Source organism: Propioniciclava sp., assembly GCF_047602245.1.
Lineage (GTDB): Bacteria > Actinomycetota > Actinomycetes > Propionibacteriales > Propionibacteriaceae > Propioniciclava.
Genome location: NZ_JASGHT010000001.1, coordinates 1 through 114,883, shown reverse-complemented (window position 1 = coordinate 114,883; position 114,883 = coordinate 1). Strand labels below are relative to the sequence as shown.

The following is a 114,883-nucleotide window of genomic DNA, read 5'->3' as shown; positions in this document are numbered from 1 at the left end:
CGGTGGCGGGCTCGACAGTGCGGCATTGTCGTGGGGCGAGGTCGGGCCCGCGCTGGCCGCGGCGGGTCACCGCGTCCTGGCCCCGGATCATCCTGGCTACGGCGAAAGCCCGCCGGCGTGGCCGGCGACCCACGGCCGGCTGGTGGCCTACGTCGGTGAGTTCGTGGACGCCCTCGGCCTGGATCGCTACGTCATCGGAGGGCTGTCGCTGGGTGGGGGAATGGCGCTCGGGCACGTCCTCAGGCGCCCGCGCGGTGTGGCCGGCGTCATCCTGCTGGGCAGCTACGGCCTGATGGATCGCCAGTTCGAGGGCCCGCTCGCCGCGCCGTTGCACGTGGTCACCTGGGTGATGCTGCGCAGCGGCATGCTCGGTGCGGTGATGAAACTGTACGGCGCGAGCCGTACCTTGATGGCGACCAGCGTTCGTGGCCTGATCCGCAACCCTGAGCAACGGACGCCGGAACTGCTCGACGCCATCATGGACGCCGCCCGCGGCTCCAGTTTCGAGGCGTTCGAGCAATGGCAGCGCGACCAGTTCCTGTGGAACCATCTCAACACGAACTACACCGACCGGCTGGGATCGGTCGCATGCCCGGTCCTGATCGTCCACGGCGACCACGACAGCGGCGTCCCCGTCGCCTGCGCCGAACGGGCCGCGGCGCAATTGCCCGACGCAGAGCTGTTGGTCGTCCGCGACGCCGGTCATTGGGTGCAGCGCGACCGCCCGGAGGTCGTGGCGCCCGCGATGAAGGACTTCATCGCCCGCCTGGGCGAGGCGACACCGTCGTCATAAATGACATAATGTGCATTATCGGACAAGGTGTTTGGGTGGGGCGGCGCTGTCCGTGGCGGTCACCCGAGCCTTCGACGGCATCGGGACGCCGAAGGTCAAGACTGCCGCCTGTGGTGAGAAGCTCCGGGTCGGTAGTCCCACCCGGAGCTTCTCACCGCGGATGGCCGTCACTCGTACAGGATGTACTCCGGCTCGGGTCGGAGTGCCATCACCTCATCGGGTGTCATCAGCGGGCCGTGGCGGGCGTCCTCTTCGAAGAACAGTTTGAAGCCGACATGGACGTGCTCCGGCGTCCGATCGACGATGCGCTGCCACGTGGATGTCTTGGCCTTCGGCGTCCCGATACCGTCGATGGACTTCACCAGCACCACGCCTGGATGGGTGGCGAGCTTGTCCTCCTCGGCAACGATGTCGACGTGCAGCTGGTGGTACAGCAGCACCTTCTCGGGCAGGTCGTGCTCGGCCACGAGGCCGGCGACGTAGCGCGCCACCTCGTCCAGCTCCGGGCCGGACGTCCGGCCGAACACCTTGCCCGGCACCTGATCCGGCCCCACGGCCCATTCGGGATCCAGAGCCAGCCCGACCTCCGGTTCGCGGAGCCACCGCTCGAAGTGCTTCACCTCGTCGAGGAACTTCGCCCGGCCGGGCTGGATGTTCAGCAGCAGCATCGCCTGGTGCTTGCGCGCCGTGGCGAGCCAACTCTCGATGATCTCGTCCTTGACGCGGGTGCGGTACATGCCGTCGGATCCGGGAGTGGGATGCACGGTGACGGCGATCAGTTCCATCACGGGCATCAATTTCCGTCCGCGCAGGAAATCCTGGCCCGACTTCTCGATTTCCGCCATGCGTTCATCGATATCGCCGGTTCCGAGCCGGCCCAGGGATGCGGCATCCGGATAGCCCGAATAGCCGAACAGCCGGTACTCCGGAAAGACCGTTCGTCCACCACGCGGCAGTTCGGGTGGACGCGGCGCGGTCACGTGCGCTATGAGCCGCACCACGCCCCACACTCCGAAGATAAGGCCCACGAGAATGCTGAGAATGACGAAGAATCTCGGCTGGACCTGCCAGCGATACTGCCGCTCCATGACAGCAGACTAGGAGTCCGAGTGGCTCAAGCCGCAACGACACGCCTGGCGACAACGCGCGACGCGGCTCCCCCCGGGCTCTCTGCTGCCCCGTCCCGCGCGGCTCGGCGGCAACGAGGGGGCGACCGACGGCCGCTCTCCTTCCGCCGTCGGTAGCTGAGCGTTGGATGAAATCTCCTTCCTATACCTATCCGTGTGATCGATTCCTGAATATGCTCACCAGCTATCTCCCGGCACCACTCCCACCGGAAGAGAATCCCGCCGGAAGGTAATGGCCATGATCTTTCGACGTATTGCCGCGACCGCGGCTGCCGCGGTGATGGCGAGAGCTAGGTTGCCTTCTCTCCGGAGAATCCGTAACAGGTCGTGGATGTCAGCGGATTCCGCACCTTCCGCCAGGTCGACTATGCGGGGTCGTCCTTCGACGGCTCCACGGTCTTCATGGTCGGTGTCCGTGCGCGCTTGCCGATGCGAGCATGCGTCCTTGATGGTCCGAACGGTGGAAGCTGGATCGTCCTCGATGTCGCCCACCGGTGGTACTGATCGCTGAGTGATCAGGGGGACCTCCTCAGGTATCGCCCCCAGCCTTCAGCGTCCTCGCGCACACCCTCAGCGTTCGGTCAGGATCACACCCCCGGGGATAAGTGTTCGTTGAATTCTCTCCCCCGGCTCTTTCAAAGAGCCAGATTCTGGAATATTATTTCCAGTCAAATCCCGGCGCAGTGTTCCCCTCGGGAAAGGAAACGAAATGAAACTACGACGTTTCGCGGCCACCACGGCCGCAGCGGTCATCGCCGTGGCGGGCTCATGGGTCGCCGCCACCCCCGCCCAAGCCATCGTGTGTGAGGCGTTCTGGGGTTCGCTGCCGAAGATTTCGGAAGACTATAACTTCAGCACGGTCACCAACGTGCGCGCCGGCCGGCACCAGTGCTTCGACCGCCTGGTGATCGATGTGTCCGGCCCGGCCGCCGGCTATGCCGTCATGTATGTGGACGAGGTAAGAGGTACCGCCGACCAGGCAGTGCCGCTCGCCGGTGGTGCGAAGCTTGAGGTGTGGGTCAGCGCTCCCACCTACGACGACGACGGTGAGCCCACCTACCGTCCCGCCAATCCCAACCGGATCGTCAACGTGACCAACTACCGCACCCTGCGCCAGGTCGCCCTCGTGGAGTCGTTCGAAGGCCACACGCTCATTGGTCTCGGCGTCCGCGCTCGGCTGCCGATGCGCACCTTCGTCCTCGACGGCCCCGGCGGCGGAAGCCGTGTCGTCGTCGACATCGCACACCTGTGGTACTGAGATCCCCAAGGTGAGCGCATCCCGATAGGGACGCCGCGCTCTCCCCTGTCGCCACCTGCGCATGGATGAGGAAAGCCCCCTCCGGGTCACCGGAGGGGGCTTTCCGTCCCTCAGGGCGCCCAAGGCGACGCGGCGTCCGGATCAGAAGTTGATCATGTGGCCGGCGACGCCTTCGACGGCCTCCTTGATCGCCTCGGACAGGGTCGGGTGCGCGTGGATCGAGCGCCCGACCTCCTCGGCGGTCAGATCCCACATCTGGGCCAGCACCAGCTCGGGCAACAACTCGGTGACGTCGGGCCCGATCATGTGCGCGCCCAGGATCTCGTTGTGCTCGGCGTCCGCCACCACCTTGACGAAACCGGTGGCGTCGCCCAGGCCCCAGGCCTTGCCGTTGGCCGAGAACGGGAACTTGCCGACCTTGACGTTGAAGCCCTTGTCCTTGGCCTGCTGCTCGGTGTAACCGAAGGAGGCGATCTGCGGCTGGCAGTAGGTGGCACGCGGGATCATGTCGTAGTTGATCGCCATCGTCTCCGCACCCGCGATGGTCTCCGAGGCCACCACGCCCTGGGCCTCGGCGGTGTGGGCGAGCATCAGCTTGCCGGTGCAGTCGCCGATCGCGTAGATGCCGGGCACGTTGGTGCGCATGTAGTCGTCGATCTCGATGACGCCGCGCTCGGACACCGTCACGCCGGTGTTCTCCAGGCCGTAGCCCTCCACCCGCGGCGCGAAGCCCATCGCCTGCAACATCTTGTCGGCCTCCAGGACCGTCGCCTCGCCGCCCTTGGCGGGCTGAATGGTGACGCGGACGCCGGCGCCGGTGTCCTCAACGGAGGTGACAGCGGTCGAGGTGAGCACCTTGATGCCCAGCTTCTTGTAGGCCTTGGCCAGCTCGGCCGACACCTCGGGATCCTCGTTGGGCACCATCCGGTCGAGGAATTCCACGATGGTGACGTCGACACCGTAGGAGTTGAGCACGTAGGCGAACTCGGTGCCGATGGCCCCCGAACCGCCGATGATGATCGACGTGGGCAGCGCGTCGGCGAGGATCTGCTCCTTGTAGGAGATGACGTTGGCGCTCCACTGCGTGCCGCGCAGCAGCTTGGTGGTGGCGCCGGCGGCGATGATGCAGTTGTCGAAGGTGACGCGCTGGGTGGAGCCGTCGTTCGCGGCGATGTCGATCGTCTTCGCGTCGGCGAAGGTGCCCCAGCCGTGGAACTCCTGGATCTTGTTCTTCTTCATCAGGTAGTGGATGCCGCCCACCATGCGTTCGGACACCTTGCGCGAACGGCCGAACGCCACGCCGTAGTCGACGCTGATGTCCCCGGAAATACCGAAGGCCTTGGCCTCCTTGGTGACGATGTGCGCAATCTCGGCATTGCGCAGCAGCGACTTGGTCGGGATGCATCCGACGTTCAGGCAGACACCCCCCCAATATTCCTTCTCGATGATGGCAACCTTCTTGCCCAACTGCGCGGCACGGATGGCGGCCACGTACCCGCCCGGACCCGCCCCAAGGACGACGACGTCGAAGTGAGAGCTCATGGCGGTCACTCTATTACTAGGTGCGGGGCGCCGACGACCCTCCCCGTCTCGGCGTCGCGGGGTGTCGCAATGGTGTCCGGTAGACTGGTGCGCTGTGACGTATTCATATCCGGGGATCGGACGCCTGGTCCGCGACGCCCGCCTGCAGCGTGGTCTGGGGCTTCCGCAGGTCGCCGAAGCACTCGATCTGACGAACGCCGAGCTGCGCGAAATCGAGTCCGGTGGCGGCGATGCCGACCTCGCGACGGTGGAACGCCTTGCCGTCGCGCTGCACGATCCGTCGCTCGCCCCGGTGATCCGGCGCACCATGCACCTGCGGATCAAGGGTGGCGCGAAGCTGAACGGCAGCATCGACGTCCGCTCGTCGAAGAACGCCGCCGTCGCGCTGCTGTGTGCGTCGCTGCTCAACCGGGGCCGCACCGTGCTGGAGGGCGTGGCCCGCATCGAAGAGGTCAACCGGATCCTCGAGGTGCTGGAGTCGATCGGCGTCCAGGTGCGCTGGTCGAACGACAAGTCGGAGCTGGAACTCGTCCGCCCCGACGTGCTCGATCTCGACGCGATGGACATCGAGGCGGCGCGGCGCACTCGCAGCGTGATCATGTTCCTCGGCCCGCTGCTGCACCTGCTGCCCGAGTTCCAGCTGCCCTACGCGGGCGGCTGCAACCTGGGCACCCGCACCGTCACCCCGCACATGCAGGCGCTGCACGCGTTCGGTCTCGACGTGAAGGCGACCGAGGGCTGGTACCAGGCGTCGGTGCGCGAGGTGCCGGGCGGCGTCCGTCACATCACGCTCACCGAGCGGGGCGACACCGTCACCGAGAACGTGCTGATGGCGGCTGCGCTCGACCCGGGCACGACCGTGATCCGCAACGCGTCGCCCAACTACATGGTTCAGGATCTGTGCTTCTTCCTGGAGAAGCTCGGCGTCCGGATCGACGGCATCGGGTCGACCACGCTCACTGTCACCGGTGTGGAGGAGATCTCCACCGATGTGCGGGTGGCCCCGTCGGAGGACCCGATCGAGGCGATGAGCCTGATCACCGCCGCCGTGGTGACCGGTTCGGAACTGACCATTTGCCGCTCCCCCATCGAGTTCCTCGAGATCGAGTTGGCGATCCTGGCCGACATGGGCCTGCGCTTCGAGCTGTCGGACGAGTACACCGCCGCCAACGGGCGCACCCGGCTGGTCGACATCACCGTCCACCCCTCCGAGCTGCATGCCGCGGCCGACAAGATCCACCCGATGCCGTTCCCCGGCCTCAATATCGACAACCTGCCGTTCTTCGCGGTGATCGCCGCGGTCGCCGAGGGTGAGACGCTGATCCACGACTGGGTCTACGACAACCGGGCGATCCACTTGGTCGAGCTGAACAAGCTGGGCGCCCGCACCACGCTGATGGATCCGCACCGCCTCGCGGTCAAAGGCCCGACCCGCTGGCGTGCCGCCCAAGAGGTGATCTGCCCGCCCGCGCTGCGCCCGGCGGTCTGCCTGCTGCTGGCCTCGCTCGCCACTCCCGGTATCACCGTGCTGCGCGACGTCTACATGATCAACCGCGGCTACGAGGATCTCGCGAACCGGCTGAATGCCCTCGGCGCGGACATCCAGCCGTTCTTCGACTGATCAGCGCACCCGGGTCGCCTCGAAATGGAATCGCGGGGAGACCAGGTCGTCCTGCGCCGCGACCAGGGCTAGTTCGCGCTGGTCGAGCCCGGTGGTGTGCTCCAGCACCGAGTAGACGATGTCGGCGGTGCGGGTGACGGACGCCTCGAGCGAGCCGGTTTCCAACCACGCCGCCAGGAACATCGACGAGGTCAGGTCGCCCGACCCGGTGAAGGTGCGCTCCAGCAGCGGCGTGGTGACCGCCCAGGCGCCCTCGCCGTTGACCGCGACCATGGTGACCGAATCCGGGTCGGCGCCCTCGACCACCACCGAGGTGACCAGGACCACGTCCGGGCCCTGGGCGCGCAGCGCGTGCGCGGCGTCCACCACCTCCTCCAGGGTGGTCGCCTCGCGGCCGGTGAGGAAGTTCAGCTCGTAGTGGTTGGGCGTCATGATGTCGGCCGAGGCCACCACATGGTCGCGGATGAACTCGGGGATGCCTGGCAGCACGTACATGCCGCGGCCCACATCGCCCATCACCGGATCGCAGCAGTAGATCGCTTCGGTGTTGCGCTGCTTGACCAGCTCGACGATCCGCAGGATCTCCGCACCCATGGCGGGCGCACCCTGATAGCCGGTCAGGACGGCGTCCACGCGCGGCAGCACGCCCAGCTCGTCGATGCCGTCCACCACGTCGCGGACGTCCTCGGGCCGCAGCAGCGGGCCCTTCTTGCTCGGGTAGGAGGTGTTGTTGGAGAAGTGCACCGTGATGACGGGCCACACCTCGCAGCCGAGCCGCATCAGCGGGAAGGTCGCAGCACTGTTCCCCACGTGCCCGTAGGCCACCGAGGACTGGATGGAGAGAATCGTCGTCACGCCCGCCATTGTGCACCGGACGGGCGCCCGGTCCGCGCCATGACCGTACGGTGTGCTTCCCGGCCCGACGCCGTCCGGGGCCGGTATCCCGGTGATGCGGGGCTCGCTGGCTAGGGCCGTTGGCCCTAAGGTGTGCACCATGCGGGCTGATCGCTTCCCCTACTTCGACGCGCGGTTCATCGCGTTCGCTCATCGCGGCGGGTTCTCCCCCACCGCACCACCTGAAGTCGAGAACAGTGTGCGCGCCTTCCGGGGCGCCTGGGATCTCGGGTTCCGCTACCTGGAAACCGACGTCCACCTCACCGCCGACGGCGTCCTGATCGCCTTCCACGACCCCATCCTCGACCACGCCACGGACGGCTCCGGGCTGGTCGCCACGCTGCCATGGCGGGAGGTGTCGCAGGCGCGCATCGGCGGGCTGGAACCGATCCCGCTGTTCGACGAACTACTGGAGACCTTTCCCGAAGCCCGGTTCAACATCGACCTCAAGGCGTCGGCCTGCATCGAGCCGCTGGCCCGGTCGATCCGGCGGCACCGTGCCGAGGAGCGCGTCTGCGTGGCGAGCTTCTCGACCTCGACGCTGCGTGCGTTCCGGCTCCTGGCCGGTCCCCGGGTGGCCACCTCGGCGTCCCCGGTCGAGATCGCCGTGGCCGCCTGGGCGCCGGGGTTGCGCCGCTATTGGCCGATGGCCGGGCAGTCCTTCCAGATCCCCGTGCTCGAGCCGCGCACCAAGGTTCCGCTGATGAAGTCGGGCCTGATCCGGACCGCACGGCGCAAGGGCGCGCGGGTCAACGTGTGGACGATCAACGAGCGCGCCGACATGGAGAAGTTGATCGATCAAGGCGTCGATGGACTGTTCAGCGACGATCTGGTCACGCTGAAGGAGGTCCTGGTGGGACGCGGGCTGTGGCAGGAGCGTCCGTGAACGAGGCGATTTCGCGCCGCAAGGTCTGGGCCTGGGCGATGTGGGACTGGGGCACCCAGCCCCTGAACACCGTCATCATCACCTTCGTCTTCAGCGTCTACATGACCGGCAGCGCGTTCGGCGACACCAACACCACCTCGCTGGCGCTGACGCTGTCCAGCCTGATCGCGGGTGTCGCCGTCGTCGCGATGGCCCCGGTGCTGGGCCAGAACTCCGACCGCACCGGCCGCACCGTGCGCAACCTGCGCTGGCAGACCTGGCTGATCGCGCTGCTGGCCGCCGCGCTCTACTTCGTGCGCCCCGACCCGGCCTACTTGTGGCTCGGGCTAGGCATTCTGGCCGTCGCCACCGTGGTCGGCGAGATCGCGAACGTGAACTACTACGCCCTGATCGAGGAGGTCTCGACGCCCGACAACGTCGGGCGTGTGTCGGGGTTCGGCTGGGGGCTGGGCTACCTGGGCGGCATCGTCGCGCTGCTGGTGCTGAACTTCGGGTTCATCGCCCCCGAGGTCGGCCTGTTCGGGGTGAGCAACACCGATGCGACCGACATCCGGGTGTCGATGCTCGTCTGCGGGGTGTGGATTCTGCTGTTCACCATCCCCACCTTCGTCGCGCTCCGGGACCGGCCGCGGGCGAGCGTCGAGCGGGTCGGCATCGCCGAGTCGTATCGGCTGCTGGGCCGCTCCATCGCGAAGCTGTGGCGCACCAGCCGGCACACCGCCTACTTCCTGCTGGCCTCGGCCCTCTTCCGCGACGGCTTGGCCGGCGTGTTCGCCTTCGGCGCCATCCTCGCCGCGGGCACTTTCGGGTTCAGCCCGGGCAGCGTGATCATCTTCGGCGCGGTCGCCAACGTGATCGCGGGTGTGTCCACCATCGCGTTCGGCTATCTCGACGACCGGATCGGCCCCAAGAAGGTCATCCTGATCTCGCTGGGCGCGCTCGTCGCGCTCTCCTTGGGCGTGTTCTTCCTGCACGACCGGGGCCAGATCGTCTTCTGGACCCTCGGCATGGCGATGACCGCCTTCGTCGGGCCGGCCCAGTCGGCGTCCCGTTCCTTCCTGGCGCGGATCACGCCCGGCGGCAAGGGCGGGGAGATGTTCGGGCTGTACGCCACCACCGGGCGGGTGGCGTCGTTCCTGTCACCGATCATGTTCGGCGGCGGCATCCTGCTCGGTGCCCGGCTCACCGGCGAGACGAACACCCAGTACTGGGGGATCCTCGGCATCGCGATCATCCTGCTGGCCGGCTTCGTGGTGATGCTCGGCGTCCGCGAGGACGGCCACACCGTCGAATGAGAACCCCCGATGGCGCCCCTGGCCGGGAACATTGCGCGCCCCGGTACCGTTGAAGCGTCACCGACGAAGGAGGACGCTATGGCAGACAAGGCACTCAGGGGCCAGGGCCTGGGCTCGAAGAGCCTCGCCGATCCCTCAGGCGTTGAACTCGCGCCTCGCCAGGACACGTCGTTCGACTGCCCGAACGGGCACCATTTCACCATTCCGTTCGCGGCCGAGGCCGACCTGCCGACCGAGTGGGAATGCCCGCGTTGCGGCAAGCCGTCGCGCCGCTCCGACGGCGCCGAGCACGAGGCGAAGCCGACCAAGCCGGTCCGCACCCACTGGGACATGCTGCGCGAGCGCCGCTCGATCGAGGAACTCGAGGACATCCTGGCCGAGCGCCTGGAGGAGATCCGCAAGCAGCCGTGATCCCCGTCACGGCGAGGCTCGGGCTCAGGGCTCGATCTCGCCGCGGATGATCAGATCGTCGTCGCCGTCCGGACGCCTTGGCTGCCGGTTCGGCGGCGATTGATCGTCGACGGTTTCGCCCGGCACGACCGTGTCGGGGCGCAGCTGTAGGTCGATCAGCCCGGCCTGGTCGCGGTAGCGGCGCGTCATCGCCTTCATGATGGTCTGGACGGCGCCGCGCGCCAGCGGCCGGGTGAACGGGATCAGGCAGACCAAGCCCAGCACGTCGCTGAGGAAGCCCGGCAGCAGCAACAGCAGCCCGCCGATGAAGATCAGCGCGGTGTCGGTGACCCGCTTGCCGATCTGGTCGGGGTCGCCTTGGGCCTGCGCCAGGGACGCCCACGCGCGGCTGCCCTCACGGCGCCATAGGTAGCCGCCGAGCGCTGCGGTGCCGACCAGCGCGAGCAGCGTCCAGCCGATGCCGATCTGGCCGGCGACGGTCGCGATCAGCGCGATCTCGGCGACCGCGAGGACGCCGACGATGATCAGCACGATCGGTGCTCGCCGCATCAGCGGTCCCCCGTCCGCCCCTTGCCCTCGCGGGTGGCGCGCACCGTGTCTTGGGCGGCCTTCGTCACCGCGCCGACGAAGCGGCCCGCGCGCTCGCCGGCCGCTCCGGCGCCCGTGCGCAGCTGCTTGAAGCCCTCCGACAGTTGGCGGCCGCGATGCTTCAGGCCGAGCTCGGTCGTGCGGATCATCGCCTCCTTGACCACGGTGCCGTCCATCTTGGATTCGCCGCGGGTGCGCTCGATGAACTCGATCGGCACCTCGGCGATCCGGTAGCCGCGCCGGTGCGCGTTGAGGGTGAGGTCACGCTGGATGCCGTAGCCCTGCTTGTCGATCGGGGAGTTGAGAATGTCGCGCAGCACCTCGGCGCGGAACGCGTTCAGGCCGCCGGTGACGTCGCGCACCGGCACGCCGAGCAGCAGCCGGATGTAGAGGCTGCCGCCGCGGCTGAGCAGTTCGCGGTGCAGCGGCCAGTTGACCACCGAACCGCCCTTCACCCAGCGCGACCCCTTCACCATGTCCGCCTCGTGCAGGGCCACCAGGACGGCCGGCAGCTGCTCGGGCTGGTGCGAGCCGTCGGCGTCGAATTCGACGAGCACGTCATAGCCGCGCTCCAGGCCCCAGCCGAACCCGGCCAGGTAGGCGGCGCCGAGCCCCTCCTTGCCATGGCGGTGCAGCACGTGGATCTGCTCGTCGGCGGAGGAAAGCTCGTCGGCGCGGCGTCCGGTGCCATCGGGTGAGTTGTCGTCCACGATCAGCACATCGGCCTCGGGCACGGCCACGCGGAGGCGTGCGGTGATCATGTCGACGTTGTCGATCTCGTTGTAGGTCGGGACGATGACCAGGACGCGACCGAGCCCGTCATACGACTGCGCCATTGGGGTTAATTCTCCTTCGCTCGCCCCGATGCGGGGCGCTGTTGAACATCCATTGTTCCATCCCCGCGGCGGCGAGCGGTGGTGACCATGCCGAGCAGGACGCCGACCGCGCCCACGGCGGCGAGCGCACCCTCGACGAAACGGCTCAGCACCATCGCGGGCGTCACGCCGGTGCGCAGCGGCAACGCGTGCACGCCGGAGGCCGGCACCGAGTCGGGCACGCGCTCCAGCACCTCGCCGTGCGTGCCGATCAGCCCCGAGATGCCCGAGGTGGTCACCACCAGGATCTCGCGGCGCATCTCGGCGGCGCGGACCCGGGTGGCCGCGAACTGCTGGTCGATCTGGATGGTGCCCTGGTACATCGCGTTGCTGCTCTGCACGATCATCACCTGCGCCTGGCGGGCTGCCTGGTAGACGGTCTCGGGGTAGACCACCTCGTAGCAGATCACCACGCCGCCGGTGATCTCGCGGCCGTCGGGAAGGGTGACCGGGAAGGTGCCCGGCGTGGTGCCCGGCACCGACTGGTAGCCGACGTAGCGCAACTCGGGAATCAGCGGCAGCAGCACGTCCCGGAACGGGATCCACTCCCCGAACGGCACCAGGTTCCGCTTCGCGTAGGCGAGTTCGGGACCGTCGGCGTCCCACCAGACCGCGACGGTCTGGCGCTCCTCGCGCGCGTCGTCGGAGTAGATCGAGCCGACCAGGATGCCGAGGCCCGCCCCGGCCACGGCCGACTCGACCGCCCGCAGCGTCGGGGCGTCGCTGCGCGGATCCATGTCGGTGGAGTTCTCCGGCCAGACCAGGAAGGCGGGCGCGGGTTCGTCGCCGGCGCGGACGCGCGCCATCAGCCGTCCGGTCTCGGCCGCGGAATTGTAGGTGATGGTGCGCGCCGGGCCGAGCCCGTACACGCCACCCCCGGGCGCTCCCGGCTGCACCCAGCCCACGTTCACCGACTGCTCCGGTGCGGACGCCGCAGGCAGCCCGGTCAGCGCGGCGGCGGACACCAGCGCGGCGGTCAGGCCCAGCGCGATCCCGGTACGGACGCGGCCGGCGTCCGCCAGCCGGGCGAGCAGGGCACCGGTGAGCGCGATCCAGAAGGTGACCGATGCGGCGCCGGTCAGCGGGTAGAAGGCGGCCAGCGGCGAGTCGAGCTGGGTGTAGCCGAGCCGCATCCAGGCGAAGCCGCCGAACGGGACCACCGAGGTGAGCCACTCCATCGCCGTCCACGCCGCCGCACCCCACAACGGTGCCGCCGGCAGCCGGCGCACCGCGAACAGGGCGCCGCCGAGCCCGGCGTAGAAGGCCGACATCATCACGGTGAGCGCGGTGTAGGACAGGATCAGGATCTCGGTCTGCCACACCAGCGAGGTGCCCATGAACACCAGCCCGAACGCCCACCCCTGACCGACGGCGGCCCGCAACCGGCCCGCGCGGGACGCCGTCCAGACCAGCACCGCCACCGCGACGAAGGCCAGCGGCCACACGTTGAACGGCATGAAGGACGCCGAGGCCGCCAGCCCGGCGAGCGCCGAGACCGGGGCCATGGCCCAGCCGGACACCGACGAAGGGCTGGGCGAGTTCACGCCCGAAGCCTAGTGGCTCGCTGAAGAGGACTAGCCTCGACCTCATGACCGACCTGCGTGACCGCGTGAACGACCTGATGCCCGGCGTCTACTCCGACCTGGCCGCCCTGGTGGCGATCCCCTCGGTGAGCTCGATCCCGGAGCATCATCCCGACGTGCAGCACACGGCCGATGCCGTCGCGGGGCTGATGACCGGCCTGGGCTGCCCGGACGTGCGGATCGTCGCCGAGGGCGGCCAGCCGGCGGTGATCGCCCGCTTCCCCGCGCCCGAGGGAGCACCGACCGTGTGCCTGTACGCGCACCACGACGTGCAGCAGGCCGGCGACGAAACCCTGTGGACGTCGGCGCCCTTCGAGGCGACCGAACGCGACGGACGGCTGTACGGCCGCGGGGCCGTCGACGACAAGGCCGGCATCGCGGTGCACCTGGCCGCGCTGCGTGCCTTCGACGGGCGCCCGCCGGTCGGCGTCACCGTGTTCGTCGAAGGCGAGGAGGAGATCGGCTCGCCGTCGCTGGCCCGGATCATGGAGCGGCACGCCGATCTGCTCGCCGCCGACCTGTACGTCATCTGCGATTCGGGCAACTGGCAGGTCGGGACGCCGTCCTTCACCACCGCCCTGCGCGGCCTGGCCGACACCGTCGTCGAGGTGAGGACGCTCGACCATGCGCTGCATTCGGGCCAGTACGGCGGCGCCGCCCCGGACGCCCTCACCACGCTGATCCGGCTGCTCGCCACCCTGCACGACGAGAACGGCGACGTCGCCGTGGCCGGGCTGGCCACCGCCGAGCCGTTCGCGCTCGACTACCCCGAGGACCGGCTGCGCGCCGAGACCGGCATCCTGGACGGCGTCCGGTTCACCGGCACCGGACCGATCGCCGACCGGCTGTGGGGGCGTCCGGCCATCACTGTGCTGGCGGTCGATTCGACGCCGATCGCGAAGGCGTCCAACACCCTGGTGCCAAGCGCCCGCGCCAAGGTGAGCATGCGGCTCGCCCCGAACCAGGATCCGGCGGCGGCGATGCAGGCGCTCCAGGCGCACCTGCTCGCCCATGCGCCGTTCGGCGCGCAGGTGAGTTTCCACGGCGGTGAGACCGGCTCGGGCACCGTGGTGCCCTCGACTGGGCCGATCGCGAGCGCCGCGACCGCGATCTACGCCGACGCCTGGGGCGAGGACGTGGTCGAGATGGGGCAAGGTGGCTCGATCCCGATGGTCGCCGACTTCCAGCGCGCGTTCCCTGAGGCCGAGGTGCTGGTGGTGGGTGTCGTCGACCCGGACTCGCGGATGCACGGCATCGACGAATCGGTGGATCTGGGCGACATCAAGCGGGCCGCGCTCAGCGAGGCGCTGCTGCTGGAGCACCTCGCGCGCGAGGCGTCCGTCTAGAAAACCTCAGACGAGCGGACGGTCCTGGAAGGGCGTGCTGAGCACCAGCGAGGTCTCGGTGCTGACGCTCACCCGGTGCCGGATCTCGCGGAGCAGACGCTCCAGGTCGCTGGGCTCGGCCACCTGCACCTGCAGCAGGTAGCTGGCCTGGCCGGCCAGCGACCAGCAGGACACGATCTCGGGAAGGTCGGCCAGACGCTCGGCCTCGTCGTCCTCGACGCTGGGATCGTGGGTGCGCACCGAGACGAACGCCGTCAGCAGGCGTCCGATGCTGGCCGGGTCGATGATCGCGCGATAGCCGGTGATCACCCCGCGCTGTTCCAGGCGGCGGACGCGCTGCTGGGCGGCCGAGGTCGACAACCCGGTCGCCTTGCCGATGTCGGTGTAGGACATGCGGCCGTCGCGGGCCAGCAGGCCGAGGATCTGTGCGTCGAGGCTCTCCACCCGCCCATCGTGACACACTCAGGTGCCATGGACGATCGCCGACTGCTCCTGCTCGACACCGCCTCGCTGTATTTCCGCGCCTTCTTCGGCCTGCCCGACTCGCTGACATCGGCCTCGGGACAACCGGTGAACGCCGTCCGCGGCCTGCTCGACTTCATCGCCCGCTTCGTGGCCGACTACTCCCCCACCCATCTCGCCTGCTGCTGGGACGACGATTGGCGCCCGGCCTGGCGGGTCGGCCTGCTGCCCAGCTACAAGGCGCACCGGGTCGCGATCGCCGACGGCGGGGAGGCCGAAGAGGTGCCGGACGCGCTCAACGCCCAGGTGCCCTGGATTCGCGCGGTGCTGGACGCCGCCGGCATTCCGGTCGTCGGCGCCCCCGGCTACGAGGCCGACGACGTGATCGGCACCCTGGCCACCGGCTTCGACGGCCCGGTCGACGTGGTCACCGGCGACCGGGACCTGTTCCAGCTCGTTGACGACGCCGCCGGCGTCCGGGTGCTGTACGTGGCCCGCGGTGTCGCCAAACACGAGCGCGTCAACGACGCCTGGCTGGCGGCGAAATACGGCATCACCGGCGCGAGCTACGTCGACTTCGCGGTGATGCGCGGCGATCCCTCCGACGGCCTGCCGGGCGTGAAGGGGATCGGTGAGAAGACCGCGGCGTCCTTGCTGGCACGCTACGGCGACCTGGACGGCATCGTCGCGCACGCGTCCGCCCTCACGCCTGCGGTGCAGCGCTCGTTGACCGCGGCCATCGACTACCTCGGCCCCGCGCGCGAGGTCGTCGCGGTCGCTCGCGATGTCTCCTTGCCCGAGGTCGATCTGTCATTGCCGCGTGCCCCTCGCGATCCGGAAGCCTTCGCGTCCCTGGCGTCGGAGCTCAACCTGGGCGGCAGCGCCGAGCGCCTCCTCGCCGCGCTCGCGCGTTGACACGAACCCGGATGCCGGACGCCCCTACGCGGTCGGGCGCAGGACGTAGACGGCGGCTCCGGCCAGCAGGTTGGCGGCGGAGCCGTACATGCGCAGGCGGCGTCCGGTCTGGGTGTAGGTGAACCGGCGGTCGATGATCAGGTTGAGCCGGGAGAACAAGTCCTCCAGGTCGGCCAGGGTGGTGAAGCGCAGGTTCGGGGTGTCGTACCAGGCGTAGGGGATTTCCTTCGACACCGGCATCCGGCCGCGCAGCAGGCGTAGCCGGTTGGGGTAGTAGCCGAAGTTCGGCACCGACACGATGAGGCGTTCGGCGACCCGGGCCATCTGGGTGAGCACCAGTTCGGGTTCGATCATGCTCTGCAGGGTGCGCGAGAGCACGACGGTGTCGTAGGAGTCGTCGGCGATGTCGACCAGGGCGTCCTCGACGCGACGGTCGAGCACGGGGACGCCGCGGCGGATCGCGGCCAGCACCGAGTCCGGGTTGATCTCCACGCCGGTGCCGGTGCAGCCTTTGGTCTGCATCAGGTGGGCCAGCAGGGTGCCGGAGCCGCAGCCCAGGTCGAGCACCCGGCTGCCGGGAAACACCTGGTCGGCGACCAGTTCGAGGTCGAGGCGTAGGCGTCCGAGCCCGGTCACAGTCCCACCTCCAGGGCGCGGTCGAACCACGCGCGCAGCGTGGCGTGGTAGATCGGATCCTCCAGCAGGAACGAATCGTGCCCATAGGGCGACTTCAGGTCACGGAAGGTGACCGGCACGCGCGCACCTTCCAGCCGCCGGACGATGCGCAGCGAATGATCGCTGGAGAAGCGCCAGTCGCTGTCGAAGCTGAGCACCATCGACCGCACCGGCGAAGCGGCGATCGCGGCGAGGGCGTCCGGGCGGGAGAACGGGTCGAAGTAGTCCATCACCCGGCTCAGGTACAGGTAGCTGAGCGCGTCGAATCGCTCCAGGAACACCTGGCCCTGATGGTCGAGGTAGCTTTCGACGGCGAAGTCGATGCCGAAGCCGCGCTGCGAGGTCTCGAACTGGGGCGAGCGGCCGAACTTCTCGGTGAACGCCTCCTCGGACAGATACGTGATGTGCGCCATCATCCGCGCGATCGACAAGCCCATGTCGGGGTTGGTGCCGAGCGTGGAGTAGTCGCCGTCGTGGAAGTCGGGATCGTCGGTGATCGCCCGCCGGGCCACCGCCGAGAACGCGATGTTCTGCGCGGTCAGCCGGCTGGACGCGGCGACGATCGTGGCGTGCGCCATGTCTTCGGGATGGCTCAACGCCCATTGCAGCACCTGCATGCCGCCCAGCGATCCGCCGAGCGCCACCAGCAGCTTCTTCACGCCCAGATGGGCCAGCAGCGCCCGGTGCACGGTGACGAAGTCGGCCATGTCGAGCAGCGGGAAGTCCATCCCGTACGGCGTGCCGGTCTCGGGGTTGACCGACGCCGGGCCGGTGGTGCCCTGGCAGCCGCCGAGCAGGTTGCTGCAGATCACGAAGAACCGGTTGGTGTCGAGCGGACGCCCCGGCCCGATCAGGTTGTCCCACCATCCCGGACGCCGGTCGCCGGCATGCCATCCGGCGGCATGGGCGTCCCCGGTGAGCGCATGGCAGATGTAGACGGCGTTCGAGGCGTCCGCATTCAAGGTGCCGTAGGTCTCGTAGGTGACATCGACCAGGCCGAGTGCGTCGCCACCGGCGAGCAGCAGCGGCTGCTCGGGCGTGAACAGCCGGACGGTGTGGGTCTGGGTGAGTCCCACCGACTCACCCGCGGTCGGCACGCTCACGCAGACAGCGCCTTGTCGAGGTCGGCGATCAGGTCGTCGGCGTTCTCGATGCCGATCGAGAGCCGGACGCCCTCGGGCGCCACGCCGGCGTCCGCCAGTTCGGATTCGGTGAGCTGGCTGTGCGTGGTGGTCGCGTTGTGGATCGCGAGGCTCTTGGCGTCGCCGATGTTGGCCAGGTGGCTGAACAGCTGCAGCGATTCGATGAAGCGCGCCCCGCCCTCGCGGCCGGTCTTCACCCCGAAGCTGATCAGGCCGCCGTAGCCGCGCCCGTCCAGCACCCGGGTGGCGGCGTCGTGGTAGGGATCGGACTCCAGCCCCGGGTAGCGCACCCAGGCGACCCTGGGGTCGGCCTCAAGGTAGCGGGCGACGGCGAGCGCGTTGGTGCTGTGCCGCTCCATGCGCAGGTGCAGCGTCTCCAGGCCGAGCAGGATCAAGAAGGAGTTGAACGGCGCGATCGCCGCACCGGTGTTGCGCAGCATCACGGTGCGGGCCCGGATGATGAAGGCGGCGGCCCCGGCGGCCTCAGTCCAGATCACGCCGTGGTAGGCGCCATCGGGCGAAGTCAGGTTCGGGAAGCGCTCGGCGTGCGCGGCCCAATCGAACCGGCCCGAGTCGACGATGACGCCGCCCATCGAGGTGCCGTTGCCGGCGAAGTACTTGGTGGCCGCGTGCACCGCGATGTCGGCGCCGTGATCGAACACCCGGCACAGGTACGGGGTGGCGGCGGTGTTGTCGACGATCAGCGGCAGGCCGAGCGCGTGTGCGGCGTCCGCCCAGGCGTCGATGTCGAGCACGTTGAGCGCCGGGTTGCCGAGGCTCTCGGCGAAGACCAGCTTGGTGCGCTCGTCGACCACCGAGGCCAGCGCGGCCGGGTCGTCCGGATCGACGAAGCGGGTCTCGACGCCGAACTGGGGCAGGGTGTGCGCGAACAGGGCGTAGGTGCCGCCGTACAGCTTGGAGCTGGCCACGATGTTGTCGCCGGTTCCGGCCAGGGTGAGCACCGCGTAGGTGATCGCCGCGGCCCCGGACGCCGTGGCCAGCGACGCGATGCCGCCCTCGAGCGCGGTGACCCGCTCCTCGAGCACGTTCTGGGTCGGGTTCATGATGCGCGTGTAGATGTTGCCCGGCTTGCGGAGCGCGAACAGGTCGGCAGCATGCTGGGTGTCGTCGAAGACGTAGCTGGTGGTCTGGTAGATCGGCACGGCGCGCGCATTGGTCGCGGGGTCGGCCTTCTCTTGCCCGGCGTGCACCGCCAGCGTCTCGAAGCGGTAATCGCTCATGGTTCTGCTCCTTCGCCTGCACTCTGCTCCGTCACCCTAGCCGCATCCCCGCGGCGCCCGTCGGCATCCCGCTGCGCGTCTCACCCGCCCGTGCTGAGACCGAACGTTTCCAGGATCTCGTAGCGATGAGCCCGGTCGCGCAGGTGCGAAGCGATCAGCGCCAGCTCGGTGACCTCGAACGGCGGGGCCTGGTAGGTGTCGAGCACCCGCAGCAGGCGGGTCGAGTCGAGCGGACGCCCCGCGCGCGCCAGCGTCAGGTGCGGAACGAAGCGTGCTCCATCCACCTGGATTCCCGCGTGCGAGGCCGCGTTGCGGCAGCGCTCGGCGAGGCGGGTGAGGGCGTCTGCACCCTCGGTGACGCCCAGCCACAGATTCTTGGTCTCCAGCGGCCACGGGAACGCTCCCCCGCCAGCCAGCGTGAGGGTGAACGCGGGCGTCCGGAGCGCCGCTGCCTGCAGCCCCTCGCTGAGCCGGTCGAGATGCCGGTCGGCGACATCGGCCATGAACGCGGTGGTCAGATGCCAGCCTTCGGGACGCGTCCAGCGCAGCCTGGTCTCGGCCCGGCGGCGCGGTTCGAGGAAGGCGTCCAGGTCTTCCATGACGGACGCCGGTGGCACGACGGCGGTGAACAGGCGAGCTCCCATGACCTCACCGTAGCGGCCAGGTACGACAAGACCGTCAGTGGTGCCATACAGATCGCGGCGACGGCTGCGGTGGCTTGCCGGGGCAGCCACAATAGGGAACATCAGCACCACCCGGACCGCACGCGAACGGAGTGAACGAGATGACCGACAAGCACAACCGCACGACCGAAGAGTTCGAGGTGACGCTCGGCAATGTGGTCGGCAAGATCATGGAGTTGATCCACGAGGGCAATGTGCGCCGGATCACGCTGAGGCGCCGCGGCAAGACCCTGATCGAGATCCCGCTGACCGCCGGGCTGACGGTCGGTGCGGTGACGGCGATGGTGGCTCCTCTGCTGCTCGGGGTCGGGGCGGTCGCGGCGGTGATCACCAAGGTGACCGTCGTCGTGGAGCGCCCCGCCGATCCGGCGGCTGCGTCCGATCCCGAGACCCCGCCCGCCGCGTCCTGACACCGAGCCGAGCGGACGCCGGCCCCGCGGCAGGAGCCGTGACCGGCGCCTCCTGACAACAAGTTGAGCGGACGCCGCCCCGAGGTAGGGGCTGTCACCGGCGCATCCGGGTGAGGGCCGCGCTGTGGGAGACTGTCGGGGCTAGGAAAGGACGCATCGATGACCCTCGAAGAGAAGCTGCACGGCGACATGGTCACGGCCCTGAAGGCCCGCGACGGCGAACGGACCACCACCCTGCGCATGGCGATCGCCGCGCTGAAGAACGAGAAGGTGGCCGGCAAGGTCGCGCGCGAGCTGACCGAGGCCGACGAGATCGCGGTGCTGCAGCGCGAGGTGCGCACCCGCAAGGACTCGGCGCAGGCCTACACCGACGGCGGACGCCCCGAACTTGCGGCCAAGGAACTCGCCGAAGCCGAACTGCTCGGCGCCTACCTGCCCGCCGCGCTCACCGAGACCGAACTGGACGCTCTGGTGGCGGACGCCGTCGCGGCGGCGCAGGCCGCGTCCGGTGAGAAGCCGACCATGCGCCAGATGGGTGCGGTGATCAAGGCCGTGAACGCGGCCGCGGCCGGCCGCGCCGAGGGTGGTGTCATCGCCGCCAAGGTGAGGGCCGCGCTGGCCTGAGCCGGCGCGCGACCCGAGCGCGCGCCACATCTGAGCACGCAAAAGCGGGGCGTCCAGAGGTCCGGACGCCCCGCTTTCGGCTCAGGCAGGCAGCAGGATCACCGGCACCGGAGAGTGGCGGACGATCTTCGTGGCCGCCGATCCCAGGAATACCCGCGACAGCGCCCCGCGCGGCTTCGAGCCGAGCACGAGCAACTCCGACTCCTGCCAGGGCACCGATTCGATCGAGGCGCGCCAGCCACGCCCGACACCGACAGTGGCCTCGGCGTCCGCGGGCAGGATGCCGGAGGCCTGCATCTCTTCGAAGGCCTGTCGCGCCTGATCGCGGGCCGCCGCGACGACCTCGTCCTCGGCGTTGAGACCGACCTCGGGCGGATACATCGTGTCGAGCCGCACCGCGAAGGTGACCAGGCGGAAGGACGCCTTCATATGAGCGGCCATCTCGGCCGCGGCCTTGATCGTCGCCTCCTCGGAGGGATCCCCCGTCACCGCGCAGGTGACCCGAGTGAAGCGGGCGCCGGGGCCTGCGTAGCCACGAGGCGCCACCCCGACGGGCAGTTCTGCCGAATGCACCAGGCCGTCGCTGGTCGAGCCGAACTCGATGTGCCCGCGGCGTCCGTCTTCGGAGGAGCCGACCACGATCAGCGAGGCGGAGGTGTCCTGAGCCAGAGCCAGGAGGGCGCCGGCCTGGGAACGATGGTCGACCCGTTGGTAGGACACCTCGGTGGCACCGAGCTGGTTCAGGACGGTGGCGGCGTCAGTGAGCCGCAGTTCGGCCTGTTGAGCGGCCCAGGCGGCGAATTCGGCGTCCACCCTGGCCATGGACGGAAGGCTCCACCTCGGCGGGACGACGGTGACCACGAGCAGGCTTTCGTCGCGCGCCTTCGACAGGGCCGCGGCGAGCTCGAGTGCTCCCGACGACTGATGGCGTGGGCCCACGCCGACGATGATGGTCACTGTTCTCCCGCCTCCGCGTCCTGGGCGAGCGCCTCAGGTGCATTCAGCTTACTGTGGCGTCGCGCCCATACCAGGTAGTAGGCGAGCACCACCGAGAGCCAGGCCAGGAACCAGGCATAGGTGGTCCAGTGCAGGCCGGACAGGATATAGACGCACGTCGCGATCGACAGGATGGGCGTGACCGGGTAGCCGGGCACCTTGAACCCGCGGGGCAGGTCCGGGCGAGACCGGCGCAGCACGATGACGCCGATGGCGACGACGATGAAGGCCACCAGGGTGCCGATCGAGACCAGATCCCACAGGCTCGACAGTGGCACGAACCCGGCGAGGATCGCGATCGCGATAGCGACCACGATCGTGTTGAAGACCGGGGTCTGGGTGCGGGGGTTGACCCGCGCGAAGGCGCTCGGCAGCAGGCCGTCGCGCCCGATCGCGAACAGAATGCGGGTCTGGCCGTACATGGTCACCAGGGTGACCGAGAAGATCGAGATCACCGCACCGGAGGCGAGGATGATCGCCGGCCAGGTCTGGCCGGTCACGTGGGCCAGGATGACCGCCAGGCCCGCCTTCTGCTGCTCCGGCTCCTCGAAGGCGTGCCAGGGCTGGGTTCCCAGCGCGGAGACGGCGATGAACAGGTAGACGGCGATGACGATGACCAGGGCGATCATGATGGCCCGCGGCAGCGTCCGCTGCGGGTCCTTCACCTCGTCGCCGGCTGTCGAAACGGCGTCCAAGCCGATGAAGGTGAAGAAGATCGTGCCGGCCGCGGCTGTGATACCGGTCATGCCGTGCGGGGCGAAATCGGCGAAGTTGCCGGCGTTGAAGGCGGTGAAGGCGATCGCGCCGAACATGATCAGCACGCCGATCTTGATCACCACCATGGTCGCGTTGACGGCCGCGGATTCGCTGGTGCCGCGCACGAGGAGCATCGCGCACATGCTGACCAGGATCACCGCGGGCAGGTTGACGATGCCACCTTCGGCGGGTGCCACGCTGAGCGCATGCGGGATGTGCCAGCCGAAGACATCGCCCAGCAAGCGATCCAGGTAGTTGCTCCAGCCGACCGAGACCGCAGCCGTGGACACGCCGTACTCGAGGAGGAGACAGGCGGCTACACCCATCGCCACGATCTCACCCAAGGTCGCGTAGGCGTAGGAGTAGGTCGAGCCCGATACCGGGACCGCCGAGGCCATCTCGGCGTAGCAGAAGGCCGAGAGCCCGGCCGCCAAGCCCGCGAGGATGAACGACAGCACGACCGCGGGGCCGGCCAGCGGAACGGCCTCGTGCATCACGAAGAACACACCGGTGCCGACCGTAGCCCCCACGCCGAACATGGCGAGTTGGAACGTGCCGATATGCCGGTGTAGGTCTCCCCCGCCGCCAGCACTGGGCGGGGTGATCGGTTTCCGGCGCAGAAGCTGGTGTGACAACGCCATGAATGTTCCTTCCTGGCAGGGGGCTCCGATCACGTTCAGGTGATGACGTGGCTCAGCCGATCGGTCGCCATTGAGAGTGGCTGCGCCGCTCAGGGTAACCGAGCCCTTCGCAGCGCGCCTAGAGGGAATCCATCACGGTCATGCAAAAAACTCGCCTTGAGGGTGCCGGACGCCACGGTCGCGCTTCAGCGGAGAGTCCCGCCGAGCGCCAGGCCGAGTACGGACGCCGCCAGACTCAGCGCGAGCATGCCGCCGCTGTGCACGAGGGCGGCGCTCCAGCGTCCTTCGCGGATCAGCCGTGCGCCCTCGACGGAGGCGGTCGAGAAGGTCGAGTATCCGCCGAGCAGCCCGATGCCGAGCACGGTGATCAGGTGGTCGGCGCCGAGGTGACCGAGGCCGTAGCCGGTGAGCATCCCCAGCGCCAGGCAGGCGGTCGCGTTCACGACGATGGTGCCCAGCGGCAGCCGGGTCTGGTTGATCCGGCTCACGGTGGTGTCGACCAGAAAGCGCAGCGCGCCGCCGACGCCGCCGGCCAGGGCGGTGAGAAACAGGATCATCGCGTCGCCTCACTTCTCGCGCGCCGGCGCCGGGCTGCGGACGCCGCCAGCCCGAGCCCGGCACCCGCGGCGGCCAGCCCGGCCGCGACGCTGAGCAGCGCGTAGGCCGCGCCGAGCATGCCGTGCCCGGACTGGACCAGCCGGTCGATCTCGACGACATAGGTGCTGTAGGTGGTGAAGCCGCCGATCACGCCGGTCCCCGCACCGAGGCGGACGCCGCGGCGCCGCCCCGCATCCGGGCCGGAGTGCGCCAGCGTCTCGAGCAGGGCGGCCAGGACGAAGCTGCCCACCAGGTTGATGGCGAACGTCGCCCACGGCCACTCCCCCGGCCCGTGCGGGAACGCCTGCCCCAGGCCGGCCCGCAGCAGCGTGCCCAGCGCGGCGCCGGCCGCCACCAGTGCGGCCAGGGCGGGCAGGCTCGGCGTCCGCGCCTCGGTCAGCGATCCCACGCGATCACTGGTCCCACGCGCTCGGGGTGTCGTGCCAGTCGATGACGCTGATCGGCACGGTCAGCACCGGCCGGTGCTGGTGGTGGGCCAGGTGCACCGCGACCGAGCCGGTGACCGCCTCGATCAGGCGGGCACCGGCGCCGGGGGCGCGCCCGCCGACCACGATCGCCGCGGCGTCCACCGCGCGCGCCAGGTGGGTGAGGGCTCGGTCCGGACGGCCGGCCAGGTAGCGGAACTCCCAGGCCACGCCGGCCTCGCTCAGCGACTCGCCGAGGCGTCCGGTCAGATCCGCCGCGCGTGCGATCCAGGTGTCATCGAGGGCGTCCGGTGAGAGCGACGCGTGCAGCACGGTGCCGTCGGACAGTTCCTCGATGACGCTACGGGCCGGGTCGGCGTAGGCGAAGTAGAGCTTCGCGGCCCCGGTCGCCTGAGCGAGGGAGACGGCGGTGCGCACCAGCACCTCCGGGACGCGTTCCTCCACGCCCACGACCAGCGGGTGGCCGGCGAACGGGGTGATCCGGTCGGTGGCCGGCTGCGGAGGGTGATCTGACATCGCTCGATCCCTTCTGCGGGCAGCATGATCCTGCCCGCTCACGCGGAACAGGAACCATCAGCCGGGCAGCGGTTCGGACGCCGAGGCGTCCTGGCGGGATCCATCACCGGAGCCAAGGCTAGCTCACCTCCTGCCGGTGTGTGGCTTTGAGCGCGTGTCAGCCCTTCCAGGTGTAGATGGTGACCCAGTCGATCTTCACGCTGCCGGCGACATGCGCCGGCGGACGCGTCGCGCTGGCGGATTCGGTCTGCAGAATCCAGCGCAGCGGATTGCTGGGGATGCTGGAGGTGGTGGTGCCGATCACTTTGCCGTCCAGAATGTAGTTGATCCGCCCGGGCGACCATTCAAGGGTGGCAGTGTGCCAGTCGTTGAACGTGGTTTTGGTGTCGAGGTAGAAGCAGTTGCGTGCCGGGTCGTTGACGCAATGGTTGAATCCCCACATGATCCCGTCGAGGTGACCTTCGGGAAAGTCGATCTCGCCGTGATTCCAGTTGTCGCTCTCGGGCCACCACAGCCAGGCAGCCTTGTACCCGGGCAGCGAATCGGACTTGAAACGGATGCTGTAGCGCCCGTAGGTCTGGCCGTCCCACGCCTTGGTCACGATGGGCACCGGTGCGGCACCGATCGGCTGGCCGTTTTCGGTGTGCAGGTAAAGGTCCATCATTCCGCCGGAGACCGAGATGGCGGACTTGTCGTAGAGGGCGTTGTTGTGGCTGTCCTTGAAGCCGTGGTAGGCGGTCCACTTCGAGGCGTACGCACCGGGGAACGCGCCGCGTGCGAGCGGGGTGGTGAAGTCGTCGGCGAAGACCTGCTTCCAGTTCGGCAGGTCACCCACCGGCATCGCCTCGCCGCTGGGCGCCTGGCCGGCCTCAGGCGCGGGCTTCGGCGTCGGGGTGCTGGCCGGCGGTGTGGTCGCGGCAGGCGGAGTGCTGGTGGCACCGACCGTGACGGTTTGGCGGTCGCCGATGCCGGTCCATTCGCCGTTGATCTCGGCGCACACCCAGTAGGTGAAGGTACCGTTGGGTAGCGTCGCGGTCGCCGTCAGCGGCGTGCCGGTGGTGCTCAGCGTCGTGCCGGAGCGGGGAAAGTCGACGCGGTTGACCGGGTTACGCACGCAGATGCCGACTTCGCTGGCCCACACCGGTGCGGACGCCGTGACCGTGGTGCTGGCGGTGACCGCGTTGCCCGACACGGTCGCGGTCAAGGCGGATCGGCTGAGCGTGGGGCTGCCGCCCGGCGGCGTCGTGCTGCCGACGGTGACGGTTTGGCGCTCGCCGATGCCGGTCCATTCGCCGTTGATCTCGGCGCACACCCAGTAGGTGAAAGTCCCGTTCGGTAGCGTGGCGGTCGCCGTCAGCGGCGTGCCGGTGGTGCTCAGCGTCGCACCGGAGCGAGGGAAATCGACGCCGTTGACGGGGTTGCGCACACAGATGCCGACTTCGCTGGCCCAGACTTGAGCCGCGGCGGTGACAGTGGTGCTCACGGTCACCGAGTTGCCGGTGACGGTTGCGGTCAAGGCCGCGCGCGTCAGGGTGGGAGTCGCTGCCTGGGCAGGAACGGCGATGCCGAGGAAGCCGAGAACGACAAGGAGTGCTGCGGGCAGCACGAAATAGACCTTTCGGCCCAGATAAAGGCTCATGGGGGGTGTCCTTCAGTTTTTTGGGGGGAGGCTCACCGTAACAAATACTCGCCCCAGAAAACGGAGTGACCACCGATGTCACCACGTGCTGGACAAAGCCCGGCCGATCAGTCGAGCTGGTCCAGCAACCACCTCGTTCCGCGGACGTTCGCGCCGGCGTCGGTCACGCGTGCGGCGAGGCCCCGGTCGCTGGTGACCACGGTCACGGCGTGACCGGAGGCCGTGAGGCGCGCGGCCTGCTCGGCGATCGCGTCATCGCCCGATCCGGAGGCGCGCACCACGGTCACCCCGCCGGCATCGGCCACGCCGCGCGCCCGCCCCTCGACGACCACCACCCACTCGGGGAACCAGGTGTGCTCGGGCAGGTCGAGCGCGGCCGCGGGAACGCCCGCGCAGGCGAGGACGCCGAGCCGGCCGATCAGCCGTTGCGCCGCGCCCGCACGATCCTTCCACCAGCCGTCGGGCACCGAACCGACGACGTTGGCGGCGTCCACCACGACCACCGGCCGGACGCCGAGCAGGCCGCGGAGCCGCGCCCAGGACGCCGCGAAACCGGGATGCAGCGGCCTGCTTTCGACCTGATCGACCGGGGTCCAGGCCAGTTCGACGCTTTCCGGGTCGCCGATGGCCGGCTCGAACGGCGCGGTCACGTCGCCGACGAGCGTCGCATACGACCAGTAGCCGAGATCGAACACGCTGATCAGCCGGGGCGTGATCGCAGCCGCCGGCACTCCGGCCTCCTCGTGCGACTCGCGCAGGGCCGCGTCCGGGGCCGTCTCCCCCTGATGCCGGGCGCCACCGGGCAGCGCCCAGGTGCCACCGAAGTGGCTCCACAACACCCGGTGCTGCAGCAGCACACCGCGCTGCGGATCGAGGGCGAGCAGCCCGGCTGCGCCGAACCGTCCCCAGTACTGGGTGCCGTCGGGCGCCACCACCCAGGCGTCGCCGGGATCGCGCGGACCATGAGGGCGGCGTGGCTCGCCGGGCTGGGGGTGTTCGACGGTCATCACCCGAGCGTATCCGGGCCAGCCCCACGGCGACTCCAACTGCGCGTCAGCCGGCCAGCACCGCCGCGACCAGCGCGCGGGTGTGGGCCTGGACCGGATCCAGGCAGGGAATGGGCGAGACGGCGTCGTTGAGCAGCAACGGGAGTTCGGTGCAGCCCAGGATCACCTGCTGCGCACCCTCCTCGTCGCGCAGGCGTTCGATGACGGCGATGAACCCGGCCAGGGTCGCGTCGGTGACGATGCCGTACTCGAGCTCGCGGACGATCCGGTCCTGGACGAACTCCACCTCGTCCGGAGCCGGAATCAAGACCTCGAAACCGGCCTGGGCCAGGGGACGCGCGAAGAACCCCTGGGTCATCGTCGGCTTGGTGCCGAGCAGCGCGAGCCGGGTGGCGCCCTGCTCGCGGGCGGCGTCCCGGGTGGCGTCGATCGCGCTGACCAGCGGGATCGGTGAGGAGTCCTGGAGCCGGTCGAAGACGATGTGCGGGGTGAGCGCCGTCAGGCTGGCCACCTCGGCGCCCGCCGCGGCCAGGTTGCGGACGGCCGTCGCCAGGTAGTCGGTCAAGGCGTCGTAGTCCTCGCGGGCGCACAGGCCGAGCACGGTGAACACGCTCAGCGATTCGATCGCCAGCGGGGGCAGCACCTCGGCGCCCGCCTGCTCCTGGACGCCGTTGATCACGGCACGGTAGTACGCGATGGTCGACTCCGGCCCGGTGCCGCCGATCAGTCCGAGTTTTCTCATCCCTGCCCCGTTCCCGTCCTCCGCCATCCCCAATTTAGGTTAGCCTCATGTTCGTCCTTCTTCACGCATCGACGAGGCTCGACCTCACCGAAAGGAAGCTGATGTCGCTCGTTCCCACCAGGCGTCCCCGCCGGGCCGCCGGACTGGCACTGATCCTCGCCACCTTGGTGGCGCTGGTCGGCTGCTCGACCGCCGGCGCGCCCTCGACCAGCCCGACCGCGTCCGCACCGGCCGCCGCCAGCTGGCCGCGGAGCTTCACCAACACCGACGGCAGCGTCACCACGATTCCGAAGAAGCCGGAGCGGATCGTCTCGACGACGGTGACCGCGACGGGCACCCTGCTCTCGATCGATGCGCCGGTGGTGGCGTCCGGGTCCGCCGCCAACGGCAAGTTCTTCGGTCAGTGGGCCGCGACCGCCGAGCAGAAGAGTGTCGCGAACATCTTCCCGGTCGGCAAGGTCGACATCGAGGCGGTCATCGCCCAGAATCCCGACCTGATCGTCGTCGCCCGCGGTGGCGCTGACTCGCTGATCGACAACGTCGCGGAGCTGTCCGCGGTTGCCCCGACGATCGTGATCGACTACGGCGTGGTCACCTGGCAGGAACTCGCCCAGCAGTTCGGCACCGCCACCGGCCGTGAGGCCGAAGCTGCGGCCGCCGTCGCCGACTACGACAAGTACGTCAAGGACGCCGCGGCCAAGATCAAGGTGCCTGCGGGCAAGGCGAATATCTTCAGCTTCAACGGCCCCGGCGAGAACAACAACATCGCGCGCGTCGGCTCCGTCCACGGCGACGTGCTCACCTCGCTGGGCTTCACCCTGGAAGATCCGCCGGTGGCCTGGCACACCTCGCCCGAGCAGCGCTCCGACTTCGTGTTCGCGACGTACGAGAACCTCACCGAACTGACCGCCGAGACCAGCTTCATCCTGGCCCGCGACGACGAGGGCGCCAAGGCGTTCGCCGAGGACCCGGCCATGGCCAATGTGCCGTCGGTCAAGGCCGGCCAGGTGTACGGGCTGGGCCGCAACTCGTTCCGTGTCGACAAGTTCAGCGCGATCGAGATCGTCGATCACGTGGTCGAGCTCTTCGGCAAGTGACGCATCCGGGGCGACGCCGGTCCTCGGGGCGGCGTCGCCCCCTGCTGCGCTCCATGACGTCCGCTCCCGCACGATTCCTCCGGCGACGCGCCGGCATCGTCGTCCTGCTCGCCGTCTTGACGGCCGCCGTGTTCCTCAGCGCCTGTTTCGGCACCCGCGACATCCCGATCGCGACCACCTGGCAGGCGATCGTCGCCTTCGACCCGGCCAGTTCCGAACATCTGCTGGTCGTGCACCAGCGGATTCCGCGCGCGCTCGTCTCGGTGCTGGTCGGCCTGTGCCTCGGCGTGGCCGGCGCGGTGATGCAGGCGCTGACCCGCAACCCGCTGGCCGAGCCCGGCATCCTCGGCGTCAACGCCGGGGCCGCGGTGATGATCGCCTGCGGGATCGCCTTCGGCTCCCTCACCGACCCGGTCGACTACATGTGGCTCGGCCTGGCCGGGGCCGCCTTGGCCGGGGCGGGGGTGTACCTGCTGGGCGGCGTCCGTCGCGGCACTAACCCCGTACGGCTCGTGCTGGCCGGCGCCGCGATGAGCGTCGTGCTGGGCGCGTTGACCCAGCTGATCATCCTCAACGGGCTGGAGGAGGTCTTCGACCGCTACCGGCACTGGATGGTGGGTTCGGTGGCCGGACGCGGCTACGAGGTGCTGGTGCCGGTCGGCGCGCTGGCCACGGTCGGTCTGGTGCTCGCCTTCGCGCTCGCGCGCCCGCTCGACTCGGCCATGCTCGGCGAGGATCTCAGCCGCTCGCTCGGCGGCAACCCGAACCGGGTCTGGGCGCTCGCCGGCGTGGTGGTGATCATCCTGGCCGGATCGGCCACCGCCGCGGCCGGCCCGATCGCGTTCCTGGGCCTGGCCGCCCCGCACCTGGCCCGGCTCATCGCCGGCGTCGACCATCGGTGGGTGCTCCCCTACTCCGGATTGCTGGCCGCGCTCATCATCGTGGTCGCCGACACGCTGGGCCGGATCATCCCCGACAAGGGTGAGGTTAGCGTCGGGATCATGGTGGCGCTGTTGGGCGGCCCGTTCTTCGTCTACCTCGTCCGCAACCGCAGGATCGCGCAGCTATGAGTTCCTTCTCCCTGACCCCGCACCCCCGAGGCGTCGTCTGGCGGCGCGGACGCCTGTCGCTGGTGATCTCGCCCCGGCTCCTCATCGTCACCGCCGCGCTGCTGGCGCTGGTGCTGCTGCTCGGCGTCGTATCGATGCAGGTCGGCACGGTGCGGCTGTCCTTCGGCGAGGTATGGGCCACCCTGGCCGGCGCCGCTGCGGAGCCCCGGCACACCCAGGTGGTGTGGGGCATCCGCTTCCCGCGCGTGGTCACCGCGATCTTCTGCGGCGCCGCGCTGGGCGTGTCCGGCGCGGTGTTCCAGTCGGTGTCGCGCAACGCGTTGGGCTCCCCGGATGTGATCGGGTTCACCACCGGCGCCGCGACCGGCGCCATCGCCCAGATCGTGCTGTTCCAGGCAGGCGCCCTCCAGATCGCGATCGGCGCCGTCGCCGGCGGGCTCGGCACCGCCGCGCTGGTCTATCTGCTGTCGGTCAAGGGCGGGGTGACCGGTGGGTACCGGCTGATCCTGGTCGGCATCGGCGTCGGGGCCGTGCTGGGCGCACTGAACGGCCTGATGCTCGTGCTGGGCAACCTCGACAACGCGATCGCCGCCAACCTGTGGCTGGCCGGGTCGCTATCGGCGCGCAACTGGGCGCATGCGGTGCCGGTGATGGTGGGCACGCTCGCCCTCATTCCTGCGGTGGCGCTGCTTGCCCGCCGTGCCTCGCTGATGGAGATGGGCGATGACCTGGCCCAGCAGCTGGGCGTCCGCGTCGAACGCACCCGGGTATGGATGATGATTCTCGCCGTGCTGCTCGCCGGACTCGCCGTCGGGGCGGCAGGCCCGATCGCCTTCGTGGCGCTCGCCGCACCCCAGCTGGTAATGCGGATGACCCGGTCGCGGGCGGTGCCCGTGGTCAGCGCCGCCGCGATGGGGGCCTGCCTGCTCGTCGCCGCCGACCTGCTCTCGCAGGTCCTTCCCTTCACCGCCACGCTGCCGATCGGTCGGATGACCGGCATCATCGGCGGCATCTACCTCATCTGGCTCCTGACCCGTTCGAAGCAGGTATGACATGACGACCACGCCCGCGCTGCACGCCCAGTCGGTGACGCTCTCCTACGAGGCCCGCCAGGTCGCCGAGGATCTCACCGTCGAGATCCCGCACGGCCGCATCACGGCGATCATCGGGCCGAATGCCTGCGGCAAATCCACCCTGCTGCGGGCCTTGTCGCGCCTGCTCGCACCGCGCGCCGGGCAGGTGCTGCTGCACGGTGAGGACGTCCGCAAGCTCGCCCCGAAAGACCTGGCCCGCAAGCTCGGCCTGCTGCCGCAGTCGTCGGTGGCGCCGTTCGGGATCACCGTCGCCGAACTGGTCGGACGCGGCCGGTTCCCGCACCAGCGGATGCTGCAGCAGTGGTCGGCCGACGATGAGGACGCCGTGCGGCGCGCGATGCGGGCCACCGGCGTCACCGACCTGGCCGAGCGTGCCGTCGAAGAACTCTCCGGCGGCCAGCGGCAACGGGTGTGGATCGCGATGCTGCTCGCCCAGGACACGCCGGTGATGCTGCTCGACGAGCCCACCACCTACCTCGACATCGCCCACCAGCTCGACGTGCTCGAGCTGTGCCGGCAGCTGAACCGCGACGAGGGACGCACCATGGTGCTCGTCCTGCACGACCTGAACCAGGCCGCGCGCTACGCCGACCATCTCGTGGTGTTGAAGGACGGCGTCCTGGCTGCCGCAGGGCGGCCGTCCGACGTCCTCACCGAAGACCTGCTCGGCGACGTCTTCGGGCTGACCGCGAAGGTGCTGCTCGACCCGGTGTTCGGCATGCCGATGGTGATCCCGATCGCCAGCATGACCCAGCCCGGCTGAACCGGACACTCGCCACACTCACGCGGACCAGGCCAGCGACTCCGCGATCGCCGGCTGCTCCAGGTAGCCCTCGGCCTCACGATGGAGCCGGTGCGGTCGGCCCGGCTAGCGTCCGTGGGCGCCGGGGGCCATCGCGATCACCAGCGGAATGATCGAGGCGAGCATCAGCGCCGTCCCCACCCCGGTGTCGTCCGGGCGCACCAAGGCGCCGGCGATGAGCGTTCCGGTGAACACGATTGCGGCGACGAGCCGCCGTCCGGTGCGCTCCAGCCGGGCCAGCCGGAAGTCCAGGTGCGGTGTCGAGACGGCGAGGTCTCCCCGGTCGGCCCGGGTGAGCAGCGCGTCCACCCGCTTGGGCAGCCGCCATGCCAGGCCGGCGATCTGGAGCGCCTCCTTCACGAGGTGCTCGGCGACAGGGGCGCCCTCGTCCCGCAGCAGCTGGTCGGCGTAGGGCTCCACGGAATCCCACACGTTGAAGTCCGGGTCGAGCGCGCTGCACACGCCCGAGGTGAGCGAGGCCGCCCGCACGATCAGCAGGAAATCCTCCGGCAGCTGGAACGGCAGCGACCTGATCACGTCACCGAACTGCCGCGCGAAGTCGCGGAACTCGCGCGGATCGACCTGGCGCAGTTCGCCGAAGCCCATCCCGCCGAAGCGCGCGAACAGCTGCGTCATCGCCCGCTCCAGTTCGGCCGTGTCGGCCGAGGGCAGCAGGACGCCGACATCGCCCATCGCCTCGACCAGGCCGTTGCCATCCCGGGAGGCGAGCGCGATCAGCACCTTGCGCAGGCCCGCGCGCAGCGAGTCCGGCACCTCGGCCATCATCCCGAAATCGATGAAGGTCAACCGCCACGCGGGACCGTCACCCGCGTCGCCGATAGGGGTGACGAAAAGGTTCCCTGGGTGCGGATCGGCGTGGAAGAACCGGTGCAGGAACAGCTGATCGAACATCAGCGCCCCGAACACGGGCGCCACCTCGGATGGGTCGATGCCGGCCGCGCGCAAGGCGTCCGTATCGGTGATCTTGATCGCGCTCACGTCTTCGAGGGTGAGCACGCGCGAGGTCGTTCGTGCCGCGATGACCGCAGGCGCGCCGACCCGGTCGTCATCGGCGAAGTTCGCCTTGAACCGGGTCGCGCTCGCCGCCTCGTGCAGGTAGTCGACCTCCTCCCGGCTGGTGCGGGCGAACTCCTCGATCAGGCGTGGCACGTCCACCCGGTTGGCCACCGACCGGATCCTGCTCAGCCATCCGGCGATCCGGCGCAGCGCGGCCAGGTCGACCTCGACGATCGTGTCGATGCCCGGGCGTTGCACCTTGACGACGACGCCCTCGAAGCCGGCCTGCTCGGCGTCGGCGGGCAACAGCCGGGCGCGATGTGCTTGGCCCAGGGACGCCGCCGCGAGCGGCGTCTCGTCGAAGGAGGCGAACACGCCCTCCAGCGGCACGCCGAGTTCTCGTTCGGCGAGCGCGCGGATCGCCGGGAAGGCGACCGGTGGCACCTCGTCCTGCAGATCCTCCAGTTCGGCGGTGATGTCCGGCGGCAGCACGTCCAGCCGCGACAACATGAACTGGCCGACCTTGATCATCAGCCCGCCCATCCCGACCGCGAGCACCCGGAACTGCCGGGCGATGCGCAGCATCCGCCGCGACCGGGTCCGCTCGGCGATCCAGCCCAGCCCCAAGCGCGGCAGGAACAACTCATACCACCAGGTCACCAGCAGATGCCGGCCCGCGAAGCGCAGAATGCGGCGGTAACGTCGGCGCCCCTCCCCGGTCTGCACCACCTCGCTCGACGGCACGGGGCCGGAGGGCTCGGGCGGGTCCGGCGCGGCGGAGGGATTCGATGCCACGTCAGCCCCGCACCGGGATCGAGCGCAGCGTGCGGCGGGTCTCGTCCCGCGGGCCGAACGCCTCAAACGGATGGATGGAACGATTCATGATGTCCACCCCCTGATGGTCGCTGTCCTTGTCCACGATATAGCGCGCGCTGTTTCAACGATACGCACCCGCTGACATCAGCTGATTCCTGCGACGCGGCTCACTCGTCGTGCTGGACGACCTCGAAACCGAGCACCTCGACCGACATGCCGCGGCGCTCGTCCTCGGCATGATTGCCGGACGGACGCGCCGCGGACCAGACGTCGTATTCTTCGCGCGAGTTCCACCGGGTCACCACGAAGTAGCGGTCCTGGCCGAAGGCGGGGCGCAGCAACTCGAACTCGAGGAATCCCGGCGCGGCGTCCACGGCCTTGCGGCGGGCGGCGAACCGGCGCTCGATCTCCTCCTCGGCGCCGGCGGGGTAGGTCAGGGCGGTGATGTTCACGAACGTCACGATGGGTCCTTTCGACGGGGACGGCGGTGGTGCAGCGTCATGACTTAGGTAGACCTAACTTATCGAGCGGACGCCGTCCGCGCGTACGATGCAGCCAAACGACCCGTGGGTCCGGCACCGGATCAGCGGGTCGTACCGGATCGAGCCGAGGACGTGTCGATGGGCGCCCAGCACGCGAGCAATGCGTACCCGCACCTGCTCAGCCCGCTCCAGGTGGGTCATCTGCGCCTGCGCAACCGGGTGGTGATGGGCTCGATGCACACCAAATTGGAGGACCGGCGCGCCGACCTGCCCAAGCTGGCCGCATTCTTCGCCGAGCGCGCCCGCGGCGGCGTCGGGATGATCGTCACCGGCGGCTATGCGCCCACCTGGCGCGGCTGGCTCTCCCCGTTCTCGAGCACGATGGCGTCCACCCGGCTCGCGGACGCCCACACGGTGCTGACGGACGCCGCGCACGAGCATGGTGCGGCGATCCTGTTGCAGCTCCTTCATGCCGGCCGCTACGCCTATCACCCGTTCAGCCAGGCGCCGTCGGCGGTGAAGTCACCGATCACGCCGTTTCGTCCGTTGCGGATGAGCGATCGAGCGGTGAGCGACACTGTGGACGCCTTCGCGCGGGCGGCGTCCCTGGCCCGGCGCGCGGGCTATGACGGCGTCGAGGTGATGGGCTCGGAGGGCTACCTGATCAACCAGTTTCTCGCCCCGCGCACCAACGACCGCGACGACCGCTGGGGTGGCAGCGCCGAGAGACGCCGCAGGTTCGCCCGCGAGATCGTGCGGCGGATCCGGGATCAGGCCGGCGACGACTTCCTGATCCAGTACCGGATCAGCCTGATCGACCTGGTCGATGAGGGCCAGTCCTGGGACGAGACCCTCGCCCTCGCGCACGAGCTGCAGGATGCCGGCGTGTCGCTGTTCAGCAGCGGCATCGGCTGGCATGAGGCCCGGGTGCCGACCATCGTCACCTCGGTGCCGCGGGCCGCCTTCGCCGGTCTCGCCGGACGCCTGCGCCGCCAGGTGACGGTGCCGGTGATCGCGTCGAACCGGATCAACCGTCCGGAGACCGCCGAGCAGATTCTCGCCCGCGGCGATGCCGATCTGGTCTCGATGGCACGCCCGCTGCTCGCCGATGCCGAGTTGGTCACCAAGGCCACCACCGGGCGCGAACGGGAGATCATCACCTGCATCGCCTGCAACCAAGCCTGCCTCGACCACACCTTCACCAGCCAGCGCGTCTCGTGCCTGCTGAATCCGCGCTCCGGCTTCGAGACCGAACTGCTGATGCCGCCCACGCCTGCACCCCGCCGCATCGCCGTGGTCGGAGCCGGCCCGGCCGGACTGGCGGCATCGGTTGAGTTGGCCGGCCGCGGGCATCGCGTCGACCTATTCGAGGCATCGGACGCCGTCGGCGGCCAATTCCGGCTGGCCGCAAGGATCCCCGGCAAGGAGGAGTTCCGGACCGCGCTGGACTACTACACGCACATGCTCCAGCTGCGCGGCGTCCGGGTGCATCGTCACCGGCGCGCCGGCGTGGAGGACCTGCGCGGCTTCGACGAGGTCGTCGTGGCCACCGGCGTCCGGCCGCGCATCCCCGGCATTCCCGGGATCGATCACCCCAGCGTGGTCACCTACCAGCAGTTGCTGGCGGGCGAGGCGGACGCCGGCCCGCGCGTCGCGGTGATCGGAGCCGGCGGCATCGGCTTCGACGTCGCCGAGTTCCTGCTGCACGACCCCGACGAGACCCTCGACCACTGGCGGGAACGTTGGGGTGTGGCCGACCCGGCCGTCCATCGCGGTGGGATCACCACCAAACTGGCCGCCCCTGCCCGCCGCACCGTCTACCTGCTGCAACGCACCCCCGGACGCCTGGGCGCGTCGCTGGGCAAGACGACCGGTTGGGTGCATCGCACCACCCTGCGCGACGCCGGGGTGACCATGCTCGGCGGCGTCGAGTACCGCACCATCGACGATCGCGGCCTGCACGTCACTCTTCCTGGTCCTGACAAGGCTAAACGGCGGAAGCACCCCGCAGCGAAGGGCCTGGCGCGAGTCGAGCGGACACTCCCCGTCGACACGGTGGTGATCTGCGCCGGGCAGGAATCGGTGCGCGACCTGGTCGGTGATCTCACCCGGACGGGCGTCCCCGTCCATGTAATCGGCGGCGCCGACGTCGCGGCGGAACTGGACGCGAAACGCGCGATCCGTCAGGCCACCGAACTCGCCGCCCGGATGTGATTGGGTTGGTTACCGTGTGATGCCGGACTGCAGTCACATCCATTTCTTCCACTTGAAGATCACGTACAGCGTGACCGCGAAGGCGATCATGGCTCCGATCGCGAGCGGATAGCCGGCGGTCCAATGGAGTTCGGGCATGACGTCGAAGTTCATCCCGTACACGGCGGCGATCAGGGTCGGCGCGAAGAGGATGGCCGCCCAGCCTGAGATCTTCTTCATGTCCTCGTTCTGCCGTTGGGCGACGAGGGTCGCATTGACGTTGAGGATCTGCGACAGGGCGTCCCGCAGTTCGCCGGCTTCGCTGGTCACGTGGCTCAAATGGTCGGCGACGTCTTGGAGGTAAGCCAACAGTTCGCCGGGCATTTCGTACTTGTCGGCGCCGAGTTGGAGTCGTCGCAGCACCTTGGCGAGCGCGGTCGTCGCGTGCAGCAGGTCGATGACCTCTTCGCTCAACCGGTAGATGCGCTCGGCGGCCGCGGCGTCCCCGCTGAATACCTGGCGTTCGATCTGTTCCTTGTCGGTCTGCAGGCCGTCCAGCACCGGGTAGTAGCCGTCGACGATCGTGTCGAGCAGTTGGTAGACCATCGCCTCAGGACCGAGCCGGAGCAACTCCGGGTTGGCGAGCAACGGCGCACCATCACCCAGCGGAGCGGTTCCGTCCTCCATACCCGGTGTGATCACGGTGCCGTCGGCGAGGCGTCCGTCCTGGCAGATGATGACCAGCGCGTCGGACCGCACCAGCAGATGGAACTCGCTGAACTCGACCTCCTCGCTCGCGTCGAGGTAGCGCGCCGAGCGGACGACGATGAACAGCACCTCGCCATAGCGCTCGACTTTGGGACGCTGGCCGGCGTGCAGCAGATCCTCGACGAGCAGCGGGTGCAGGCGCCACGCCGAGGCGAGTTCGGCGATCAGGCCGGGCGTCGGACGGGGCACGACAGTGAGCGTCATGCCGTCCGCACCGTCACGCGCGGACGCGAGAGCATCCGCGAACGAGCTTTCGGACGACAGCTCCTGTGGAACGCCGTCGACGATGACCCGCGACAGCACCACCGCAGGCGAGACGCCCGCCCGGTTGGCTCCGCCGCGGTGGCGGACGCCGAGCCGGCGCGCATCCCGCGGCATTGAAGGCATGGTCATCGACTCTCCCCCACATGGTCTTGGTAGGCGTGTCCCGCGACGTGCGGCCACCGGCAAGAAGCGTAGACCTCTCGTGTCTTTGCCAGGGACGTCGTCGAAGGTGACGAGCCGGGTGCGACCGCGCGAAACTGCACGATGAGATCGAGGCCCGGCTCGATACGCTCAGCCAAAAAGCATGATGACGAGCGGCACGAGATCGCCCGCGTGTATCGGTTGGCTGACCTCCAGACTAGCCGCGCGAGTCACATCTCGGCGCTGTGGGGCGGCTGCCGGCGGACGCGCTTGCGGAAGAATCCTCGACGGCTGCGCTCATTCATCCTTGCTTCCTCGCGGGCGCGAGCTTCTTCGGCGGCCTTCTGACGAGCTTCCTCGGCTCGGGCCGCTCTGCGGTCGACCCACGCGGCCACGGTGGCCTCGATGTCACGCGGCATGGTGATCAGGGGCGGGCCGGCCGGGAGTTGGTAGCGGGCCCAGGTCACCCGCTCGTTGAACTTCTCGACCTCGCGGCGCACCGCGGCCTCGTCCCAGAGTTGGTCGAGTTGCTCGTCCAGCGCGGCGTCCTCCATGCGGAGTTGGACCGACGGCGGCAGCATCGCGAGGCCCTCGCGCTTCACGATGCTCCTAATCCACCAATCAGGGTCATGGCGATGAGGCAGGTTGAGCGGCTTGCCGGCTCCCGGCAAGTTGTCGAACTCGCCGCGTTCGATGGCTTTGCGTATCTGCATGTCGGCGAGCAGGGCGATCGCCGTGTCGGTGTCGAACACGACGGCGGCGGGGTCGTAGAACCTGAGGGGCAACTCGTGTTCAGCCATCGTCACTCCCCTCACCAGTTTTATAGGTCACCTGTATTATGTCGTATGTATTGGAACCTGAGGAGTCCAGATGCCGAAGCAGGTGGATCACCATGAGCGGCGCACGTCGATCGCTCACGCGCTGTGGCGGGTCGTTGACCAGCAGGGCTGGGCGAAAGCGACCATGCGCGAAGTCGCCCGTGAGGCGGGAGTCTCGCTGGGACAGCTCCAGCACTACTTCTCGTCACGAGCCGAGATGCTGGCCTTCGCCATGGAGTTCGCCTCGGAGCAAACCTCCCACCGAGTCGCACAAGGTCTGATCTCACTCGGTGACCCCCCGCATCCTCGCGACGTGCTGCGCCTCACCCTCACCGAACTGCTGCCGCTGCGGCCCGACTCTCGTGCCACCAGCCGGATGAACGCGGCTTACGTCCTCGAAGCCATGCACGACTCATCGCTGAGAGAACAGGTTGGCCTCGGACTCCGCGACGGGCGCGCCCTGGTCGAGCGCCTCATCCGGCAGGCGATGAACGACGGCCAGATCCGTCCCGACTGCGACCCGGTCATCGAAACCAACCTCGTCCTCGCGTTGACCGGCCTCGCCCCACTACTCGACCTCAACGTCATAGAACCGGACGCCGCTCTCGCAGCCATCGACCAGCACCTGGATCGACTCTTCACGCCTGCGTCATGACGGAGTCTCCTGGCGCTGGCCGACGCCGGTGAGCCGTCACCTGTGCCCCACGATGTCCTCAGCGCGGACGCACGCGCACGGAGACTTCACGCGGGGACGTCGGTGACGTCATGGATCCTCAACGGCTGCCGGCTCTGGACCGCTCCCCCGTGGCGCACGACGGCGTAGCACCCCATGTTGGCGTGTCCGTAGTGCTCGACGAGTAGGCGCGGAATAGGGAGATCCCGCTGCGCATCGATCGGGTTGACGGTGGTCGCGGCGCATCGGCCGGTTCGAGCGATCACCTCAAGCCGGGCATCGCCGATGCAAATCGTGTGGCCGATCATGTCGAGTTCGCTGTGCGGAGGAAGTCCGTCGATGTAGAGGTTCGCGCGAAACCTCAACGGGTTGATCGCCTCCACGCCCGCACGCTCGGCGAGGTCACGGACGGAGGCCAGATTGATGAGGGAGATCGCGTTCATCTTCTCGTCCGAACTGGGCGCAATATCGGTGAACCGGCGTCCCTTCTGCCGAGCAATGACCGGGAACGACGAGCGAGGCAGATCGAGCAGTCGTCCGAAGAAGACCGACACCGCCTCGCGTCCGGCCGGATCGCACAGGTCGACGCCGTCGAGCACGACGTGCTCCTGCACCCACAGGGTGAGTCGATCGTCGTCATCGAGAAAGGTCCGGACGCCCGCAAGTTGCGCATCGCGGACGAGAACATGGAACTCGGTCTTCCGCAGCGGCCGGACGATCTCTTCACGATAGGCACCATCGCGGCGGGCCAGCGCCCACTTCCGGTCGTTGGGAAATCCTCGCCCGGCACGGAGGGTGACGCGGTCGAGCCATTGAGGGCTCAAGCCCTTCACCGGATAAGTCCACATGCTCTCGATCCATCCCGAGGTCACGCTCATCCCTTCCTTCCCGTACCCACCTCGGCCGAAGCGGAGTTGGTGCAAGCCGGCGCGTCTGTTCAGCCGTGCTCTCGGCCGGGAAGCGGTGCGCCGGCGAGGAACGCCTCGTACGCCTCACGCGCATCATCGTCAACGACCGGTTGCTGTGATGAGTAGCGTCCATCCGTACGATCCCGCTTGGGACCCGAGACCCAGTACTCCTCCCCTGTGTCGACATCGACGAAATTCGAGTCAAAGTTGGCGTACGCGGTGCCGGTTGGACGTTGCAGGCGTCGTCCGTGGAAGGTCAGGCTCCGCCACGACCGGCTGAACTCGACACGCGCGATCCACGCCGGTCCGCGGTCAGTGTTGTAGCCGGTCTTGAGCTGCACATACATGATCCGCTCGGCCATGTCTGCATGGTATTCCTACACCGTGCACTTCGCGTCGCCGAAGGCGCTGACGTGATCCGGCCGCCCGTCGGGCCTTACCGGACCTGCGGAGCCAGGCGTGGGACCAAGACGCGATCCGTCGTTCAACGCTGTTCGCAACGGTGGCCGGCCTCTCCCATCGCGCAGACCCTCTGGTACGGACTAGGAAATGGTCGGAATAAAGACGGTTGCTGACGCGAATTCCGGCTAGAGCCAAGATGTTGTCGTTATGAGTCCCTTGGGGGCGTCTGATATCGACCATAGCTTGGCCCTAACGTCGAACCCAGTCGATCACTCGTCTGAGAACGACAATACGCGAGCCCTTAATGCAGCAAGGGTGGTCCGGGCTACGACTTGGGGGGCGCCTGGCGCGGCGACGCTCCGAGGCCGCGTGGCGGTCCGACGACGGGCGGATGTCGCCTGGCTGGCGCCGAGATACACGAAAGCCGCCTCGACCCGGTGTTTCACCTTGTCGAAGCGGCTTTCAGAGCGTCGGGCTGACAGGATTTGAACCTGCGACCCCTTGACCCCCAGTCAAGTGCGCTACCAAGCTGCGCCACAGCCCGCTCGTTTCCGGATCACCCGGTCACGGCGTCCTACGCTACACCGAAACTGCCTGATTCGTGGAATCGGCACGCTCGGGCGTCCGTGTTGCGGCCAAGGCGTCGCGGCGGTTGCCCGTCTCGACGGCGGCGACGCCGGACAGCAACACCAGGCCGCCGACGATCTGGCCCCAGGTGGGCAGTTCTCCGATCAGCAGCGCGGCCCAGCCGACGGCGAAGACGACCTCGGTGAGGCCGACGAAGCTGGCCACGGTGGCTCCCAGGCGGCGGGCTCCGACGAAGCCGGTCACGTAGGCCAGCGCGGCGGCGATGATGGCGAGCTCGGCCAGCGGTGTCCACCACGGCCACGACCCGCCGAGCATCGTGACGTCGGCGGTCGTCGCCTGCAAGGGCAGGAAGCCCAGCAATCCGACCACCAGCAACGTCAGCGTTCCTACGCCCAGGCCGGCCGAGACGAACGCCACTGGCGGGATGCCTGAGGTGGACGCCGAGGTCAGGAAGTACACCGCCATCCCGGCGGCCGCCATGAACGCCCAGCTGAAGCCGCGCGGATCGACCACGCCGATGCTGCCCGGGTTGAGCAGCACCACCAGGCCGGCGATGGCCACGACCATCCCGGTCAGGGTCACCCATCCCGGACGCCGCCGGGTCGTCGCCCAGACCCACAGCACGACGAGCACAACACCGAGATACTCCAGCAGGGACGACACGCCCACCGGCAGGAACGTCAACGCGTTGAAATACGCCACCTGCACGCCCGCGCACGCGAACAGCCCGTAGATCAGAATCGGGCGCCAGCGGTCCCGCAGCACGTGCCATTGGCCGCGCAGCGCGAACGCTGCGGGGACCGCCAGCACCAAGGAGGCCATGCCCAAACGCACCAGGACGGCTGCGGCCGGCGACCAACCCGCCTCCAACAACGGCTTCGCGAACGAGCCCGCCGTGGCGAACATTGCGGCCGACAACAACGCGATCAGCAAGCCCGAGGCTGAGTTCCGTGGCCCTGCGGGCTGACCCGTCGCTGGCACGTCAACAGACGGCACCTCGACGGACGCCGCCGACAGCCGTTCCGGCGACTCACTCATGCGTTCATTCCTCGCGCTGACACGGCCCAGCGGTCGACGAGGCGCCCGCCGTCGAGTACGGCGTACTCCTCGACCAGGTTGACCGCGTTGCACGCATGGTTAGGCACGACGCGCACCGTCGACCCGAGCGGGGGCAGCTGCTCGCCCGCCATGTCGACGACAGCGTGATGTTCCGACAGGATCACGATCCGGGCATCCGGGTGATCCAGCAGCCGCCCGAAACCGGACGCCCACGCGGGACGATCGGCGCCGAGCACCTTCGAGCCCGCGTCGAGGACGAGGCGTCCGCCGGCGTGGCTGACCACGGTGGCATGGCAGGTGAGGGCGATCTGCTCGGGGGTGCACACCTGAAGTTCCCACTGCTGGGCGTCGTTGAAGACGTACACGCCGGGCCTCGCCTCGGTCACCCCGTCAGCGAGTCCGGCCAGGCTCGGTGTCGATCCGCCCGAGATCACCCCGGGCTCCACACCGGCGGCACGCATCGACTGCGCCGCTGTGGTCAACGCCGCACCCTCGTCAACCGCAGCCTGCAACCGCGAGGTCGGTGAGTAGCTGTGCCCGGGAAAGGTGAACACCCCGGCCACCTCCAAGCCGGCCTCCGCAGCCAACCCGGCCAGCGCACCCGCCTCCGCGGGCGCGACCCCAGAGCGGTGATGCCCCGAATCGATCTCGACCAGGCCGCGCACGCCGGTGCCGACCAACGTCCGGGCTCCGGCCAGCGAATCGAACCCGACGGTCACCACGACTTCGGACGCCAACCGGCGCAGCCGCTTGCCGCGGGCGGCATCGATCCACAGCGGATAGGCGATGAACAGCTCATCGAACCCGCCCTGGGCGAACACCTCGCCCTCGCCGACGGTGGCCACCGACAGGCGGGCGACGCCGGCGTCCGCCTGCATACGCGCGATCTCGGAACTCTTGTGCGTCTTCACGTGCGGGCGCAGCGCGATGCCGCGGTCGTCCGCCCACGCTGCGGTGGCATCGATATTGGCCTGCAGTACCGGCAGGTCGACGGCCAGGAAGGGGGTGGACGGCAGCCGGCCGGTCATCGGCGCGCCTTCCGCTTTTCGCGGGCGCGCACCTCCACGTGCACGGGGGTGCCGACGAAGCCGACCTCTTCGCGCAGCCGTCGCTCGACGAAGCGGACGTATTGCGGGTCGAGTTGTCCGGAGGTGAACAGCACGAAGGTGGGCGGACAGTTCTGAGCCTGGGTGCCGAACAGGATGCGCGGCTGCTTGCCCGAGCGCACCGGGTGCGGGTGCGCGGCGGCGACCCGGCCGAGGAACGAGTTCAGGTTGCCGGTGGTCATCCGGGTCTCCCAGCCCTCCAAGGCGGCATCGAGGTACTTCTTCAGCTTGTCGACGTTGCGCCCGGTCAACGCCGAGATGTTGACGTGCGGCGCCCAGCCGAAGGCGCGGATGTCCCGTTCGACCTCGCGCTCCAGGTAGCGGCGGCGCTCCTCGTCGGTGAGGTCCCACTTGTTGTAGGCGATCACCATCGCCTTGCCGGCCTCTTCGACCATGGTGAGGATCTTCAGGTCCTGGTCCGAGATCGTCTCCGAGGCGTCGATCACCACCACGCACACCTCGGCGCGCTCGATGGCCTGCTGGGTGCGCAGCGAGGCGTAGTACTCGTGCCCGGACGCCTCCTTCACCCGGCGGCGCAGCCCGGCGGTGTCGATGAAGCGGTACACCTCGCCGCCCAGTTCGACGAGTTCGTCGACCGGGTCGACGGTGGTGCCGGAGGCGTTGTCGACCACCGAACGCTGCTGCCCGGCCAGCTTGTTCAGCAACGAGCTCTTGCCCACGTTCGGCTTGCCGACGATCGCGACCCGGCGCGGTCCGCCGACGGGCTCGTAGTCGGCCTGCGGGGCCTCGGGCAGGGCGGCCAGGACGGCGTCCAGCATGTCGCCGGTGCCGCGCCCGTGCAGCGCGGAGACGGCATACGGCTCCCCCAGGCCCAGGTTCCACAGCGTGGCCGCCTCGGCCTCGATCCGCTGGTCGTCGACCTTGTTGGCGGCCAGCACCACCGGCTTGCCGGAGCGGCGCAGCACCCGGACGACCGCCTCGTCCTCGTCGGTGACGCCCACGACGGCGTCCACCACGAACAAAACGGCGTCGGCGGCGCCGATCGCCAACTCGGCCTGCTCGGCGATCCGGGCGGCCATGCCCTCGGCGTCGGAGACCCAGCCGCCGGTGTCGACCACGATGAAGTCGCGGCCGTTCCAGGTGGCGTCGTAGCTGACCCGGTCGCGGGTGACGCCGGGCAGGTCCTGCACCACGGCTTCGCGGCGGCCGATGATGCGGTTCACCATCTGCGACTTGCCCACGTTGGGGCGGCCGACCACGGCCAGGACGGGTTTGATGTCGGTCATGCGGTTTCCTTCGCCAGGGCGACGATCGCGTCCACGACCTCGCTCAATGTCATGTCAGAGGTGTCCAGCTCGCGGACGCCGTCGGCCGCGGTGGTGAAGTTCACCAGCAGGCTGTCGTCGGCATCACGGCGCAGCACCTGGTCGCGCAGCGCGGCGGCATCGACCGACGCCCCCAGTTCGCCGCCGCGGCGCGCCAGCCGTGCCTGTTCGGACGCGGTGAGCAGAATGCGCAGGTCGGCGTCCGGGTACACCACGGTGGTGATGTCGCGGCCCTCGGCCACGCAGCCGCGCGGATCAGAATCCATCAACGCGCGCTGCCGCGCGACCAGATCGGTGCGGCACTGCGGAATCCGGGAGACCGCCGACACGTGCTGCGCCGTCCGCGGCTCGCGGATCTCAGTCGTGACGTCGCGGCCGTTCACCCGCACCCAGCGCTGGTCGGGGTCGAGCGAGATCTCGATGGCGGCGCCGGTGGTCGCGGCGACCACGGCGTCGGTGTCGGCCGGGTCGACCCCGGCGTCGAGGAAGGCGACCGTGACGGCGCGGTACATCGCGCCCGTGTCGAGGTAGCCCAGGCCGAGACGGCGGGCGACCTCGCGGGCGGTCGACGATTTTCCGGACCCCGAAGGCCCGTCGATGGCGATCACGAAGCGGTCTGCTGGCACCGGGGCAGTCTACTCACCGGCCCGTGGCGGCCGTGACGTACCCTATCCCGGCGATACCGCGCCCGGCGATACCGCGCGGCGGCCGAGGCGTCCGACCACCAGCAGGACGGTCAGCGCGAACGCCGACAGCGCCGCGCACAGCAGGTACATGCCGGTGTACCCGGCGGCCGTCCCCGAGACCGCGATCAGCGCGCCCGAGAGCACCGCGCCGATCCGGAACGTATTGGAGAACAGCCCCGAGGCGATTCCGGGCCGCGGAATGATGTCCATGAACCAGACCATGCCGACGCCCTGCACGGTCGCCACGAACCACGCGTTGAGCAACTGCACCGCGATCAGGCCCACCACACCGGTCACCATCGCGATGCCCAGGTAGTACAGCCCGCCGGCGATCACGCCGACGATGAGCAGCCGCAGCGGACGGTGGCGCGCCGACAGTCTGCCGAGCAGGAGCAGGGCCGGGATCTCGATGCCGGCCGCCACCGCCAGCGCGACCCCGCCCCAGACCGGGTCCAGACCGAGCCCGTGCACGGTGAAAAGGGTCATCATCGAGGTGCTGGTGGCATTGGTGGCCTGCAACGCGACGAAGGTCACCACCACCAGGACCAGCCGGCCCATCGGCAGCGGCCCGCCCTCGTCGGAGGGCCGTGCGGCCGGCGCGACGACGCTTGAGCTCCGGCGGCGCAAGGCCACGATGAACCCGATGCCGAGAACGGACGCCGCGGCGATCGCGACGAGCACCGACCGGATGCCGGCCGCACCGGCCAGCATCATCGCCAGCGGCGGGCCGACCACCCACGCCGCCGATACCATCGCGCGGGAGGACATCACCTCGCCGTGGGAGTCGCCGGCCGCGTTCAGGTGCGCGAACAGCAGCGACGAGCCGACACCGGCCGGGCCGCCGAGCACCACCAGCGCGACTGCCGCCCACGGCAGCGACCCGACCAAGCCGAGGGATGCGGCCAGGGCCAGCGACAGGAATCCGCTGGTCAGGATCGGGCCCAGATAGTCACGCCGCCGGTCGGCGATCGCGGGCACGATCAGCGACGCCACGAACCCGCTGGCATTGAACAGGGCCAGGATCAGGCCCACCTCGCCGGCGTTCGCGCCCAGCACGTCGGTCAGGAAGAACGCCAGGGCCGGGTTGAGGAAGGCGAACTGCAGGCCCCAGACCAGCGCGGCGGCCTGGGTCAGCAGCAGCCGGCCGCGGCGGCCGGCGTCCGGAACGAGGGTGTCGGTCACGTCACCGGGGACCGGGGCGCACGTTCCAGCCGGCGGCGGTCATCGCCTCGGCGAGCGGTTCGGCGGCCTTGCGGGTGACGTGCACCGCCAGCCAGCCGGCGCGGCGTTCGGCGTCGTGCTCGATGGTGACGTCCTCGACGTTGACGCCGGCGGCCTCGATATCGGCGAAGAGCTTGGCGAGCGAACCGGGGGCGTCCGGGATCTCGACGACGACCTGCGCCCAGTCGGTCGGCCGGTCGCCGTGCTTGCCGGGCAGCGCGCGGGTGCCGCGGCGTCCGCGGGCCAGGAAGGTCTCCACGGCGTCCGGATCGTCGAGCACCTCGATCAGGTTGCCGAGATCGGCATGCAGTTCGGTCAGTTCGACGCGCAGCGCCTGCCAGTTGGCGGCGATGATCTGGCGCCACAGTTTGGGGTCGCCGCCGGCGATCCGGGTGACGTCGCGCAGCCCCTGCCCGGCCAGCTTGAGGTGTTCGGCCGGCAGGTCGAGCAGGCCGCCGGCGACCAGCGCGCTGATCAGCTGGGGCACGTGCGAGACCTGGCCGACGGCCTCGTCGTGATGCTGGGCGCCCATGGTGATCAGCCGGGCGCCGCACAGTTCGGCGAGTTTGCGCACCACCAGCACCGACTGGGCGATCGAGGTGTCGTGCGGGGTGATCACCCAGGTGCGGTCGACGAACAGGTCGCCGGACGCCGTGAGCGGCCCCGCCTTCTGCGAGCCGGCCATCGGATGCGACCCGCAGTAGCGGGCCAGGTCGAGGCCGCGGCTGCGCAAGGCGGCGAGCTGGACGCCCTTGACCGAGCCCACATCGGTGACGGTCGCGTTCGGGTAGCGCTCCAAGGCCTCGGCGATCACGTCGGCCAGCGCGGCCGGCGGAACCGCGACCACCACCAGCCGGCAGGCTTCGGGATCAACCGGCTCCAGGCTGCCCGCACCGCGCGAGGCGGCGACCACCGCGTGGCTGCGCCGCCGGTCGGACAGGTGCACCTCCACGCCGGCCTGAGTGAGGGCGAGTGCGACGGAGGCTCCTACCAATCCGGTGCCGATCACCAGGGCAGGGCTGAGGCTTACGTCGATCACCGCGTGAGTCTATCCCCGTCCGCCGGAGCGCCGATCCTGCGGCCGCGCGGCGAAACAGGCCCCGGACGCCCGGCGCGGTTAGGCTGAGGCTGACGCGTTCCGGAGTGCTGACACAGGAGGCCTGACATGAATCGCGGCGTCGCGATCCTGCTCGACTTGGTGATGGTGGTGGCCTTCGTGGTCATCGGCCGTGCCTCGCACACCGAGCCCCTCGACTTCGACGGCATTCAGCGCACCGCCCTGCCGTTTGTCGCGGGCCTGCTGATCGCCTGGATCGGCTTCCTGCTCAAGCGGCACAGCGGTGTGACCCTGGTCAACGGCGTGTTCGCGTGGGCGATGACGCTCGCGCTCGGCGTGCTGTTCCGGCTGCTGCTCGGCGACACCGCCGAGGTCAGCTTCATCATCGTCTCGGCGCTCTTCTTGGCCGCGACCATCATCGGCTGGCGGTTGATCCTGTGGCTGGTCAAGCGCGCCCGGCGGCAGGCGCCGAAGGCGAAGGATCCGCGCCGCTCGGGCAACCCGGCCAAGCGCAACGCCGCCCGCTAGCCCAAGCGGCACCAGGACGCCGCGGCTGCGGGTTCAGCGGCCGCGCTCGACGTGGCTGAGATCGTTGAGCGACTCCAGCTCGAAGCGTCCGCCGGTATACGACAGCACTGACACCGAGACGTTCGCCAGGCCTTCGGCCGGCATCACGAATCCAGGAATGAGCATGTCGAACAGCACGCAGATGGTGAGCCCGTGTGACACCACCAGCACGTTCCGGGAGCCCCGGCCGCTCTCGTGGGCCACGATGTCGCCCATGCTCGCGGTCACCCGGGCGGCGATGGTGTCGTAGTCCTCGGCCGGCCAGTTGTCGGCGGCCAGCGGATCGGCGGTATCCAGCACGGCGAGGGAGTCGGCGAACATCCGTGGTGTGATCCGGTCGGCCAGGCCGTCGTAGCTGAGCCCGTTCATCTCGGCGACCGCCGACCACATCCGGTCGTTGGCGCGCCCCTCCCAGGTGCCGAAGTTCAGCTCGCGCAGCCGCGGATCATCGGTCAGCGGCACGGTTCCGGACGCCGTGTTCTGCTCCAGCAGCAGCCGTGCGGTCTGCAGCGCGCGGCCCGAGTCGCTGCTGTAGGCGGCCTGGAACGGCACCTCGCGCAGGCCGCGGCCGGCGGCGCGGGCCACCTCTTCGCCGGCTGGGGTGAGCCACGAATCGGCCCAGCCTTGCACCCGGTCGGTCGTGTTCAGCATTGTCCGGCCATGGCGGACCACCCACAGCTTCAGCCCGTCGCCGGGACCCGCGTCGCTCATCGACGTCACTGTTCCTCCCGTTCGTCGGTGCGCTGTGTTTGCGTGCGCTCGGCCAGGGCCTCCACCCACGCCGGACGCGGACCGGTGTAGTCCGGTCCGTAGGCGCCCGGGGCCGGACGCCGCCGTTTCATCGGCGCGGTCATCCCCGGCGCCATCCGCCGGGCGAACAGCAGGAACCCGGTGTGCCCCGAGGTGGCGTGCCCGGGGCGGATCGCCAGCCCCTCGGCGTGCCAGTCGCGCTGGGTGAGTTCCTTCATCACCGGTTCGGTGAACCCGCCGTGGGTGCGCAGCGTGTCGGCCGTCCGCCCCAGCTGGGTGGTGGTGGCGACGTAGCAGCACAGCACACCGCCGGGAACCAGGCGCGATGCGACGGCGTCCACGCAATCCCAGGGGGCCAGCATGTCGAGGATCGCCCGGTCGATCTCTTCGGGACCGATCACCTCGGCGACGTCGCCGATCCGCACCTGCCAATGCTCGGGTTCGGCGCCGTAGAACGAGCGCACGTTCTTGCGGGCCACCTCGGCGAACTCAGAGCGCCGCTCGTAGGAGTACAGCTGCCCTGAGGGCCCGAGCGCGCGCAGCAGCGCCATCGACAACGCCCCCGACCCGACCCCGGCCTCCAGCACCCGAGCACCGGGAAAGATGTCGGTCTGCATCAGGATCGCTGCGGCGTCCTTGGGATAGATGACGGCCGCCTCGCGCGGCATCGACACCATGAAATCGTGCAGCAGCGGCCGGAACACCGAGAACTGCGCGCCGCCGACCGAGACGGCGACGACGCCCTCGGGCCCGCCGATCAGTTCGTCATGGCTGATGCCACCCTTGGTGGTATGAAACATGCCGCCGGCGCGCAGCAGCACCGAGTGGCGGCGTCCTTTCGCGTCGGCGAAGGTGACCCGCTCGCCTTCGCGCAGCGGGCCGGTGGTCAGGGGGTAATCAGTCACTTGCGCAGGCTCCACAGTCCGAGTTGCCAGGCCGGCCCGAACGGCTGGCCTTGAAGAGAGGTGCCGGGGCCGAGCAGCAGCGTCTCGCCCCCCAGCGAATGCGGCAGCAGGGTCAGGTCGACCGCCGCCTGCTGCTGGATTTCGGCGAGCAGCGCCTGCCGGGTATCGGCATCGCCCGTCTCACGGGCGCGGTGCAACAGGTCGCTGAGCTTCTCCTGCGATCCCGGCAGCGCGTGGTCGACATAGGCCTGCAACCAGCCGAAGGCGGTGTTCACCCAGGCAGGTTCATCGGTCAGGCGCAGGTCGGCACCGGCGGCGTCCGGCACCAGTTGCACCGACATGCCGGCGCGCTCTTCGAGCCGGTCGCGCAGCAGGCTGGCCAGATCGCGCTGGCCCGGCGACCGGGTGGAGTAACTGAGCGTGAGCCGCAGCCGCTGGCCACCGAGCGAGGGGACCTCGGCGCTGCCGCCCACCGGGAAGGAGGCCACCGACCCGGCCACCGACGGCGGTACGACGGACGCGACGCTGCGGTCACCCTGCAGCGCCGCCGCGACGGCGGCCCGGACCGAGGCGTCCTCCCGGTGCGGCGAGGACGCCTCGAACACCAGCCGCTGCATCCGCACCGGCGGCATCCACGCGCGGGTGAAGCCTGCGGTGGTGGCGCCGTTGTTGGCGTTCATCTCCGCCGATACCCGCTCCAGCGCGGCCGGGGTCAGGCTGCGCCAGACCACATCGGTGGTGCCGTCGCTCATCGCCTGCTCGGCGGCGGCACTGTCGGGAATGAACTCCAGCTTGATCGTGTCGATCTCGCCGGTGAGGGCGCCGGTGTAGTCGGTGAACCGCTCGAAGACGAGGTGGTCGGACGCGGTGGTGACCAGTGAGTACGGCCCCGACCCGACCACCTCGGCCTCGTTGGGCCGCAGCGCGTCGGGATCGTAGATCTCCTCGTCGACGATGGCGGCCGCCGGCGTGGCGAGCGCGTAGCCGAACTGGGTGTCGGCGTACTTCAGCACGAAGCTCACGGTGAGGTCGTCGACGATCTCGACCTTCTCCAGCGAGTCGAACAGCCGGATCGAGGTGTCGGGCACGCTCAACCGGTAGGCACGCTCGATGCTGAACTTGACGTCGGACGCCGTCAGCGGATGCCCGTTGTGGAAGGTGAGCCCGGGCGGCAGATCGCACTGGTAGGTGGTGGCTGAGGTGTAGAGGCAGTCGCGAGCCAGGTCCGGTTTCAGGTCGGCCCCCTCGGGGTGCACGACCATGAGCCGGCTGAACGCGTTGAGCGCGACGATGGCGTCCGCGGCGGTCGAGGCAGCGGCCGGGTCGAAGCGCTCCGGAGGCTGGGTGGTCATCACGGTGAACGGGCGCGGTGCCGCGCTCGGGCTCGGTGACCGGCTTGGTTCGGGAGTGGTCGGCGTGCAGCCGGCGACGAGAAGGGCTCCGGCCAGTGCGGACGCCGCGAGCCGTCCGCTACGCATCGCGCAGCTCCCGCCACACCACACCCAGCTCGATCAGCCCGACGTCGCGAAGTGTCGGCAGCAGGCGGCGCAGCGGGCCGCCGTCGAGTTCCTGCTCGAAGGGGATGCCGACCGTCGGCACGCCCGCACCACTGGCCGACTCCAGGCCCGGCCTCGAGTCCTCCAGTGCCAGGCAGTCCCGCGGGGCGTAGCCGAGCCGGGACGCCGCGGTGAGATAGGGCTCCGGGTGCGGCTTGCCGTGGGTGATGTGGTTGCCGGCGACGATCGTGGCGAACATGCCGGCGGGCAGCAGGTCGACGACGGTGGCGAGGATGTCCTCGTGCGAGGCCGAGACGAGCGCGCACGGGATGCCCGCCTCGAACGCCGACTCCAGCAGCGTCCGCGCGCCCGGGCGGAAGATGATCGAGTGGGAGCGCAGCTCGTCCAGCATGTAGCTGGTGAGCCGGCGCCCGGCGTCGGCCGGATCGGCGTCCGTCACCCCCGCCCAGCTCATCATGGTCGCGATCGCGGTGGACAGGTTCAGCCCGGTGAGCTGGCGCTTCTGCTCGGGCGCGAGATCGAGGCCCCACTCGGCCAGCAGCCGGGATTCGGCGGTGTGCCAGTGATGCTCGGTCTCGACGAGGGTGCCGTCGAAGTCCCACAGCAGCGCTGAGGGGAGGTCGACGCCGATGGTCAGCTCAGCGGGCATTGAAATACTTGGCCTCCGGGTGGTGGACGACGAGCGCGTCGGTGGACTGCTCGGGGTGAAGCTGCAACTCCTCGCTCAGCACGACGCCGATCCGCTCGGGCTCCAGCAACGTGACCAGCTTGGCACGGTCCTCCAGGTCGGGGCACGCCGGGTAGCCGAAGCTGTAGCGCGAGCCCCGGTACTCCTGGTCGCGGATCATCGCCTCCATGTCGCCGTTGCCGTCCAGCCCGAGGTCTTCACGGACGCGGGCGTGCCACATCTCGGCGAGCGCCTCGGTGAGCTGCACCGACAGGCCGTGTAGTTCCAGGTATTCGCGGTAGGAGTCGGACGCGAACAGCTTTCCGGTCTCCTCCGCGACCCGGGCGCCCATGGTGACCAGCTGGAAGGCGATCACGTCCGGTCCCAGCTCGGCGGCCTCCTCGGCGTCCCGGAAGAAGTCGGCCAGGCACAGCCGCCGGTCGCGGCTCTGCCGCGGGAACTCGAAGCGGGTCAGTTCGCGGCTCGGGTCGTCGGGGGCGCCGACGATGAGGGTGTTGCCCTCGGAATGGCACGGCCAGTAGCCGTAGGTGACCGCGAACTCGGCGATGCCGTCGGTGGCGACCCGGTCCAGCCAGGCGCGCAGCCGCGGGATGCCCTCGCGCTCCACGACTTCCTCGTAGGTCTCGCCGCCGCGGGTGCCGCGCAGGCCCCACTGGCCCATGAAGGTGGCGCGATGGTCGAGCCAGTTCGCCACGTCGGCGAGCTTGATGCCCTTGACCACCCGGCTGCCCCAAAACGGCGGCGTGGGCACGTCGATGCCGCGCGCCACGTCCGAGCGGCGGGTGTCGGTGGACGCCTCCGTCTCCTCCTCGACCTCGGTCTTCTTGGCGGCGACCCGGCGCTTGCGGGGCGCCGGCAGCGCCTCGGCCTCGCCGCGCTTGACCGCCATCACGGCGTCCATCAGGGCGAGGCCCTCGAACGCGTCGCGGGCGTAGCGGACTTCGCCCTCGAACAGCTCGTTGAGGTCCTGCTCGACGTAGGCGCGGGTGAGCGCCGCGCCGCCGAGCAGCACCGGGGTGTTGATCAGGCCGCGCTGGTTGAGCTCGAGCAGGTTGTCCTTCATCACCACCGTCGACTTGACCAGCAGGCCCGACATGCCGATGGCGTCCGCATTGTGCGAGACCGCGGCCTCGATGATGGTGCCGACCGGCTGCTTGATGCCCAGGTTGACCACCGTGTAGCCGTTGTTGGTGAGGATGATGTCGACCAGGTTCTTGCCGATGTCGTGCACATCGCCCTTCACCGTGGCCAGCACGATGGTGCCCTTGCCCTCGGAGTCGGTCTTCTCCATGTGCGGCTCCAGGTAGGCCACCGACTTCTTCATCACCTCGGCTGAGGCGAGCACGAACGGCAGCTGCATCTGGCCCGAACCGAACAGCTCACCCACGGTCTTCATGCCGGCCAGCAGATCGTCGTTGACGATCGCAAGCGCCGGCTTCTCGGCCAGGGCGGCGTCCAGATCTTCGTAAAGGCCCTTGTCGTCGGCGTCCACGATGCGGCGCTGCAGGCGTTCGTTCAGCGGCAGGGCGGCCATCTCGGCGGCGCGCGCCTCCTTGGCGCCGGCGGTGGTGACGCCCTCGAACAACTCCAGGAACCGCGACAGCGGGTCGTAGCCCTCGCGGCGCCGGTCGTAGACCATGTCGAGGGCGACCTCGCGCTGCTCGTCCGGAATGCGCGCCATCGGCAGAATGCGGCTCGGGTGCACGATCGCCGAGCTCAGGCCGGCCTCCACGCACTCGTTGAGGAACACCGAGTTGAGCACCACCCGCGCGGCCGGATTGAGGCCGAAGCTGATGTTCGACAGGCCCAGCGTGGTCTGCACGTCCGGGTAGCGGCGGGTGATCTCGCGGATCGCCTCGATGGTCTCGATGCCGTCTCGGCGGGTCTCCTCCTGGCCGGTGCCGATCGGGAAGGTGAGGCAGTCGACGATGATGTCGGAGACCTTCATCCCCCACTCGGTGGTCAGCTTGGTGATCAGCCGGTCAGCGACTCGCACCTTCCATTCGGCGGTGCGCGCCTGGCCCTCCTCGTCGATGGTGAGCGCCACCACCGCGGCGCCGTGCTCGGCGACCAGCGGCATCATCTTGGCGAAGCGCGAGTCGGGCCCTTCGCCGTCCTCGAAGTTGACCGAGTTGATGATGCAGCGCCCGGCCAGCGACTCCAGGCCGGCCTCGATCACCGGCGGCTCGGTGGAGTCGAGCATGACCGGCAGCGGCACCGCGGTGCCGATCCGGGACGCCAATTCGCGCATATCGCCGGCGCCGTCGCGGCCGACATAGTCGACGCACAGATCGATCAGGTGCGCGCCCTCGCGGGACTGCGCCTTGGCGATGTCGACGCACTCGTCCCACTGGCCGGCCAGCATCGCCTCGCGGAACGCCTTCGAGCCGTTCGCGTTGGTGCGCTCGCCGACGGCCAGATAGGAGGTGTCCTGCCGCAGCGGGGTTTCGGAATACAGGCTGGACACCAGCGCACCACCCGAACCGGTGGTCGGCACCTCGCGGTGCTTCAGCGGTCGTTCCCGGACGGCCTCGGCCAGCTGGCGGATGTGCTCGGGTGTGGTGCCGCAGCAGCCGCCGACCAGGCTCAGCCCGAACTCGTCGACATAGGTGTCGAGCGCCTGGGTGAACCCCTCGGGGCCGAGCGGGTAGTAGGCGCCATCGGAGGTGAGTTGCGGCAGGCCGGCGTTCGGCATGCAGCCCACGCCGATCCGGGCGAACCGGCTCAGATGCCGCAGATGCTCGCTCATCTCGTCCGGGCCGGTGGAGCAGTTCAGGCCGAGCACGTCGATGCCGAGCGGCTCCAGTGCGGCCAGCGCCGCGCCGATCTCGGAGCCGAGCAGCATGGTGCCGTTGGTCTCGATCGACACATTGACCAGAACCGGCACCTCGACGCCGAGGGCACGCTGGGCCCGCTTGGCGGCCTGCACCGCGGCCTTGGCCTGCAACAGATCCTGGCAGGTCTCGATCTGGAAGGCGTCGATGCCACCGCGCAGCATCGCCTCGGACTGCACCTGGTAGGCGTCCCGCAGCTTGCGGAAACCGACATGCCCGAGGCTGGGCAGCTTCGTGCCCGGGCCGACCGAGCCGAGCACCCAGCGTGGCCGCTCCGGGGTGGACGCCGCGTCCGCGGCCCGGCGGGCGATCCGGGCGCCCGCTTCGGCGAGTTCGTCGATGCGCTCGGGAATGTCGTACTCGCCCAGCGCGGACAGGTTCGCGCCGAAGGTGTTCGTCTCCACCGCATCCGCGCCGGCCTCGAAGTAGGCGGCATGGATCGCCTCGACCACCTCGGGCCGGGTCACGTTGAGCACCTCGTTACAGCCCTCAAGGTTGGCGAAGTCGTCCAGGGTGAGATCGAAGCCCTGAAGCATGGTGCCCATACCACCGTCGGCAACAACGACGCGGCGGGACAGGGCTTCAGTCAGGGTTTCACGCACCGGCCAAGGATAGGCGATGCCGTCGCCTCGGCCGGCAGTGCCTCAAGGCTCGGCCACCGGCTCCCCGCTCTGTCAGCGCCGGGCGTCTTCGATGGCGGCCAGGATGTCGTCGGCCGAGAGCGCCGGATACGACTGCGGGTTCTCACGAGCACGGCCCACTTGGTCAGCGAGGCCGGGCGTCGAAGCGAGCTTGGTGAGTTCGGCGAGCAGATACTCCTGCAGCGAGAGCCCGGAGTGGGTCGCGCGCGTGATCAACACCGCGTGCACCTCGTCGGGCACGTTGCGGATCGTGATGGTGACGGACATGCAGGCAGGTTATGCGATTCGATGTCCACATCATCGACGCGCCGGTCAAGCATGCGCGGGAGGCGCCAGGAAACCATGAGGGCTATCGAAAATCCTTGGGGGAAGTGGCCCGGCCACGCCGCCCGGGTTAGTCACGTTCGCCCGGGTTAAGCACGTTCGCCCGGCTTAGCCTCTGTCGCCCGGAATGCCGCCCGGTGTAATCACCGTCGCCCGGGTAGGAAACAGGGCGACAGTCCGGAAACCGGGCGGCATGCAGCACGTCCGACCAGAGAGCGTCCGTGTCGGGGACGCCGCCTTGCTGCGACCGTGGTCGCGTGCGCCCGATTGACCGGTGACGGAGCGTACGCTCCGTCACCACGCGTGAGAAAGGGTCACCACGCGCATGCTGCAACATGTGCCACGCCGCGGTAAGCAGAGCAACGTCACCGAGCGTGCGCTCCGTCACCACCGCGGAGGCAGGTCGGCGTGAACGCCGCCACGGGGACTGGCGCCTCCAACCACCGTGACACGGACCTTGCCGTCGAGGCAGGTCCAGGGTTCCGGATCCCCCTCTCAGATCCGGCAAGGACCAAGAAATGGTCGTTCTCAGGGCGGTGATCAGTGCGAGAAGAGGGGTGGGCTAAGAAATTGTCGTTATGGAGGGATTTCAAGGGCTGATAACGACCTTTTCTTGGTCCGAGCCGAATCCGGCCGAGGTGGCCGCTCTCAAAACGACCACTTCTTGGTTCTGACCCGTCCGGGGGCCCCGCGCCGGCGCGGGGCCGGGCAGTCGACGCGGCGCGGGGCCACCTCAGCGGTACAGTGACGCTCATGTCAGCGCTCCGGCTCACGAATCTGCGGCGTCCCGTGGTGTTGTTCGCGTTCAGCGGGTGGAACGACGCGGGCGATGCGGCCACCGGGGTCGTGGATCATCTCAGCGAGGTCTACGACACCGAGTTCGGGTTCGAGCTCGACCCGGAGGACTACTACGACTTCACCGAGAACCGTCCCGTGCACGTCCGCGAGGGCGAGGGTGAGATCAGCATCCAGTGGGCGACCACCGAGGTGCTGGTCGCGCACCATCCCGAGCGCGATCTGGTGCTGGTCAACGGCCCCGAGCCGACGATGCGCTGGCGGTCGTTCTCGCGGGCGCTGGTGTCGGCGTTCCGCTCGATCGAGCCCGAACGGGTGCTGGCGATGGGTGCCATGCTCGCCGACGCGCCGCACAGTCGCGCGGTGCCGGTGAACGAGGACGGCACCGACTACGAAGGGCCCGCCGGCATCGTCAGCGTGCTCGCTGCCGAATGCAAGGACGCCGGACTGACGGTGACCAGCCTGTGGGCGTCCGTGCCGCACTATGTCGCCGAACCGCCCAACCCGAAGGCCACCCTCGCGCTGCTGCGCCGGGTCGAGGAGTTCGCCGACATCGAGTTCGACGTGGGCGAACTGCCCGCGCTCACCACCTTGTGGGAACAGCGGGTCGATGAACTGGTCGCCGAAGATCCGGACGTCGCCGAGTACGTCGGCGGTCTGGAACGCCGCTTCGACACCGCCGAGGCGACCGGCGACGAGATCGCCTGGGAGTTCGAGCGCTACCTGCGCCGCCGCGGTCGCTGACCGGCGAGGTTGTCAGTAACGGCGCGGGACGCGTTCCTGGCGGCGCTGGTCCCACATGGTGTCGGGTGCCTTTTCGCCGCGCAACTGTTCGACGAGTTCGGTGACGGCCGCCATGATCCGGTCGGTCGCCTCGCGGGCGGCCCGGGCGTCGTGGCGCCCGGCCAGGTCGGACAGGTCGACCGGCTCACCCATGATCACCTCGATGCGCGGACGCCTCAGCCCGACGGACGCGCGCGCCTTGGGGGCGATCAGGTACTGGGCCCCCCAGTTGGCGACCGGGATGACCGGGACGCCGGTGGTGAGCGCGAGGCGTCCGACACCGGTGCGGGAGGCTTGCGGCCACTGTTCAGGATCGCGGCTGCGCCCGCCCTCGGGATAGATGGCGACGCACTCCCCCGCCGCCAGCGCGGCCTCCGCGGCGCTGAGCGCGTCCTTGGCGCGGGCACTGTCGCGGAAGACGGGGATCTGGCGGCAGCTGCGCGCCAGCCAGCCGATCACGGGCAGCTTCCACAGCTCTGACTTGCCCAGATAGCGCGGCCAGCGTCCCGACCAGATCAGGTAGCGGCCCACCGCCACCGGGTCGGCGTAGGAGAGATGGTTGCTGACCACGATGACGCCACCGTCGGCGGGCAACGCCGCGGCATCGTCCCAGATCTCGTCGGACAACACCCGGTAGGCGAACCCGGCCACGCGGGCCAGCCCCCGGTAGACCCCACTGTCCCCGGGCGCGCTCGGGGTGGCCGGGTGGGACTGGCTGCGGTTGGCGCGGCGCTTCAGCAGGGCCATCTCAGTGACCACCGCAGCGCGCGCCGGCCATCGCCTTGAGCCCGCGCACCATGGCGTCGGGATCCTCGGCGCGGAACACCGCCGAGCCGGCCACGAACACGTCGGCGCCGGCGTCCACGCAGCGCTCGATGGTGGCCTCGGAGACGCCGCCGTCGACCTGGATCCAGATCTCCTGGCCGGACGCCTCCACGATCGCCCGGGTGCGCCGGATCTTGGGCAGCATCACGTCGAGGAAGGCCTGCCCGCCGAAGCCGGGATCGACGGTCATGATCAGGATCATGTCGAACTCGGTGATCAGGTCGGCCAGCGGCTCGATCGGCGTTTGCGGGCGCAGCCCCAGCGAGGCGCGGGCACCCAGCGAGCGGATCTGGCGCGCGGTGCGGATCGGTGCTTGGGACGCCTCCAGGTGGAAGGTGACCGACTCGCAGCCGGCCTCGGCGTAGGCGGGCGCGTGGGCGTCCGCGTTCTCGATCATCAGGTGGGCGTCGAGGAAGGTCCCCGGATGGTTGGCGCGCAGGCACTCCACCACGGGCAGGCCCAGGGTGAGGTTCGGCACGAAATGGTTGTCCATCACGTCGACGTGGATGGCGTCCGCGCTCGGGATACGCCGGATCTCGGCATCGAGGCTGGCCAGGTTGGCGTTCAGGATGCTCGGGTGGATGCGGTGTGTCACGCCCGCGACTCTAGTGGTTCGGGCGCCCCGGCGCGTTCAGCGCCGCCGCAGCAGCGCGCAGAACATCGCGTCGGTGCCGTGCCGATGCGGCCACAGCTGCAGGAAGCTGCCGCGGGCGGCGTCCGGAACGGCGGGCAGCAGCGCGGGCGCATCGAGGATGTCGACGTCGTCGCGGGCCGCCAGCACGGCGTCGACGACCTGTTCGGTCTCGGCGCGATGCGGCGAGCAGGTGACGTAGGCGACGACTCCGCCGGGGGCGGCGCTGTCGAGCGCGCCGGCCAACAGCCGGCGCTGCAGGGCGACGAGTTCGGCCAGGTGCGCGGGGGTGCGCCGCCAGCGCGACTCCGGACGCCGCCGCAGCGCACCCAGGCCGGTGCAGGGCACGTCGGCCATCACGCGCGCGAAGGTGCCGGACGGCCAGGCCGGCCGGGTGCCGTCGGCGGCAATCACGACCGGTGCCGGGTGGTAGCCGCGCAGGTTCTCGTGCACCAGTGCCGCGCGATGCGGTTGCAGTTCGGAGGCGAGCAGCCGCTCCCCGGTCGCCGCGGCCAGGCCGGCGAGCAACGCGGCTTTGCCGCCGGGACCGGCGCACAGGTCGAGCCAAGGTCCTGCGGGCGCGTCGGCGAGGCTGAGCGCCCAGGCGACGAGCTGGCTGCCCTCGTCCTGCACCCCGGCGCGCCCTGTCTGGACGGCGGGCAGGTCGGCGGGGTTGCCGGCGCGGCGAGCGCCGAAGGGTGAGAACGCGGTCGGTTCGCCGTCGAGTTCGGCCACCTCCGCGAGCCCGGGACGCACCACCAGCGTGGTGAGCGGGGCGACGTTGTTGGTGGCCAGCGCCGCTTCGGCCTCCTCGCCGAGCAGGTCGGCGTAGGCCTCGACGATCCAGCGCGGATGATGGGTGCGCAACGCGAGGCGTCCGATTTCGTCCTCGCCGCGGGACAACTCGACGACCCAGGCGTCCAGGTCGCGGGCGGCAACCTTGCGCAGCACCGCGTTGGTCAGCCCGGCCACCTTCTCGCCCACACTGGCGGCGGCCAGGTCGACGGTCGCGCTGAGCGCGGCGTGCGTGGGCACCCGCATCGACAGCAGTTGGTGGACGCCGAGGGCGAGCGCGTCGGCCAGCGGCGGATCGAAGCGCGGGCGTCCCGACGCGGCGGCGAGGATACGGTCGTAGGTCCCGCGCAGGCGGCAGGTTCCCGAGACGAGTTCGGTGACGAACGCGGCGTCGCGCGCCTCCAGGCGGGCCTCGGCGAGCACCCGGGCGGTCTCGAGGTTGGCGTAGGCGTCCGCACCGGTGACGGCGCGGACGATGCGGTAGGCCAGCTGGCGGGGCCGGTCCGGACGCCGCCGGCGCAGGGTCTTGTTCGGCATCAGGCGAACCTGATCTCGGCGCCGCGAAGGCCGCGAGCCCAATCGGCGCCCGGCATCTCCTTCTTGCCCTGGGGCTGGACGCGCACCAGCTCGAGCGCCGTGGTGCCGGTGCCGGCCAACAGGCGGCGCTTCTCGGCGCGCACGTCGCCCGGGGCCAAGCCGTCGACATCGGTGACCCGGGTGAGCGCGATCTTGAACCGCTCGGCGGTCGCCTCGCCGCCGGCGGTCGCCACCGAGGTGGTCTGCGTGGTCCACGCCATCGGTTCGGGTGAGCAGCCGCGGACGATCCGGTCGAGGGTGACTGCGTCGTTGGTCCAGTCCAGGTGGGCGTCTTCGACGCTGATCTTGGGTGCGTGCGTGACGGTGGTGGGCCCGGCCCACTGCTGGCGGACCGGGTCGACGTCCGGCAGCCGGTTGAGGGTCTCCAGCAGCAGGGTGGCGCCGTCCTCGGCGAGGGCGGTGAGCACCTCGCCGGCGGTCTCGGTGCCGGCCAGCGGCATCCGGATCGTGTCGAACACCGGCCCGGCGTCGAGTTCGGGCACGAGCAGGAACGTCGTCGCACCGGTCACCTCGTCGCCGGCCATGATCGCCCGCTGCACCGGCGCAGCCCCGCGCCAGCGCGGCAGCAGCGAGAAGTGCAGGTTGATCCAGCCGTACTTCGGGATGTCGAGCACATGCTGGGGCACCAGCGCGCCGTAGGCGACCACCGGGCAGGCGTCCGGGGCCAGCGCGGTGAGGGCGGCCACGAAATCCGCATCGCGCGGATGGGCCGGCTTGAGCACCGGGATGCCGGCCGCCTCCGCCCAAGCGCCGACCTCGCTCGGCACCAGCCGCTTGCTGCGCCCGCGCGGGGCGTCCGGCCTGGTCACCACCGCGACCACCTCGTGCTCGGAGTCGACCAGCGCCTTCAGGGCGGGCAGGGCGACAGCGGGGGTTCCGGCGAAGACGAGACGCATTGGACCAGCCTAACGGTCGTGCCCTAGAAGGCGGCCGGATCGATCACCAGACGCATCGCGCCCGGCGCCTTGCGCGCCAGCCGTGCGCCGAGCACGGCGCGCAGGCCGGTCACCAGCTGGTCGCCGTGCTGCGGCGGGCAGCGGACGGTGGCGCGCCAGACCCCGTCGGTGGCGGGGCCGTGCTCGGGCTCGGGGACGGCATGCTCGGCGGGCGTGAGCGGCACCGGGCCGAAGCACTCGGCGCCGGGCAGCGGACGCCAGGCGGCCTCCGCCTCGTCCAGAAACGCGCGCGGGCCCTCGATGAGCGCCATCCGCGCCGCAGGCGGGAACCGGGTCTCGGCGCGCTCGGCCAGCTCGCGTTCGGCGAAACCGGCGGCGTCCACCCGCACCAGCGCCTGCAACGCGCGCGAGTCCGGCTCGCCGACGGCGATCACCGTGCCGTGATTGGACGCCGGACGCACCAGCGCGCACACGCTGAGCCAGCGGCGCAGCGCCTCTTCGGCGGCGCGCAGATCCGGGCGGCCCAGCATGACCGCGGCGTCCAGCAGCACCGCCGCGGCATACCCCGCTTCCGGCACCGGTTCGGCCCCCGGCGTGGCGAGCACCAGCGCGGGCTCGTCGTCGATCGCCTCGACCTTGTGCCCCGACCACGACTGCACCACCCGCGTCTGCGGGAACGCCCGGCCCAGTTCCTCGGCGGTACGGCTCACCCCGACCTGCGGGGCGCGCAGGCGATGGTCGCCGCAGTCGGGGCACTGCCAAGGGTTGCGCAGCGGTCCGCAGGCCGGGCAGACCAGCAGTGGCGGATCGGCTTGCTCGCCGCGCAACGGATGGCCGCACTGCGCGCACCGGGCCCGGGCGCGGCATCGCTGGCAGGCCAGGCTGGGCGCGTCAGCCGGCCCGGGGCACCTGGAGCAGCACCGGCCCGGACGCCAACCCGGCGCGGATCACCGCGAACACGTCGTGCGGCAGCCGGGCCGCGCGGGCGTCCGGGTCGCGCTCAAGGGCGCGCTCATGGTCGGCGGCGATCCGGACGGCGGGCGCGAGCGCCCGGGTGGTGCGGGCGTCGTGGGCGAGCGGCACCAGCCAGCCCCGCTCGGCGAGCGCCTGGGCCTCGGCCGTCCGCCCGAAGCCGGCCATCAAAAGCCCGCAATGCTCCGACGATGCGCGCAGCGCGGCCACGTCGCGGGCGTGCGGGTAGGGCGCCCGTGGCTCGGCGAAGGCGTCATTGCCCTCGTCCCACACCACGATCAGGCCCAGATTGGCCACCGGCGCGAAGACCGCCGAGCGGGTGCCCAGCACAAGCCGGACGTCGCCGCGCGAGGCGGCCAGGAAGTTGCGGTAGCGCGCGGCCGGGCCGAGGTCGGCGCTCAGCGTGGTGAAGGAGCCCGCACCGAAGGCGTCCTCACAACGCCGCTCGATGACCGCGAGAGCGTCGGCGTCCGGTACCACCACCAGCGCGCCTCGGCCGGCGGACAGGGCGGCGCCCACGGCGTCCAGGATGCCGCCCGCCCAGTCCCCGGCCCGCCCGTGCACCGGCACCGGATTCCACAGCGCGCGCAGCGGATCACCGGCCGCGAGCCCGGCCAGGAACCGGGTGCCGCCCGGGTACTCGGCGAGCACCCCCGACATCACGCCCGGTTCGGGCTCGGGCCGCTCGGGCCGGGCCGCCGACTCCGAGATCGCGTGCCGTGGCGGCACCGCGAGCCGCACCACATCGGCGAAGGTGCCGCCCCAATGGTCCGCGACCCGGCGCACCAGCCGCGCGACGGACGCCGCCAGCACCGGTTCGGGCGACAGCACCTTCAGCAGCGGCTGCAGCTCGGGCTGCTCGGAGGAGCCCGGCCACCTCGAGCACATACCCGTCGGTCTTGCGCCCGGCGAACCGGACCCGCACCCGGACGCCCGGCGTGACGTCGGCGACCTGATCGTCGCCGATCGCGTAGTCGAACGGCCGGTCCAGGTGCGGCAGCGGCAGGTCCACGGCGACGCGCGCCACGCGCCCCGCCTGCTGACCGCCGGTCACCGTACCCTCCATGCCCACGATGCTAGGGGCACACTCCGACATTCACCGTTGACCACGGTTCGTCCTTGACGCCAACCACCGGGGTCGGGGTCACCCCAGGCGTGCTCGAGGCTTGCCCTGGACTGATTCCCCGGGCGCCAACGACGCCTCCCGCTCATGCTCGAGCCAGGCCTGCAGTGCCTCGAACCGCGCACGCTGGTCGGCCAAGTGCGCCGCCCGTGCCGAGGCGACGGCGTCCGGTGGCGCGAGATCAGGCGCCGGGCACCATGGCTGCGGCCCCACCTGCTCACCCCTCAGCGCGAGCACGAGGTCGTCCCAGCGGCGGCCGTGATCGCCGAGAAGCCGATCATGGTGGGTGGCCAGATGGTCCCGGACGCGGTCGCGGTCGTCCCAGAGTGCCGACAAGGCGTCGGAGGCCTCCCCGGTCGCGAGCGCGTCCAGCGCGACCGCCCAGCCGGCCAGGCCGTGGTGGCCGAGCGCGCCGTCGATCCGCACATCGGCGTAGTGGTCGGCTGCGAGCGCGAACACGGGAACGCCCCGGGTCGCCGCGAAGACGGCTGGGTGGTACCGGGTGGTGATCACCAGGTCGGCCCCGGTCACCGCGTCCGCGGCCTCGGCCGCCGTGGGAAGCGGGTATGCGCGCAACCGCCCCGAACCGGACGCCTCGGCGAGCGCGGCATGAAAGGCGAGGTCGCCGTCGGCGCGGCCGGGGTGCGCCATGTGCGGCAGCAGCGCGATGTCGGCGTCCGTGCGTGCCGCGAACTCGTCGAGCAGGCCGGCCAGCAGCGGGATCGCCTTCGCGGGGGGCAGCGCGCCCGTGCCGGGCGCGAAGGTGGCGACCACCCGGGCGGGACAGCCGGCCGCCGGGCGCAGCGGTTTGCCCACCCGCCAGCCGGCGGCGTCGTCCATGCCGGCCACTAGGCGGGTGCTGCCGGGCCACAGCTCCCGGCCGAGCGCGACCGAGTGGCGCTCGCGCAGCGAGATCAGCGCACACGATGCGAGCGTGCAGGTCACCTGCTCACGGTCGTGCGCGGTCATCTGCGGCCCCAAGGTCTGCCCGGTGACCACGACGGGTTTGCCGAGCCGCCGGGCCACCGCCACCGCGGCCAGCCGCTCATACATCAGCCAGCCGTACTGCGAGTTGAGGTTGCCGCCGCCGGCGACCACGACGGTGTCCACCGACCTGATCGTCGCCACGAACCCGCGCGCGGCATCGTCCGCTCCGAGCGCGTGCTCGTCACCGTCCAGATAGCGTTCGATGGCCTCCAGCTGCCGTTCGCGCTCGGCCGGGGTGTGTGCGAAGGCGAGCGTCGCGGCGGCGTCCGTCGGCCCAAAGTAGGCGCGTGTGTGCCGCACATCGCGGGTCAGCATCACCGGCCGGACGCCGCGGGCGCGCAACTGTTCGCGGGCGGCGTGCCCGATGGCCTCGTCGCCGACGTGGTAGACGGGCTGGCCGATGTCGGCCAGCACCGCCACCCGCATCATGTGCCCGCGCCGATCGGTCGGATGTTCCTGCGGCATCGATCAGTCCTTGCGACGGGCGCGGAGCGCCTGGTACTTGCGGCGAAGCGTGCCGGCGAGACCGGCCTCGAGCACGGTGTGCTCGACATCGGCGATCCGCCGCTCCAAGTGACCGAGGTGTTCGCTGGTCGCGTCGAATCGGCTCTCGGACTGCGCCCTCGACCCGGCGACGAGCCGTTCGATGTGGCCCAGGTGCTCGCTGATGTCGTCGAAGCGCCGTTCGACCGCGTCGAGGCGGGCGGTGATCGCGGCCAGCTGCCGCCCGCCTCTGCTCAGTTCGTCCAGGCGCCGGGCGAGATCGTCGTTGCGCCGCCGGAGCTCGGCGAACTCGGCGCTGATCAGGTAGCTCAGGTGGATCTCGGCGCCGCCCCCCTCGGCGAGGCTCTGCTGGAGGTAGGCGTCCCGCAGGTGCGCTTCGGCCGACCGCTCGTCAGCGGTGCTGGCTTCGCCGGGGCGCTGGTGGGCGAAGGCGAGGGTCTCCTCGACGGTTCCGATCTCGAAGGTCCGGGCGAGCCGCAGGCAGAACTCCCAGATCGCGGCCGCGCCGACGTCGGTGCGCAGTTCGCCGAGTTCGTCGTGGACGCTGCGCCGGTAGAGAAGCTGGATCGGTGCGAGTCGTCCGGTGAGCAGATCCGACAGCGGCGCCGACGCCAGATGCGGCGCGGGCACGGAGCGCTCGGTCTCCACCAGGTGCGAGCCGTGCTGCTCCTCGAAGACCGTCTCGCCTCGTGTCACCACAGCGGCCTGGGCCGCGTGCGCGTCCAGGTGGGCGACCGTGGCGGACAGGAAACCCGGCTCCCAGGTATCCCCCCCGTCGTGGAGCGCCACGTAGTCGCTGCTGGTCGCCGCGAGGCCGGCGTTGATCGCCGTCCCCAGGCTCGCGGACGCCTCCAGCGCCAGCAACTCGATCCGATCGGCGAGGTCGGCGTCCAGGGCGGCGAGCTCCTGCCGCAGCGGCGCCACGTCACCGGTACCGATGACCACGAGCCGCCAGTCGGTGAACTCTTGCGCCGCGACATCCGCGAGCGCCCGCCGGAACAGGACCGGGCCGCCCTCGGTGCGCATGACGAGGGCGACGCGCGTGTGCGGTGCTGGCATGCGGGCATCCTAACCGCCGCGCGGGCCGGACCGGAGCACCGGCGCGGGGTTGCCGAGCCTGCTCGTGGCACGATGCATGAATGCCGCCATCGCATCGCGGTTGACCGGTTGGGTGGGCCGGTATTCGGCGCCACGCGAGGTGGTCCATCCGGTCGAGATCCCGGTGGCGGCCAGCCAGGCCATCTCGGCGCCGAACTGGGTGCCGTTCCCGACGTCGACGAACGGGCGCTTGGCGGGCGTCTTGGTTTTGGGTGAGCCGTAGAGCCGGTGCAGGTAGGCCGCCATCGCGTCCCGGGTGATGGGTGCTCGGGGCCGGAAGGTCCGGTCCTGGTATCCGGTCGCGATGCCCGTCGCCGCGAGCCAGCTGATCTCGGTGTAGAAGGCGTCGCTCGGCTGGACGTCGCGGAACGGGGAGGTCTCGGGTGCGGTGAACTCGGGTGATCCGCTCAGCCGGTAGAGGAAGGCCGCCATCGCTTCACGCGAGATCGGCTGCAAGGGACGGAAGGTCCCGTCCGGCCATCCGGTCGAGATGTCACGGGTGGCCAGCCAGCGGATGTCGCTTTCGAAGGACATTCCGGGCGGCACGTCGCGGAACCGCGGGTAGCGGACGGCGTTCATCAGCGTCTTGACCCGGGCGCGAATGCTGCCCAGCTTCTCGTAGACGTATTTTCCCGGGCAGACGGTCGCGTTCTCGTCCCGATGCCCCGAGATGGCGCGCAGGGCGGTGTTACCGCCGTCCTGACCCCCGGAGCCCCAGGTCGCGCCGTACGGATCGACGCCGTGCATCTGCAGTTTCCAGGCGATCACCTGGCTCGTGGTCTCCAGCGCCGCAGCCGAGGGACGCACCGTGTCGTAGTCCCCCATGATCGAGAGGCCGAAGGTGCGCGCGTTCGTCTCGCCCCAGGCGTGCCCGCCCTGGATCGGCTGGTTGATGCCGCCGCCGCGGCCCTCCCACGCACGCCCGAACCGGTCGACGAGGACGTTGTAGGCGATGTCGTTCCAGTCGCGTCCGTTCACGTGGTAGGCCTGGATGGCGCGCAGCAGCGCCGGCACTTGGGCTGCGGTGTAGTCGTTGCTGCCCGCGGTGTGGTGGATCATCGCGCCGGTCACCTGGCCCCGGGTGTAGTCGTACTGGCGCAGCGACTCGTCCGCACCCCACGCCCGGCGGCTCAGGATGCGCGGCGAGTCCCAGGCGAGGTCGGACGCCCGCGCGTCGGCGGCGGTCACCGCGGACGTGTGCACCTGCAGGGTGGCCGGTGCGGACGCCGCGAGCGCCACCACCTCGACCGCCTCAGCGCCGGAAACATCGACCGGGACGGTGCTGGTGGTCGGGTCGCCGGCAGTCCCGTCGTCCTCGATCCCGACCGCCTCCCACGTGGTCGGGGTGCCGTCATGGACCGTGCGCAGGAACACCTGGCCGGGGTCGGCGCCGGAGTCGACCACCACGGCGGCGATGGCGACCTCCTGCGCCACCTCCTGCCGCGCGAAGGCCGCCTCGGGGGACGAGGCCGCCCGGGCCGCGACACCGGCGGTGGACGGTAGCGCAGGCACCTGGATGCCGTCGGGCACGGCGCCGAGGGTGACCGAGGTCGATGAGGATGTCGACCGGTCATGGGGGGCGGACGCCGCCGGCATCGCTTGAAGGCAGGCACCGGCGACGGCCAGGGCGGTGACGCCGGCGAAGACACGCCGCCACCGGACGTGCCTGCTCTCGTGAGGGGGTGGGAACGAATGAGCGTTCTGCATGAAGTTGTTCTCTATTTCAGGGTGGGGGGAAGGGCGCGATCCTCACCGGATCACGTCCCTTGAGAAGCTACCCACCACGGTCGGCGGCGAGGTGCCGTCTCATGAGCCTCCCCTGCGCGCGAACAGGCCGCGCCACGTGTCGTACCGGCGGTGCGCCGTCAGCTACGGCGTCGTCTTCACGTCGACCGGTTTGTTCCGGTTCACCGTCGTGCCGTCCCCCAGCAGCCCGTACTTGTTGTACCCCCAGCACTTCGCGGTGCCGTCGCTCATCACCGCACAGGTGTGATCGGCCCCGGCGCTGATCGCCGCGACGCCGCTGGTCAATCCGCTCACCTGGGTGGGCACGAAACGGACCGCATGGGCGCCGTCACCCAGCTGGCCGCTTTCGTCGTCACCCCAACACTTGGCCGCACCGGAGGTGGTCACCACGCAGATATGGCGAGACCCTCCCTCGATTGACGCGACCCCGCTGGTCAACCCGCTCACCTGAACCGGGGTCCGTCGATAGGTCGCCGAGGGCTCGCCCAGTTGCCCATGCGCGTTGGTTCCCCAACATTTCACTGCGCCCGCGGTGGTCAATACGCAGGTGTAGGCATGTCCGCCGACAATCGTCGACACGGGGGCGTCCATCACCGTCATCTGGACCGGCACCATTCGGTAGGTCGTGCTGCCTTCGCCCAGTTGGCCGTAGCCGTTGTATCCCCAGCACATGACCGTGCCGGTGGAGGTGATCGCGCACGTGTGGTCGGTACCACTGGCCAGCGCCGTGACCCCGCTGGTGAGCCCGCTCACCTGCACCGGTGCCCGGCGGGCGATCTGGGTGCCGTCCCCGATCTCGCCGTACTCGTTGGAGCCCCAGCATTTGACGGCTCCGCCGGAGGTCAGGGCGCAGGTGTGATAGTCGCCCCCGGCGATCGCCGTCACGCCGCCGGTGAGTCCGATCACCTGCACCGGTGTGGGACTGTTCACGATCGGAGTGCCATTGCCCAGTGCGCCGCCGTATCCCCAGCATTTCACCGCGCCGGACGCCGTGAGCGCACAGGTGTGGTTGCCGGTGCCGGTGATCGCCTTGACCCCGCCGGTGAGCCCGACGACCTGCACGGGCTTGTGACGATTGGTGGTGGTGCCGTCGCCAAGTTGGCCCTCTTCATTGCGGCCCCAGCACTTCACGGCGCCGTCGATGGTCAGACCACACGTATGGAACCGACTGGCGTTGATGGCCTGGAACTGCTCAGGATGCAGGTCCGGCACCAGTCCTTTGTCGTCCAGCCGGTACATGAATGCGGCCATCGCGTCGCGGGCCACCGGCTGCAACGGACGGTACTCATACCTCCCACCGCCGACATCCCACCCGGTCGAAATACCGTTTCCGGCCAGCCAGGCCATCTCTTTGTAGAACAAGGCCGACGGTGGGACGTCACTGAACGGTGAGGTGGACGGTGCGGTGAACGCAGGAGAACCCGCCAGCCGGTACATGAATGCGGCCATCGCGTCGCGTGCCACCGGCTGCAACGGACGGTACTCATACCTTCCACCGCCGACATCCCACCCGGTCGAAATACCGTTTCCGGCCAGCCAGGCCATCTCTTTGTAGAACAAGGCCGACGGTGGGACGTCACTGAACGGTGAGGTGGACGGTGCGGTGAACGCAGGAGAACCCGCCAGCCGGTACATGAATGCGGCCATCGCGTCGCGTGCCACCGGCTGCAACGGACGGTACTCATACCTCCCGCCGCCGACATCCCACCCCGTCGAAATACCGTTCTCGGCCAGCCACATGATCTCGTCGTAGAACTTCGTTCCCGGCGGCACGTCGGTGAAACCGGGGGTGGCGGCGACCGCAACCGGCGACATGATCACACCCACACCCATCATCACGCCGGTGATCCATCCGACGAGGACCCTGATTCCACGCATGGTGCGCCTCCTGCCTGCTCCTGTGCCCGCAAGGAATACCCCAGAGTAAGCCTCAGCGCCCTGAAGTCGCAGGTGAGATGCGGCGAACTGAACTGTTGCACCGCTCCCGCGGTGGTTGATCAGCCCCGGACGGCGGCGGCCAGCGCGTCGGCGCGGTCGGTGCGCTCCCAGGTGAGTTCGGGAAGCTCGCGGCCGAAATGACCGTAGTTGGTGGTCAGCGAATAGATCGGGCGCAGCAGGTCGAGATCGCGAATGATCGCCGCCGGACGCAGGTCGAACACCGACAGCACGGCGTCGTTGATCTGCTCGACCGGCACCTTCTCGGTGCCGAAGCACTCGGTGTAGAAGCCCACTGGATGGGCGCGGCCGATCGCGTAGGCGACCTGCACCTCGCAACGCTCGGCCAGGCCGGCGGCGACCACGTTCTTCGCCACCCAGCGCATCGCATAGGACGCCGACCGGTCCACCTTCGAGGGATCCTTGCCCGAGAACGCGCCGCCACCGTGGCGGGCCATGCCGCCGTAGGTGTCGACGATGATCTTGCGGCCGGTCACCCCGGCATCGCCCATCGGACCGCCGATGACGAACTTGCCGGTCGGGTTGACGAAGGTCTTGTGGCCGGTGGAGGCGATCGGGTAGCGCGCCAGCACTGGGCGGATCACGTGCTGCAGCAGGGCGTCCTTCACCACACCGTCGCGCCAGGCCTCTTCGGTGTGCTGGGTCGACACCACGACCGTGTCGACCCGAACGGGCTTGTCGCCGTCGTATTCGATGGTGACCTGGGTTTTGCCGTCGGGCAGCACCCAGGGGAGTTCGCCAGTGCGGCGCACCTTGGCCAGCCGCTCCGAGAGGCGGTGCGCGATGTCGACCGGCAGCGGCATCAGCGTGGGCGTGTCGGTGCACGCGTAGCCGAACATCAGGCCTTGGTCGCCGGCGCCCTGGCGGTCGAGGGCGTCTGAGGATGAGCCGTCGCGCACCTCTTCGGCATTGTCGACGCCCTGGGCGATATCGGGGCTCTGGTTGCCCAGCGACACCAGGACGCCGCAGCTCTTGCCGTCGAAGGACGCCGCCGCGCGGTCGTAGCCGATGGCCAGGATCCGCTGGCGGGCGATGCTGGCGATGTCCGCATACGCCTCGGTCGACACCTCGCCGGCGACATGCACGGTGCCGGTGGTGACCAGGGTCTCCACCGCCACGCGGCTGCCGAGATCCTGGGCGAGCAGGGCGTCGAGGACGGCGTCGCTGACGGCATCGGCGACCTTGTCGGGGTGGCCTTCGGTGACCGACTCCGACGTGAACAGACGACTCACGGATTCTCCTTCAGACCGGACGCCACCACGGCGTCCCAGATGCGGTGGGCGATGACAGCCTTGTCGCCTTGAGCGGACGCGACGGTGCCCCGGGCGTCGATGACGGCGACCGAATTGTCGGGGCGCCCGAACACGGCACCGCCCGAGACGTTGTTGAGCACGAGCAGGTCGCAGCCCTTGCGGGCCAGCTTCGCGCGGCCGAGCGCCATCAGTTCGGTGTCGTCGGCGGCGGTCTCGGCGGCGAACCCGACGATGACCTGCGCGCGCGGACGCCGTGCGCTCAACGTGGCCAGCACGTCGGTGGTCTGCCTCAGCCGCAACTCCAGCCCGGCGTCGCCGTCCTTCTTGATCTTGCCCGCGCTCACCTCGGCGGGGGTGAAGTCGGCCGGCGCCGCGGCCATCACGATCGCGTCGGCGTCGGGTTGCAAGGCCAGCATCGCCTCGGCCAGGTCACCGGTGGAGACCACCGGAACGACCGTGCAGCCTGAGGGCAGCGGTTGGGTCACGTTCGCGGCCACCAAGGTGACCCGCGCCCCGCGCAAGGACGCCGCCCGCGCCAGCGCGATCCCCTGCAGTCCGCTGGAGGCGTTGCCGAGGAAGCGCACCGGATCGAGCGCCTCATGGGTGCCGCCGGCGCTGACCACGACATGACGCCCGGCCAGGTCGCGTGTACGGACGGCATCCACGGTCGCGGCATCGTCGAGCAACGACACGCACACCGCGGCGATATCGGACGCCTCGGGCAGCCGGCCCGGCCCGGAATCGGCGCCGGTGAGGCGTCCGTCGGCCGGATCCATCACCAGCACGCCGCGGGAGCGCAGCAGCGCCACATTGGCCTGGGTGGCCGCGTGCAGCCACATCTCGGTGTGCATCGCGGGCGCCATCAGCACCGGGCAGTGTGCGGTGAGCAGCACGTTGGTGAGCAGATCATCGGCGCGCCCGGACGCCGCCCGCGCGAGCAGGTCAGCGGTGGCGGGCGCCACCACGACCAGGTCGGCGTGCTGCCCGATCCGCACGTGCGGCACCTCATGCACGGCCTCGAAGACCTGCGTGTGCACCGGGCGACCGGACAGCGCTGCCCAGGTGGCCTCACCGACGAACGCGAGCGCGTTCTCGGTGGGCACCACGGTCACCTCGTGCGCGGACTCGGTGAGTCGCCGGAGCAGCTCGCACGCCTTGTAGGCGGCGATGCCTCCGGCGACACCCAGGACGATTCGGCTCACGGACGCACCGGAGAAGGACTGGCGCTCAGGCCAGGTCGGAAGCGTCGAACGGATCCAGCTCGAAGTCGGGATCGGCCTCCGCGCTGGCGCGCGCGGCCGCCTCGGCCTCGGGATCGATCTGCGTGCACTCCAGCACGTCGGCGTTGATCTCGCGCAGGGCGATGGTCAGCGGCTTCTCCTGAACGGTGGTGTCGACCAGCGGGCCGACGTTCTCGAGCAGGCCCTCGCCGAGCTGGCTGTAGTAGGCGTTGATCTGACGGGCGCGCTTGGCGGCGAACAGCACCAGACGGTACTTCGAGTCGACCTTGCTCAGCAGCTCATCGATCGGAGGATTGGTGATGCCCTCGGGGACTTGGGTGCTCAATGGAACCTCTTCACTGGAGATTGGGTCTACAAGCCCAAGAAGCTTACCAGTTGGTCGACCGTTGCACCCAACTCGTCGTTCACGATGACATGGTCGAACTCGTCGGCGGCGTCCAACTCGACGCGGGCGGTCTCCAGACGGCGGGCCACCTGCTCGGGGGTTTCGGTGCCGCGTCCGCGCAGCCGTCCCTCCAGCACCGCCCAATCCGGTGGTGACAGGAAGACGAACGTCGCATCGGGCACGGTCTCGCGCACCTGGCGGGCCCCTTGCAGGTCGATCTCGAGGATGACCGGACGCCCGCTGGCGGCCACGTCGCGCACCGCCTGGGCGGGAGTGCCGTAGCGGTGCCGCCCGTGCACGGTCGCCCACTCCAGCAGCCCACCGGAGGCGATCAACTCGTCGAACTCCGCATCGGTGACGAACCGGTAGTGCTGGCCGTCCACCTCACCGGGGCGCGGCGGGCGCGTCGTCGCCGACACCGACACCCACACCTGCGGGTGGTCGCTGCGCAGCCGCTGCACCACGGTGCCTTTCCCCACACCCGCGGGGCCTGAGATCACCGTGATGCCGGGGTTCACTTGAACTCGGCCTTCAGCCCGGCGATCTGATGACGCCCCAACCCGCGCAGGCGGCGGTTGGCCGCGATGTCGAGCTTCTCCATGGCGGCGGTGGCGCGCTTCTCGCCCACCCGCGGCAGGGACTTCAGCAGGTCAACGACCTTGATGTGCGCGAGGACGTCGTCACCGGCGGCGTCCTCCAGCGCCTCGGCAAGGCTTACATCGCCGGCACGCACCTTCGCCTTGAAATCGGCGCGGGCACGGCGGGCCTGCGTCGCGGCGGCCCGGGCAGCCTGGAGCTGCTCGCTGGTCAGCTGGGGGATCGACACTCTCTGCTCCATCGAATCGAAAAACCGGCGTCGGCACGCGTGGGGCGCGGGCCCGAATGAGGCACAGCGTAGCAATCAGGACAGGGTGAAGGTATCCACCTTCGCGCGAAGCGCCGAAGCGTCCGGGCCTGCCTTCAGAATGCTGCGACCGACCATCGGTAGGACATTACTCCACGCGGCGCCGAACAGCGCAGGCAGGTCTTCGATACGGCCGCCCTGGGTGCCGATTCCGGGCACCAGGATCGAGCCGTTGAAGTCGGAGACGTCGCAGGCCAGCGAAGCGTGCGTGCCGCCGACGACCAGGCCGATGGCACGCGTGCGCGCCGAGGTGTTCAGCTGACGGGCCGCATCGATGATCTCCTGCACGACCGAACCTTCGCGGCCCAGCGCCAGCTGCACCTGCCCGCCCTCGGGGTTGGAGGTGCGCGCCAGCACATACACGCCGCGGTCGTTGGCGATCGCGCACTCGTAGGCCGGCATCAGCGAGCCGAAGCCGAGGTAGGGCGACAGGGTGACCGCGTCGCCGGCCAGCGGGGAGCCCTCGCCCAGGTAGGCCTGCGCATAGGCCTCCATCGTCGAGCCGATGTCGCCGCGTTTGGCGTCCACGATCGACAGCGCGCCCGCGGCGCGGATGTCGGCGATCACCTTCTCCAGCACCGCCACGCCCGCCGAGCCGTACTGCTCGAAGAACGCGGCCTGCGGCTTGAACACGGCCACCACGTCGCCGAGCGCCTCCACGATGCCGCGAGCGCAGCGTTCCAAGCCGGACGCGGTGAGGGGCAGCCCCCACGACGACAGCAGGGACGCATGCGGGTCGATGCCGACGCACAGGTTGCCGCGTTGCGCGGTGACTTCCTTGAGCCGCTGACGGTACGTGCTCACCGAACCTCCTCGTTGATGGCGCCCACCAGAGCCGGGCCCGCGTAGATGAAGCCAGTGTAGAGCTGAAGCAGTCGGGCGCCCGCGTCCAGCATCGCGCGCGCGTCGCCGGCGGTCATGATGCCGCCCACGCCCATCACCGGCAGATCGGTGTGCGAGGCGACGTAGCCGACCACCTCGCGGGCACGGACCGTCAGCGGCGCGCCCGACAGGCCGCCGTCTTCGTAGGCCAGCGGGGCGTCGACGGCCGCGAGCCCCTCGCGGCTCAGCGTGGTGTTGGTGGCGATGACGCCGGCCACGCCGTGATCGGACGCCGCGGCGAGCACCTCGTCGATCTGCGGCCAGGTCAGGTCGGGGGCGATCTTGACGAACACCGGCACCGGATCGGCCGGCGACAGCTGGGCCGCCCGCGCGGTGAGCGCGCCGAGCAGGGACGCCATCGCTCCCCCGTCCTGCAGCGTGCGCAGCCCGGGAGTATTCGGGCTGGACACGTTCACCGCGACATAGTCGGCGTGCGGGTGCACGTGATCGAAGCTGGTCAGATAGTCGCCGACGGCGTCCTGCACCGGCACCACCTTCGTCTTGCCGATGCTGATCCCCAGCGGAATCCCGGCCGCGCCATTGCCGCGGAAGATACCGGCGACCGCGAGCCGGTTCGCCAGCGCCAGCGCGCCGTGGTTGTTGAATCCCATCCGGTTCACCAGCCCGCGGGAGGCCTGGGCGCGGAACACCCGCGGCTTGGGGTTGCCCGGCTGCGCCTGCGCGGTCACGGTGCCCAGTTCGGCGAACGCGAAGCCGAGGTGCTGCCAGGCCAGCGCGGCACGTCCGTCCTTGTCCATGCCGGCGGCCAGGCCGACCCGGCCCGGGAAACGGATCCCGGCTACCTCGACCGGCTCGGCCGGAACCCGGGTGAGCGCGCGCATCGCGTCGCGGGCACCGGGGGCGGCGGCCAGGACGCCGAGGGTGGCGATCATGTCCTCGTGGACCTTCTCCGGGTCCCCGCCATGGGAGCGGAACAGCAGCGGCCGTAACAGCCGCTGGTAGCCGTCCTCGACGATCCGGCGACGCCAGCTCACGCGTCCTCCCCCTGCTCCAGCTCGGCGGCGATGGCCGCGTTCCAGCTCTGCAGCGAGCGGACGCCGACCGTGCCGGCCTGGGCCGCCTCGATGCCCTGCACGGTGGCGGCCAGACCCTGCACGGTGGTGATGCACGGGATGTCGCGCATGATCGCCGCCGAGCGGATCGACCAGCCGTCGCGGCGCGGCTGGCCGTCCGGGCTGGCGCCTTGCGGGGTGTTGAAGATCAGGTTGACCTCACCGTTCAGGATGGCGTCCACCACGGTCGGTTCGCCGTTCGGCCCGCGGCCCTGATGCTCCTTGCGCAGCACCGAGACCGGGATGCCGTTGCGGCGCAGCACCTGCGCGGTTCCCTTGGTCGCGACGATCGCGAAGCCGAGGTCGGCCAGGCGCTTGACCGGGAAGATCGCGTGCCGCTTGTCGCGGTTGGCGATCGACACGAACGCGGTGCCGTTCAGCGGCAGGCCGCCGTAGGAGCCAGTCTGGCTCTTGGCGAAGGCGGTGCCGAAGGTGCCGTCCAGGCCCATCACCTCGCCGGTCGACTTCATCTCGGGCCCGAGCAGCGAATCCACCGACGATCCGGCCGAGGTGCGGAACCGGTTGAACGGCATCACGGCCTCCTTGACCGCGATCGGGGCCGCCTCCAGGACGTCCGCGCCGTCCCCTTGAGCGCGCAGCAGGCCGGCCGTACGCAGTTCGGCGATGGACTCGCCCAGCATCAGCCGGGCGCAGGCCTTCGCCAGCGGCGTCCCGGTGGCCTTCGACACGAACGGCACCGTGCGCGAGGCGCGCGGATTGGCCTCCAGCACGAACAAGGTGTCGCCCTGCAGCGCGAACTGGATGTTGATCAGGCCCCGGACGCCGACGCCGCGGGCGATCGCCTCGGTCGAGGCGCGGATTCTGCCGATGACGTCCGCGCCCAGCGTGATCGGCGGCAGGCTGCAGGCCGAGTCGCCCGAATGGATGCCGGCCTCCTCGATGTGCTCCATCACGCCGCCCAGATAAAGCTCGGTGCCGTCGAAGAGGGCGTCCACGTCGATCTCGATGGCGTCGTCGAGGAAGCGGTCGACCAGCACCGGCTGCTGCGGGGTGATGAAGGTGGCCCGTTCGATGTAGCCGGTCAGCGCCTCGTCGTCGTAGACGATCTCCATGCCGCGCCCGCCCAGTACGTAGGAGGGCCGGACCAGCACCGGGTAGCCGATGCTGTTGGCGATGCCGATCGCCTGCTCGGCGGAGCGGGCCATCCCGTACTTGGGCGCGGGAAGCCCGGCGGCCACCAGCACGTCGCCGAAGGCGCCGCGCTCCTCGGCCAGGTTGATCGCCTCGGGCGAGGTGCCGACGATCGGGACGCCGTGGTCCTTGAGCACCTGGGCCAGCTTGAGCGGGGTCTGCCCGCCCAGATGCACGATGACGCCCGCGATCGGGCCGGCGGCCTGTTCGGCGCGGAACACCTCCAGCACGTCCTCCAAGGTGAGCGGCTCGAAGTAGAGCCGGTCGGAGGTGTCGTAATCGGTGGAGACCGTCTCGGGGTTGCAGTTGACCATGATGGTCTCGTAGCCGATCTCGCGCAGGGCGAGCGCGGCGTGCACGCAGGAGTAGTCGAACTCGATGCCCTGGCCGATCCGGTTCGGGCCCGAACCGAGGATCAGCACCGCGGGCTTGGTGCGCGGCTCGACCTCGGTCTCCTCGTCGTAGCTGGAGTAGTGGTACGGCGTCCGTGCGGCGAATTCGGCCGCGCAGGTGTCGACCGTCTTGAACACCGGGGTGACCCCGAGCGCCCAGCGGACGCCGCGGATCACCTCGTCACTGGTCTGGCGCAGCGCCGCGAGCTGGACGTCGGAGAGGCCGAACCGCTTGGCGCGGCGCAGCAGCTCGGGGGTCAGGTTGGGTGCGGCGCCGACGGCCTCGGCGATCTCGCGGATCTGCAGGATCTGGTCCAGGAACCACGGGTCGATGCCGGTGACCTCGTGCAGCTGCTCGATGGTGGCCCCGGCGCGGAAGGCGCGCATCACCAGCTGGAGGCGTCCGTCGTGCGGGCGGGCGGCCGCGGAGAGGATGTCCTCCAGCGGCTCGGTGATCGCGCCGGTGAAATCGAAGGGTGCCTTCGGGTCCTCCAGCGAGCGCAGCGCCTTGTTCAGCGCCTCGGGGAAGTTGCGGCCGATCGCCATCGCCTCGCCGACCGACTTCATGTGCGTGGTCAGGGTGTCTTCGGCGGTGGGGAACTTCTCGAACGCGAACCGCGGCACCTTGACCACCACGTAGTCCAGGGTCGGCTCGAAGGACGCCGGGGTCTCGGCGGTGATGTCGTTGGGAATCTCGTCCAGGGTGTACCCGACCGCCACCTTGGCGGCGATCTTGGCGATCGGGAAGCCGGTCGCCTTGGACGCCAGCGCGCTGGAGCGGGACACCCGCGGGTTCATCTCGATGACGACCATCCGGCCGTTGTCGGGATGGATCGCGAACTGGATATTGCAGCCGCCGGTATCGACGCCGACCTCGCGGATGATCGCGATCGCGACATCGCGCATGGCCTGGTATTCGCGGTCGGTGAGCGTCATCGCCGGCGCGACGGTGATCGAGTCGCCGGTGTGCACGCCCATCGGGTCGAGGTTCTCGATCGAGCAGATGATCACGACGTTGTCGGCCTTGTCGCGCATCACCTCCAGCTCGTACTCCTTCCAGCCGAGGATCGACTCCTCGGCCAGCACCTCGGTGACCGGGGACGCCGCCAGGCCGATCGCGGCCATCTCGCGCAGTTCGGCCTCGTCGTGGGCGAAGCCGGAGCCGACGCCGCCCATCGTGAAGGACGGCCGCAGCACCAGCGGGTAGCCGAGTTCACCGGCCGCGGCCAGCACGTCGTCGAGGGTGTGGCAGATGATCGAGCGCGCCGACTCGGGCTTCACCCCGGGAATGTCGAGCGCGTCGACGATGGCCTTGAACTTCTCCCGGTCCTCGCCGCGCTGGATCGCGTCGAAGTTGGCGCCGATCATCTCGACGCCGTAGCGCTCCAGCACGCCGGAGGTGTGCAGCGCGACCGCCGCGTTGAGCGCGGTCTGCCCGCCGAGGGTGGGCAGGATGGCGTCGGGCCGCTCCAGCGCGATCACCTTCTCCACCATCTCGGGGGTGATCGGCTCGACGTAGGTCGCGTCGGCGAACTCGGGGTCGGTCATGATGGTGGCCGGGTTCGAGTTGACCAGTACCACCCGGTAGCCCTCCTCGCGCAGGACGCGGCAGGCCTGGGTTCCGGAGTAGTCGAACTCGCAAGCCTGGCCGATCACGATCGGCCCGGAGCCGATGACCAGGATCGAGGAGATGTCAGTACGGCGGGGCATCAGTTCTCCTGCGTGGTGGTGGCGCCGGCGGCGTCCATGACGTCGATGAAGCGGTCGAACAGGTAGGCCGAGTCGTGCGGGCCGGCCGCGGCCTCGGGGTGGTACTGCACGCTGAAGGCGCGCACGCGGCCATCCGGCCCGGTGAGCTCCAAGCCCTCCACGACATCGTCGTTGAGGCAGACATGGCTGACCGTGGCGCTGCCCCACGGCGTGTCGGTGGCCCCCTCGAGCGGGGCGTCGACCGCGAAGCCGTGGTTCTGCGCGGTGATCTCGACCTTGCGGGTGCGCAGGTCCATCACCGGCTGGTTGATGCCACGGTGGCCGTATTTCAGCTTGTAGGTGCCGAATCCCAGCGCCCGGCCGAAGATCTGGTTGCCGAAGCAGATGCCGAAGTAGGGCAGGCCGGCGTCCAGCACCGCGCGCAGCAGTTCCACGGCGTCGTCGGCCGCGGCCGGATCACCGGGACCGTTGGAAAAGAACACCCCGTCCACGCCGAGCGCGGTGATGTCGTCGATCGTCGCCGAGGCCGGCAGCACATGCACCTCGATGCCGCGGGCGGCCATCAGCGCCGGCGTCATGCCCTTGATGCCCAGATCGATCGCGGCCACCGTGTGCGTGGGCTCCCTCTCGGGGCGGATGACGACCGGCTCGGCGACGGTCACCTCCGAGACCAGGTTCGCGCCCACCATCGCCGGCTGCTCCAGCACGCGGGCGAGCAGTGCGTTCGCGTCCAGCTCGGTGGTCGAGATGCCGACCCGCATCGCGCCGCGCTCGCGCAGATGGCGGGTGAGCGCGCGGGTGTCGATGTCGGCGATGCCGACCACGCCTTGCGCGCGCAGCACCTCGTCCAGGCTGCGGTTGGAGCGCCAGTTCGAGCGGACGCGGCTGGCGTCGCGCACCACATAACCGGCCACCCAGATCTGCCGGGACTCGTCGTCCTCGTCGTTCCAGCCGGTGTTGCCGATCTGCGGGGCGGTCGCGACCACCACCTGGCGGCGGTAGGACGGGTCGGTCAGCGTCTCCTGATATCCGGTCATGCCGGTGGAGAACACCGCCTCACCGAAGGTTTCGCCGGTCGCGCCGAAGGAAACCCCACGGAATGAGCGACCGTCTTCGAGAACCAACAATGCGGGTACTTCGGTGCGAGGCTCCATGGGGTTGTCCTTCCTCACTCGTCTTCGGGGTCTCCCAGAGCGTTGTCCTGGTTCTGGTCAGAACCGGACGCCGCGAGCCGGCCGGCGGCTGCGGACAGCACCGCGTTCAGGAACGCGGGCGAATCGGGGGTCGACAACTTGGCGGCCAGATCGACCGCCTCCTTGATCGCCACCGGGGCGGGGGTATCGGTGTGCGCGATCTCGTACAGCGCCAGGCGGGCGAGATTGCGGTCCAGGCGGGCCATCCGCTCCAGCGTCCAGCTTCCCGCCAGGCTGGCGGCCAGGACGGCGTCCAGTTCGCGGATGTGGGCGTCGACGCCGTTGACCAGCTCGATCGTGAACGGGCGCACCGGCCCGAGCGCGATCCTGTCGGCCAGCGTCTGGGCGAGCGCGCGGTCGCGCAACTCGCTTTCGTAGACGATGTCGAGCGCGCTCTTGCGCGCCTTCGTCCGCGTGGCGTTGTCGCGGTGCTGCGTCACCCGTTGACCCGGCCGAGGTAGCTGCCGTCGCGGGTGTCCACCTTGACCTTGGTGCCCTGCTCGATGAACAGCGGTACCTGGATCTGCTTGCCGGTCTCCAGCGTGGCGGGCTTGGTGCTCGCCGAGCTGCGGTCGCCCTGCAGGCCGGGCTCGGTGTAGGTGATCACCAGTTCGACCGAGGCGGGCAGGTCAATGTAGAGCGGATTGCCGTCGTGGGTCGCGACGATGGCCAGCTGGTTCTCCAGCATGTAGTCGGACGCCTCACCCACGGTCGCCTCGGGAATGTTCAGCTGATCGTAGGTGGTGGTGTCCATGAAGACGTAGGAATCGCCGTCCTGGTACAGGTACTGCATTTCGCGGCGGTCGACGTTGGCGCTCTCGACCTTGGTGTCGGAGTTGAAGGTCTTGTCGACGACCTTGCCGGTCAGCACATGCTTGAGCTTGCTGCGGACGACGGTGTTGCCCTTGCCCGGCTTGTGGTGCTGGAACCAGGTGACCTGCCACAGCTGTCCGTCGAGGTCGAGGACGGTGCCGTTCTTGAGGTCGTTGGTCGAGATCGTGGGCATGGGTGGTCCTTCCGGCGTCGCGTATCCAACGGAGAACCTTACCCGGTTCCGGCCGATGCACCCGCATCGCGTCCGCCCACCGGTGGGTCAGGTGAGGGTCGGCCCTCCGGCAGGGCGTGCCTCGCCGAGGCGGCGTCCGCGAACATCGGCCAGCAGCTGCTGGCGGGCTTCGGCATGCGGCACGCTCACCTGCGTCATCACGTCGGCCAATTCGTCGTGCCCGACCCCGCGCAGGCCGTCGATGGCGCCCTGGATGTCCTCAGGCGTCCGGTTCTGGTTCAGCTTCGCCTTGGCCTCGAACCGGCTGATCGGTAGCTCCAGCCCGACGATGGCGCGGAGCATCCGCTCGGTGGCTTCCTCGCCGGCGCGCCGCGAGTCGTAGCCGAACCGATCCGACAGCTCCCAGACCGCCTCGCGTAACCAGTCGGCGTCGTCGCGGACGACGAGCGGTCCGTAGGCGTGCACGGTCACGTAGTTCCAGGTCGGGACACCCGGCTTGGTCTCGTTGGAGGCGTACCAGTCGGCGTGGATGTAGCCGTCGGGGCCCGACAGGATCGCCAGCGCCTCGCCGAGGTAGGGCTCCTTCCACACCGGGTTCACCCGGGTGACATGCAGCACGAGCGAGCCGAGGGTCTCCCCCGTCGGGTCCGGACGCCACACCACCGGCAGCAGGGTCGCCACCGGCCCGTGTGCGTGCGCGGTCACCAGCTGGGCGGTCTCGGCGGACGCCAGCAGCGCGCGCACCTGGTCGTCGTCCATCGCGAAGTGACGCGGCGTGTACATCTCAGCCCTCGCTCAGTTCGAGGTAGCTGGCCCGCAGCACATCCTCATCAGGCGCCTGCGCGAGGAAGGGGACGCCCACCGCGTCCAGCAGCACGAAGCGCAGGCTGCTGCCGCGGGTCTTCTTGTCCAGATTCATCGTCGCCCGCAGCTCGTCCCACACCCCGGCTTGGTAGGTGACCGGCAGGCCGACCGAGGCGAACACCGCACGGTGGCGCGCGACGAAGGCGTCGTCGGCGTGGCCGAGGTTGCGGCTCAGCAGGGCCGCGAAGACGCACCCGACGCTGACCGCGTAGCCGTGCCGCATCCGGTAATCCTCGCGGCGCTCGATCGCGTGCGCCAAGGTGTGCCCGTAGTTGAGCAGTTCACGCCCGATCGCCCCGGAGCCGGCCGCGCTGGTGCGTTCGCGCAGGTCGCCGGCGACCACGCCGGCCTTGACCTGCATGGAACGGACGACGGCTTCGTGCAGCGCCTCGCTCGAGGGGTCGAACAGGGCAGCCGGGGCGGACTCGAAGATTTCCAGGGTGCGCGGGTCGGCGATGAAGCCGTGCTTGATCATCTCGCCGAAGCCGCCGCGCAGATCATCGGCGGGCAGCCCGGCGAGGAAGTCGAGGTCGGCGAGCACCGCGGCGGGCTCCCAGAAGGCGCCGACCAGGTTCTTGCCGGCGGGCAGGTTGATCCCGGTTTTGCCGCCGATCGCCGCGTCCACCATGGCGAGTAGCGTGGTGGGCACCGAGACGTAGCGGACGCCGCGCAGCCAGCTGGCGGCGACGAAGCCGGCCAGGTCGGTGGCGGTGCCGCCGCCCAGGCCGACCACGGCGTCCGAGCGGGTGAAGCCCGCGCCGGCCAGCGCGTTCCAGCAGTCCACCAGCACGGCCGGGGTCTTGGCGTCCTCGGCGTCCGGAAGCTCGACGAACAGCACCTCGGCGTCCAGCGTCGCGCCGAGCTCGCGCGCGTACCGGGCGAGCACGCCGGGATGCAGGATCGCGACCTTGGCCGCGCCCGCGACATCCTGCGCCAGCCGGTGACGCGCTCCCGCGCCGACCACGACGTCGTAGGGCTGGGCCGTCGCGACCCGGACGGTCGTCGTCACGGCTCAGCGCACCCAGGCGAGCATGCCGAGGATCTCGGCGACCACCTCGGACGGCTCACGCCCACTGGTGTTCACGGTGTGCCGGGCCGCCGCGCGGTAGACGGGCGTCCTCTTCTCGATCAGCTGGGCCAGCGTCGCCTCGACCTCGCCGTGAAGCAGCGGGCGGCTGGAGTCCAAGCCCACCCGGTTGACGGCGCTGGCCAGGTCGACCTGCAGCCACACCGTGTCCATGTCGGCGAGTGCCTCGGCGATCCCGGGCGTCATCGGGGCACCGCCGCCGAGGCTGATCACGCCGGGGCTGGAGAGCAATTCGAGGGTGACGTCATGCTCGAGCGCGCGGAAGGCGGGCTCGCCGTCGGTCACGAAGATCTCGCGGATCTGCCGGCCCTCGCGGCGTTCGATCACGGCGTCCACGTCGATGAACTCGACACCGAGACGCCGGGCGAGCAGGTTGCCCACCGTGCTCTTTCCGCTGGCGGGTGCGCCGATCAGGGCGACGGTGGTCATGCGAGCTTCCTTTCGGCGAGACGATCCAGGTAGGCGCGGTGGTTGCGGGAGGTCTCGGCGAGCGAATCGCCGCCGAACTTCTCCAGTACGAGTTCGGCGACCACGAGCGCGACCATGGCCTCGGCCACGACGCCCGCAGCGGGAACCGCGCACACGTCCGAGCGCTGGTGGTGCGCCTGGGCGGGCTCCATCGAGGATACGTCCACCGTGCGCAGAGCCCGCGGGACGGTGGCGATCGGCTTCATCGCGGCGCGCACGCGCAGGATCTCGCCGTTGCTCATGCCGCCCTCGGTGCCACCGGAACGGTTCGAGGCCCGCTCGATGCGGCCGGAGTTCAGCACCATCTCGTCGTGGGCGAGCGAGCCGCGGGTGCGGGCCAGGGTGAAGCCGTCGCCGACCTCGACCCCCTTGATCGCCTGAATGCCCATCAGCGCGCCGGCCAGACGCGCATCCAGGCGCCGGTCACCTTGGGTGTGCGAGCCGAGCCCGGCCGGGACACCGGTCACGACGACCTCGACCACGCCGCCGATGGTGTCCCCCTCGGCCTTGGCGGCCTCGATCTCGGCGAGCATGCGCGCTGAGGATTCGGGATCGAAGCAGCGCACCGGATCGGCGTCGATCGCGTCACGATCGGCGAAGGTGGGCAGCAGCGGCGACGAGGTGGCGACGGGGCCGATCTCGACGACGTGGCTGACCAGCTGGATGCCGCAGGCCTGGTTGAGGAAATTCGAAGCCACCCGGCCCAGCGCCACCCGGGCGGCGGTCTCGCGGGCGGAGGCGCGCTCCAGGATCGGTCGGGCCTCGTCCCAGTCGTACTTCTGCATGCCGGCCAGGTCGGCGTGCCCTGGACGCGGGCGGGTCAGTGCGGCGTTGCGGGCCTGCGCGGCGAGCACCTCGGCGTCCACGGCGTCCGGTGCCATCACCGTCTCCCACTTGGGCCACTCGCTGTTGCCGACCATGATCGCGATCGGCGAGCCGAGGGTTTCCCCATGACGGACGCCGGCGAGCAGGGTCACCTCGTCGGCCTCGAACTTCATCCGGGCGCCACGGCCCACGCCGAGACGGCGGCGACGCAGCGCGTCGGCGATGTCGGCGGAGTCCACGGCGACGTGGGCGGGAATGCCTTCGATCGTCGCCACCAGGGCGCGACCATGGGATTCACCCGCGGTGAGGTAACGCAGCATTGGTTCAGTCTCTCATTTCCGGCGCGAAGAAGGCGACGGCAGCCCGTTCCCGGACGCCGCCGCCTTCGTTGTTGGTCAGGTCACTTGCAGCGGCCCGGGGCCTGCGTCTTGCACCAGTTCTGGAACTTCTCGTTCGACGCGTTGTGGGCTTCAAGGGTGTCGTTGAACTCGGTCTCCCCGGTGTCGAGGTTCACCACGACGAAGTAGAGCCAGTTGCCCTCGGCAGGAGCCAAGGCGGCCTCCATCGCCGACCGGGACGGCGACGTGATCGGGCCGGGCATCAGACCCGGGTTCTTGTAGGTGTTGTACGGGGAGTCGATCTGTCGCTCCTGCGCAGTGGTGAACACCCGACCGGTGATGTTGTTGGCATAGGCGACGGTGGCATCCGACTGCAGCGGCATCTTCTGGGCGAGACGGTTGTAGAAGACACGCGCAGCCTTGGCGCGGTCCTCGTCCCTGGTCGCCTCCCTCTCGATCAGGCTGGCCATGATCAGCGCGGTGTAGGCGTCCTTGGCCGGCGACGCGGCGGCACGCTTCTCGAACTCGAGTTCGGCGGTGACCTTCTTGAAATGCTCGATCGGCACCGACATCACCTGCTGCGCCGTGGGCTTGTTCGGCAACTCGTAGGTGTCGGGGAACAGGAAACCCTCCGGCTTGCCGTTCGCCCAGGCCGGCAGTTTCAGCGACGCGGGATCGGCCACCAGTGCCTCGAAGTCCGCCCGGGGCAGCTTCGTCTGTTCGGCCAACGACGCGATCTGCTCGGTGAGCCGCTGCCCCTCACGCAATTGGATCATGTTGCGGATGATGTTGGCCGGGTCGAGCAGCCGTTCGAAGGCGGCCGCCGCCGACATCTGCGTGCGCATCCGGTAGGTGCCGGCCTGTACCTTCGCCGCCTCCTCCGGACGAGACTGCGCGTACTGACGGAAGGTGTCGGCCGACTTGACGATGTCGGCCTCCTGGAACATCACCCCGATCTGGCGCATGGTGGTGCCACGCGGGATCTCGATCTCGATGTCGGTGACGCCTGCCCCGATGTAGTCGTCCTTGGTGCGGAAGTCGAGCAGAGCTTTGAAGGCCTTGCCGCCGAAGAACCACACGCCGCCGAAAACGACCACGAGGGCGACCGCCACGGCGATCCATCCCTTGCTGCGGTGCCGGACCTCCTCCATGTCCCACTCGCCGGTGTCGGGGTCGCGAAGACGATCCCGGTCGCGGGTGCGGCGGGGCTTGATCATGAGTCGCTGGTCCTTCCGTCGATCCGCTCCCCCGCGCGGGCGCCCGTGTGGCGCTCGGCGTCGAGTGCGTGGTTCAAGATTGCCACGGCGGCGGCCTGGTCGATCACGCCACGCTGGGAGCGCGCCGAACGGCCCGCCTCGTGAAGCTGCCGGGACGCGGTGACCGTGGTCATCCGTTCATCGATCAGGCGCACCTGAAGGCCAGGGAAGCGGTCGGCGAGCCAGCGGGCCTGGCCGCGGGCCATCGCCGCCGACTCCCCTTCGGCGCCCTTCAGATGCCGGGGCAGTCCGAGGTAGGCGACGACAGGCTCGTACTCGTCGATGACCGCGCGCAGCCGCCGCAGCACATGCGCCTGGTCGGCGGCCGGAGTGATCGTCTCGACCGGGTAAGCGAGGACTCCGTCGCGGTCGCAGGCGGCCACCCCGATCCTCGCCTTTCCCCAGTCCAGGCCGAGCCGGACGCCGCACAGATCCTCACTCACGGGCAGCCCGGATCAGCCGGCGAGCGCGGCTTCGATCGCCGCGAGCGCCGCCGGCGCGCCGGAGGCGTCCGAACCGCCGCCCTGGGCGAGGTCGTCCTTGCCGCCACCGCGTCCGCCCAGCGCCGGCGCTGCCGCACCGACGAGCTGGCCGGCCTTGGCGCCCAACGCGCGAGCCGCCTGGGTGGTGGCCACGATCACGACCGGCTTGGACTCGCCGCCGATGAGGGCAACCACGCCCGGCTCGGAGCCGAGGCGGGTGCGCAGATCGAGGGCGAGGGTGCGCAGATCATTGCCGGGCACCCCGGGCAGGGCTTGGGCGATCAGCCGGTAGCCGCCCACGGTGCGGGCGGACGCCACCAGTTCGCCGACGCCGGCCAGCAGCTGCTGGGTGCGCAGGCCCGCGATCTCCTTCTCGGCCGCCTTGAGCTGGGCGAGCAGCCGTTCGACGCGGTCGACCAGCTGGTCAGGCTGCGTCTTCAGCGTGTCGGCCAGCGTGCTGACCAGCGCGCGTTCGGACGCGAACCGGTCGAAGGCGTCCCCGCTGACCAGTGCCTCGACCCGGCGGATACCCGAGCCCACCGAGCCCTCGCCGAGCAAGTTGACCAGGCCGATCTGCGCGGTGCTCGACACGTGGGTGCCGCCGCACAGCTCGCGACTCCAGGCGCCGTTCAGTTCGACCATCCGGACCACGTTGCCGTACTTCTCGCCGAACATGGCCTGCGCGCCGAGCGCCTTGGCATCGTCCAGCGGCAGCTCCCGGTCGGTGACTCGGTAGTTGTCGCGGACGGCCTCGTTGACGATGCCCTCCAACTCCGACTTCTGCCCGACCGACAGACCGCCGTGCGCGTTGAAGTCGAAACGCAGGTAGCCGGGCTTGTTGTAGGAGCCGGCCTGGTGGGTGCCCTGGCCGAGCATCTGGCGCAAGGCGGCGTTCACGATGTGCGTGGCCGTGTGCGCCTGGCAGGCGCCCAGGCGGGCGGCGGCATCCACCTCGGCGAGCACCTGCGCGCCCGCGGCGAGTTCGCCTTCGTTGACGAGCACCTTGTGCACCACCAGTCCCTGGACGGGGCGCTGCACATCGAGCACCTCCAGGTGCAGACCGGACGCCGTCACGACGCCCGCGTCGGCGTCCTGGCCGCCGGACTCGGCGTAGAACGGGGTCTCGTTCAGCACCAGCTCGACCACATCGCCCGGACGGGCGCAGGAGACGATCTCGCCGTCACGGACGATGCCGCGCACGGTGCTGGCCACCGACAGATCGGTGAAGCCGAGGAACGGCGTCTCGCCCGCGGCGCGCAGCTCGCGATAGGCCTCGGTATTGACCGCGCCGCCCTTCTTGGCGCGGGCGTCCGCCTTGGCGCGGGCCCGCTGCTCACCCATCAGGCGGGTGAACTCGTCCCGGTCGACCGACAGGCCGGCCTCGCTCGCCATCTCCAGGGTGAGATCGATCGGGAAACCGAAGGTGTCGTGCAACTCGAACGCCTGGTCGCCGGGCAGCGTGCTGGCGCCCGCCTTCTTGGCAGCGGCCACGGCGGTGTCGAAGATCTTGGTGCCGGCGGCGAGCGTGCGACGGAAGGACTCCTCTTCGGCGTAGGCCGAGTCGCTGACCCGCTGCCACTGTTCGGTGACCTCGGGGTAGGACTCCTCCATCAGCCCCTTCGACACCGGCAGCAGTTCGGGAAGCACCGGGTCCTGGACGCCGAGCAGCCGCATGGCGCGGACGCTGCGGCGCAGCAGGCGACGCAGCACGTAGCCACGCGCCTCATTTCCCGGGGTGACGCCGTCGGTCATCAGCATCAGGCCGGAGCGGACGTGGTCGGCGACCACGCGCATCCGGATGTCGTCCTCAGCGTTGTCGCCGTAGCGCTTGCCGGACAGTTCGGAGGCCTTCTCGATGACCGGGAAAATCTGGTCGATCTCGTACATATTGTCTTTGCCCTGCATCAGGTACGCGACCCGCTCCAGCCCCATGCCGGTGTCGATGCGTGGGCGCGGCAGCGGTCGCAGCACATCGAAGTCGTCCTTGGCGCGGACGGCCGACAGCTCCTGCTGCATGAAGACCAGGTTCCAGATCTCCAGGAAGCGGTCCTCGTCGACGACCGGGCCCCCGTCGGGGCCGTAGACAGGGCCGCGATCGATGTAGATCTCCGAGCACGGGCCGCCTGGGCCCGGGATGCCCATATTCCAGTAGTTGTCCTTGAGGTCGCGGCGCTGGATCCGCTCATCGGGCAGGCCCATGAACTTCCACAGCTCGACGGCCTCGGCGTCCCCGTCGGGGAAGTCGGGGTGGTAGCCCGGGCCGAGCACGGTGACCCACACCTTGTCGCCGTCGAAGCCCAGCCCGCCGGAGGCGACCGAGCCGGTGACCAGGTTCCAGGCGTGGGTGATCGCGCCTTCCTTGAAGTAGTCACGGAAGCTGAAGTTGCCGTTCATCTGGAAGAACGTGCCGTGCCGGGTAGTCTTGCCGACCTCTTCGATGTCGAGGGTGCGCACGCACTTCTGGCAGCTGGTCGCCTTGTCGAACGGCGGCTCCTCCTGGCCGGTGAAGTACGCCTTGAACGGCACCATGCCCGCGTTGACGAACAGCAGCGTGGGGTCGTTGTAGACCAGGGACGCCGAGGGCACCAGCGTGTGCCCGGCGCTGGTGAAGTGGTCCAAGAACCGGCGCCGGATCTCAGCGGTCTTCATTCGAGTTGTCCTCTTTCTTCACGGGTCAGCAGTGCCGTCAGCTCGGACTTCTTGGCCGCGCGCGCGTTGCTGAACGTCTCGGCGAAGTCTGCGAGCCACTCGCTCGTCTTCTGGGTGGTCTCCTCGACCCTGTGCTCGATCTCGTCGGCGACCCCGGCCGGGGTGAGGCGTCGATAATACTGCCGCCCCTTGACGACGACGAACGCGGACGCCGCCGCGCCGGCGATGAACCACAGCGTCCGGCTCACTGCTGCTTCCCCTCGAACTTGGCCGCGATCGCGGTGCGTAGCGCATGGGAGGTGGACGCGACCGCGATGAGCGGGCGTCCCAGGGCGGCGGTGACGATGGTCGACATGGCGGCGGTGTTCTCCACCACCGTCGAGGCGTGCCCGCTCACGCGAGCGACGTCAGCAGTGACCTTCTCGACCTCGGCGGTCACGTCGCCGATCTTGGCGATCTCGGCGTTGGTGACCTCGACGGTGCCCTTGAGCTCGGTCAGGATCGGGGTGGTCTCGGTGCCCACGTCGCGCACCACGCCGGCCAGCTCGTCGAGCACCTTGCCGAGCTTGAGCAGCGGGATCGCGCACATGCCGACCAGCAGCACGAACGCGATCGCGGCGATCAGGCCTGCGATCTCTCCCAAAGTCATGGCATCGAGCCTAGTGCAGTCAGGCGAGGGCGCGGGCGACCAGGTCCGCCAGCTTCTTGCTGGCCTCCGGGGTGAGCTTGCCGCCGTCGTAGGACCGGGGCAGGCCGGTGACCGCCGAGGTGTCCAGCCAGGTGGCCTTCGCCTGCTTGGCCGCCTTCTCCAAGGACTTGGCGTGCAGGGTGAGCCAGTGCGGCTTGGGGGCGCGCGAACTCGGCGGCGAAGTCACCACGATCGTCGCGGACGGCACCGCCTTCTTCAGGGCCGCCACGCCCGCTTGGGCGTGCGGGTCGAGTTTGAAGTCTCCGTCGGCGTCGCCGCCGGCCAGCACCACCGCGTCCGGCTTGTGTTGAGCCACGCGTGCCGCGGCCCCGGCGAAGGTGACGCACGGTGCGGTCGTGCACGACTTCGGCGCCGCGAGGTAGCCCATGCCGTCCTCGGCGAGGGTCACCACCTTCCATCCGGTTGCGGACGCCAGCGCGTCGGCCCAGCCCGAACGCAGCGTGTACCCGTCGCCGAGTACGACGACCGTCTTCGCCCCCGCGGCTGACGCGCTCGTGGCGGGAGTTGCCGAGGGATCGATCCGCGCAGATGCGGTGGGAGCCCCCGACCCTTCAGGGCCGGCCGATGCCGAGGTTGGTGGTGCGGCGGGCGTGGTCGCCGGCACCGCGGGCACCCCCTGCGGGCCGGAACGCCACAAAGCCACCACGACCAGGACGGCGGTGATCACCACCAACACGCCGAGACCGAGTAGTTGCCGCAGCCGCATTGAGCGCCTCCCGTCCCTGCGCCCTTTCGAATCCCGGCGGGTGCGGAATCGGCGCTATCGCGCTCAACCTAGCGGACCCGGCGGCACTCTCCCTAGCTTCGCCGCCCCTCATCTCATACGAAGGTGCCGATCAGGTCTGAGAAAAGTGCCGCAGCGACCTGAGAAGAGGTATCAGGATTCTCAGCCGTGTTAACCTAATGTCGCACGTGAGGATGTTGTGTCGGAGAGGTTCGTCGCCGCGTTCTGTGCGTCCCGCCCACCACCCCCGACCCTGGGCTTGTGCCGCTCGTTCCCCATGAGAGGCTCCCCCCTTGCCCCGAGGAGGACATCATTTACCGCATCTCGACCCACGATGTCGGCACCGCGTCCAGCGGAAGCACCCCAGGCGTTCTGGTCGCGGACCGCGCCGTCACCATCGAGCGGCCGACCGGCGCGCCGAAGTCGCCGCGTTGGCAGTCGTCCTACACGCGGTGGTTGGTGCTCACCGACCTTCTCGTCATCCTCGCCTCCGTCTACGGCGCCCAGTTCCTCCGTTTCGGAATCATCGGCAGCACCGAGAACGTCGGGATGGACTGGCGGTGGGACATCACGCTCAGCTACACCGGTTTGTCGGCGCTGCTCACCGTGGTCTGGATGATGGCATTGCAGGTCGCTGATACCCGGGAGTGCCGGGTCATCGGGGCTGGTTTCACCGAGTACAAGCGGGTGATCGACTCGACGGTCTGGACGTTCGGCGTGTTCGCCATCCTTGACGTGATGTTCAAGGTTTCGGCTGCGCGTGGCTACCTGTTCATCGCCTTTCCGCTTGGCCTCGCGCTGCTGCTCACGTCGCGTTTCCTGTGGCGGAAGTGGATGCATGCACAGCGACGCCTGGGCCGTTTCCAGTACCGCGCGATTGTCGTGGGCGACTACGCCAAGAGCGCCCACGTGGGACGACAGATCGTCCGTCAGCCGAACGCCGAGTACCGCATCGTGGGCGCGGTGACCGATCCGGGCCCGGCCGAGAAGTCGTCGCTGCTGGGTGTCGTCCGTCCCACGCGCACCTATTCGATCTCGACGATCATGACCCTGATTGACGACGTGAAAGCCGACACGTTGATCCTGACCAGCTCTGACACCCTTGAGCCGGCCAGCATGCGTCGTCTCGGCTGGGCGCTCGAAGAGCAAGGCGTCGAACTGGTGGTCGCGCCCGCACTGACCGATATCGCCGGGCCTCGTATTCACACCCGACCCGTCGCAGGTCTGCCTCTGCTGCACATCGAGTTCCCCGAGTTCGACGGCCGCAAGTACTGGGTCAAGCGTGCTTTCGACATCGTCGTGTCCGCCGCGCTCATCGTGTTGCTGTCGCCGGTTCTCGCCGCGGTCGCGCTTGCGGTCAAGCTGACCAGCCCGGGGCCGCTCCTGTTCAAGCACACGCGCATTGGCCAGAACGGCCAGCCGTTCCAGATGCTCAAGTTCCGTTCGATGGTGGTCAACGCCGACGCGCAGCTCAAGGAACTGCTCGCGCAGCAGGGCACCGATGGCAAGCCACTGTTCAAGGTTCGCAACGATCCTCGAATCACCCCGGTTGGCAAGTTCATCCGCAAGTACTCTCTCGATGAGCTCCCGCAGCTGTTCAATGCCCTGCTGGGAACCATGAGCCTGGTTGGCCCGAGGCCGCAGGTCGAGGGCGAGGTGGCACTCTACGACAACGCCGCAGCTCGACGTCTCCTCGTAAAGCCGGGCTTGACCGGCCTGTGGCAGGTCAGCGGGCGGTCCAATCTGGCCTGGGAGGACGCGCTGCGTCTGGATCTCTACTACGTCGAGAACTGGTCGCTGTCGGGCGACATCGTGATCCTTTTCCGTACGGTCAAGGCGGTCGTCACCCCCGATGGCGCTGTCTGAGCGGGGCGGCTTGTGCTCATTGAGACACGATCTGCTGTGAGCGTCGAAGCGCGTTCCTCATCTGAATTTCGCCGGAGTCCCCTGAACGTATGAGAATTCTGCACGTCACCGAGTGTTACGGTGCCGGCGTCGGGCGAGCTGTGAACCTACGGGCTCTGGCTACCCCCGAGTTCGAGCACCACCTACTGTGGGCCGGTGAAGAGTCGCCGGCCTTCCAGGAGCATTGGGCTTCTGCGGAAGCTCTCCCGGACGGTCTGTGGAAACGGATCCTCGCTACCAGAAGGCGGGTCACCGAACTCAAGCCCGATCTGGTCCATGCCCATTCCAGTTGGGCGGGGGTGTACGCTCGCGCGCTGAAGCTGCCGGTTCCGGTGCTCTACGAACCGCATTGTTTCAAGTTCGACGATCCCGCCACCGGGAGCTTGGTGCGCTCGCTGTACAAGCACGCCGAGAGTGCCCTTGCGCGCAACTGCGCGGCCATCGGGGTGCTCTCCCCTCACGAGGAACGGCTCGCGCGCTCGCTTCGCCCCACTCTGTCCACCGTCTTTTTGCCGAATACCCCGGTAGTCACCCAGGCCACGATCGAGGAGTGTGGCGAACCGGACGCCGACACGCCTGGCGTGGTCATGGTCGGCCGGGTCGCCCCGCAGAAGGACCCGCACTACTTCATCGACGTGGTGCGTCGGCTCCGGGAGACGATTCCGCGCCTGCGCGCGACCTGGGTGGGCGATGGCGAGCCCAAGCTCATCGCCGCACTCCACGAGGCGGACATCACGGTCACCGGCTGGCTGGGCGAAAGAGACGTCGCCCGCACGTTGATCAACTCGTCGGTGTATGTCCACACGGCCCGCTACGAGGGATTCCCGCTGAGCGTCCTTGATGCAGCGGCCGCCGGGTGTCCGATCGTCGTACGCGACATTCCGCCCTTCGAGGGCACCGCACTCATTCGGGGCGATTCGCCGGGCGCTGTCGCGGACCTCGCCGGGTCGATCATCAAAGATCCGGCCGCCCGACAAGCCGCCCAGAAGGCATCAGCGGCTCTCCTCGCGACCATGAACACGGAGTCATTGTCGCGATCACTCCGTCACACATATCACGATCTACAGGCAGGCAGGTAGTCATGCATCAGGTGCGCGAAGTGGCATTCCCCGAACGCATCATCGACCGTCACGTCGGCGGCAATACGACGTACGCACGCTACCTCGCCCAGGGCCTCAGGGATCGAGGCGTCACCGTTTCGCGGATTCGCTCGGGCCGGAACGCTCCCCTCACGGCGCTCCAGGAGACGCTTCAGGGAATGAGACGCCCCGTCGCGGGCAAGGTCCTGCACTACTCCGCCGACACCGGTCCGCTGCTGCCCACGCGTGGACCATCGGTCGTGACCGTTCATGGCGTGGCCAGCCGCTGGATCTCCACCGCGCGCAATCCTCGCCAAGAGAAGATCTGGCGTACCCGAGTGGCACGAGCGATCGCCTCCACCAACGCGATCATCACCGTCTCTCAGTCCAGTGCCGACGATGTGTCCGCAGTCTTCGATGTTCCTCAGGAGCGCATCACGACCATCCACCACGGCATCGATCTGGCGCACTTCGTCGCTCGCCGGGAGCCCACTGCGGTGATGGAATCGCTGGCCGGACGTCCCTACGTTCTGTACCTGGGCAACATCGAACCGAGGAAGAACCTGATCGAGTTGGTCGAAGCGTTCAAGCATCCGTCGGTCGTCCAACTCGGCGTCCGGCTGGTCATCGCCGGAAAGCCGGCGTGGAACGCGCAGGAGTCGATGGCAGCCATTGAGTCCGGGCCCGTGGACTATCTGGGGTTCGTCTCCGATGACGACCGGGTGGCCCTGATGCAGCACGCCCGGCTTTTCGCTTTCCCGAGCCTGTACGAGGGCTTCGGTTTTCCGGTACTCGAGGCGATGGCCGCTGGGACGCCCGTGCTCACCTCCAACCGCGGTTCGCTCGCCGAAGTGGCCGGGCCGGCGATGGTCATCGAGGACGTTTCCCGAGACGGAATCGCGGAGGGGCTGATCCGGGCACTGCAGCAGGAGACCCCATCAGAGCAGACGATCGCAGAAGGCAAAGCGTGGGCCTCGCGTTTCACCTGGGACGCGAGCCTGGAGCAGCACCTCGCCGTCTATAACTCGGTGACCGCCGCATGAGGGTGATCATTCTGCACGGCTACAGCGCCGACAATATCGGCGATGGCATGCTGGTGACTGAAGCGATCGAGCTCATCCGCTCGACGTTTGCACGAGAACGCCTCGAACTCACGCTGTGCGCCTCCGATCCGGAGAGCTTCGATCTTCCGGGAGTCACCATGCTCCGGAGCAAGCCCGGCTTGAAAGGCTACGACCGGACATTCCTCGACGCACTCCGGCACCTGGACCAGTTCGACCTGGTGGTGGGAGTGGGGGGCGGCTACCTCCGCGGCGGACACTGCATCGAACTCGCGAAGGCTCTGCTCGTGCAGGGTCCCCAGTTGACGGCCGCAGCCAAAGTCGGCGCTCGGGTGGTCTACCTCCCGCAGAGCATCGGTCCGCTCCGGCTTGGAAGTGCCCCTTGGTTCCGCCGCAGGCTCAGGAAGCTGAGCGCCGTGTGGGCGCGGGACGACCGCACGGTCGCCGAGATCGGTCCCTTTCTCAAGCGCGCACCCGACATGGCTGTTCTTCGCGTGCCCGAGCGGGAGCCTGACCAGGCCGTACTCGACCTCCCCGTCATGTCGGTCCGCAATCTGCGCGGCGGGCTTCCCGCCCCGATTCTCGATCTCGCCACCCGCGTGGGCCGGTTCGACGGCTATGTGCAGAGCCAGACGGGATCCAATCAGGACGCCGCTCCCATGAAGAGCCTCGATCCGGTTCGGATCATTCAACCCTCAGAGCTCCTCAATGACACGCGCCCCAAGCGAGTGGTGATCGCCGTCCGTTTGCACGCCGCTCTGATGGCGCTGCAGGCCGGACATTACGTGATTCACCTCGCCTACGAGCGCAAGGGCTTCGCGGCCTTTGCGGACCTCGGGATCGGCGATTTCGTCCACAACGCGTTCTCGTTCGAGCCTGCCCAGGTGGTCGACCAGATGCGGACGCTCCTCACCAGCGCGACGGCCAGGGCTGACTACGATGCAGCAATCAACCACGCGATACGCCACCAGCAGGGGATCCTCGCCGATCTGGCGGAGAGCCTGACCCAGGCTGCCACGAATCAGAAACGTTGAGGACCATGCCGAACATTGCCGTGGTGATTCCGACGTTGGGCAGCCGCCCGACCGTCCGGCACACGCTCGAATCGTTGTCACGCCAGACTCTGCAACCCGTCGAGATCGTCGTGGTGAACCAGGGTGATCCGGACTTGGTGCAACAGATCGTCGGCGAATTCCCCGGACTCAACATCACACTGACCACCTCGGCCCGCGGGCTCTCCCGCGCCCGCAATCATGGCATCCGATCCCTTGCCTCCGACTGGGACTATCTCGCGACGCCCGATGACGACATCATCTTCAACGACGATGCTCTTGAACGGCTGACCGGCGCCGCTGAGTCCCGGAACGGGCGTGCCGGCGCCGTCAGCGGATATCTAAGGGACTTCGAGTCCGGGCAGCCGCGACTGAACTTCCCGAGCCGCCGGCAGCGCCTGACCCGCGGCACGGTCTGGACCAGTTCGATCGAGGCGACCATGCTCTATTCGCGCGAGGCCATTGACCGGGCAGGAACTTTCGACGAAACTCTCGGACTCGGCGCCGGAACCAGATGGGGATCCGGCGAGGGGACCGACCTGCTCCTGCGGATCATGGATGCCGGGTATGAGGTGTGGTTCGAGCCCGAGGCCAAGATGAGCGAGATGAACCTCGTCTCGACGGATGCGGCGGCCTCGGTGGAGCGGGTACGGAGCTACGCGCGCGGAACCGGGCGCGTTTTCGCGCTGCGGGAGTCGAGCCTGCGGCAGGCGCTGCTGGTGCTGAAGAGCCTGATGCGGATCGTCGTTCATGCGCCATCGAGAGGTAAGAGGCAGATAGCTATCGCGATTCTGCAGGGCAGGCTAGAAGGGCTCTCCAGCGTCCGGAGAGGCCGGGATGAATAGCCCCGATCTGCACGTCATTCCGCCCTGGTCGAAGAGTAGGACGGATGGCTAGCTCACGTCGCGCCCTCAAGCTTGGCGTGGTGGATCAGGGGGTGGTCAGCCTTGGCTCCATTCTCTTCCTGATCTGCGCGGCCCAAGGGATGACACCCGATGCCCTGGGCCTGTTCGCCATCGCGCTGTCATCGGTGCTGTTCGTACAGAGCGTTCTGCGCGCCTTCATCGGTGAGGTCCTCATCGTCGGCAAGGCCCTGGGCACGGGGTCTCCACTGGACGGAGCGTTGAGTGCGGCCCTCGGCGGCGCGCTGGTGTCGTCCGCGGTGTTTGCCATCCTGGCCTTCGCGGTCCCCCCGCTCGCTCCGGCGTTCGCCGGAGCGGCGTTCGCCGCGCCCGGCATCGTGGCTCAAGATCTGTACCGCTTCCACTACATTGCTGAGCGCGAGAGCTCGTCGCTGTTGACCTTCGACCTGCTGGCAGTGATCACCCAGGCAACCGGCATCCTCCTCGCTGCTCGGATGACGGGCTCGCCGCTGGTGGTAGCTATCGCCTGGAGCGGCGGTGCGGGAATGGCCGCGCTGATCTCCACCCTTCGTGTCCGGCCTTCGCTGTCTGCCTCGCGGGCGCGGGATTGGCTGGTCAACACCTGGAGCTCCGGCCTCGCCTACGCGACGGAGGCCATCATCGGCGCTGCGGCGGGGTACGCCATCACGATGGCGTTGGCGGCCTTCCACGCGCCGAGCGAGACCGCCACATTCCGGATCGCGATGTCAGTCTTCGGTCTGTCCAGTCTCCTCATCAACTTCGCGCGCTCGACCCTCGTGCGCGAGACCCGCACCGATGGCATCGCCTCCGCACGGATCTGGCCGAACTACTGGAAGCTCGGTCTGGTCATGATGGCCTCGGTCCTGCTGACCTGGGCCGTGGTCCTTTTGCTGCCCCAGCCCATCGGAATCATCCTCTTCGGGGAGAGCTGGGCATCGGTGGTCGCGGTCGCGGTGGCAGTGATGGTCAACCGCGTCTTCGCGACATGGTCGGTGGTGCCCAGCGTCTTCCTGCGGGCGATGGGCGTGACCTGGCCGGTCACCCGAATCCGGGTGGTGGTCGGTTTCATCGCGTTCGGCGTGGGTCCGGTCGGTGCCGCTCTCGGTGGTGTCACCGGCGCTTTCCTCGGCGACGCATTCATGTACCTTCTTCTTTGGATATCCCTCACGGTTCTGCTGGCCCGGCGCAAAGAGTCCGAATCATGAACGCGGCGTCTCGTGATGCCCGGCTGTGCGGCCCTCATGCGGCAGTTCGATGCCGGATTTCATCGGCTTTGACCAACTCCCCCGCCCTCGCTACGCTGCCGATTTGGTGTCCGCAACGCAGGAGCATCGTGACGTCCCCCTCTTCTCGCATGCCCTACCGGCCGACCTGCGCGTCGCCGCGTCCATCCTGGACACCCTCGAAACTCCACGCTCTGGCCGGCATGCCGGGCGTCCATGGCGAAGCAGGTGTTCGTTGACCGAGGCATGGATCGCCACCAGCTATGGCGCACTCGACCTGAGGAACGACCCGGTCGCGAGCCAGGAAATGGACTACCTCATCCTGTCGTCCCTCCCCAGCTTTCCCGTCGGATTGAAGGGGGAAGAGGGCGCGTTCTGGCGCCGGCTGGCCGATGGTCCCGTCCCCGACGATGAGCTGTCCCCCGCGGAACGGTCCCTCGTCGGCGAGTTCGAGACCTTCGGTCTGGCCTCGCGTGATCCTGCCCACCCCGCGCGCACGTCCTCGGTTCCCGAGCCGTGGCTGACTTCGCCGCTGCACGAGCTGGTTTACTCGATGGTTGCGCATGTCGCGGCCGAATGCGGTGCCGACATCGTCTTCATCAAAGGACCTGCCCTGCACCGACAGGGACTGCGTGCGCGTGAGCATTCTGGAGACGTGGACATCTGGGTCGACCCCAGGAGCTCGGACGAACTCCAGAGTGCTCTGCTCGAATGGGGATGGGAGCTTGTGCCGAATGTCTGGAACGACGTTCCAGTCAATCACTCGGTTACCCTGCGACCGTCCGACTGGGGGTGTGAGATCGATATTCATCGGCACTTCCCGGGGATCGCTCTCGCTGCGGACGATGCCTTCGCACGGCTCAGGAAGATGACCGAGCCGCTGTGCTTCGCAGGAACGGCCACACGGGTGCCCACCGCACCAGCGCACGCGGTGATCGCCGCTTTGCACTTTGCCCGACCGTCGCTTGAAAGCCAATCACGGTCGTCGAGGAACGCCGTGGCGCGGCAAGCACGGAGCGCGCTCGCGGTCGAGTCGCTGCGAAGGGCAGGCAGCGAGGGTCTGCAGTGCGCCAGACTGCTGCGTGCGGACGCCTCCCTCGCACCGTTGCTGAGAGCCGCGTTTCCCGACGAGACAATCGATCCGGACTATCCGCCACCGCCTAACTGGATCTGGCGTGCTGCTCCGACCCGCGCTCAGGGCTACTTCATGGCGCTGAGTGGCCTTCCGCCAGTGAGGCGGGCGCGCCTATTATTTCGCCTCGTATGGCCACGCGCCGAGGTGGCGCTCGCCTCCGATCAAATGGCGGGTGGTGGAGCACGCAGCGCGTTGGCGGCCCGCGTGAAACGTATTTTCCGTGGATTGCGGCAGCTGGAGGATGGCCTGGCGAGCGATGAGAGGGACAAATGAAACAGCGTGGTGCACACGCCGACCGAGCGGTCGACATCGCTGCCGATGAGGCCGTGTTGGAGATCCACTGGCCCTGGTGGCTGCATCCGGCTTGGGCTCTGCTGCTCTTGACCGGATCGATGAGCGTCATCTCCCTGCTCCTCCCGCGCCAGGTCTTCGACCTCTGGCACGTGCACAAGTACCTCGGGCGCGAGGAAGCGGGCCTATTGTTCATCGGCTTGCTCTCGTTCTTCATCGCGCTGATGGTCGCGAGTGCGAGCACCTCGCGGGGTGGTAGCACGGTGATTCGGTTCTCCGCGCGCCAGATCGACTACCTCAACCGGGCCTACACCTTCCTTTACCTCCTCACCGTGGTCGGCTACATGATCTGGATGGCCAGCGCTGCGATGCAGGGGGTCCAGTTGACCGATCTGATGGCCGTCGTGGATCGCGATCCCGGGGCCATCGGCGGCCTGAAGGACAATGCACGCCCGATCGGCGGCCTGACCACGCTGACGCAGTTCGGACCGCTGGTGGTAGCGATCGGTGCCGTACTGCGCCGCCTGAAGAGGGGCGGCAATGCCCTTGCGCTGGTCTTCCTCCTGGCCGCCGTGCGCACGATGTTCTATGCCGAGCGGTTGGCGTTGATCGAGGTGCTGGTACCGCTGATCATCGTGGCGGCCGTGACGGTGCCGAACGACTCGCGCTGGCGTGCGCCGCTTCGCGCCGCCCCGCTGTTCGCCGTTCCGCTCATTTCCGTGGTCTTCGCGGTCTCGGAATACACCCGCAGCTGGATCTACTACGAGTCGACGACCGATGCTTCTTTCGTCGAGTGGGTGTCCACGCGCTTGGCGGCCTACTACGTGACCGCGTTCAACAACAGCGCCATGTTCATGCAGGCGCACGAGGGCTCGTTCGCCACCCCCTACTTCTCCGTGCCTTTCATCTGGAACGCACCGGGCGTTGATGCCTCCAGCCAGGGTGGCATCAACGGTCACGCTGCCGAGGACTGGTGGGCGCTCATCCTCAGCACGCAAGGCAACCGGGAGTTCACCAACGTCGGTTCCTTCCTGGTCACCTACAGCGAGTGGGGACTCACCGGCATGATCCTGTTCTGGGCGCTCGCCGGCCTGATCATCGGCAGGTTGTTCGCGCGACTTACCAAGGGCAGCGTGCCGGCCCTCCTCGCGTACGCAGTGTGCTTCGTCGGCATCCTCGAGCTCCCGCGTTTCATCTACTGGACCCAAGGACGCGCGACGCCGATCATCGTCGCCGCAGTTTTCATCGCCCTGACGTATCCCGCGCGCAGGTCACGTGCCGAGATGAGGAAATCGGCGCGCCAATTTGGTTCCCGGCGCTGACCCTCGGCGCCCAGCACATCCGATAGCCGGCCTGACGGCCTGCCCAGCCAGGCGCCGGAATTGGCCGCCTGTGCGCAGGTGTATCGCTGATTGGCGAGCGCGCCGGTGATCGGTGCGCGCAAATCGTAACCCCCCGGAAACGCAGGGGATGCTCACTCATACCCCAATGCGTCCTCAAGCCCCTGTTCTGCCAAAGGCCGATGGCGCCCGGCGAGCCCACCGGGCCCGTAGGACTTTCGCTGCCCGCACCGGCACGCCACAGCGGAGTTTCACGGGACGAACCAGTTTGCTGAATGATGTTTTGCTCCTGCTAGCATGCTGCCTGTTGGGTTCACTCGTAGTACGGACGGGCACCCGGACAGGTGCAGTCAGTTCGACAGCACACCCCCCAAAGTCGAAAGGATCCTCATATGGATGAGATTGCTCGCGAAGAGGCGCCGAAGGGCCCGTCGCGTCGTACTGTTGTCACCGCTGCCGCCTGGGCAGCTCCGGTGATCGCTGTGGCTGCCGCCGCTCCGATGGCCGCCGCCAGCCAGGAGCCCGAAGAGGCCATGAGCATCGGTGCGACCACCACCAGCCCCCGCGTCGGTAACATCGGCGTTGTTCGCCCCTTCGGCCTCGACGCCAACGGCCAGGACGGCGCCTTCCCTCCCGGCCAGACCTTCACGCTGACCGCCAGCTTCGATTTCCTCGCGTCCGTCGTCTCGTGGGCCAACGGCACCATCACGCCGAACGGCCCCGGCAGCTGGCTGATCACGCCGAACGAAGGCGTCACCAACGTGAACATCACGTTCCGTAGCAGCGTGGCCGGTACTTACGAACTGACCAGCAACGGTCCCATCGATCCCGGGCAGACCTGGGGCGGCGCCGTTCTGTAAGCAGCGTTGCCCGAGTCTAGCTCGGCAACAAGCCTTGTGTGGGGGTGGGTTTAACAAACCTGCCCCCACCTGCGCGCTGTAGTACAACAATGCCGGCGCTTGCGCGCACATCACATCTGCAGCTGCGTCTTCGCACTCACTCTTGCGTTGTCGTGTTTCGTCTTGAAAACGCACGCCTGAGAACAAGGAAGAAATGGAACTTCGCGACTATTTGCGCATAGGTCGTGCCCACTGGGTAGGGATCGTCACGAGCATTCTCCTCGGCGTCAGCCTGGCGGCCGGTTGGTCGCTCCTCCAGCCGCGTGTGTACACCGCGGACGCCAACGGAATGGTAGTCCCCGCCATCAACACCGATGACAGCTCCGCCAGCATGGTGGGCAACAGCTTGGCTCTCTCGCGGGTCAAGTCGTACGTGAGGCTCGGCAGTTGGCGTACCGTGGCCGAGCACACGATCAACGAGCTCGGCCTCACGGACACGCCCGAGTCCTTGGTTCGGCGTGTCACGGTCACCAATCCGCAAGACACCGTCATCATCGAGGTTCGTGCTACGGGCCCCAGCCCTGAGAGCGCCCGCGATCTCGCCAGCGCCTGGGTTCGTGGAATGCAGGCTGAGATCGCTCGGATCGAGGCGCCCAATGACGGCGGCACGCCGCAGGTGAGGCTCGACGCTGCAGATTCGGCCCGCTTGCCGAACGCACCCACCTCGCCCAACGTCAAGCTCGCCTTGGTTCTCGGCGCACTGATCGGAGCGGCGGCAGGCATCGCCTACGCTTTCCTGCGGTACACCCTTGACCGTCGCGTCCGATCCGCTGACGCCGTCGAGCAGGAAACCGAGCTCACCGTGGTCGGCGCCATCCCTGACGAGAAGTCCTTCGCCGACGGCAACCGACTGCTGCCGCTCGACGGCGGTCGCGCGAACGGCAAGGGCAACGAAGGCCTTCATGCAGTAGCTGAGGCCATGCGTGAACTGCGCACCAACATCCAGTTCATGGATGTCGACAATCCCCCTCGATCCGTCGTGATCACGAGCGCGTTGCCCGGTGAAGGAAAGTCGACGACATCGGCCAACCTGGCCATCACGCTCGCGGCGAGCGGCCAACCGGTTGTCCTTCTCGATGGCGATCTACGCCGCCCCATGGTGGCCTCGGTCTTCGGCATCCCCGGCGAGGTCGGTCTCACCGATGTCTTGGCCGGACGCGCATCCATCGAGGATGTCGCACAGCCCGTCGGACCGCACCAGAAGCTGATGGTTGTCGCCGCGGGTCGTATTCCGCCCAATCCCAGCGAGTTGCTGGGTTCTCAGCGCATGCGCGACCTGATCCGGAGCTTGACCGAGGAAGCCTTCGTCATCATCGATGCTCCCCCGCTCATCCCCGTCACCGACGCCTCGGTTCTCAGTCACAACACTGACGGAGCAGTCCTGGTGACCACCGTGGGGAAGACCACGATCGACGCGCTGCTGAAGGCGCAGAGCAACCTCGACCGCGCTGGCGGCCGTGCGCTCGGCGTGGTGCTCAATCGTGTGCCGCGCAAGGGCTCCGGATCGGCCTACTACGGCTATCAGTACACCGGTGACTACTACCAGTCCACCGAGGACGCGTCCGCAGCACCAGACTCAGAGGTGGTGCCGGCGACTGGCTCGGGTGGTCCGGGAAATCGGCGTGGCGCCGGCGAATAGCGGCGTGCCTCTATCTGATTCTCCTCCAGGGCGGCGATCGCGCTGGAGGAGAATCACGACCCACCCGTTCACACACGTGGTCGCGGTCTTCGTGGTTCTGGCCATCGTGCAGGCTTTCGCCGTCAAGGCGTTCCAGGTGCCGAGTTCCTCAATGGAGCCTGTTCTCAAGCCGGGCGACCGGGCTCTCGTCAATCGAACAGCCTATATGTCGGGCGCCCCGGTCGTAGGTGACATCGTGGCCTTCACCTGGCCGGAGGACTGGCCGAGTCAGCCCTCTGAGCGCGGGGCGCTACGGACTGTCATCGGCTGGGTGGGGGACATCGTCGGCTTCGGCCCCTCCAATACCGATGTGCTCGTGAAACGAGTGTTAGCAGGGCCGGGTGACACGGTGGAGTGTTGTGACGATCTAGGCCATCTATTACGCAATGGGCAGCAGGCGTCCGAGCCCTTCCTCGGCAGCGATCTCCCTTTCGTATCCGGGCAGCTGGATTGCACCACCTCACCGCGCTCGACGCGGTGTTTTCCCATGATCACTGTGCCCGACGACCACTATTTGATGGTCGGGGACAATCGCGCGCGATCCAGTGATTCGGTGACTTTGTGTCGTGGTGCCGACGCTGCGGCAGCGTCGGATTGTGCACGTTTGGTATCTCGCCAACGCATCATTGGCAAGGTGTTCTTCGTCGTGTTTCCGTTCGATCGATGGGGGGCGCCGAAATGACCAAGAAAATCCCCCCTACACTGGTCGGTATGCCCACCCCCCTCCCGACCTCCAGCACGCGCTGGTATGTGCTCGACGCCGCTCGCGGAATCGCTGTCGTCACGATGGTGATCGCGCACACGATGCCGTATGTACGGTCCATCACACCCGCCGCGGTCGACTTCGCCGTGGCCGCCCTCAACCCGGCAGCCCCGCTGTTCGCTTTGCTGGTTGGCCTCACGATGGCCCTTACCTCACGGTCCGCGGCCGCGTCCGCACGTGGGCGTTCCAGTTATCGCCGCGGCACCGTCGCGCGGTCGGTGGTCCTCATCTGCCTTGGGCTCTTGCTGGGCATGACGTACTCCGGCGTCTCGGTGGTGCTCGACTACCTCGGGGTGACGCTGATGGCGACCGTGCCGTTCATCTTCCTGGCACCGCGCGCGCTTCTTGTCGCTACCGCCGTGGTGACACTGTTCGGCCCCCTTGTGGTGAGCGCTGCCAGGGCGGCCGTTGCGGCGCATCCTGCCTTGATTCAACCGCGCACACCTGTGGCGACGATCGCTGACTGGATCGTCCTGGGCGAAGACTACCGGCTGCTCAGTTTGCTTCCACTGTTCCTGCTCGGTCTCGCGTTGGGTCGGATTGGCCTGGCTCGTGGAGGCCTTCCCGCCATCCGGCTCATCGCCGTATCCGCCCTCGTGTTTGCTGCCTGCTCCGCCTGGGGATGGCGTGACATGCCCGGATTCGATATCCCCGGCGGACACTATGAGGTCGTCCGCGACATCGCGACCGCAGTCGGTGCCTTTGCAGTGATCTACTACCTCACCGATGCCGCCACCGAGCGCGTCCAGCGAGCGTCCCGATGGCTCCTGACGCCCTTCACTGCGCAGGGCCGGATGGCGCTTTCCGTCTACGCGCTTCACGTCACGATACTCATCGCTATTCAAAAGGGATGGGTCATTCCCGACCTCAAGGAACGACTGATGAGCTCACACCCCCCACTGGGATGGCTGATCCAGATCGGGGTACTCATGGTTTGCTGGCTCTTCGCGACCCTGTGGTGGCGCTGGCTCGGAGTTGGTCCTCTTGAGCGGGTGATGGGGTTTGTCTCCGGGCGGCATCCGTTATCGTCATTGTGGGCGACGCCGCAGCCCCGATCGATTCCCTTGGCACAACATTGAGCCTGGGGCCGGTTGATAGACCCGAAACCCCTCGCCCGCATCTCGTCGCTACGGCTCAAACTCGGCGGCGGCTCACGGGGCAACGCGCTCGAGAATCCCCTCCGTCTGGAGCGTGTGCAGCACCACACCGATAGCATCAGCCACCGCGTCCGTGTCGAACTCGATGTCTTCCGCGACGGCCCCGATCAGTCGTCGGCTGGTGATCCCGCGGGAGCCCGAAAGGACATCCCATACCCGTCGGGCCGGGCCTTCGAGTCCGAGCGACGTCACTCGGTCGTCGCTCGTGTGCTCGTCGCCTTCGCGGATGCGCCACGAGGGCTCATCGGCGAGGACCCCATCGGCGAGTAGCTCGTCGATCGCGGCTTTGACGATGGTGAGCGCCTGGCCACCGTCGGGTTCGCCGTAGGCGTCCACGGCAGCGGCCACCAACCGGTCGACGGGGGCGCCGTCAGCGGCCCGCCACAGTGCCGGAGCGATCCCCGAGAGCAGGCGGAAGATCACCGTCCCCGACGGCTCGGATTGCAGGAGCGCCACCCGGTCAGGATCGTTGAGTGGCAGCGCGTCCAGGTACGCAGCGCGGTAGCAGGCTGACCGACCTGATGCTGCTTGCGCAAGGGTGAGCGGATCACCGAGACCTGGCGACTCGGGGTCACGGAAGAGGGTTCCTACCGTTTCCGCCAGCGACTCCGCTTCGCGGTAGATGATCCTTCGCACGCCCCCCGTAGCAGCCACATGGGATGCGATCGTCCGCAGGGGGGCGGGAAGCTCCCCGACGTAGCTGGTCTGCGCGATCAGATCAGGAAGCGCGTCGCCAAGATCACAATCCTCGACGATGGGAATCTCCGGACCATCGGTGCGGCGGTCCAGCAAGATCAGGCCGGACAGCTGCAGTGGCGCCTCCGGAAGGCGGCGCAGCCCCAACTCGTCCGGCGGACGCTGCGCCTTGACCCATCCGGCTTTTTCGATCACGGACAACGGCTTGCGGTACGGAACGACACTGCCATCCGCGGCGACGCCAACCGTCTCGTCGGTGAGGTAGCCGAAGTGTGTCGCCAGCGCGCGAACCGCGGTCGTCTTTCCGCGGCCGGACGGACCCACCAAGGCGAGAACCCGACCCCGTTCATCGGCGATACCTGCCGCGTGCAGCATCCATAGCTCGCCGCGACACGCCTCGATCGCGGCCAGTGTCACTGCCTGCGAAAGCAGGGTTAGCATCTGATCCAGCGGACGATCAGCAGCCACCGGAACGGTGAGCGTCGGCGTCGGCAGGGGGTCTCCGGGTGCTGCTTCCGCGCCCCGCCACACCCGGCGCACCGTAGCGGCATCCGCCTCGGACAGCCCGCTCAGGTCGAGACGGACGGAGCGTCCCAGCGCGAGGACTGCTGAATCGTTATGCACTGAAGTAGTCTATCGGGGTCGCGGTGCCGCGATCATCCACCGTACTTGGAGTAGAAATCCTTCATTGTGTCGGTGCGCAAGGCAACCCGGAGATCATGGACGGCGTCCCAGTTGACATGAACAACCGACTGGTCCCCCACCATGCCAGTGCCGGCATTCGGCAGCCCGAGGGATCGAATGTTGTTGAAGGCCGCAGACGACTCCATGCCCAGTCCGACGATGACGTCGTTCGTCAGACCTGAATCAACTTTGAATTGTGAACCCAGTTTCGTGACGGCTTCGTTGAACTTGACGGGATTGCTGACCACACCCGCCGAGGAGAGCTTCTTGCCGATCGCTCCGATCACGTCGCGCTGACGCTGAGCACGAGCGAAATCACCGCCCGGCAGATCGTAGCGCTCCCGCACGAAGCGAAGTGCTTGCTCACCGTTCAAGGTGATCTCCCCCTTGGGGAAGTCGAACCCGCCCGAACTTGAGCTGTGCCGGTTGTACACGGTGACCCCGCCAAGGGTGTCGATCACGTTGACGAAGCCTTCGAAGTTGGTCACGACCGCGTGGTCCATCGGCACGGTCAGGATGCGGTTGAGAGTGGACACGGTCAACGCCGGGCCACCGAACGAGTAGGCCCAGTTGATCTTGCCCTTGCCGCGGCCAGGAATGTCGACCCAGGAGTCGCGCGGGAAGCTCACCAGGTAAGCCGCGTCGCGACTACCGGGGATGTGGATGAGTTGCAGCACATCGGAGCGCCCGCGGTCGCTGCCGCGCGAGTCCGAGCCCATCAGCACGATGTTGACCGGCTTCGTAGCGCCGTAGGAGATCGGCGGAAGCGCCTTCTCAGGCGAGCCTTCGCCGCCTTGACCTTCGCCTGCTCCTTCACCCTTCTTCGCCTCGCCCGGGGCCGCCGTCGTCTCACCACCGGTGACCTCGCCCTGGTCGAGCGGCATCATCGAATCGTCACGTTGCACCGCGTCGAGAGCGCGCCACATCGATGAGGCATAGATCCCGACGATTCCGCCCACGCCGAGGATGAGAACCAGCAATACCGTCAGCACAATCCGCAAGCCACGGCGCTTGCGCTGGGGATTCGTGACGTCATCGGTCGAGTCGTCAAGAATGGACAACGGTTGCTCGCTCATGAGGTCGAAGTTTAGCGGCGATTCCACGGAGTAGCTGACATGCTCATTCCGGATGATCTGCCGACGGTGAACGACCGAGCAGTGCGCGGATCGATTCGAGCCGTTCCGAAATCGCCGCCTCGTTCCCGTGCGTGGTCGGTTCGTAATAGCGGGCGTGGGCGAGATCGTCGGGCAGGTACTGCTGACGTGCCACCGCGTGCGGGTGGTCGTGGGCGTATCGATAGCCCTTGCCGTGCCCCAGCGCTTTGGCGCCCGCATAGTGCGCGTCGCGCAGGTGCAACGGGACCGGGCCGCCCTTGCCCGCGGCGACATCCGCCTGGGCTTTGCCGATGGCGAGGGTGACCGCGTTGGACTTGGGTGCGGTCGCGCAGGCCACCACGGCGTGAGCGAGGTTCAGATAGCCCTCGGGCATCCCGATCAGCTGCACCGCTTGCGCGGCCGCCACGCAGGTCTGCAACACCGAGGGCGCTGCCATGCCGATGTCCTCGCTGGCGAGGATGATCAGGCGGCGCGCGATGAAGCGTGGGTCTTCGCCGCCGGCCAGCATGCGCGCCAGGTAGTGTAGGCCGGCATCCACATCCGACCCGCGCAGCGACTTGATGAAGGCGCTGATGATGTCGTAATGCTGGTCGCCGTCGCGGTCGTAACGCACCGCCGCCTTGTCAACAGCCAGTTCGAGCGCTTCGGATGTGATCGTGGTGCTGCCCAGTGCGGACGCCGACGCACTGGCCTCCTCCAGATAGGTGAGTGCGCGGCGGGCGTCCCCGCCGGCCAGCCGGACCAGGGTCGCGCGCGCGTCCGGATCGAGAGAGTACGGCTCGCCCTGCGGGGTGCGAACGCCGCGCTCGTCGGTGAGGGCCCGATCGAGCAGTGCGTCGATGTCGGCGTCGGTGAGGGGTTTCAGAGTCAGCAACAACGAGCGGGACAGCAACGGGGAGATCACCGAGAACGACGGATTCTCGGTGGTGGCGGCGATCAGCGTGACCAGTCGGTTCTCCACCGCCGGCAGCAGGACGTCCTGCTGGGCCTTGTTGAACCGGTGCACCTCGTCGACGAAGAGCACCGTGCCCGTGCCGCGGGCCAGTTCGCGCTTGGCGGCGTCCAGTTCGGCGCGCACCTCGCGCACCCCTGCGGTGACACCCGACAACTCGACGAAGCGCCGGTTCGTCGCCCGCGAGACCACCGACGCGATCGTCGTCTTGCCCACCCCTGGCGGTCCCCACAGGAAGACCGACATCGGCTGACCGTCCGCGAGCCGGCGTAGCGGGGACCCGGGGCCGAGCAGGTGCTGCTGGCCGACGATCTCGTCGACGGTGCGTGGACGCATCCGGACCGCCAGCGGCACGCCTTCGTGTTGCGCGCCGGACAGCGATCCACCGCCGCGCGCGGCGACCGGCGCCTGCGCCGGATCGGGATTGCCGAACAGATCAGTCACACCGGCCACGGTACCGCGCGGCGCGGACAATTCTGGCGCGGCGAGATGCCCGCGGTGGGTGTCCGCAGCCGGAGTTCACTCCCCCGGCCTCGCATCGCTTGGAGGAAAGCCAGAATGGGCACATGGGGACGCTGATGTTGCTGCGCCACGGCGAGACGACGTTCAACGCCGGCCAGGTGTTCACCGGGCTGCTCGACGCCGGGCTGACACCCGCGGGCGAGTCCCAGGTGGCGGTGGCCGCCGGGCTCATCACTGACGAAGGCCTCGTCCCGGACGTCCTGTGGCAGTCGACCATGCTGCGCGCCCGGCGGACGACCGAACTGTTGCTCGGCCACCTCGGCCTCGACGGCGTCCCCATCAAGGAATCGTGGCGGCTCGTCGAGCGCGCCTACGGCTGCCTCACCGGGGTGTCGAAGTCCGATGCGCGCCGGCTGCACGGCGAGGAGGCCTTCTTCGCCTGGCGGCGGACGATGCGCGGGCGTCCGCTGCACGCCGATCCGGCGACGGTGGCGACCTGGACCGATCCCGGCCCCGTGCCCGAACGCGGCCCACTCGATGCGGGCATCGGCGAATCGCTCGCCGACGTGGTCGCGCGCGTAGAACCGGTGTGGCACGAGCAGATCCGCCCCGCGGTCCAGGCCGCCGAGTCGACCGTCTTCCTCGTCGCGCACGGCAACACGCTGCGCGCGCTCGCCGCAGTGATGCACCACCTGCCCGACCGTGACGTGGAGCACCTGAACATCCCCGCCGGGCATCCGTTCGTGGTGTCCGTCACTCCCGAGCAGGTGGGCGAGCCTCGCTACCTGGATCCACACACCGCCCACCACGCCGCGGCCGCGGTGGCCGCCGAAGGCGGAACGTGACCATGGCTAGTGGAGAACCTTGAGACCCACCACGCCGGACACGATCGCGACCAGGCAGGCGATCTTCGCGATCGAGATCGGCTCCTCGCCGCTGATCATCGCCACGATGACCGTCAGCGAAGCGCCGATGCCGACCCACACGGCATACGAGGTACCCACGGGGAGTTCGCGCATCGCCCAGCCGAGCCCGATCATGCTCAGCGTCATCGCGACGAGGAAAACAACCGATGGGCCGAGCTTGCTGAGCCCCTCGGAGCGGCTGAGCGCGGTGGCCCACACCGCCTCCAGGCAACCGGAGACGACAAGAACGATCCAGGACATGACTGGCCTCCTCGGGCCGTCTTGTCGCACACCGGGTACGGCACCCCTCGTCCGGGAGGCTCCGAGCCGGAGCCATCGGCCATCCAGGGTAGCAAAGGCTACGCCGCGGCCAAGGCGGCCACCACGCGGCGCAGCAGGTCGCGCGGCAACTCGGTCTCGAGCCCAAACCACAGCGTTCCCTTGCCCCGGCGGTACGGCTCGAGTTCCGCGTTCAGACCGTCATCCTTCGGGATCGGATAGAGCGACACGTGATCGGCCCAGCCGCCGACGAACACCTTGCACCGGGTGCGACCCACCCGGTAGCCGATCACGCCGTAGCTGAGTTCTTCCTTCGCCTCCGGGATCACCTCGCGCACCAACGCGCGCAATTCGTCGAACGGCGGCCGCGCCGGCGCGGGTACCCGCGCGATGTACTCCTCGGCGGTGGTGATCTTGGCCGGCGGCGCCACCACCAGGCCATACGACACCCGGAGCATGGACTCGAGCACCTCCAGGTCGAGATCGGCGAGCTTCGTCGCATACAGGCACGAGACGCTGACCGAGTGTTTCCCCAGCGTGGCGAGGTGCTCGCCGTAGCGGTCGAAGCCCTCGCTGAAGTAGATCGTGAGCCGCGCCTTGCGCGGACTGAACGCGAGCCCCGGCATGTCGCCTTCGCGCCCGGAGTCGTAGCGGTAGTGCTGCGAGCCGAAGCCGATGATGCTCGGCCCCCACAGCACCGGCTCCTCGCCGGTGATCTTCTTCATGATGCCGATCAGGGCGGTCGCCTCATCCCGCCGGCGCTCGGTCAGTACGGCAAGGAAGTCCTCAACGCTCCCTGCCGTCGGCTGGGTCTTGTTCTCGGCCATGCGCACACAGTGCCAGGTGCCCGAAGTCAGGGCAATGGCACGCGGTGTCCAGCGCGAGCGCAGTAAATCACTTCACTCAAATTTCTGAGCTCGCGTAGAACATCAGTCGGACTGATGTTCTACGCGTCGGCCGGACAACGAGTGAAGTGATTTACTGCGCTCGACCCAGACACCCCGCCGCGACCCGATCGGCGCGCGGCCGGGCGCCGAGGCCGGCCACCTCCCCGTGCCAGTCGGCGGGCATGGCGGCCTCGCGACCACGCCGGAGGCCAGCCTGACGACCTCCAAACGCCGGCATCCACCTTCTCTTCGCCCCGTCCGGCCAATTTGATGCCAAAATCCGGGCCTCGCCGCCTATTGCCTAGGCATGAATGACGTTCCAGCCCGGACAACCGTGCATCGCCCCACGCCCGGCCTTGCTCAGAGATCAGCACACCGCGCCTTCCGTCGAGGAGAAGTCGACCGGATCCTTCCCGGCGTATACGGCCCGCCGGGGAGCCTGGGCCCGCTTGAGTGCCGAGTCGAGGCGCTCCGTCTCCTCGATCCCGATGCCGTGATCACAGGTGTGTCCGCAGCCGGCCTCATCTGGTGGCGGGAACTCGTCGTAGGCGACCTGACCGCCGCGCGAGCAGGCTGTCCACCGCCCGCGCCGGGATTCTCGTGGGAAAGGCGAACGATCCCCGACGAGTTGATCATGGAGTTCCACGGCCTCAAGTTCACCAGCCCCGCGCTTGCCGTGCTCGACCTGATTCCGCGCCATGGCGGGAACGCCATCGACGAGGCACTCCGGCGCCGCGTGGTGACGTTGCCGCAGTTGTGGCGGGCACTCGAACTCACCCCCGGTCGCCGCGGGAACTCGCTTCGGCGCGCGCTGCTGGAGGACTCACGAGATCTTCCCTGGTCAGAGGCTGAACGACTGCTGCATCGCCATCTGCGCGCCGGTGAATATCCCTGGCCTTTCGTCACGAACCATCCGTTCACCCTGACCGATGGGCGCCGGATCTACTTCGATGCCGCGATCCGCGAACTGCGACTCGGCTTCGAGGCCGACGGGTACGAGCACCACGGCCCTCGGGCGGCGTTCGAACGCGACCGGGACCGCGACAGCGACCTCGCCGCGCAAGGGTGGGCGTCGCATCGGTTCACCGCGGCCTTCTTGCAGCACCGCCCCGAAGAGACCCGCAGCCGGATGACGAGCATCATCAAGCATCGCATCCGAGAACTCGGACTCTGAACAGACCTGGGGTGGCTTCGACCACACGACAAGGCCCCGCCGGCAGGTGATTCCTACCGGCGGGGCCTTGGCGTGCGATCAGGCCTTCGGGGCTTCCGGCTTCGCGGCCTCACCCGGGGCGGGCTTGACGACCGGCTTGGCGTCGACGCCTGCCTCCTTGCGCTGTTGCGCCGTGATGGACGCCGGCGCCTCGGTCAGCGGGTCGAAGCCGCCGCCCGACTTCGGGAACGCGATGACGTCGCGAATGGTCTCGAAGCCGCCGAGCAGCATGACGAGGCGGTCCAGGCCGAAGGCGATGCCGCCGTGCGGCGGGGCGCCGTAGCTGAAGGCGTCCAGCAGGAAGCCGAACTTCTCCTGCGCCTCTTCGGTGCTCAGGCCCATCACGTTGAACACGCGCTCCTGCACGTCGCGGCGGTGGATACGGATCGAGCCGCCGCCCACCTCATTGCCGTTGCAGATGAAGTCGTAGCCGTACGACAGCGCGGAACCGGGATCGGTGTCGAAGCTGTCCAGCGACTCGGGCTTGGGCGAGGTGAACGCGTGGTGCACCGCGGTCCACCGTCCGCCACCGACGGCGACATCACCGGAGGCGACGGCATCCGCCGAGGACTTGAACATCGGCGCATCGACCACCCACAGGAACGACCAGGCATTCTCGTCGATCAGGCCGCAGCGGCGGCCGATCTCCAGGCGGGCGGCGCCGAGCAGTTCCTGCGAGGTCTCGCGGGCACCGGCGGCGAAGAAGATCGCGTCGCCCGGGGAGGCGTCCATCGCCGCGGCGATGCCCTCACGCTCGGTCTCGGAGATGTTCTTGGCGACCGGGCCACCCAGGGTGCCGTCCTCGCCGACCGTGATGTAGGCCAGGCCACGCGCGCCGCGCTGCTTGGCCCATTCCTGCCAGGCGTCGAACTGGCGGCGCGGCAGCGAGGCCCCGCCGGGCATCACGACGCCACCCACGTAGGGCGCCTGGAACACCCGGAACGGGGTCTCGGCGAAGAACGCGGTCAGTTCGCGGATCTTCAGGTCGAAGCGCAGGTCGGGCTTGTCGGAGCCGTAGTCGTTCATGGCGTCGTGCCACGACATCCGCGGCAGCGGGGTGGGCATCTCGACGCCGATCAGGCGCCAGCAGGCGGCCATCACGTCTTCGGCGAGCGCGATTACGTCGTCCTGGTCGACGAAGCTCATCTCGATGTCGAGCTGGGTGAACTCGGGCTGGCGGTCGGCGCGGAAGTCCTCGTCGCGGTAGCAGCGGGCGATCTGGTAGTAGCGCTCCATGCCGGCGACCATCAGCAGCTGCTTGAACAGCTGCGGGCTCTGCGGCAGCGCGTACCACTTGCCCGGATGCAGGCGGGCCGGCACCAGGAAGTCGCGGGCGCCCTCAGGGGTCGAGCGGGTCAGCGTCGGGGTCTCGATGTCGTAGAAGTCGTGCCCGGCGAGCACCTCGCGGATCACCTGGGTCACCTTCGAGCGCAACACGAGCGCCTCGTGCTGGCGCGGACGCCGCAGGTCGAGGTAGCGGAACTTGAGTCGGGCGTCCTCGCCCACCGAGGTGCGCTCGTCGATCTGGAAGGGCAGTGGCGCGGCCGGGTTCAGCACCTCGAGCTCGCGGATCGCCACCTCCACCGCACCGGTGGGGATGTTCGGGTTGACGTTCTCCGGCGTCCGGGCGTCGACGACGCCGGTCACCTGGATGCAGAACTCGTTGCGCAGATCGTCGATGCCGGCCGAGGCGAGGTATTCGTCGCGGACGACCACCTGGCAGATGCCCGAGGCGTCCCGCAGATCGATGAAGGCGACGCCGCCGTGATCGCGGCGCTTGGCCACCCATCCGGCGAGGGTCACGGTCTGTCCAACGTGCTCAAAGCGGAGGGTTCCCGCTTCGTGCGTGCGCAGCATGATGTTCCTTTCTCAGCCCCGCATAGACGGTGCGGGCGCGTTCGGCCCAGTTTAGGCCGACGGACGCCGCCGCGCGCGCCGCCGGCCGGTCGCGGACGCCGGCTGGCCTGTTCCGGGTCTCCGGGACCGCGTTCGTCGAACAAATGGTTCGGTATATCCTCACCAACGCCCGGTCGTCACCGGCCAGTCACAACGCCTTCCAGGCGCTACGAAGGGATCGGCTTGTGGTCCGTTTGACCAAGCTCAGCCTGACACACCGCACCGTGGTGATGCTGCTCACCGTGCTCACGATCGCGCTGGGAACCTATGCCGCGGGCACGCTGCGCCAGGAGATGATCCCCTCGATCGACGTGCCGCGCGGCGCCATCGTCACCGTGCAGATGGGTGCCGCACCCGATGTGGTCGAGGCGCAGGTGTCGCGCCCGATCGAGTCGGCGGTCAAGGGCGTCGACGGTGTCACCTCGGTCACCTCACGCTCCTCATCGGGCGTCTCGCAGGTGTCGGTGCAGTGGGAGTTCGGCGTCGCCGCCGACGAGATGGCCAACCGGCTGCGCAGCGCCGTCGACGGCATCAAGAACTCGCTGCCGTCCGGTGTGGATCCGAGGGTGATCACCGGCGGCACCGACGACATCCCTGTGGTGATGCTGGCCCTGTCCTCGAATGAGGATCTCGCCACTCTGTCCACCAAGGCCACCGAGGTGGTCATCCCCGCGCTGCAGTCAGTCCCGGGCGTGCGCGAGGCAAGCGTCGCCGGTCGCGAACAGCGCGAGATCGCGATCGCCTACGACCCGGCCAAACTGGACGCCGAAGGCATCGACCCCGCCACCATCGGCCAGTTCTTCGCCGCGAGCGCCACCGCGATCCCGTCCGGCACCCTGCACGCTGAGGCGGCCAACCTGGACGTCCAGACCGGCCGCACCTTCTCCACCACCGAGGAGATCGCGAACCTGCGCCTGCTCGGCACCGACGGACCGGTCCGGCTCGGCGATGTGGCCAGCGTGAGCGAGCAGCCGGTCGAGAGCACGTCGATCTCGCGGGTCGCCGGCGCCGCCGCGGTCACCGTGTCGCTCACCAAGCAACCGGACGCCAACACGGTCGCCGTCTCGCACGCGATCGCCGAACAGACCGCCGCGCTGGAGCGCGAACTGGGCCATGGGGCGTCCTTCATCACCGTCTTCGACCAGGCGCCGTTCATCGAACAGTCGATCCACGACCTCACCGTCGAGGGCGGCATCGGCCTGGCGATGGCGGTGCTGGTGATCCTGATGTTCCTGCGGTCGGTGCGGCCGACGCTGATCACGGCGGTGTCGATCCCACTGTCGCTGCTGATCGCGATCATCGGGCTGTGGGTTGGCGGGCACACCCTCAACATCCTCACCCTCGGCGCACTCACCGTCGCGATCGGGCGTGTCGTCGACGACTCGATCGTCGTCATCGAGAACATCAAACGCCACCAGGGCCACGGCGAGCGAGGCCGCACCTCGATCGTGAACGCCGTCGGTGAGGTCGCCGGCGCGATCACCAGTTCGACGCTGACCACGGTCGCCGTCTTCGCGCCGATCGGGCTGGTCGGCGGACAG

General features: G+C 69.0%; 107 protein-coding genes, 1 tRNA gene, 3 pseudogenes and 2 riboswitches (1 of these 113 cut by a window edge). Of the genes and pseudogenes, 34 read left to right on the top strand and 77 right to left on the bottom strand.

All coding sequences use genetic code 11. From position 1 onward, the window contains the following. A protein-coding gene (locus QM708_RS00555) for an alpha/beta fold hydrolase (protein ID WP_415103354.1) crosses the window boundary here: on the top strand, positions 1-793 show its 3' portion. It extends 101 nt beyond the left edge of the window; the window shows 793 of its 894 coding nt (coding positions 102-894); the start codon falls outside the window, past its left edge; the stop codon is at positions 791-793. A gap of 167 nt (positions 794-960) precedes the next feature. Here QM708_RS00555 and QM708_RS00550 read toward each other — a convergent pair whose 3' ends face one another. Next, positions 961-1,881, bottom strand: a complete 921-nt coding sequence (locus tag QM708_RS00550) for a hypothetical protein (RefSeq protein WP_415103352.1) — start codon at positions 1,879-1,881, stop codon at positions 961-963. Between the two features lie 366 nt (positions 1,882-2,247). Here QM708_RS00550 and QM708_RS00545 point away from each other — a divergent pair, with 366 nt between their 5' ends. Both QM708_RS00545 and QM708_RS00540 read left to right on the top strand, forming a co-directional pair. Then, positions 2,248-2,424 (top strand): hypothetical protein, encoded by a 177-nt coding sequence (locus QM708_RS00545; protein WP_415103350.1) that lies wholly within the window; start codon positions 2,248-2,250, stop codon positions 2,422-2,424. A 205-nt stretch (positions 2,425-2,629) separates the two neighbouring features. Next, on the top strand, positions 2,630-3,178 hold the full coding sequence (locus QM708_RS00540; RefSeq protein WP_415103348.1) for a hypothetical protein: 549 nt from the start codon (positions 2,630-2,632) through the stop codon (positions 3,176-3,178). 141 nt (positions 3,179-3,319) lie between these two features. On the opposite strand, the gene lpdA is transcribed toward QM708_RS00540, so the two are convergent. Next, entirely contained in the window at positions 3,320-4,720 is a 1,401-nt protein-coding gene (gene lpdA / locus QM708_RS00535) for a dihydrolipoyl dehydrogenase (protein WP_415103346.1), read from the bottom strand. Positions 4,721-4,814: 94 nt separating this feature from the next. Here lpdA and QM708_RS00530 point away from each other — a divergent pair, with 94 nt between their 5' ends. Beyond that, positions 4,815-6,341 (top strand): helix-turn-helix domain-containing protein, encoded by a 1,527-nt coding sequence (locus tag QM708_RS00530; RefSeq protein WP_415103344.1) that lies wholly within the window; start codon positions 4,815-4,817, stop codon positions 6,339-6,341. Here QM708_RS00530 and pdxY read toward each other — a convergent pair whose 3' ends face one another. Next, positions 6,342-7,205, bottom strand: coding sequence for a pyridoxal kinase PdxY (gene pdxY / locus QM708_RS00525; RefSeq protein WP_415103342.1), 864 nt, complete (start codon positions 7,203-7,205; stop codon positions 6,342-6,344). Positions 7,206-7,335: 130 nt separating this feature from the next. On the opposite strand from pdxY, the gene QM708_RS00520 reads away from it, so the two are divergent. From QM708_RS00520 to QM708_RS00510, 3 genes are all read left to right on the top strand, one after another. After that, positions 7,336-8,121, top strand: a complete 786-nt coding sequence (locus QM708_RS00520; RefSeq protein ID WP_415103340.1) for a glycerophosphodiester phosphodiesterase family protein — start codon at positions 7,336-7,338, stop codon at positions 8,119-8,121. Beyond that, positions 8,118-9,416 (top strand): MFS transporter, encoded by a 1,299-nt coding sequence (locus QM708_RS00515; RefSeq protein ID WP_415103338.1) that lies wholly within the window; start codon positions 8,118-8,120, stop codon positions 9,414-9,416. The genes QM708_RS00520 and QM708_RS00515 overlap by 4 nt, the downstream gene beginning before the upstream one ends. 78 nt (positions 9,417-9,494) lie before the next feature. Next, entirely contained in the window at positions 9,495-9,827 is a 333-nt protein-coding gene (locus tag QM708_RS00510) for an RNA polymerase-binding protein RbpA (RefSeq protein ID WP_415103336.1), read from the top strand. Positions 9,828-9,851: 24 nt separating this feature from the next. On the opposite strand, the gene QM708_RS00505 is transcribed toward QM708_RS00510, so the two are convergent. The 3 genes and pseudogenes from QM708_RS00505 to lnt all read right to left on the bottom strand — a co-directional run bounded on the left by QM708_RS00505 (position 9,852) and on the right by lnt (position 12,834). Continuing rightward, positions 9,852-10,376, bottom strand: a complete 525-nt coding sequence (locus QM708_RS00505; RefSeq protein ID WP_415103334.1) for an FxsA family protein — start codon at positions 10,374-10,376, stop codon at positions 9,852-9,854. Positions 10,377-10,510: 134 nt separating this feature from the next. Continuing rightward, positions 10,511-11,251 (bottom strand): annotated as a pseudogene (locus QM708_RS00500) (polyprenol monophosphomannose synthase); the annotation flags it as partial. A gap of 5 nt (positions 11,252-11,256) precedes the next feature. Beyond that, positions 11,257-12,834, bottom strand: coding sequence for an apolipoprotein N-acyltransferase (gene lnt / locus QM708_RS00495; RefSeq protein WP_415103332.1), 1,578 nt, complete (start codon positions 12,832-12,834; stop codon positions 11,257-11,259). Positions 12,835-12,878: 44 nt separating this feature from the next. Here lnt and QM708_RS00490 point away from each other — a divergent pair, with 44 nt between their 5' ends. Continuing rightward, entirely contained in the window at positions 12,879-14,219 is a 1,341-nt protein-coding gene (locus tag QM708_RS00490) for a dipeptidase (protein ID WP_415103330.1), read from the top strand. 6 nt (positions 14,220-14,225) lie between these two features. Here the strand turns inward: QM708_RS00490 and QM708_RS00485 are convergent, their stop codons facing one another. Then, positions 14,226-14,663 (bottom strand): Lrp/AsnC family transcriptional regulator, encoded by a 438-nt coding sequence (locus tag QM708_RS00485; RefSeq protein WP_415103328.1) that lies wholly within the window; start codon positions 14,661-14,663, stop codon positions 14,226-14,228. Positions 14,664-14,690: 27 nt separating this feature from the next. Here QM708_RS00485 and QM708_RS00480 point away from each other — a divergent pair, with 27 nt between their 5' ends. Then, positions 14,691-15,596, top strand: coding sequence for a 5'-3' exonuclease (locus QM708_RS00480; protein ID WP_415103326.1), 906 nt, complete (start codon positions 14,691-14,693; stop codon positions 15,594-15,596). Positions 15,597-15,620: 24 nt separating this feature from the next. Here QM708_RS00480 and metW read toward each other — a convergent pair whose 3' ends face one another. From metW to thpR, 4 genes are all read right to left on the bottom strand, one after another. Continuing rightward, positions 15,621-16,232: a methionine biosynthesis protein MetW gene (metW, locus tag QM708_RS00475; RefSeq protein ID WP_415103324.1), complete on the bottom strand. Its 612-nt coding sequence runs from the start codon at positions 16,230-16,232 to the stop codon at positions 15,621-15,623. Beyond that, positions 16,229-17,368 carry a homoserine O-acetyltransferase MetX gene (gene metX / locus QM708_RS00470; RefSeq protein WP_415111187.1) on the bottom strand — a complete coding sequence of 380 codons (1,140 nt, stop codon included), beginning with the start codon at positions 17,366-17,368 and terminating at the stop codon, positions 16,229-16,231. Before metX ends, metW begins: the two co-directional genes overlap by 4 nt. A gap of 2 nt (positions 17,369-17,370) precedes the next feature. Beyond that, positions 17,371-18,654, bottom strand: coding sequence for an O-acetylhomoserine aminocarboxypropyltransferase/cysteine synthase family protein (locus QM708_RS00465; protein ID WP_415103322.1), 1,284 nt, complete (start codon positions 18,652-18,654; stop codon positions 17,371-17,373). Positions 18,655-18,734: 80 nt separating this feature from the next. Then, entirely contained in the window at positions 18,735-19,298 is a 564-nt protein-coding gene (thpR, locus tag QM708_RS00460) for an RNA 2',3'-cyclic phosphodiesterase (protein ID WP_415103320.1), read from the bottom strand. A 140-nt stretch (positions 19,299-19,438) separates the two neighbouring features. Between thpR and QM708_RS00455 the strand changes: the two genes are divergently transcribed. Both QM708_RS00455 and QM708_RS00450 read left to right on the top strand, forming a co-directional pair. Next, positions 19,439-19,747, top strand: coding sequence for a DUF4342 domain-containing protein (locus QM708_RS00455; RefSeq protein WP_415103318.1), 309 nt, complete (start codon positions 19,439-19,441; stop codon positions 19,745-19,747). A 159-nt stretch (positions 19,748-19,906) separates the two neighbouring features. Then, positions 19,907-20,371, top strand: a complete 465-nt coding sequence (locus tag QM708_RS00450; RefSeq protein ID WP_415103316.1) for a GatB/YqeY domain-containing protein — start codon at positions 19,907-19,909, stop codon at positions 20,369-20,371. 81 nt (positions 20,372-20,452) lie between these two features. Here the strand turns inward: QM708_RS00450 and QM708_RS00445 are convergent, their stop codons facing one another. From QM708_RS00445 to QM708_RS00410, 8 genes are all read right to left on the bottom strand, one after another. Then, on the bottom strand, positions 20,453-21,328 hold the full coding sequence (locus tag QM708_RS00445; protein WP_415103314.1) for a universal stress protein: 876 nt from the start codon (positions 21,326-21,328) through the stop codon (positions 20,453-20,455). Further along, complete coding sequence (locus tag QM708_RS00440) at positions 21,325-22,764, bottom strand: APC family permease (protein WP_415103312.1); 1,440 nt, start codon at positions 22,762-22,764, stop codon at positions 21,325-21,327. Before QM708_RS00440 ends, QM708_RS00445 begins: the two co-directional genes overlap by 4 nt. Positions 22,765-22,949: 185 nt before the next feature. Continuing rightward, a complete protein-coding gene (locus tag QM708_RS00435; protein ID WP_415103310.1) occupies positions 22,950-23,321 on the bottom strand; it encodes a fluoride efflux transporter FluC in 372 nt (123 codons plus the stop codon). Continuing rightward, positions 23,318-23,770: a FluC/FEX family fluoride channel gene (locus QM708_RS00430; RefSeq protein WP_415103308.1), complete on the bottom strand. Its 453-nt coding sequence runs from the start codon at positions 23,768-23,770 to the stop codon at positions 23,318-23,320. Before QM708_RS00430 ends, QM708_RS00435 begins: the two co-directional genes overlap by 4 nt. Before the next feature lie 4 nt (positions 23,771-23,774). Further along, positions 23,775-24,323: a universal stress protein gene (locus QM708_RS00425; protein WP_415103306.1), complete on the bottom strand. Its 549-nt coding sequence runs from the start codon at positions 24,321-24,323 to the stop codon at positions 23,775-23,777. Between the two features lie 41 nt (positions 24,324-24,364). Beyond that, a riboswitch (Fluoride riboswitch) is annotated at positions 24,365-24,440 on the bottom strand. Between the two features lie 40 nt (positions 24,441-24,480). Beyond that, the gene (locus QM708_RS00420; RefSeq protein WP_415103304.1) at positions 24,481-25,962 is read right to left on the bottom strand and encodes a family 16 glycosylhydrolase; all 1,482 of its coding nucleotides are present in this window, start codon (positions 25,960-25,962) and stop codon (positions 24,481-24,483) included. 107 nt (positions 25,963-26,069) lie between these two features. Then, complete coding sequence (locus QM708_RS00415) at positions 26,070-26,969, bottom strand: NUDIX domain-containing protein (RefSeq protein WP_415103302.1); 900 nt, start codon at positions 26,967-26,969, stop codon at positions 26,070-26,072. A gap of 46 nt (positions 26,970-27,015) precedes the next feature. After that, positions 27,016-27,711 (bottom strand): aspartate/glutamate racemase family protein, encoded by a 696-nt coding sequence (locus QM708_RS00410; protein ID WP_415103300.1) that lies wholly within the window; start codon positions 27,709-27,711, stop codon positions 27,016-27,018. Positions 27,712-27,812: 101 nt separating this feature from the next. Here QM708_RS00410 and fepB point away from each other — a divergent pair, with 101 nt between their 5' ends. From fepB to QM708_RS00390, 4 genes are read left to right on the top strand one after another with little or no spacing between them, the layout of a single operon-like run. Continuing rightward, the gene (gene fepB, locus QM708_RS00405) at positions 27,813-28,808 is read left to right on the top strand and encodes a Fe2+-enterobactin ABC transporter substrate-binding protein (protein ID WP_415103298.1); all 996 of its coding nucleotides are present in this window, start codon (positions 27,813-27,815) and stop codon (positions 28,806-28,808) included. 53 nt (positions 28,809-28,861) lie between these two features. Beyond that, on the top strand, positions 28,862-29,878 hold the full coding sequence (locus QM708_RS00400; protein ID WP_415103296.1) for a FecCD family ABC transporter permease: 1,017 nt from the start codon (positions 28,862-28,864) through the stop codon (positions 29,876-29,878). Then, positions 29,875-30,930 carry a FecCD family ABC transporter permease gene (locus QM708_RS00395; RefSeq protein WP_415103294.1) on the top strand — a complete coding sequence of 352 codons (1,056 nt, stop codon included), beginning with the start codon at positions 29,875-29,877 and terminating at the stop codon, positions 30,928-30,930. Before QM708_RS00400 ends, QM708_RS00395 begins: the two co-directional genes overlap by 4 nt. 1 nt (position 30,931) lies before the next feature. Continuing rightward, complete coding sequence (locus QM708_RS00390) at positions 30,932-31,735, top strand: ABC transporter ATP-binding protein (protein ID WP_415103292.1); 804 nt, start codon at positions 30,932-30,934, stop codon at positions 31,733-31,735. Between the two features lie 105 nt (positions 31,736-31,840). Here the strand turns inward: QM708_RS00390 and QM708_RS00385 are convergent, their stop codons facing one another. The 3 genes from QM708_RS00385 to QM708_RS00375 form a co-directional block, all read right to left on the bottom strand. Beyond that, complete coding sequence (locus tag QM708_RS00385) at positions 31,841-33,586, bottom strand: ABC1 kinase family protein (protein ID WP_415103290.1); 1,746 nt, start codon at positions 33,584-33,586, stop codon at positions 31,841-31,843. 1 nt (position 33,587) lies between these two features. After that, complete coding sequence (locus QM708_RS00380; RefSeq protein WP_415103288.1) at positions 33,588-33,710, bottom strand: hypothetical protein; 123 nt, start codon at positions 33,708-33,710, stop codon at positions 33,588-33,590. Between the two features lie 64 nt (positions 33,711-33,774). Beyond that, positions 33,775-34,068 (bottom strand): antibiotic biosynthesis monooxygenase family protein, encoded by a 294-nt coding sequence (locus QM708_RS00375; RefSeq protein ID WP_415103286.1) that lies wholly within the window; start codon positions 34,066-34,068, stop codon positions 33,775-33,777. Between the two features lie 159 nt (positions 34,069-34,227). On the opposite strand from QM708_RS00375, the gene QM708_RS00370 reads away from it, so the two are divergent. Continuing rightward, a complete protein-coding gene (locus QM708_RS00370) occupies positions 34,228-36,303 on the top strand; it encodes an FAD-dependent oxidoreductase (protein ID WP_415103284.1) in 2,076 nt (691 codons plus the stop codon). A 33-nt stretch (positions 36,304-36,336) separates the two neighbouring features. Here the strand turns inward: QM708_RS00370 and QM708_RS00365 are convergent, their stop codons facing one another. Together QM708_RS00365 and QM708_RS00360 are read right to left on the bottom strand one after the other, a co-directional pair. Further along, the gene (locus QM708_RS00365) at positions 36,337-37,443 is read right to left on the bottom strand and encodes a magnesium and cobalt transport protein CorA (RefSeq protein ID WP_415103282.1); all 1,107 of its coding nucleotides are present in this window, start codon (positions 37,441-37,443) and stop codon (positions 36,337-36,339) included. A gap of 242 nt (positions 37,444-37,685) precedes the next feature. Then, positions 37,686-38,255, bottom strand: coding sequence for a DUF1992 domain-containing protein (locus QM708_RS00360; RefSeq protein WP_415103280.1), 570 nt, complete (start codon positions 38,253-38,255; stop codon positions 37,686-37,688). A gap of 70 nt (positions 38,256-38,325) precedes the next feature. Between QM708_RS00360 and QM708_RS00355 the strand changes: the two genes are divergently transcribed. Next, positions 38,326-38,928: a TetR/AcrR family transcriptional regulator gene (locus QM708_RS00355; protein ID WP_415103278.1), complete on the top strand. Its 603-nt coding sequence runs from the start codon at positions 38,326-38,328 to the stop codon at positions 38,926-38,928. Positions 38,929-39,014: 86 nt separating this feature from the next. Here the strand turns inward: QM708_RS00355 and QM708_RS00350 are convergent, their stop codons facing one another. From QM708_RS00350 to QM708_RS00310, 9 genes are all read right to left on the bottom strand, one after another. After that, on the bottom strand, positions 39,015-39,824 hold the full coding sequence (locus tag QM708_RS00350; protein ID WP_415103276.1) for an MOSC domain-containing protein: 810 nt from the start codon (positions 39,822-39,824) through the stop codon (positions 39,015-39,017). Between the two features lie 59 nt (positions 39,825-39,883). Beyond that, on the bottom strand, positions 39,884-40,216 hold the full coding sequence (locus QM708_RS00345; RefSeq protein WP_415103274.1) for a hypothetical protein: 333 nt from the start codon (positions 40,214-40,216) through the stop codon (positions 39,884-39,886). A 510-nt stretch (positions 40,217-40,726) separates the two neighbouring features. Continuing rightward, positions 40,727-40,800: transfer RNA gene (locus QM708_RS00340), tRNA-Pro, on the bottom strand. A 35-nt stretch (positions 40,801-40,835) separates the two neighbouring features. Next, positions 40,836-41,882 carry a DMT family transporter gene (locus tag QM708_RS00335; protein ID WP_415103272.1) on the bottom strand — a complete coding sequence of 349 codons (1,047 nt, stop codon included), beginning with the start codon at positions 41,880-41,882 and terminating at the stop codon, positions 40,836-40,838. Further along, the gene (locus QM708_RS00330) at positions 41,879-42,931 is read right to left on the bottom strand and encodes an alanine racemase (RefSeq protein ID WP_415103270.1); all 1,053 of its coding nucleotides are present in this window, start codon (positions 42,929-42,931) and stop codon (positions 41,879-41,881) included. Before QM708_RS00330 ends, QM708_RS00335 begins: the two co-directional genes overlap by 4 nt. After that, complete coding sequence (gene der, locus QM708_RS00325) at positions 42,928-44,256, bottom strand: ribosome biogenesis GTPase Der (RefSeq protein WP_415103268.1); 1,329 nt, start codon at positions 44,254-44,256, stop codon at positions 42,928-42,930. The genes QM708_RS00330 and der overlap by 4 nt, the downstream gene beginning before the upstream one ends. Continuing rightward, the gene (cmk, locus tag QM708_RS00320) at positions 44,253-44,921 is read right to left on the bottom strand and encodes a (d)CMP kinase (protein WP_415103266.1); all 669 of its coding nucleotides are present in this window, start codon (positions 44,919-44,921) and stop codon (positions 44,253-44,255) included. The genes der and cmk overlap by 4 nt, the downstream gene beginning before the upstream one ends. 42 nt (positions 44,922-44,963) lie before the next feature. Then, a complete protein-coding gene (locus QM708_RS00315; RefSeq protein ID WP_415103264.1) occupies positions 44,964-46,163 on the bottom strand; it encodes an MFS transporter in 1,200 nt (399 codons plus the stop codon). A 1-nt stretch (position 46,164) separates the two neighbouring features. Then, positions 46,165-47,241, bottom strand: a complete 1,077-nt coding sequence (locus QM708_RS00310) for a prephenate dehydrogenase (protein WP_415103262.1) — start codon at positions 47,239-47,241, stop codon at positions 46,165-46,167. 126 nt (positions 47,242-47,367) lie between these two features. Here QM708_RS00310 and QM708_RS00305 point away from each other — a divergent pair, with 126 nt between their 5' ends. Beyond that, on the top strand, positions 47,368-47,787 hold the full coding sequence (locus QM708_RS00305) for a DUF3054 domain-containing protein (protein WP_415103260.1): 420 nt from the start codon (positions 47,368-47,370) through the stop codon (positions 47,785-47,787). 33 nt (positions 47,788-47,820) lie between these two features. On the opposite strand, the gene QM708_RS00300 is transcribed toward QM708_RS00305, so the two are convergent. From QM708_RS00300 to QM708_RS00275, 6 genes and pseudogenes are all read right to left on the bottom strand, one after another. After that, complete coding sequence (locus QM708_RS00300) at positions 47,821-48,537, bottom strand: histidine phosphatase family protein (RefSeq protein WP_415103258.1); 717 nt, start codon at positions 48,535-48,537, stop codon at positions 47,821-47,823. Between the two features lie 5 nt (positions 48,538-48,542). Then, a pseudogene (locus QM708_RS00295) lies at positions 48,543-49,457 on the bottom strand (tRNA (adenine-N1)-methyltransferase); the annotation flags it as partial. A gap of 20 nt (positions 49,458-49,477) precedes the next feature. Beyond that, positions 49,478-50,959 carry an ABC transporter substrate-binding protein gene (locus tag QM708_RS00290; RefSeq protein WP_415103256.1) on the bottom strand — a complete coding sequence of 494 codons (1,482 nt, stop codon included), beginning with the start codon at positions 50,957-50,959 and terminating at the stop codon, positions 49,478-49,480. Next, the gene (locus tag QM708_RS00285) at positions 50,952-51,647 is read right to left on the bottom strand and encodes an HAD family hydrolase (RefSeq protein WP_415103254.1); all 696 of its coding nucleotides are present in this window, start codon (positions 51,645-51,647) and stop codon (positions 50,952-50,954) included. Before QM708_RS00285 ends, QM708_RS00290 begins: the two co-directional genes overlap by 8 nt. Next, positions 51,637-55,122 carry a methionine synthase gene (gene metH, locus QM708_RS00280; protein ID WP_415103252.1) on the bottom strand — a complete coding sequence of 1,162 codons (3,486 nt, stop codon included), beginning with the start codon at positions 55,120-55,122 and terminating at the stop codon, positions 51,637-51,639. Before metH ends, QM708_RS00285 begins: the two co-directional genes overlap by 11 nt. A 72-nt stretch (positions 55,123-55,194) precedes the next feature. After that, positions 55,195-55,428 (bottom strand): FitA-like ribbon-helix-helix domain-containing protein, encoded by a 234-nt coding sequence (locus tag QM708_RS00275; protein WP_415103250.1) that lies wholly within the window; start codon positions 55,426-55,428, stop codon positions 55,195-55,197. Between the two features lie 810 nt (positions 55,429-56,238). Between QM708_RS00275 and QM708_RS00270 the strand changes: the two genes are divergently transcribed. Next, positions 56,239-57,024: a PAC2 family protein gene (locus QM708_RS00270; RefSeq protein ID WP_415103248.1), complete on the top strand. Its 786-nt coding sequence runs from the start codon at positions 56,239-56,241 to the stop codon at positions 57,022-57,024. Positions 57,025-57,036: 12 nt separating this feature from the next. Here the strand turns inward: QM708_RS00270 and QM708_RS00265 are convergent, their stop codons facing one another. The 32 genes and pseudogenes from QM708_RS00265 to QM708_RS00110 all read right to left on the bottom strand — a co-directional run bounded on the left by QM708_RS00265 (position 57,037) and on the right by QM708_RS00110 (position 89,768). After that, the gene (locus QM708_RS00265; protein ID WP_415103246.1) at positions 57,037-57,810 is read right to left on the bottom strand and encodes a lysophospholipid acyltransferase family protein; all 774 of its coding nucleotides are present in this window, start codon (positions 57,808-57,810) and stop codon (positions 57,037-57,039) included. A 1-nt stretch (position 57,811) separates the two neighbouring features. Beyond that, positions 57,812-58,483 carry a ribulose-phosphate 3-epimerase gene (gene rpe / locus QM708_RS00260; RefSeq protein WP_415103244.1) on the bottom strand — a complete coding sequence of 224 codons (672 nt, stop codon included), beginning with the start codon at positions 58,481-58,483 and terminating at the stop codon, positions 57,812-57,814. Positions 58,484-58,519: 36 nt separating this feature from the next. Then, positions 58,520-59,851 (bottom strand): RsmB/NOP family class I SAM-dependent RNA methyltransferase, encoded by a 1,332-nt coding sequence (locus QM708_RS00255; protein ID WP_415103242.1) that lies wholly within the window; start codon positions 59,849-59,851, stop codon positions 58,520-58,522. Next, positions 59,851-60,807, bottom strand: a complete 957-nt coding sequence (gene fmt / locus QM708_RS00250) for a methionyl-tRNA formyltransferase (protein WP_415103240.1) — start codon at positions 60,805-60,807, stop codon at positions 59,851-59,853. The genes QM708_RS00255 and fmt overlap by 1 nt, the downstream gene beginning before the upstream one ends. A gap of 23 nt (positions 60,808-60,830) precedes the next feature. Continuing rightward, positions 60,831-61,634: a hypothetical protein gene (locus QM708_RS00245; protein ID WP_415103238.1), complete on the bottom strand. Its 804-nt coding sequence runs from the start codon at positions 61,632-61,634 to the stop codon at positions 60,831-60,833. A gap of 64 nt (positions 61,635-61,698) precedes the next feature. After that, positions 61,699-62,667, bottom strand: a complete 969-nt coding sequence (locus QM708_RS00240) for a hypothetical protein (RefSeq protein WP_415111519.1) — start codon at positions 62,665-62,667, stop codon at positions 61,699-61,701. A 43-nt stretch (positions 62,668-62,710) separates the two neighbouring features. After that, a pseudogene (locus tag QM708_RS00235) lies at positions 62,711-62,845 on the bottom strand (hypothetical protein); the annotation flags it as partial. Between the two features lie 78 nt (positions 62,846-62,923). Beyond that, entirely contained in the window at positions 62,924-64,354 is a 1,431-nt protein-coding gene (locus tag QM708_RS00230) for a polysaccharide pyruvyl transferase family protein (protein ID WP_415103236.1), read from the bottom strand. Between the two features lie 3 nt (positions 64,355-64,357). After that, positions 64,358-65,452: a glycosyltransferase gene (locus tag QM708_RS00225; RefSeq protein ID WP_415103234.1), complete on the bottom strand. Its 1,095-nt coding sequence runs from the start codon at positions 65,450-65,452 to the stop codon at positions 64,358-64,360. A 9-nt stretch (positions 65,453-65,461) separates the two neighbouring features. After that, on the bottom strand, positions 65,462-67,198 hold the full coding sequence (locus tag QM708_RS00220; RefSeq protein WP_415103232.1) for an S-layer homology domain-containing protein: 1,737 nt from the start codon (positions 67,196-67,198) through the stop codon (positions 65,462-65,464). 162 nt (positions 67,199-67,360) lie between these two features. After that, positions 67,361-69,115 carry an S-layer homology domain-containing protein gene (locus QM708_RS00215; protein ID WP_415103230.1) on the bottom strand — a complete coding sequence of 585 codons (1,755 nt, stop codon included), beginning with the start codon at positions 69,113-69,115 and terminating at the stop codon, positions 67,361-67,363. Positions 69,116-69,234: 119 nt separating this feature from the next. After that, the gene (gene metK / locus QM708_RS00210) at positions 69,235-70,425 is read right to left on the bottom strand and encodes a methionine adenosyltransferase (protein WP_415103228.1); all 1,191 of its coding nucleotides are present in this window, start codon (positions 70,423-70,425) and stop codon (positions 69,235-69,237) included. Beyond that, the gene (gene coaBC / locus QM708_RS00205; RefSeq protein ID WP_415103226.1) at positions 70,422-71,648 is read right to left on the bottom strand and encodes a bifunctional phosphopantothenoylcysteine decarboxylase/phosphopantothenate--cysteine ligase CoaBC; all 1,227 of its coding nucleotides are present in this window, start codon (positions 71,646-71,648) and stop codon (positions 70,422-70,424) included. Before coaBC ends, metK begins: the two co-directional genes overlap by 4 nt. 25 nt (positions 71,649-71,673) lie before the next feature. Then, positions 71,674-72,012: a DNA-directed RNA polymerase subunit omega gene (gene rpoZ, locus QM708_RS00200; protein ID WP_415103224.1), complete on the bottom strand. Its 339-nt coding sequence runs from the start codon at positions 72,010-72,012 to the stop codon at positions 71,674-71,676. Positions 72,013-72,038: 26 nt separating this feature from the next. Then, positions 72,039-72,590, bottom strand: a complete 552-nt coding sequence (gmk, locus tag QM708_RS00195; RefSeq protein ID WP_415103222.1) for a guanylate kinase — start codon at positions 72,588-72,590, stop codon at positions 72,039-72,041. Continuing rightward, complete coding sequence (gene mihF / locus QM708_RS00190; RefSeq protein ID WP_415103220.1) at positions 72,587-72,910, bottom strand: integration host factor, actinobacterial type; 324 nt, start codon at positions 72,908-72,910, stop codon at positions 72,587-72,589. The genes gmk and mihF overlap by 4 nt, the downstream gene beginning before the upstream one ends. Before the next feature lie 63 nt (positions 72,911-72,973). After that, a complete protein-coding gene (pyrF, locus tag QM708_RS00185) occupies positions 72,974-73,780 on the bottom strand; it encodes an orotidine-5'-phosphate decarboxylase (protein ID WP_415103218.1) in 807 nt (268 codons plus the stop codon). Further along, positions 73,777-74,853 (bottom strand): quinone-dependent dihydroorotate dehydrogenase, encoded by a 1,077-nt coding sequence (locus QM708_RS00180; RefSeq protein WP_415103216.1) that lies wholly within the window; start codon positions 74,851-74,853, stop codon positions 73,777-73,779. Before QM708_RS00180 ends, pyrF begins: the two co-directional genes overlap by 4 nt. Beyond that, entirely contained in the window at positions 74,850-78,185 is a 3,336-nt protein-coding gene (gene carB / locus QM708_RS00175) for a carbamoyl-phosphate synthase large subunit (protein WP_415103214.1), read from the bottom strand. Before carB ends, QM708_RS00180 begins: the two co-directional genes overlap by 4 nt. Beyond that, entirely contained in the window at positions 78,185-79,339 is a 1,155-nt protein-coding gene (carA, locus tag QM708_RS00170) for a glutamine-hydrolyzing carbamoyl-phosphate synthase small subunit (RefSeq protein WP_415103212.1), read from the bottom strand. Before carA ends, carB begins: the two co-directional genes overlap by 1 nt. Positions 79,340-79,353: 14 nt before the next feature. Then, on the bottom strand, positions 79,354-79,818 hold the full coding sequence (nusB, locus tag QM708_RS00165; RefSeq protein ID WP_415103210.1) for a transcription antitermination factor NusB: 465 nt from the start codon (positions 79,816-79,818) through the stop codon (positions 79,354-79,356). After that, entirely contained in the window at positions 79,815-80,384 is a 570-nt protein-coding gene (efp, locus tag QM708_RS00160; RefSeq protein WP_415103208.1) for an elongation factor P, read from the bottom strand. The genes nusB and efp overlap by 4 nt, the downstream gene beginning before the upstream one ends. Positions 80,385-80,471: 87 nt before the next feature. Then, entirely contained in the window at positions 80,472-81,167 is a 696-nt protein-coding gene (locus tag QM708_RS00155; protein WP_415103206.1) for an FMN-binding negative transcriptional regulator, read from the bottom strand. A gap of 1 nt (position 81,168) precedes the next feature. After that, a complete protein-coding gene (aroB, locus tag QM708_RS00150; RefSeq protein ID WP_415103204.1) occupies positions 81,169-82,257 on the bottom strand; it encodes a 3-dehydroquinate synthase in 1,089 nt (362 codons plus the stop codon). A 3-nt stretch (positions 82,258-82,260) separates the two neighbouring features. Beyond that, complete coding sequence (locus QM708_RS00145; RefSeq protein ID WP_415103202.1) at positions 82,261-82,764, bottom strand: shikimate kinase; 504 nt, start codon at positions 82,762-82,764, stop codon at positions 82,261-82,263. Further along, entirely contained in the window at positions 82,761-83,948 is a 1,188-nt protein-coding gene (gene aroC, locus QM708_RS00140) for a chorismate synthase (protein WP_415103200.1), read from the bottom strand. Before aroC ends, QM708_RS00145 begins: the two co-directional genes overlap by 4 nt. 80 nt (positions 83,949-84,028) lie before the next feature. Next, positions 84,029-85,183 (bottom strand): endolytic transglycosylase MltG, encoded by a 1,155-nt coding sequence (gene mltG, locus QM708_RS00135; protein ID WP_415103198.1) that lies wholly within the window; start codon positions 85,181-85,183, stop codon positions 84,029-84,031. After that, positions 85,180-85,665 (bottom strand): Holliday junction resolvase RuvX, encoded by a 486-nt coding sequence (gene ruvX / locus QM708_RS00130; protein ID WP_415103196.1) that lies wholly within the window; start codon positions 85,663-85,665, stop codon positions 85,180-85,182. The genes mltG and ruvX overlap by 4 nt, the downstream gene beginning before the upstream one ends. Before the next feature lie 12 nt (positions 85,666-85,677). After that, positions 85,678-88,353, bottom strand: a complete 2,676-nt coding sequence (gene alaS, locus QM708_RS00125) for an alanine--tRNA ligase (protein ID WP_415103194.1) — start codon at positions 88,351-88,353, stop codon at positions 85,678-85,680. Beyond that, the gene (locus QM708_RS00120) at positions 88,350-88,601 is read right to left on the bottom strand and encodes a DUF6167 family protein (protein WP_415103192.1); all 252 of its coding nucleotides are present in this window, start codon (positions 88,599-88,601) and stop codon (positions 88,350-88,352) included. Before QM708_RS00120 ends, alaS begins: the two co-directional genes overlap by 4 nt. Then, positions 88,598-89,002, bottom strand: coding sequence for a DUF948 domain-containing protein (locus QM708_RS00115; RefSeq protein ID WP_415103190.1), 405 nt, complete (start codon positions 89,000-89,002; stop codon positions 88,598-88,600). The genes QM708_RS00120 and QM708_RS00115 overlap by 4 nt, the downstream gene beginning before the upstream one ends. A 19-nt stretch (positions 89,003-89,021) precedes the next feature. After that, positions 89,022-89,768: an SGNH/GDSL hydrolase family protein gene (locus QM708_RS00110; RefSeq protein WP_415103189.1), complete on the bottom strand. Its 747-nt coding sequence runs from the start codon at positions 89,766-89,768 to the stop codon at positions 89,022-89,024. Positions 89,769-90,047: 279 nt separating this feature from the next. On the opposite strand from QM708_RS00110, the gene QM708_RS00105 reads away from it, so the two are divergent. The 12 genes from QM708_RS00105 to QM708_RS00050 all read left to right on the top strand — a co-directional run bounded on the left by QM708_RS00105 (position 90,048) and on the right by QM708_RS00050 (position 104,175). Then, positions 90,048-91,652 (top strand): sugar transferase, encoded by a 1,605-nt coding sequence (locus QM708_RS00105; protein WP_415103187.1) that lies wholly within the window; start codon positions 90,048-90,050, stop codon positions 91,650-91,652. Between the two features lie 89 nt (positions 91,653-91,741). Continuing rightward, entirely contained in the window at positions 91,742-92,770 is a 1,029-nt protein-coding gene (locus QM708_RS00100; protein ID WP_415103185.1) for a glycosyltransferase, read from the top strand. Positions 92,771-92,772: 2 nt separating this feature from the next. Continuing rightward, positions 92,773-93,813 (top strand): glycosyltransferase family 4 protein, encoded by a 1,041-nt coding sequence (locus tag QM708_RS00095; protein ID WP_415103183.1) that lies wholly within the window; start codon positions 92,773-92,775, stop codon positions 93,811-93,813. Beyond that, positions 93,810-94,865 (top strand): polysaccharide pyruvyl transferase family protein, encoded by a 1,056-nt coding sequence (locus tag QM708_RS00090; protein ID WP_415103181.1) that lies wholly within the window; start codon positions 93,810-93,812, stop codon positions 94,863-94,865. The genes QM708_RS00095 and QM708_RS00090 overlap by 4 nt, the downstream gene beginning before the upstream one ends. 5 nt (positions 94,866-94,870) lie before the next feature. Then, the gene (locus QM708_RS00085) at positions 94,871-95,728 is read left to right on the top strand and encodes a glycosyltransferase family 2 protein (protein WP_415103179.1); all 858 of its coding nucleotides are present in this window, start codon (positions 94,871-94,873) and stop codon (positions 95,726-95,728) included. Positions 95,729-95,772: 44 nt separating this feature from the next. Further along, positions 95,773-96,972, top strand: a complete 1,200-nt coding sequence (locus QM708_RS00080) for a hypothetical protein (protein WP_415103177.1) — start codon at positions 95,773-95,775, stop codon at positions 96,970-96,972. 49 nt (positions 96,973-97,021) lie between these two features. Beyond that, entirely contained in the window at positions 97,022-98,398 is a 1,377-nt protein-coding gene (locus QM708_RS00075; RefSeq protein ID WP_415103175.1) for a hypothetical protein, read from the top strand. Positions 98,399-98,454: 56 nt separating this feature from the next. Then, positions 98,455-99,738, top strand: a complete 1,284-nt coding sequence (locus tag QM708_RS00070) for a hypothetical protein (protein ID WP_415103173.1) — start codon at positions 98,455-98,457, stop codon at positions 99,736-99,738. 410 nt (positions 99,739-100,148) lie between these two features. After that, a complete protein-coding gene (locus tag QM708_RS00065; protein ID WP_415103171.1) occupies positions 100,149-100,616 on the top strand; it encodes a hypothetical protein in 468 nt (155 codons plus the stop codon). A 193-nt stretch (positions 100,617-100,809) separates the two neighbouring features. After that, positions 100,810-102,294: a polysaccharide biosynthesis tyrosine autokinase gene (locus tag QM708_RS00060; RefSeq protein WP_415103169.1), complete on the top strand. Its 1,485-nt coding sequence runs from the start codon at positions 100,810-100,812 to the stop codon at positions 102,292-102,294. 76 nt (positions 102,295-102,370) lie between these two features. Beyond that, positions 102,371-103,015, top strand: a complete 645-nt coding sequence (gene lepB, locus QM708_RS00055) for a signal peptidase I (protein ID WP_415103167.1) — start codon at positions 102,371-102,373, stop codon at positions 103,013-103,015. A gap of 29 nt (positions 103,016-103,044) precedes the next feature. Continuing rightward, the gene (locus tag QM708_RS00050; protein ID WP_415103165.1) at positions 103,045-104,175 is read left to right on the top strand and encodes a DUF418 domain-containing protein; all 1,131 of its coding nucleotides are present in this window, start codon (positions 103,045-103,047) and stop codon (positions 104,173-104,175) included. 72 nt (positions 104,176-104,247) lie between these two features. On the opposite strand, the gene QM708_RS00045 is transcribed toward QM708_RS00050, so the two are convergent. The 3 genes from QM708_RS00045 to QM708_RS00035 are packed head-to-tail and all read right to left on the bottom strand — an operon-like array spanning position 104,248 to position 108,144. Next, on the bottom strand, positions 104,248-105,573 hold the full coding sequence (locus QM708_RS00045; protein ID WP_415103163.1) for a hypothetical protein: 1,326 nt from the start codon (positions 105,571-105,573) through the stop codon (positions 104,248-104,250). A gap of 32 nt (positions 105,574-105,605) precedes the next feature. Further along, positions 105,606-106,709 (bottom strand): LCP family protein, encoded by a 1,104-nt coding sequence (locus QM708_RS00040; protein WP_415103161.1) that lies wholly within the window; start codon positions 106,707-106,709, stop codon positions 105,606-105,608. Between the two features lie 43 nt (positions 106,710-106,752). Next, positions 106,753-108,144: a replication-associated recombination protein A gene (locus QM708_RS00035; RefSeq protein ID WP_415103159.1), complete on the bottom strand. Its 1,392-nt coding sequence runs from the start codon at positions 108,142-108,144 to the stop codon at positions 106,753-106,755. Positions 108,145-108,266: 122 nt separating this feature from the next. Between QM708_RS00035 and QM708_RS00030 the strand changes: the two genes are divergently transcribed. Then, positions 108,267-109,007: a 2,3-bisphosphoglycerate-dependent phosphoglycerate mutase gene (locus tag QM708_RS00030; RefSeq protein ID WP_415103157.1), complete on the top strand. Its 741-nt coding sequence runs from the start codon at positions 108,267-108,269 to the stop codon at positions 109,005-109,007. A gap of 6 nt (positions 109,008-109,013) precedes the next feature. Here QM708_RS00030 and QM708_RS00025 read toward each other — a convergent pair whose 3' ends face one another. Beyond that, positions 109,014-109,328 carry a DMT family transporter gene (locus tag QM708_RS00025; protein WP_415103155.1) on the bottom strand — a complete coding sequence of 105 codons (315 nt, stop codon included), beginning with the start codon at positions 109,326-109,328 and terminating at the stop codon, positions 109,014-109,016. A gap of 10 nt (positions 109,329-109,338) precedes the next feature. Next, positions 109,339-109,406: riboswitch (guanidine-III (ykkC-III) riboswitch) on the bottom strand. Between the two features lie 20 nt (positions 109,407-109,426). Beyond that, positions 109,427-110,173 carry a DUF1801 domain-containing protein gene (locus QM708_RS00020; protein WP_415103153.1) on the bottom strand — a complete coding sequence of 249 codons (747 nt, stop codon included), beginning with the start codon at positions 110,171-110,173 and terminating at the stop codon, positions 109,427-109,429. 694 nt (positions 110,174-110,867) lie between these two features. Between QM708_RS00020 and QM708_RS00015 the strand changes: the two genes are divergently transcribed. Beyond that, complete coding sequence (locus tag QM708_RS00015; protein WP_415103151.1) at positions 110,868-111,407, top strand: endonuclease domain-containing protein; 540 nt, start codon at positions 110,868-110,870, stop codon at positions 111,405-111,407. 78 nt (positions 111,408-111,485) lie between these two features. On the opposite strand, the gene aspS is transcribed toward QM708_RS00015, so the two are convergent. Further along, positions 111,486-113,303 (bottom strand): aspartate--tRNA ligase, encoded by a 1,818-nt coding sequence (aspS, locus tag QM708_RS00010; RefSeq protein WP_415103149.1) that lies wholly within the window; start codon positions 113,301-113,303, stop codon positions 111,486-111,488. 224 nt (positions 113,304-113,527) lie between these two features. Here aspS and QM708_RS00005 point away from each other — a divergent pair. Beyond that, positions 113,528-114,883 (top strand): efflux RND transporter permease subunit (locus tag QM708_RS00005; protein ID WP_415103147.1); only part of this gene is annotated, 1,356 nt, incomplete at its 3' end.

Bases quoted from the DNA above. Each gene is read 5' to 3' on its own strand.
- QM708_RS00550 (WP_415103352.1), bottom strand. From the start codon at position 1,881: ATGGAGCGGCAGTATCGCTGGCAGGTCCAGCCGAGATTCTTCGTCATT.
- QM708_RS00540 (WP_415103348.1), top strand. From the start codon at position 2,630: ATGAAACTACGACGTTTCGCGGCCACCACGGCCGCAGCGGTCATCGCC.
- lpdA (WP_415103346.1), bottom strand. From the start codon at position 4,720: ATGAGCTCTCACTTCGACGTCGTCGTCCTTGGGGCGGGTCCGGGCGGG.
- pdxY (WP_415103342.1), bottom strand. From the start codon at position 7,205: ATGGCGGGCGTGACGACGATTCTCTCCATCCAGTCCTCGGTGGCCTAC.
- QM708_RS00520 (WP_415103340.1), top strand. From the start codon at position 7,336: ATGCGGGCTGATCGCTTCCCCTACTTCGACGCGCGGTTCATCGCGTTC.
- QM708_RS00510 (WP_415103336.1), top strand. From the start codon at position 9,495: ATGGCAGACAAGGCACTCAGGGGCCAGGGCCTGGGCTCGAAGAGCCTC.
- QM708_RS00505 (WP_415103334.1), bottom strand. From the start codon at position 10,376: ATGCGGCGAGCACCGATCGTGCTGATCATCGTCGGCGTCCTCGCGGTC.
- QM708_RS00490 (WP_415103330.1), top strand. From the start codon at position 12,879: ATGACCGACCTGCGTGACCGCGTGAACGACCTGATGCCCGGCGTCTAC.
- QM708_RS00480 (WP_415103326.1), top strand. From the start codon at position 14,691: ATGGACGATCGCCGACTGCTCCTGCTCGACACCGCCTCGCTGTATTTC.
- QM708_RS00465 (WP_415103322.1), bottom strand. From the start codon at position 18,654: ATGAGCGATTACCGCTTCGAGACGCTGGCGGTGCACGCCGGGCAAGAG.
- thpR (WP_415103320.1), bottom strand. From the start codon at position 19,298: ATGGGAGCTCGCCTGTTCACCGCCGTCGTGCCACCGGCGTCCGTCATG.
- QM708_RS00455 (WP_415103318.1), top strand. From the start codon at position 19,439: ATGACCGACAAGCACAACCGCACGACCGAAGAGTTCGAGGTGACGCTC.
- QM708_RS00450 (WP_415103316.1), top strand. From the start codon at position 19,907: ATGACCCTCGAAGAGAAGCTGCACGGCGACATGGTCACGGCCCTGAAG.
- QM708_RS00440 (WP_415103312.1), bottom strand. From the start codon at position 22,764: ATGGCGTTGTCACACCAGCTTCTGCGCCGGAAACCGATCACCCCGCCC.
- QM708_RS00435 (WP_415103310.1), bottom strand. From the start codon at position 23,321: ATGATCCTGTTTCTCACCGCCCTGGCCGGCGGCGTCGGCGGCGCGCTG.
- QM708_RS00425 (WP_415103306.1), bottom strand. From the start codon at position 24,323: ATGTCAGATCACCCTCCGCAGCCGGCCACCGACCGGATCACCCCGTTC.
- QM708_RS00420 (WP_415103304.1), bottom strand. From the start codon at position 25,962: ATGAGCCTTTATCTGGGCCGAAAGGTCTATTTCGTGCTGCCCGCAGCA.
- QM708_RS00415 (WP_415103302.1), bottom strand. From the start codon at position 26,969: ATGACCGTCGAACACCCCCAGCCCGGCGAGCCACGCCGCCCTCATGGT.
- QM708_RS00410 (WP_415103300.1), bottom strand. From the start codon at position 27,711: ATGAGAAAACTCGGACTGATCGGCGGCACCGGGCCGGAGTCGACCATC.
- fepB (WP_415103298.1), top strand. From the start codon at position 27,813: ATGTCGCTCGTTCCCACCAGGCGTCCCCGCCGGGCCGCCGGACTGGCA.
- QM708_RS00400 (WP_415103296.1), top strand. From the start codon at position 28,862: ATGACGTCCGCTCCCGCACGATTCCTCCGGCGACGCGCCGGCATCGTC.
- QM708_RS00395 (WP_415103294.1), top strand. From the start codon at position 29,875: ATGAGTTCCTTCTCCCTGACCCCGCACCCCCGAGGCGTCGTCTGGCGG.
- QM708_RS00390 (WP_415103292.1), top strand. From the start codon at position 30,932: ATGACGACCACGCCCGCGCTGCACGCCCAGTCGGTGACGCTCTCCTAC.
- QM708_RS00370 (WP_415103284.1), top strand. From the start codon at position 34,228: ATGGGCGCCCAGCACGCGAGCAATGCGTACCCGCACCTGCTCAGCCCG.
- QM708_RS00365 (WP_415103282.1), bottom strand. From the start codon at position 37,443: ATGACCATGCCTTCAATGCCGCGGGATGCGCGCCGGCTCGGCGTCCGC.
- QM708_RS00360 (WP_415103280.1), bottom strand. From the start codon at position 38,255: ATGGCTGAACACGAGTTGCCCCTCAGGTTCTACGACCCCGCCGCCGTC.
- QM708_RS00355 (WP_415103278.1), top strand. From the start codon at position 38,326: ATGCCGAAGCAGGTGGATCACCATGAGCGGCGCACGTCGATCGCTCAC.
- QM708_RS00350 (WP_415103276.1), bottom strand. From the start codon at position 39,824: ATGAGCGTGACCTCGGGATGGATCGAGAGCATGTGGACTTATCCGGTG.
- QM708_RS00345 (WP_415103274.1), bottom strand. From the start codon at position 40,216: ATGGCCGAGCGGATCATGTATGTGCAGCTCAAGACCGGCTACAACACT.
- QM708_RS00335 (WP_415103272.1), bottom strand. From the start codon at position 41,882: ATGAGTGAGTCGCCGGAACGGCTGTCGGCGGCGTCCGTCGAGGTGCCG.
- QM708_RS00330 (WP_415103270.1), bottom strand. From the start codon at position 42,931: ATGACCGGCCGGCTGCCGTCCACCCCCTTCCTGGCCGTCGACCTGCCG.
- der (WP_415103268.1), bottom strand. From the start codon at position 44,256: ATGACCGACATCAAACCCGTCCTGGCCGTGGTCGGCCGCCCCAACGTG.
- QM708_RS00305 (WP_415103260.1), top strand. From the start codon at position 47,368: ATGAATCGCGGCGTCGCGATCCTGCTCGACTTGGTGATGGTGGTGGCC.
- QM708_RS00300 (WP_415103258.1), bottom strand. From the start codon at position 48,537: ATGAGCGACGCGGGTCCCGGCGACGGGCTGAAGCTGTGGGTGGTCCGC.
- QM708_RS00290 (WP_415103256.1), bottom strand. From the start codon at position 50,959: ATGCGTAGCGGACGGCTCGCGGCGTCCGCACTGGCCGGAGCCCTTCTC.
- QM708_RS00285 (WP_415103254.1), bottom strand. From the start codon at position 51,647: ATGCCCGCTGAGCTGACCATCGGCGTCGACCTCCCCTCAGCGCTGCTG.
- QM708_RS00275 (WP_415103250.1), bottom strand. From the start codon at position 55,428: ATGTCCGTCACCATCACGATCCGCAACGTGCCCGACGAGGTGCACGCG.
- QM708_RS00270 (WP_415103248.1), top strand. From the start codon at position 56,239: ATGTCAGCGCTCCGGCTCACGAATCTGCGGCGTCCCGTGGTGTTGTTC.
- QM708_RS00265 (WP_415103246.1), bottom strand. From the start codon at position 57,810: ATGGCCCTGCTGAAGCGCCGCGCCAACCGCAGCCAGTCCCACCCGGCC.
- QM708_RS00255 (WP_415103242.1), bottom strand. From the start codon at position 59,851: ATGCCGAACAAGACCCTGCGCCGGCGGCGTCCGGACCGGCCCCGCCAG.
- fmt (WP_415103240.1), bottom strand. From the start codon at position 60,807: ATGCGTCTCGTCTTCGCCGGAACCCCCGCTGTCGCCCTGCCCGCCCTG.
- QM708_RS00240 (WP_415111519.1), bottom strand. From the start codon at position 62,667: ATGTGCTCGAGGTGGCCGGGCTCCTCCGAGCAGCCCGAGCTGCAGCCG.
- QM708_RS00230 (WP_415103236.1), bottom strand. From the start codon at position 64,354: ATGCCGCAGGAACATCCGACCGATCGGCGCGGGCACATGATGCGGGTG.
- QM708_RS00225 (WP_415103234.1), bottom strand. From the start codon at position 65,452: ATGCCAGCACCGCACACGCGCGTCGCCCTCGTCATGCGCACCGAGGGC.
- QM708_RS00220 (WP_415103232.1), bottom strand. From the start codon at position 67,198: ATGCAGAACGCTCATTCGTTCCCACCCCCTCACGAGAGCAGGCACGTC.
- QM708_RS00215 (WP_415103230.1), bottom strand. From the start codon at position 69,115: ATGCGTGGAATCAGGGTCCTCGTCGGATGGATCACCGGCGTGATGATG.
- mihF (WP_415103220.1), bottom strand. From the start codon at position 72,910: ATGGAGCAGAGAGTGTCGATCCCCCAGCTGACCAGCGAGCAGCTCCAG.
- carB (WP_415103214.1), bottom strand. From the start codon at position 78,185: ATGCCCCGCCGTACTGACATCTCCTCGATCCTGGTCATCGGCTCCGGG.
- carA (WP_415103212.1), bottom strand. From the start codon at position 79,339: ATGGAGCCTCGCACCGAAGTACCCGCATTGTTGGTTCTCGAAGACGGT.
- efp (WP_415103208.1), bottom strand. From the start codon at position 80,384: ATGCCCACGATCTCGACCAACGACCTCAAGAACGGCACCGTCCTCGAC.
- QM708_RS00155 (WP_415103206.1), bottom strand. From the start codon at position 81,167: ATGTACACGCCGCGTCACTTCGCGATGGACGACGACCAGGTGCGCGCG.
- QM708_RS00145 (WP_415103202.1), bottom strand. From the start codon at position 82,764: ATGACCACCGTCGCCCTGATCGGCGCACCCGCCAGCGGAAAGAGCACG.
- aroC (WP_415103200.1), bottom strand. From the start codon at position 83,948: ATGCTGCGTTACCTCACCGCGGGTGAATCCCATGGTCGCGCCCTGGTG.
- mltG (WP_415103198.1), bottom strand. From the start codon at position 85,183: ATGATCAAGCCCCGCCGCACCCGCGACCGGGATCGTCTTCGCGACCCC.
- alaS (WP_415103194.1), bottom strand. From the start codon at position 88,353: ATGAAGACCGCTGAGATCCGGCGCCGGTTCTTGGACCACTTCACCAGC.
- QM708_RS00115 (WP_415103190.1), bottom strand. From the start codon at position 89,002: ATGACTTTGGGAGAGATCGCAGGCCTGATCGCCGCGATCGCGTTCGTG.
- QM708_RS00110 (WP_415103189.1), bottom strand. From the start codon at position 89,768: ATGCGGCTGCGGCAACTACTCGGTCTCGGCGTGTTGGTGGTGATCACC.
- QM708_RS00100 (WP_415103185.1), top strand. From the start codon at position 91,742: ATGAGAATTCTGCACGTCACCGAGTGTTACGGTGCCGGCGTCGGGCGA.
- QM708_RS00095 (WP_415103183.1), top strand. From the start codon at position 92,773: ATGCATCAGGTGCGCGAAGTGGCATTCCCCGAACGCATCATCGACCGT.
- QM708_RS00090 (WP_415103181.1), top strand. From the start codon at position 93,810: ATGAGGGTGATCATTCTGCACGGCTACAGCGCCGACAATATCGGCGAT.
- QM708_RS00085 (WP_415103179.1), top strand. From the start codon at position 94,871: ATGCCGAACATTGCCGTGGTGATTCCGACGTTGGGCAGCCGCCCGACC.
- QM708_RS00080 (WP_415103177.1), top strand. From the start codon at position 95,773: ATGGCTAGCTCACGTCGCGCCCTCAAGCTTGGCGTGGTGGATCAGGGG.
- QM708_RS00075 (WP_415103175.1), top strand. From the start codon at position 97,022: ATGCCGGATTTCATCGGCTTTGACCAACTCCCCCGCCCTCGCTACGCT.
- QM708_RS00065 (WP_415103171.1), top strand. From the start codon at position 100,149: ATGGATGAGATTGCTCGCGAAGAGGCGCCGAAGGGCCCGTCGCGTCGT.
- QM708_RS00060 (WP_415103169.1), top strand. From the start codon at position 100,810: ATGGAACTTCGCGACTATTTGCGCATAGGTCGTGCCCACTGGGTAGGG.
- QM708_RS00050 (WP_415103165.1), top strand. From the start codon at position 103,045: ATGCCCACCCCCCTCCCGACCTCCAGCACGCGCTGGTATGTGCTCGAC.
- QM708_RS00040 (WP_415103161.1), bottom strand. From the start codon at position 106,709: ATGAGCGAGCAACCGTTGTCCATTCTTGACGACTCGACCGATGACGTC.
- QM708_RS00030 (WP_415103157.1), top strand. From the start codon at position 108,267: ATGGGGACGCTGATGTTGCTGCGCCACGGCGAGACGACGTTCAACGCC.
- QM708_RS00025 (WP_415103155.1), bottom strand. From the start codon at position 109,328: ATGTCCTGGATCGTTCTTGTCGTCTCCGGTTGCCTGGAGGCGGTGTGG.
- QM708_RS00020 (WP_415103153.1), bottom strand. From the start codon at position 110,173: ATGGCCGAGAACAAGACCCAGCCGACGGCAGGGAGCGTTGAGGACTTC.
- QM708_RS00015 (WP_415103151.1), top strand. From the start codon at position 110,868: ATGGAGTTCCACGGCCTCAAGTTCACCAGCCCCGCGCTTGCCGTGCTC.
- aspS (WP_415103149.1), bottom strand. From the start codon at position 113,303: ATGCTGCGCACGCACGAAGCGGGAACCCTCCGCTTTGAGCACGTTGGA.